Here is a 114,281-nt window from a genome sequence, read left to right as displayed (position 1 = left end):
AGGTTCACCTTGACGTCGCCGACCATGACGGGGTCGAGGGTCAGGTGCACCGAGCGCTTCTGGCGGATCTCGACCTCGTCACGATCGCTGACGGTCGTGCCCTCCTCCACGCTGCCGGGCCGGTGGATCGTCCCGGCCGCCGAGAGGAGGGCCTCGACCAGACTCGTCTTCCCGGCGCCCGCCGGGCCGACCAGTGCGATGTTGCGGATCTGTGCGGGCCCCGCGGCCCTCGGTACGACTACGGTTCGATCGACCATCCCCACTGCCCTGCCCTTCGGGATCCTCGCGGGGCCGCCCCGGGCGGCGGCCACCGATCTCAATGTGACCTGCGACACTCTCTACGGTCGCCCCTGGTCGGGAGAACCACAAGGGGCCGACGGATTCCGTTGCCCGGCATGTGCTCTATGACTCGTTTCGGACCCCTACTATTGCCCCGTGCCATGGTCCGAGACACTTCCTCAGTTCAGCCTCGCGGGGACCCTGCTGACGGTCCTGCTGCTCTTCTTCGCGGCGTTCGGCGAGCCCCTCCTCGGCCGGCGGACCTTCGCCTGGCTGTCCCGGCGTCGCGATACCGACGCGAACGCGCTGGTCAGAGTGCACACCGTGACGATGGGTGTGCACGCGCTGTGGGGCGTGCTGGTGGTGACCGTGCTGTTCACCTCCCCGGGGCTGGCCGCCTCCGACCTCGGGCTCCGGCTGCCGCACGCGCTGGGGCCGGTACTGGGCGGCGCACTGGGCGGCCTGCTCGCCCTGGCCGCCCTGTGGGTGCTGGTCAACGGCGTTCCGGCCGGGATCAGGGACCGCCTGCCCCGGGGCCGGGCCAAGGGGCGCAGGGGGGCCGCCGCGTCCGGGGGGCGCAGGGACGGGGGCGGCCGCCGCGCGGCCGCGGACCGGCCGGTGTCCCTGCCCGAGCCCGAGCGGGACCGCTGGCTGCTGATCCCCTACACGCGCAACGAGCGCCTGGCCGCGATCGGTGCCGCGGTCACCGGCGGGCTGTGCGCGGAACTCCTCTACCGGGGGCTGTTCATCGGCCTGCTGGCGAGCATGGGCGTGCCGCTGTGGGTCGGCGCGGTGCTGTCGGTGCTGCTCTTCGCGGTGGCCTACCTGTACCAGGGCTGGTGGGGGCTGGTCAGCGCGGGGGCGTCGGGCACCCTGTTCGTGGTGCTGTACCTGGGGACGGGGAGCCTGTGGGTGCCGGTGCTGGTGCACGTGGCGCTGAACCTGCGGTCGCTGGCGTTCCCCCCGGCGCGGCTGCGCGAGGAGTCGTACGCCTACGACGACTACGAGGACTACGAGGACTACGACGGCCCCGAGGACGAGGACGGGGGTCCCGGTCCGGACGGCCCCGAGCCCGCCACCGCCGTGGACGCGGCCGGGGAGGCGCCGGCGTCCCTGCCCGCCGTGCTCGCACCGGGCGCCCCCGTGCAGGGCCCGCCCGCCCCCGGCACGGCGCCGTACGGGTCCGGTGGCCACGGTGCGGGTGCGCCCGGTGCCGGTACCGGTGCGCAGCCGGGTGCTCCGGTGTGGGGCTCCGATCCCCACGGCGGTCCCCGGCCCGCCGCCCCGTCCTGGGACACCCCGGCGGAGGGCCCGCCCGCCTCCGGAGGACCGCCGTACCAGGCCGGTGCCCCCGGTGGGGGAGTGCCCGGAGGGACCGCCGGTGTCCGGCCGGCCGACGCCTCCCACGGCGCCCCGGCCGGGACTCCGCCCGCCCCCGGCACGGCGCCGTACGGGTCCGGTGGCCACGGCGGGGGTGCGCCCGGTGCCGGTACCGGTGCGCAGCCGGGTGCTCCGGTGTGGGGCTCCGATCCCCACGGCGGTCCCCGGTCCGCCGCCCCGTCCTGGGACACCCCGGCGGGGGGCCCGCCCGCCTCCGGAGCGCAGAACCGGCCCGGCCCCCACGCTCTCGGTGCTCCGGGTGCGAACCCCGGAGCGCCCCCGGGCGGCCGGCCGGGCACTCCCGCGCAGGGCTCGCCCGCCTTCGGCGGGGCGCCTCGTCAGCCCGGTGCCCACGGTACGGACCCCGGGCCGCGGCCGCCCGCGCCCCCCTGGGGCGCCCCGGCCGGGGGCCCGCCCGGCTTCGACGGGGCGCCGTACCGGCCCGGTGCGCACGCCTCCGGGCCGCAGCCGCCCGCTTCCTCCTGGGGCGGCGACCCCCACGGCGGCCCCCCGCCCGCCGTGCCCGGCCGGGGCGCGGACCCGCTCGGTGGACCACGGCCGGGCCCGGCCGACGGGGGGTACCGCCCCGGGGAACCGGGCGGGAGCGGGGACTTCCTCGCCGGGGACGCCCCCGGGGAAGGCGGGAACCGTCGGCTCTACCCCGACGAGTGGATCGACCGGCGCTACGGCGAACAGCCCTGACCGCACCGGCGGTTCCGGTACGGGGCGTTGCGTCCGACACAGTCGGCACGGGTTTCCGGACCGGGACGGATCGGGCACGATGTGAACGTGTCCGATGCCATTGACCACCCGCAGCTCACCCCGCACCGCTACTGGCTCACCACCGCCGACGGTGTCGGCATCGATTCCGTGCTGCTGCGCGGCGCGCCCGGGCGCACCGCGGCCGTCGTGCTGGCCAACGGCTTCACCGGCAGCTACCGCAGCCCCCACACCCGGGCCCTCGCCGAGGCGCTGGGCTCCATCGCGGACGTGATGACCTTCGACTTCCGCGGCCACCACCGCTCGGGCGGCCACAGCACCGTCGGCAACGCCGAGATCCACGACCTGGAGGCCGTCGTCGCCCACCTGCGGGACCTCGGCTACACCTCCATCGCGACGGTCGGCTTCTCCATGGGCGCCGCCGTCGCCGTGCGCCACGCCGCGATCTACAAGGGCGTGGCCGCCGTGGTCTCCATCAGCGCCCCGAGCCGCTGGTACTACCGCGGCACCCGCCGGATGCGGCTGATCCACCTGGGCGTGGGCCGCACCGCGGGCCGCCTCTTCCTGCGCGGCTTCCGCAGGGTCCGCGTCGCCGACCGCAGCTGGGACACCCGCCCCGCCGAACCCCGGGAGATCGCCGGGGAGGTCTCGCCCGCCCCGCTGCTGGTGGTCCACGGCGAGGCCGACACCTACTTCCCCACCTCCCACGCCACCGCCATCCACGAGGCGGCCGCCGAGCCCAAGGAACTGTGGCTCGTTCCCGGCATGGGGCACGCCGAGCGGGCCGTCTCCCCGGAGCTGACGCTCAGGCTGCGCTCGTGGTTGAGGGATCGCCTCTCCCCCGATTGACGCCATGGGCTAGAAAGAGAGGATGATCCCCTCCTCTGCCGCCGGCACGGCCCCCGGACTCAGGGGCCGCGGCTTCGCCCTGCTCATCGCCGCCACCGCCGTCGGGCTGTGCGGTTTCGCCGCCGTCCTGCCCCTGGTGCCGCTGTGGGCGGTCCGGGGCGGGGCGGGGGAGTTCGGCGCCGGGGCCACCACCGCCGTGTTCATGCTCACCACGGTCCTCACCCAGCTGGCGATGCCCCGGATACTGGAGCGCGGCGGCTACCGCTGGGCCTTCCCGGTGGGCTCGCTCATCATGGGCCTGCCCACGCCGCTGTTCGCCCTCAGCACCGACCTGGCACCCCTCATCGCGATCTCCGCGGTGCGCGGGGTGGGCTTCGGCATGGTCAGCGTCGCCGGAACGGCACTGGCCGCGCGGCTGGTCCCGCCCGGGCAGGTGGGCCGGGCCACCGGCTACTACGGGCTGGCGGTGGGCCTGCCCCAGGTCGTCATCCTGCCGGGCGGCGTCGCCCTGGCGCTCGATCTCGGCTTCGACACGGCGTTCTGGCTCACCGGTCTGTGCTCCTTGGCGGGCGCCGCGCTGTCGGCGGGCATCTGGTTCGCCGACGGCGGCCGCAACCGGCCGCTGCTGGCGCCGGTGCCGCGGACCGCCCGGGGAGCCGACCGCGGCGCCTCGCTGGCCGCCCCGCTGGTGCTGATGCTGCTGACCGCCTCCTCGGCCGGAGCGATCGTCACCTTCGTCGCGGTGCCCCTGGCGGACACCCCCTGGCTGGCGGGGGCCTCCCTGGCCGCCTACGCGGCCCTGGTGGTGGCCGGCCGCTGGAGCGCCGGCTTCTCCTACGATCGCTACGGCCGCACGCTGCTCCTGCTCCCCGGGGCGGCCGTCGCGGTCTGCGGCACCGCGTTGATCGCGGTGGGCCTGGGGGGTCCGGCGGCCTGGGCCCTGGCCGGGGCCGCCCTGTTCGGCCTGGGGTTCGGCGCGGTCCAGAACGAGACCGTCACCCTCATGCTGAACCGCGCCGGCGCGGCCGGTCAGGGCCGCGCCAGCGCGGTGTGGAACATCGGCTACGACGCCGGGGCCGGGGCCGGGGCGGTGGTGCTGGGACTGCTCATCCAGACCCTGGGCTACGGTCCCGCCTTCGCGGTGCTGACCGTGGCGCTGGCGGCGGTCCTGCCCCTGGCGTGGCTCAGTAGGCGGTGATGTGCACGTGGTCGTAGTGGTTCTGGGTGATGCTTCCCCGGTCGTTCATGAACCGCCACTGGCGGTTGCCCGAGTGCCAGATCCGCTGCTCCCAGATCACGTACTCCACGCCGAGCCGGTCGGCGTTGTTGATCGCGTAGTCGGCGATCCGCTGCCCCCAGGCCTTGTTGTCGGCCGAGGGGTGGGTGCCGTAGCTCACCATGAAGTCGCAGGCCCGGCCCTCGCCGTGGTCGTCGGCGCTGCTGCGCCAGCAGCTCACGGGGAGGGGGACGCCGACGCTGCGGATGATCTCGTCGCGGATCGCGGCCATGCGCGGGGTGGTCTGCTCCCACCCGCTGCCGACGGCGCTCTGCGGGATGCCACCGGTGCCGCCCCCGCCGCCCGCGGGCGGCTCGGGCACCTGCTCCTCCTCGTACTTCTCGATCTTGGCCGCGACCTCGTCCTTCTGCTCCTCGAGCTCCTCGATGAGCTCCTCGGCGTCCTTCAGCTCGCCCTGGAGCTCGTCGCGGACCTCCTGGGCCTCGTCACGGGTCTCCAGCAGGCCGGAGATCTGCTCGGCCTGGCTCTCGCCGAGGTAGCTGAGGGTGGCGGCGTCCCCGTAGACGTCCTCGGGGTCGCTGGAGAAGATCACGGAGAACGCGGGGTCGAAGCCGTTGTTGCCGGACTTGTACTGGGTGGCGACGATGGCGGACACGCCCTCGCGTGAGCCCTCCAGGCGCTCCTCGATCTCCTTGAGGTCCTCTTCGGCCTTCTCGACGCGCTCCTTGACCTCGGTGAACTGCAGCAGCTCGCCCTGGTAGGTCTCCTCCAGCTCCTCGGCGCGCTTCTCCAGCTCCTCGATGTCCACTTCGTCGTCGTCCGGCTCTGCGAGGGCTGTTCCGGGCAGGGCGACGGTGAGGGCGGCGACGGCGGCCGCAAGCGACAGCACGGCGCGCCTACCGCGCCGTGAACGGGGCGTGGGTGTCATGTCTGCTCCGAGAGAGGGTCAGGGGGCATCCGGACGGGGGCACCGTGGCGGAGGATGCTCAGCCGACCCTATGAGATCGTGGCGTTACATGCCTAGTGCGTTGACTCACGGGACTGTGGGGGAGTGCGCGGGGATGTGTCCGAAGATACCCGTACCGAAGGACCGGAGTGACCCCTTTCGCGTCGGGTTCAGCCGATTCCGCCGAAGGCGCTCGGCAGGGGACCCGAGGGCCGGGGCTCGTCCTGTGGCATGAACCAGTCGGAGCGCCGGATGTCGCGCAGCGCCTTCTTGCGCAGCTCCGGGGTGAGCCGGTCGATGTACAGCACCCCGTCCAGGTGCTGGGTCTCGTGCTGCAGGGCCCGCGCCATGAGGCCCTCGCCGGACACGGTGACGGGTTCGTTGCGCAGGTCGACCCCGGTGACCACGGCGCGCATGGCCCGCACCGTGGGGTACCAGAGCCGGGGGATGGACAGGCAGCCCTCCTCGCCGTCCTGGGTCTCCTCGGAGAGTTCGGCGAGCTCGGGGTTGATGACGTAGCCGATGCGCCCCTCGACGTTGTAGCTGAACACCCGCAGGCCCACCCCGATCTGGGTGGCGGCCACCCCGGCGCGGCCGGGGGCGTCGACGGTGTCCAGCAGATCCTTGACCAGGGCCTCGGTGTGCCGGTCGAACTTGGTGACGGGCGTGGTCGGGGTGACGAGGACGGGGTCGCCGAAGCGGACGATGGGGCGCAGGGTCATGCCCTCAGGGTAATGGGTGCCCCGTGCGGCCGTTCCGGGTGTGCGCCGGCCGTTGCCGGCCCCCGGCGGCCGCTCCGCGCTCAGGCGGCGGCCAGGCCGGGGCGCAGGGCGTCGTCGAGGACCATCTCGATGTAGTCCAGGGCGGCCCGCCGCCGGGCCAGGGCGCTCTCGTACAGGGAGGGGGCGCCGCCGCCGCGGCGCACGCGCAGGCACTCGTTGACGATGCGCTGCCAGCGCTCGGGGAAGGCGTGCAGGGCGTAGGCGCCCGCGCCGGACTTGGAGGTGATCTCGCCGGTCTTGAGGGTGAAGTGCAGGCGGCTGACGCTGAGCACGCTCCAGGAGGGGGCGAGGGACCCCAGGGCGGCCAGGCCGCGCGGGGTGACCAGGCGGCCGGCCTTCTCGCGCCAGCGGCGCCACTGCTCGTCGAGGGAGCCCAGGGACCAGGTGCGCAGGCTCTCGCGCTCGTCCCACACGTCGAGTTCGAGCGGATGGGGGCCGCGCACGGTGACGCCGTGGCAGGCGAGGATGTGCCACGTGACCGGGTTGACGTCGGCGGTGGCCCGGGTGCGGAACCGGCCGCCGGTGACGGAGGGGGCGGGGCCGCAGGCGGTCGGGTCCCGGGTGAGGTCTTCCCAGGTCACGTGGATGCCGTTGAACTGGGGTCTGGGGACGTCGGCGCGGGTGCGGGCGTGCGCCTGGCGCAGGAGGTCGTTCTCCTGCGGGCCGGGGCGCCGGGAGGTGACGACGACGAAGTCGACGTCGCTGGCGTGGGGGCGGAAGTCGCCCAGGGCCACCGAACCGGTCAGGTAGAGGCCTTCGACCAGACCGGGGGAGGTCCGGTCGGCGTGCTCGAGGAAGGTCTGCGCGAGTGTCCGTACCCGAGGGTGGACGGCCATGCTCACTCCAGTCTGGACGATTCGGTGCCTTGCCAGGGAGCACGCTCCCGGAGTGAGGGCTCCGGGGATGAGGCACCGGGAGGGGCCGTTGCGACCCCTGGGCCTGCGGTGACACCCGTGCTCCCTTTTCCAGTGTGGGTCCCCCCGCGGACCGATGGCAAGTGATGGCGCCGCACTCGCACCCTGCCCCCACGGGAAGAGTGGTGCGCGGTCCAGGGCGAAAAAGGGGAGTCTGTACCCTTGACAAGGGCGCTATGGTGCTGCTAAAGGAGTTCCGCGAAAGGTGTGCCCGGTAGCTTTCCGGGCTTTCGCCAGGAAATCGGTACCCAGTGCCATTAGGGTGTCATATCAGGTGATAGCGGGCCGCACATTCTGCAGCACGTGCATCCGCACGGGGCGGATGCATGGGAATTCCTTTGCCGGAGATTTCTCCAGAGAACTCGCGGGCCAATTCCGGAGTTCCGGCCGGCGCTCCTTCCGGGTGGCGTCGGCCGCACTCCGCCGGTCGGCCGCGACGGTGGCCCGTCGGCGGCCGCGGCATCCGTCCAGGTGGGGTGCCATGAAGGGGTTCGGGGCGCGTGAAACCTTGTGGGGTCGGGGATCCGATGAGGTGTAGACCACTGTGCCGAGAAGTGGACAGGCCCGGTTTTTTCGACGATTGTTATGGTTCACCAAGAGATCTTCCGGTGATAACCATCACAGCCATTGTCAGCTGTTTTCCTGCGCGTAACACGGGGCCACCCCCCTGAAACCGTGCCACTTTACCGTCGCAGGCGACGGCAGCGATCCGAAAAGACGACGAAGGAGCCGCACATGGTCCCGACGATGGTCCTCGTAGCCGATGATTCGCGTGACTCCCAGCGGAGGGAGGCCCTGTGCGGCCTCGCCGAAGCGGTGGCCGACCGGGGCGAGGCGCCCGTCACGGCCGCCTTCGGCAGCCCCGACGAGGTGTCCGCCGCCCTCCGCTCCGTGCGCGGACCCAAGGTGGTCGTGCCGGCGTTCGTCGCCGGAGGGGACGTCGCCAGCGCCCACCTGCTCTCCCGCCTCGTCCTGGGCGGAATGGAGAACTCCTGCCACACCCCGCCCCTGGGCGCGGTGCCCTCGATCGTCGCCGACCTGGCCGCCCGCCTGTCCGACTCCGGTTGGAGCAGCCGGGACGGCGTGGTCCTGGCCGCCGACGGCACCACCGGCACCGAGGAGCGCCAGGTGGTCATGGACGTGGCCCGCATGCTCAGCCGCCGCCTCGGCTCGCCGGTACAGGTCGGCTACCTGCGCACCTGGGCGCCCTCTGTGTTCGACGCGGTCGACCGGCTGCGCCGGGACGGCCAGGAGAACGTGGCGGTCGCCGCCTGGAGACTCGTGGACGGGCCCGACTTCGACCTCCTGCGGGGACTCGACGTCACCGCCATCACCGCACCGCTGTGGCCCTCGGAGCTGGTGGTGGACACGCTCCTGGCCCAGCACCGGGCCGCCAAGGGACGGCTCGTATGAGGTGTGCGGAACGACCGTGCGGATCCCACCCGGGGTGACATGATGGATTCCGAGGGCGGCGATGGCGCGCCCGGGCGTGCCGGCCGGTCCCGCGGCGGCCCCGGTCCGTTACCCGGTCGGCAGGTCTGGGTATGTGCCTCTAGGGCGGGAACTCCCCGCACCCGCGGCACGGCCCCGTTCCGTGCCGGTGCGCACGACCGCCCGGACGCGCCCCTCTCCGGCCGCGCGGCCGGTTCGCGGGGCGCACGGAACCGGTGAACGGCCCGGGCCCCGGATACGCTCGCGCGTCGGCGGCCCGACTGCGGTGGACATCGACGTGAGCGGACCGAAGGTGGACCTATGAACGACGTCACGACGCAGTTCGTCGACGAGCGGCAGCGCCGCCGTCTGGAACGGCGCTTCGGCGTCCACGTCGGCGAGTGGCTGGCCGAACTCCCCTCCGTCGTCGAGAAGCTCGCCGCCGAGTGGGGACTGACCGTCGAGGGGTCGGCGCCCCACGGGCGCACCTCGGTGGTCCTGCACGTCCTGGGCGAGGACGGGCGCGCGGGCGTGGTCAAGCTCTCCCCGGACAGCGGCCTGGCGGTCGCCGAGGCCGGGCTGCTGCGCCTGTGGGAGCACACGGGACGGGTCCCGCACGTGTGGGGGCTCGACCCCCGCCACGGCGCGGTGTTCATGGAGCGCGTGGAGGGCGACACCGTCGCGGCCGTGGGAGAGGTCCCCCCGATGGAGACCGTCGGGGCGCTCATCGCCGACCTGCACGCGGCCGAGGTGCCGCGCCGCAAGCTCATGGAGCTGCCACCGCTCACCTCCCGGGTGCAGTTCGTCTTCGACCTGTGGGAGCGCGAACGCGCCGAGGGCCCGGCCGCCGAGGCGGTGCCCGCCTCCGTGATGCACCGCGCCTTCGCCCGCGCCCGCGACCTCGCCAACGGGCGCGAGGGCGGCGTCCCCCTCCACGGGGACCTCCACCCCGGCAACGTCATCGACGGCGGAGAGCGAGGCCTGGTCGCCCTGGACCCGCGCGGCTGCCTGGGGGACGGAGCCGTCGACGCGGTCGACTGGGCGATGTGGAAGGCCCGCGACCGCGCCGAGGTGGAGCGCCGGGTGTCCGTCCTGGCCCGCGTGACCGACGTGGACGCCGAGCGCATGATGGAGTGGGTGGCCGCCTTCGCGCCCTGCCTGGCCGTCGCCAAGGTGAACCGGGGCCGCGTCGACCCCGAGGAGTTCGACCTGCTCATGGAACTGGCGGCGGGGGACCCGGCCCCCGCCCGCTGACCGCCGGCCGCCGGATCAGGAGGTGTTCTCGAACCGGTACCCCCGGCCCGCCTCCGTGATGAGGTAGCGGGGACGGCCCGGATCGGGTTCCAGCTTGCGGCGCAGCTGCGCCATGTACACCCGCAGGTAGTTGGTCTCGCTCTGGTAGGCGGGACCCCACACGTCGTGCAGCAGGCGGCGCTGGCTCACCAGCTGCCCGGCGTTGCGGGCCAGGATCTCCAGGATGTGCCACTCGGTGGGCGTGAGCCGCACCTCCTCGCCGCCGCGCACCACCCGCTTGGCGCCCAGGTCCACGCTGAAGGAGTCGGTGCGGACCACCGGCGCCTCCTCCGCGCGCACCGACCGCCGCTCGGCCGCCCGCATCCGGGCCAGCAGCTCGTCCATCCCGAACGGCTTGGTGACGTAGTCGTCGGCGCCCGAGTCCAGGCAGCGCACCTTCTCCCCGGCCGAGTGCCGCGCGGACAGCACGATGATCGGCACCTGGGACCAGCCGCGCAGCCGCCGGATGACCTCCAGGCCCTCCATGTCGGGCAGGCCCAGGTCGAGCAGCACCACGTCCGGGGGGCGCTCGGCGGCCAGCCGCAGCGCCCCGGCGCCGTCGGCGGCGGTGTCCACGTCGTGCCCGCGCGCCCGCAGGTTGATCGTCATGGCCCGGATGATCTGGATGTCGTCGTCAACGACCAGGACCCGCATCGGTCCCCCTCGCGCTCTCGTCGTCCGTGCCGTCGATGCCGGTCGCGGCCTCCTCGCCGCCCGGCTCCACCGCCCTCAGGGTGAACACCATCGTCAGTCCGCCGCCGGGGGTGTCCTCGGGGGCGAGGGAGCCGTGCATCGCCTCAACGAAACCACGGGCGACGGCCAGCCCCAGCCCCACCCCCGTGCCCTGCGGGGCGTCCCCCAGGCGCTGGAACGCCTCGAACATCCGCTGCTTGCCCTCGTCGGAGACGCCGGGCCCGCGGTCCACCACCCGCAGCTGCACGCTGGGGCCGTGGGCGCTGGCCGCCACCAGCACCGGGACGCGCGGGTCGGGGTTGTGGCGCACCGCGTTGGCGACGACGTTGGCGACCGCCCGCTCCAGCAGCCCGGCGTCGGCCACCACCCGGGGCAGGCAGTCGGGGACGTCGACGGTCACGGCGCCGTGCGGCAGCCCCAGCAGGGTGATCGGGACGACCTCCTCCAGGCCCACCGGACCCAGCTTGGGCCGCACGCTGTCGGTGTGCACCCGGCTCATGTCGAGCAGGTTGTCGATGAGGCGGTTGAGCCGGTCGGTCGACTCCTCCACCGTCTCCAGCAGCGCCTCCCGGTCCTCCTCGGCCAGGGAGATGTCGGTGGCGCGCAGGCTCGACAGGCTCGCCTTGATCGAGGTGAGCGGGGTGCGCAGGTCGTGCGAGACCGCGGCGAGCAGGGCGGTGCGGATCTTGTTGCCCGCCGCCTGGCGCCGGGCCTCGGCCGCGTCCCACTCCAGCCGCTGGTGCTCCAGTGCGATCCCGATGTGAGCCGCGAACGCCCGCAGCACCCCCCGGTCGGCGGCGGGCAGCACCCGCCCGCGCAGCGCCAGTGCCAGGTTGTCGGAGATCGACACCAGCACGTCCGCCTCCTCCGGGGAGTCGGCGGCCGGGGAGCCGACGCTGTGCACCGGCCGCCACCGCTCGCCGTCCAGCGGGCCGCCCTCGTCCTCGCCGCCCCCGCCCTCGGGAGAGGTGTCCACCCGCTCCAGCAGGGTCGCCGACCGCTGCCCGAAGGTCTCCCGGATGCGCCGCAGCAGCGCGTGCAGGGGCTCGTGTCCGGACAGCACGCTGCCGGCCAGCAGGGTCACCGCGTCGGCCTCGGCCCTGGCCCGGGCCGCCTGCGCCGAACGGCGGGCCGCCATCTCCACCACGATCGCCACCAGCGTGCCGACCAGGGTGAACGCCACCAGCGCCAGCATGTTGTCCACCGACACCGGAGGACGTCCGTGCAGCGGTGACAGCAGGGCGGTGAGCAGGAGCGCGCTCCACAGCGCCGACACCAGCGCCGGGCGCAGGCCGCCGACCGCCGCCGTGGACACGGTGATGAGCAGCAGGAGCATGGCGTCGGAGGCCGGGCCGCTGTCGGAGAACGGCGGCAGCGCCAGCACCAGGGACATCAGGGTGGGCGCCAGCAGCGCCAGCGACCAGCCCGCCAGCCTGCGGTGCTCGCCCAGCCCCCGGCCCGGCGGCGGCAGCGGCCAGCGGCCGCTGCCCACCTCCTCGTGGGTGACGATGTGCACGTCGATGTCACCGGACTCGCGGGCGACGATCGCGCCCACACCCGGTCCGAACATGTACTGCCAGGCGCGCCGCCGCGACGAGCCCAGCACGATCTGGGTGGCGTGCACCCCCCGGGCGAACTCCAGCAGCCCCGTGGGCACGTCGTTGGCCACCACCTGGTGGTAGGTGCCGCCCAGTTCGGCGAGCAGCCGCCGCTGGCGCAGCAGGTCGTCTCCGGGCGCCCGGGCGATCCCCTGCGGCGGCACGACGTGCACGGCCAGCAGGTGGCTGGGCTGGGGGTGCCCGCCCCGGGAGCGGGCGGCGACCCGGGCCGCCCGGCGGATCAGCGTCTCGCCCTCGGGCCCGCCGGTCAGCGCGACCACGACCCGCTCGCGCGCCTCCCAGGTGCGGCGGATCTCGTGCTCGCCCCGGTACCGGGCCAGCCCCGCCTCCACCTGGTCCGCGGTCCACAGCAGCGCCAGCTCGCGCAGAGCGGCCAGGTTGCCCTCGCGGTAGTAGTCGGACAGCGCGGCGTCCACCCGCTCGGCCGGGTGGATGTCGCCGTGTGCCATGCGGCGGCGCAGCTCCTGGGGGGTGACGTCGACCAGTTCCACCTCGGCGGCCCGGCGCACCACGTGGTCGGGGACGGTGCGGTCGGGGCGGACACCGGTGATCTGGTGGACGACGTCGTTGAGCGACTCCAGGTGGTGGATGCCCACGGTGGAGAGCACGTCGATCCCGGCCTCCAGCAGTTCCTCGACGTCCTGCCAGCGGGTCGGGTTGGGGGAGCCGGGCGGGTTGGGCCGCGCCAGGTCGTCCACCACGGCCAGCCGGGGCGTGCGGGATATCACAGCCGCCGTGTCGACCGATCCCGACGGGTGGAGCGGCACCGACTCCAGCCGGGAGAGCAGCGCCGCCGTGCGCTCCCGCCGGTGCGTGTCGACCGCCGTGACCACCACGGACACGCCGTCCTCGGCCCGGTGGCAGGCCTCGGCCAGGGCACTGTGCGTCGTGCCGACCCCGGGGGCCGAACCCAGGTAGATGCGGAGTTTTCCTCGTCCCACGGCATCCATTGTCGGGCCCCCGCACCGCTGCGTGGCCGGTTCCGGCCGGAAAGCGGGGCCCCGCGGAGCCGGGGCGGGCGGGCGATCCGTGAAAACCTGTGACAGCGCTCCGCGCACCGCGCGGAACGCCGTGTCATGAAGGGCGCGTCCCGTGCGCCCGCTCCCCCGAACACAGTGCTTTGGAGTTCCCCTCGATGTCGGTTCAGCCGCCCCACGGCTTCCCGGACCCGAACCAGGGCCACCACCCCCGGCAGGGCGGTCCTGTCGGCCCCCACGGCCCCGTGCCGCCGGGACACCCCCATCAGCCGCCGCAGGGCGGGTTCCCGCCTCCCGGCGGCCCCGGGTTCCCGGGTGCCCCCGGCCACCCCGGCGGTCCGCAGGGGCCCCTCCCTCCCGGCGGCCCCCACCCCCAGGGCGGGTACCCGGGCGCACCCGCGCCCCGGCCCGGGCGCACCGGGCTGGTCGTCGGCGGAGCCGTGGCCGGCGCGGTGGTGCTCCTCGTCGGTGTCGGCGCGGCCGTCGTCGTCAACATGCCGAGGGAGTACGTCTCCTTCCCCGGGTGCGACGAGGTCTTCGACCCGGTGACCTTCGAGAACGCGGCGGAGGTCACCGGACTGACGGTCTCCGGCGAGTTCACCGAGGGCGAGGGCGAGGACCACGGCGGCCTCCGGTGCGAGATCGTCTCGGACCACGGCGACGAGGGCTTCGGCGGCTTCAGCGTCCTGGTGGAGGCGCTCGACCCCGAGGGCGAGCAGTGGCAGGAGTCGTTCGACGAGATCGAGAAGATCCGCGAGGAGGTCCCGCAGCAGCTGTCCCAGGGTGAGCGGGGCGCGCTGACCATCGACGGCGAGACGTCCGAGGACGCCATGTGGCGGACCAGCTCCGCCGGCGACACCGGCGTCGTGCTCGGGTTCGCCGACGAATCGGAGTTCTTCTCCTTCGCCATGGCCTCGAACATCTTCATCGTCGACAACCTGGGGGTGAACGTCATCTACGGGTTCGAGCCCGGGGAAGCCGAACTGGAGGAGGCGGTGGACATGGTCCGCTCCCTGGGCGGCGACGTCGAGAGCGCGCTGCGCCGCGCCGGCGAGACCGCCTGAGCCCGGCCTCTCCGGGCGGCATCCGCTCCGCCGGGGGAGGCCGTGCCGCCGGGGAGCGGGACCTCCCGCGCCCCGGCCGGGTGCCGGGGCGCGGGCCGGGGGTCAGTCCCGCGGGCCGGGGATGAGCTTGCCCGGGTTGAGCACGCCCTCCGGGTCCAGCGCCGCCTTCACCGCCCGCAGCACCTCCACGCCCAGCGGGCCGATCTCCGCGGCCATCCACGGCCGGTGGTCGGTGCCCACAGCGTGGTGGTGGGTGATGGTCCCGCCGTGGGCGACGATCGCGTCGGAGGCGGCGCGCTTGGCGCTCTCCCAGCGCGCCAGCGGGTCCTCGCCCGCGGCCGCCGCCACCGTGAAGTACAGGGAGGCCCCGGTCGGGTACGTGTGCGACACGTGGCACATCACCACGGCCCCGCCCGCGTCCCCCTCCAGCGCCTCCCTCAGGGCGCCGGTGACGGCGTCGTACAGCGGCAGCAGGGCGCTCCAGCCCGCCGCGGTCTCCAGGGTCTCGGCGAGGACGCCCGCCGACAGCAGGGTGTCCCGCAGGTAGGGGGAGGAGAACCGGTTCTCCCGCCAGTGGGCCACCGGGTCCGCGCCCAGCGGGGTCCCGCCCGCCCGGACCAGCACCTCGCGGACCGCGGCGGCGCGGGCGGCGACCTCGGCCGCGGTCCCCTCGAACCCGAGCACGGCCTGGCAGCCCGGGCGCGCCTCGCCCCCGCTGAGGGCGGCGCCCACGAACGTCTCCGACTCGTCCAGGATCCGCGCCATGGTGGGCCGGGTGTCGGACTGGGCCAGCGCGCGCAGGGCGTCCACCCCGGTGGCGAAGTCGGGGAACGACCACGCCTCGTCCAGGACGGTCTCGGGGACGGGCCGCACCCGGACCCCGACCTCGGTGATCACGCCCAGGGTGCCCTCCGAGCCGAGCAGCAGCCGGCGCAGGTCGGGCCCGGCCGCCGAGGCCGGAGCGCCGCCCGCCTCCAGGGTCCCGCGCGGTGTCGCCGCGCGCAGCGACACCACCATGTCCTCGAAACGGCCGTACCCGGAGGAGGCCTGTCCGCTGGAGCGGGTGGCGGCGTACCCGCCGATGGTGGCGTACTCGTGGCTCTGCGGCAGGTGGCCGAGCATGAGGCCGTGTTCGGCGAGCAGCGCCTCGGCCGCCGGGCCGCGCACGCCCGCGCCCAGGACGGCGGTCATCGAGGTGGCGTCCAGGGAGACCAGCCGGTCCAGGCGGCGCAGGTCCAGGGAGACGACGGCTCCGAAGCCGCCGCGCAGCGGGGTCAGTCCCCCCACCACGCTGGTGCCGCCGCCGAAGGGCACCACGGCGACGCGTTCCGCGGAGCAGACCTCCAGCAGCCGCTGGACCTCGTCGTGGTCGGCGGGGTACACGACCGCGTCGGGTGCGGGGTCGGCCCGGCCCGAGCGGCGCAGCAGCAGGTCGGGGGTGCTCTTGCCGCCCGCGTGGCGCAGCCGGGAGGCGTCGTCGGTGCGGACGTGGTCGGCGCCCGTGACGGCGGCCAGCGCGGCGAGTGCCCGGCCGGTGAGGGCGGAGGGGGGCAGCTCCACCGCCTCCTCGGCGACGGGGGGACGTTCGGTGAGCCGGGCGCCCAGTACCTGGGCGATGAGGTCGCGCAGACCGGGGTCCAGGTCCCTGGCCCTGGCGGGGTCGCCCCAGGCGAACCAGCTCATCTCGGGGGCGGTGCGGGGAGAGGTGTCGTCAGCCATGCTCTACAGTTTTACACATGGCGTCAAAACGTAACGTTGAAGACAGCATCCTCGACGCGGCGCGCGCCTGTGTCGTCGACTTCGGGGTGCGCCGCACCACGCTCACCGACGTCGCCCGCCGCGCCGGGGTCAGCCGCCCGACCGTCTACCGGCGCTGGCCCGACGTCACCGCGCTGGTCGCCGACCTGCTCACCCGCGAGCTGCGGCGGATCCTCCTGGACGAGGAGATGGCCGCCGAGCACGACCTGGCCGACGAGAGCGTCCGCGTGCGCCTGGTCCTGCACGTGGCCGGGGTGGCCCGGGCGATGCTGAACCACCCGCTCTTCACCCGGATCGTCGACACCGAGCCGGAGCTCCTGACCACCTACACCTTCCAGCGCCTGGGCACGAGCCACGGGGCCGCCCTGGAGGTCCTCGAACCCGTGGTCGCCCAGGGCCAGGCCGAGGGATCGATCCGCGCCGGGGACCCGGCGGTGCTGGCCCGCCTGGTCATGGTCACCGCGCAGAACACCGTCACCTCCCGCCACCTGTTCGCCGACCTCCTCGACCCGGAGGCCCTCGTCGACGAGCTGGCCACCCTCGTCGACGGCTACCTGGCCCCCTGACCGCGCGTCCGCCGCCCATATCACCCGGAAAGGACCGCTCCCATGAGCAGCACCACCTCCCTGAACGCCGCACGCCGGGCCGCCGACCTCGCCGCACTGGAGGCCGATCCGAACGTCGACGTCCTCGTCGTCGGCGGCGGGGTGACCGGCGCGGGCGTCGCCCTGGACGCCGTCTCGCGGGGACTGACCACCGTGCTCGCCGAACGCCACGACCTGGCCTTCGGCACCAGCCGGTGGAGCTCCAAACTGGTCCACGGCGGCCTGCGCTACCTCGCCAGGGGCCGGGTCGGGATCGCCTACGAGAGCGCCCGCGAGCGCGACGTCCTCATGCGGACCACCGCTCCCCACCTGATCCGCCCGCTGCCCATGGTCGTCCCCGTCCACCGGGACCTGGGCGGGCTGCCAGGGGGGCTGCTCGCCCGCGCCGGGATGGGCATGGGCGACGTGCTGCGCCGCCTGGCCGGGACCCCCGCGTCGCTGCTGCCCCGCCCCCGCCTGCTGGACGCCGCCCGCACGCGGCGGCTGCTGCCCGGGGTGGCGGCCGACGGACTGCTCGGCGGGGTGCTGTCCTTCGACGGCCAGCTCGTCGACGACGCACGCCTGGTGGTGGCCCTGGCCCGCACCGCCGCGGGCCTGGGCGCCCGGATCATCACCCGCTGCTCGGTCGACGGCATCACCGCCGACGGCGCGGTGCTGCGCGACGAGGAGACCGGACGGCCGCTGCCGCTGCGCCCGCGCGCCGTCGTCAACGCCGCCGGCGTCCACGCCGACCTGCTCGACCCCGGGGTCCGGCTCAGCCCCAGCCGGGGCAGCCACCTGGTACTCGACGGCGCCCTCCTGGGACACCCCCGGGTGGCCCTCACCGTCCCCGTGCAGGGCGCCCCGGGCCGGTTCGTGTTCGCCCTGCCCCAGCCGGACGGGCGGGTCTACCTCGGTCTCACCGACGAACCCGTCGCGGGGCCCGCACCACGGGTGCCCGAGGTCCCCGAGGAGGACGTCGACTTCCTGCTCCGCCAGGCCAACCGGGCGCTGCGGACGCCGATCCGCCGGGAGGACGTCCAGGGGGCGTTCGCCGGGCTGCGCCCGCTGCTGCACGGCGACGGGGACAGCGCGGACCTGTCCCGGGACCACTCGGTGACGGTCGCCCCCAACGGCACGGTCACCGTGGTGGGCGGCAAGCTCACCACCTACCGGGCGATGGCGGAGGAGGCTTTGGACGCCGCGGTGGCACGGCACCGGCTGCCCGCCGGCCCCTGCCGCACCCGCTCCCTGCCCCTGGTGGGGGCCGCCACCAGGGAGGAGCTGGACTCCCTGGACGCGCCGCGCCGCCTGGTCGCCCGCTACGGGACCGAGGCGCCCGCCGTGCTGGCCGAGGCCGACGGCGACCCGGCCCTGCTGGAGCCGGTCGCCGCGGGGGTCACCGGGGCGGAGCTGCGGTTCGGGGTGCGCCACGAGGGCGCCCTGGACGTGGACGACCTGCTGGAGCGGCGCACCCGGATCGCGCTGGTGGCGGCAGACGGGGAGGCCGCACGGGCCGCGGCCGAGGAGGCGCTGGCCGCGCGGGCCTGACCGGCCCCGGGCGGGGCGGGGGCGGCCACGGCGGTCCCGGGCCCCGGTTCCCGGGAGCACGGCGGAACGCGCCACACCGGCATCCCCTGTCCCAGGGGAGCCGGATCGCGTATGGTCATACCGGTCCCGCGCCGCCCGTCCCCCGCGGCGCCCCGGACACTCCCGCAGCCGCCCCCTCCCCCGGTTCGCCTGCCCACTGAGCCGCCCCGCCCAAGGAGTCAGCCATGCCCTCACTCGTTGCCGTGCCCGCCCTGGCCGAGGCCGGGGACACCGCCCTCGCCGGTGTCCCGGACGAGTACCGGCACTACTTCAACGGTCGTCCGCTGCCCTTCGTCAAACGCCACTGGGAGTTCCCGGGCCGGGCCGCGAGCATCCCGCTGGCGCGCGCGTTCCTGGACACCTGTGCGGCCGCCCGCGACAGCGACTTCCGCTACCTGTTCGCCCTGCTGGGCACGGAGCTGGCGACCAACGCGATCAAGCACAGCAGGTCGGGGGAGGAGGGGCAGACCTTCGTGCTGCGGGTGACGCGCACCCCCACCGGGCTGACCCTGGTGTGCCGCGACAACGGCACCCCCCACGACGGGCCCGCGGTCCCGGCGGCGCCCACCGCCGACCCGCTCACCGCGGAGAACGGCCGGGGCCTGGCGCTGGTCGACAGCTTCGCCACCACCTGGGGCGACAACGGCCACCCCAGCATCCGCAAGGTGTGGTTCCACCTCGCCTACGACATGACGGGCAGCTCCTGGCCCGCCGCCTGACCCCCGCGCGGCGCGATCCCCCGGCCCCGGCACCGACCGGGGCCTTGTCATGTCCCGCGGCGCCATGGGAGCATACCGGCCAGTACGTCGGATGTGATGCAGGTCACCGGAGGGCGCGATCCGGGGCGTCCGTCCGATGCCCCACCGCCGTACCGTCACCGAACGCGGTCCGTGAGCCCCGTCCACCGAGCCGCACCCCCGGCGGCCCGACCACGAGGAGCCCCCTTGGACTCCACCATCGCCACGATCGCGCTCCCCGCCGCGCTCGCCGTCATCATGCTGGGCCTGGGGCTGAGCCTCACCGTCCCCGACTTCACCCGGCTGGCCCGCATCCCCGGCACCGTCGCCCTCATCCTGGGCTGCCAGATCGTCCTGCTGCCGCTGGTCTGCTTCGGCCTGGTCCTGCTCTTCCGGCCGCCGCCCGCGCTCGCGGTCGGCATGATGCTGCTGGCCGCCTCTCCCGGAGGCACCACCGCCAGCCTGTTCAGCCACCTGTTCCGCGGGAACGTCGCCCTCAACATCTCGCTGACGGCGCTCAACTCCCTCACCGCGCTGTTCTCGCTGCCCCTCATCACCAACCTGTCGCTGGCCTACTTCATGAGCGACGGGGGCACCCTGGGCCTGCAGCTCGACAAGGTCCTCCAGGTCTTCGCGATCATCCTCATCCCCGTCGGCATCGGCATGCTCGTACGGGCCCGGGCCGAGTCGGTCGCGCGGGTCCTGGAGAAGCCGGTCAAGATCGCCTCGGTGTTCGTGCTGCTGGGCGTCGTCGCCGTGGCCATCTACCAGGAGCGGGAGAACATCGGCGACTACATCGTCGCGGTGGGGCTCATGGTGCTGCTGTTCAACATCGCCAGCCTCACCATCGGCTACTGGGCGCCGCGGCTGGTCGGCACCGGCCGCCCCGAGTCCATCGCCTCCTGCATGGAGATCGGCCTGCACAACACCACGCTGTCCCTGGCCATCGCCCTCAGTCCGGCACTGCTCGACAGCAGCGAGATCGCCGTCCCCTCCGCGGTCTACGGCGTGCTGATGTTCTTCACCGCAGCGGCCACCGGCGCCCTGCTGGCCCGGCGTGCGGCCCGCGAGGACACCGCCGCGGCCGAGCGGAACCCCGCCTGACGGGAGCCGCCGGACCGATGGGACCCGGTGCCGCGGCCTCCTGCGGACGGGCGCCGCCCCGCCGGAGGCCGGCCCCCGGAGCCGGACCGCACCCGGGCCGGTCGGCCGGAGGCCGGGCCCCGGGGCGTCCCGCCCGTTCCGGAGGCCCGGCCGCCGGAACGGGTCAGTACCCGGTCGACCCGTCGGTGCGCTCGCGCAGCAGGTCGGCGTACCCGTTGTGGCGGGCGTACTCCGCGATCATCTCGACCAGGACGACCCTCAACCGGGTGGGCCCGCCCACGGAGCCGTCCGCCCCCAGCGCGTCCAGGGGGAGGCCGCCGTGACCCGCCGGGCGTGCGCCACCTCCTCCCGCCAGCGGTCCAGCGCCTGGGCGGGATCGCCGGCCAGGTCGTCGAAGTCCTGGTCGGGGTCGTCGCCGGAGTAGTACAGCAGGGGCGGCTCCTCGCCCGCGAAGCGGATCCGGAACCACCACCGCTCCCCTCCCGCCGTGTGGCGGATCAGCCCGTGCAGGGACAGTGAGGACGGCGGGACGGCCCGCAGGGACAGCCGTTCGGCGCTCAGGCCCGCGCACTTGGCCTCGAAGGTGGCCCGGTGCCAGTCCAGATGGGCGGTGAGCACCTCCCGTTCGTCCCCGGACACGGGCAGGGGGGAGCGTTCGGCGGACACGGGCCGCGAGAGGTTCTCGGGCGGGAGGTGCTTCATGGCGCCGGCCTCTCTCCGCCCGCCGACATTCCGGGGGACCGGCGACCGCTTACGGGTGCCCGCTGTAGTGTCCGCTGTGCTTCACATGCCCCAGACTGTCGGGTGAACGACGGAGCGGACGAAGGAGAACGGCGTATGGGTGCGACGTGGGCGGCCATCGGGAGGGCCGCCGGGTACCTGCTGGTGACACTGGGAGCGGCCCTGGTCTCCCTGCTCATGCTGCCGCTGACCGCGGTCGTGGTGCTGACCGTCCCCGTCGGCGGGCTGGGCCTGGTGCTGCTGCCCCGCTGGGTGCTGTCGGTGGACCGGTGGGCCCGGTGGCACCGGACGCGGGCCGCCGTGCTGCTGGGCGCCCCCGTGCCCGAGGCTCCCGCGCCCGAGACGGAGCCGCGCAGACTCCTGCGCGCCCCCTCCACCCTGCGGCTGGCCCGCTGGCTGCCGTTCGCGGCCCTGGCGGGCATCCCCGCCGGGCTGCTGGGCCTGGCCGCCGTGCTGATGGCGCCCTCCGCCCTGCAGTTCCCCTTCTGGTGGGCCCTGCCGGGGGAGACGACGTTCCTGTGGCTGAGGGTGGCCGACCCGGTCACGGCCGCGTGCGCCACCGCCGGGCAGCTCACCGCCGGACTGGTCCTGCTGCGCTGGGCGGCGGTCCCCACCGCCCGCGTCCACGCCCGGCTCACCCTGGCCCGGCTGACGCCCTCGCGCGCCGAGCTGCTCGCCGCCCGCGTCGACGAGCTGAGCCGCACCCGCGCCGACGTGGTGGACTCCCACGGCGCCGAACTGCGCCGCATCGAACGCGACCTGCACGACGGCACCCAGGCCCGCCTGGTGGCCATCGCCATGCAGCTGGGCGTGGCCAAGGAGGCACTGGCCGGACACCCCGAGGCCGTCGCGATCATCGAGCGGGCGCACGAGGGCACCGAGGAGGCGATGACCGAGCTGCGCGAGCTGATCCGCGGCATCCACCCGCCGGTGCTCGCCGACCGGGGCCTGGTCGGCGCCCTGGACTCCCTGGCCGGGCGCACCTCCGTCCCGGTCCGCCTCGACACCGCCGACCCCGGGCGCCTCCCGGTGGCGGTGGAGACCGCCGCCTACTTCGTGGTCACCGAGGCGGTGACCAACGCCGTCCGCCACGGTTCGCCGACCGCCGTGGACGTCTCCCTGGCCCGGGACGGCGACGTGCTGCGCCTGCGGGTGGCCGACGACGGTCCCGGCGGGGTGGACGAGGAGCGCGGAACGGGCGTGCGGGGCATCCGCCACCGCGTGGCGGCGCTGGACGGGACCGTGCGCGTGTCGAGCCCGGCGGGCGGGCCGACCGTGGTCTCCGTGGAGCTGCCGTGCGGATCGTGATCGCCGAGGACAACGTGCTGCTGTCGGCCGGACTGGAGGCGCTGCTGACCGCCAAGGGGTTCGAGGTGGCCGAGGTGGCGGGCGACGCCGGTGCCCTGACGGCCGCCGTGGACCGGCACCGGCCCGAGCTGGCCCTGGTGGACGTGCGCCTGCCGCCGGACTTCCGCGACGAGGGCCTGCGGGCGGCGATCGCGCTGCGCGCCCGCCACCGGGAGCTGGCGGTGCTGGTGCTGTCGCAGTACGTGGAGCGCCGGTACGCGGGCGAGCTGCTGGCCGACGGCCGGGGTGGTGTGGGCTACCTGCTCAAGGACCGTGTGGGCCGGGTCGGGGAGTTCGTGGACGCCCTGAACCGGGTGGCGGCCGGGGGCACGGTGATGGACCCGGAGGTCGTCGCCCAGCTGCTGGCCCGCCGCGACGGCGACCCCGTGGAGTCGCTGACCCGGCGCGAGCGCGAGGTCCTGGCCCTGATGGCCGAGGGGGCGGACAACCGCGAGATCGCCGAGCGGCTCGTGGTCGGTGACAACGCCGTGCACAAGCACATCGGAAACATCTTCGCGAAACTGGGCCTGGCCCCCGCCGACCCCGGACACCGCCGGGTCCGCGCCGTGCTCGCCTACCTGGACGGCGCGGACGGGCGGCGCTGACCGGTTCCGGCCCGCGGACGACCGGCTCCGGCCGAAGCCGGTCCTACGCGGACCGCGCGGGGTATCTTCGTTCCTTTCAGCGGGAAGGAGAACCCCGACGGAGTCGTTCCACGTGCCGGAAGGAGAGGTCGAGTGCCCTCCCGGAACCGCATACCCCTGACGCGCACCGTCCCCGGCGTCTACGTGCGCACCATCCGCCACACCTGCGCGGGCGGCCACTTCGCCGCGGCCTGGGCGGAGGCCGAACCGCTGCCCGCCGGGACGCCCGACGGCTTCTCGTTCGTCGACGCGGTGCCGCCGCGCGGCCCGCGGGGCGAGCGGCTGCCGACGGAGCTGGCCGACGCCTTCGCGGACGGCGCCAGGAGGTACTGGACGCCCCACGAGGACGAGGACGAGGACGACGAGGGCGGGCCGCCCCCGCTGGCCGCCCTGGTGCGGCTGGTGGACGCCCGCTGGCACGGGGAGGACTCCACCCCGGCCACCTTCCGGCTGGCCGGTTCCATGGCCGCACGGGAGATCTCCCGCTGCGCCCAGGAGGGCGGCCTCCCGCGGCCGGTGCTGCGCAGCCGCCGGGAACCCTACCTCCCCTGGGAGCGGGGGCTGACCGTCTCGGGCGGCGACTGACCGCGCGCCCGGCCGGGCGGACCCCGCTCCGGGGCGCCCGGAGCGGAGCGGGCCGCGACGGCCTCCGGGCCCTCACCCGTCGGAGTCGTCCCCGTCCCTGCCCTTGTCGTCAGCGGTGAGGGAGTCCACCGCCACCGCGACACCGAGCACCAGCACCGGGTCCCCGCCGAGGTCGGAGCGGTGGGTGTTGACGTCCACCACGTAGGTGTCGCGGATGCGCAGCAGCTTGCGGGAGATGTGCGCGACGGTGCCGTGCTCGTCGGAGACCACGTACTCCTTGCCCAGGAAGTCGCCGGTCACCTCCCAGTTCGGAGCGCCCTCGACCTCGACCACGAGCTTCTCCCGGAGCGGGTCGACGAGGCGCTCGCGCACCGTGGCCACGGTCTTCCCGTCCCGCTCGATGCGCATCTGGTCGCGCACCTTGAAGAGCTTGCGGCGGATGGTGGCGAGCACGTTGCCCCTCGGGTCCTCGAGGTGGAACGTGGCGCGGATGCGCAGGGCCTTGCCGTCGATGTGGTAGACCTTCTCGCCGTCCTCGGTGGTCACCCAGGAGTCGTCGCCGATGTCGAAGAAGCGTTCGCGTACCAGGAATTTCATGACCTCAACCTAGAGGGCGCGTCCGCGGCGCACCAGGGGGAGGGCGGCCCTGTGGACAACGGGTCCCGGGGGCCGCGGATCAGGGGAGGGGACGGGGTTCCAGCGCGCGCAGGGCCTCCACCAGCGGGGCCAGCTCGGGGGTGTCCCCGGCCTCGGCCAGGGCCTCGCGCAGTACCCGGTCGTGGGTGGGCCGGGCTCGCTCCAGCAGCTCCAGCCCGGCCGGGGTGAGCTCGGTGTAGATGCCCCGGCGGTCGTCCGCGCACAGCACCCGGGTGAGCAGGCCGCGGTCCTCCAGGCGGGTGACCAGGCGGGTGGTGGCGCTGTTGGACAGCGCCGCGGCCCGGGCCAGCTGGCGCATCCGCATGTGCCAGCCGTCCTGGCGGTTCAGGGCGTCCAGGACGGTGTACTCGACGACCGAGAGCCCGTGCTCCCCCTGGAGCGCCCGCTCCAGGGCGGCCTCGATGAGGGCGTGCACGGCGGCGAGGGTCCGCCAGCCGTGGGCTCGGACCTCGACGGCGTCGTCGGCGATGCCCATGTCAAGCCTCCCGGTGTCAGAGGCCACAGACTACCAGCTTGCGCAGGTAGGAGGCGCGTGCAACTATTTTCGTTGCGTGTGCAACTAGTGCAGGCGCAACGGAACATCGCCTCTCCGGGAGCACTCCTCATGCCGCTCGCGCTCTACGCCCTCGCCCTCGGGGGTTTCGGCATCGGCCTCACCGAATTCGTCATCATGGGCCTGCTGCCCGAGGTCGGCGCAGACCTCGGCGTCACGCCCACCGTCGCCGGATACCTGATCTCGGGCTACGCCCTCGCCGTCGCGGTCGGCGGCATCGGGCTGACCGCGCTGCTCCACCGCGTCGACCGCAAACGCGCCCTGCTGGTGCTCATGGTCCTGTTCGTCGCGGGGAACGCCGTCTCCGCCCTGGCCCCCGGCTACGGCGCCATGATGCTCGGACGCGTCATCGCCGCCCTGTGCCACGGCGCCTTCTTCGGGATCGGCGCGGTACTGGCCGCCCGCGTCGTCCCGCCCGGCCGCGGGGCCGCCGCCGTCTCGGTCATGTTCGCCGGGCTGACCACCGCCAACGTCCTGGGAGTCCCCTTCGGCACCTTCCTCGGCCAGGCGGCCGGATGGCGCTCCGCCTTCTGGGCCATCACCGCCATCGGCGTCGTCGCCTTCGCGGCGATCCTCGCCCTGGTGCCCGCCGTCCGCGAGGAGTCCGGGCGGGGCGGCCTGCGCGCCGAGTTCTCGGCCTTCCGCAGCGCACAGGTGTGGCTGTCCCTGGCCGTCACCGTACTCGGCTTCGGAGGCATGTTCGGGGGCTTCACCTACATCGCGTTCACCCTCACCGAGGTGAGCGGGTTCGCCGCCGGGGCCGTGCCGTGGCTGCTCGTGCTGTTCGGCACCGGACTGTTCGCCGGGAACCTCCTGGGCGGCCGGGCCGCCGACCGCGACCCGGGCCGTACCCTGGTGGCGCTGCTCGCGGCGCTCACCGCGGTCCTCGCCGTGTTCGCACTGGTCGCGCACATCCCGTGGGCCGCCGTGGCCGCCCTGCTGCTCATGGGGGGCGTGGGGTTCGCCACCGTCCCCGGGCTCCAGACGCGCGTCATGGGGTTCGCCTCCACCGCGCCCACGCTCGCCTCCAGCGCCAACATCGCCGCCTTCAACGTGGGCAACGCGCTCGGCGCCTGGGCCGGGGGACTGGGCCTGGCCGCCGGACTCGGGTACACCTCGCCGCTGTGGACCGGGGCGTTCATCACCCTGGCCGGCCTCGCCGTCATGGTCGCCGCCACCCGGCTGCCCGGCGGAGAACACGCCCGCCCGCCGGTGCGACCGCACACCGAAAGTCACCCTGAGGGGGCACGATAGGAGCGCACCCCCGAACGGAAGGGCACACATGAGCTGGCACACCCGCCCCATGGCCGCGCTGGACTTCGAGTCCACCGGCCTGGACGTCTCCAGCGACCGGATCGTCACCGCCGCGCTGTGGCGCGTCGACCCGGCCGCCGGTACCAAGGAGAAGCTGTCCTGGCTGGCGGACCCGGGTGTGGAGATCCCCGAGGAGGCGACCGCCATCCACGGCATCACCACGGAGCACGCCCGCCAGAACGGGCGCCCGGCGGTGGACGTGGTCACCGAGATCGCCGCCGCACTGGAGAAGGTCCGCGCAGACGGGCTGCCGGTGGTCGTCTACAACGCCCCCTACGACCTGGGGCTGCTCTCCGCGGAGCTGGAGCGCCACGGCCTGGCCTCCGGCTTCCTCCGGGACCTGCGGGTGATCGACCCCCTGGTGCTCGACAAGCACACCGACCCCTACCGCAGGGGCGGCCGCAAGCTCACCGACGTGTGCGCCCACCACGGGGTGCCCCTGGACGAGAGCCAGGCGCACGGGGCCGCCGCCGACGCGCTGGCCGCCGCGCGGCTGGCCTGGCGGCTGGGGGCCACCCACGAGGAGCTCGCGGCCATGGACCCGGACGGACTGCACGCCGCCCAGGTGGGCTGGAAGGCCGAGCAGGCCGCTTCCTTCCAGGCCTACCTGCGGCGCGGCCGCGACCCGCAGGCGGTCATCGACGGGAGCTGGCCCCTGGCCTCGGTCTGAGCGGACGCGCGGCGGCGGGGGAGGTCCCGCCGCCCTCAGCCTTCACCGGCCCGGAACGCCGGCAGGTGCGTGTACGCGTAGCGGATGTGCTCCTCCACCAGGTCCGCCGCCAGAGCTCCACGGCGAGCCCGGACGGCCTCCATCACGCCCCGGTGGTGGCCGCGCAGCACCTCTGACACCGCCGGCCAGTCGGAGGCGCTGCGGAACCCCTCCAGCACCTGCTGCTTCATCGACTCGCGGATGGCGATCGTCATGTCCGCGACCAGCCGGTTCCCGGCGGCCTCGGCGATCGCCACGTGGAAGCGGGTGTCGAACTCGTTGAACTCCTCGCGGCCGAGCCCCGGGGCGTCCATGGCGTCCACCAGGGAGCGCATCAGCGCCAGGTCCTCGGCGGAGGCCTCGCGCGCCGCCAGCGAGGCGCTGGTGCGCTCGAGCATCACCCGCGCCTCGACGACGTCGACCATCGGGAAGCTCGTCAGCGCCACGTGCAGCCGCAGCATGCGGGTGAGCGCGCCGCTGGTCATCGCGGTGACCACGGTGCCCGCGCCCTTGCCCGAACCGACCGACGAGCTGACGACCCCGTGCGCCTCCAGGGTCCGGATCGCCTCGCGCACGGCGGCGCGGCTGACCTCCAGCCAGGAGGCGAGCTCGCGCTCGGGGGGCAGGTGGTCGCCGACCCGGAGGGACCCGTTGACGATCTGCTCCTCGATGCGGTCGACCACGAGCTCGTAGGCCCGGCTGCGGGACACCGGCCGCCAGGCCGGTTCCGACCGGGTGACGTCGCCCGTACTCGCCTCGTTCACGCCAGAAGCCCTCCGCTTTCCCCTCGTCGCGTCGCGGTGCCCGTCATCCTACGGTCCCCCCTTCCCCGGCGGGGCTGTCGGTCGGGGGAGGGTCCGGGCGGCTCCGCCCGGGGCGGAAGCCTGATGACGTCACATGACGTCATGCATATCCCCAGTTCAAGGCATTATTGAGCTCCCTGTTCTCTCTGTATGCATAAAATTGGCTTCCTTTGACGTCATACCCTGTGTCATAGTGACGTCACCTGATCGCCCGGGGGCGCCCCGCCCCCACCGCAGGCAAGGAGACCGAGCGATGACCCGCACCCCCGCCCCGGCCGCACCCGGAGGCCGTTCACCGGCCCCCGACATGGCCCGGGGACTGATGCTGCTCGCGATAGCCCTGGCGCACGTCCCCGCCTTCCTCACCCACTGGGGCACGGGCCCGCTCGACCGTGCGGCCCTGTTCCTGGGGACCCTCCTGTTCCAGGAGCAGGCCCGCGTGATGTTCGTGTTCCTCTTCGGCTACGGGATCGGGCAGCTGCTGCGCCGCGAGACCGAGCGGGGACGGGACTGGCCCGACCTGCGCTCCCTCCTGCACCGCCGGGGACTGGTCCTGGTCGCCCTCGGGTTCCTGCACTCGACCCTGCTCGTACCGCTCGACATCGTCGCCGTGTACGGCACGGCCCTGCTCGTGGCGGCCCCGCTGGCCCGCGCCCGCACCTCGACCCTGGCGTGGGTCGGCGGCGCGTGCCTGCCGCCGGGCGTCCTGATCGTCTCGGTCGGCACGGCCGAGATGCACCGCACGGGCATCTCCCCCACCATCACCCACCTCATGGGCGCCGACCCGGTCGCCCACGTGGTCGGCAACTTCTCCTGGCTCTGGCCGCTGGAGACCCTGGCCTCGGTGCCGAGCGTGCTCCCGGCCATGGCCCTGGGCGTCGCCGCGTCCCGCATGCGGATCCTGGAGGACCCCGCGCGCCACCGGCGCCTCCTGGCCCGGTCCGCCGCGGTCCTGGCCGCCGTGGCCGCAGCCGGCCGCCTGCCCCACACGCTCCTGGCCACCGGGGCCTGGCAGACCGACGCACCGGCGCTGCTCCACACGGCCGCCGCGCTGCACGTCCTCACCGGCCACGCCGGGGGCATCGCGGCGGCGGCACTCGTCGCCCTCCTCGTGCGCCCGGCCGCCGGGCCGTGGGCGACGGCCGTCATGGCCCTGGGACGCAGGTCGCTGACCTTCTACCTGTTCCAGTCGGTGGCGTTCCTCGCGCTCTTCTACCCGTTCACGCTGGACCTGTCCGGAGGGACGGGCCTGGCCGCGGGCATGGGCGCGGCCGTCGGTATCTGGGCGGTCTCGCTCGCCCTGGCCGAGTGGATGCGCCGCACCGACCGCAGGGGGCCGGCCGAGGCCCTGCTGCGCCGCCTGGCGGACCGCCCCCGCCGCACCCGCGCCGGGACGCGCTGACGCTCCGGCGCCGCGCCGGCGGCGACCCGCCCCGGGGAACACGAAAGGCGCCCCGTAGGACGCCTTCTCGCCTGGTCAGCGGGGTGAACCCGCCGTTCCGTCTTCTGTGCCCCCTGCAGGATTCGAACCTGCGCACACGGCTCCGGAGGCCGTTGCTCTATCCCCTGAGCTAAGGGGGCTGGCTTGCGTGAACAACTGTAGCAGGGGCTCCGCGCGCTTCGTCCACCCGTTTGCCGCGCGCGGCGGATCCCCCGGTTCCGGTGGTGCCGTCCGCCCCCGCGGCGGTAGTGTCGCGCCGTGAACGCCTTGCCCGTACGGGTTCTCGTCGTCGAGGACGACGACGTGATCCGGGAACTGATCCGCCTCAACCTCGAACTGGAGGGGTTCGAGGTGTTCACCGCCGTGGACGGGCAGGACTGCCTGGATCGGGTCGGCTACATCGACCCGCACGTGGTCACCCTCGACGTGATGATGCCCCGGCTGGACGGATGGGCGACCGCCGAGCGGCTGCGCGCCCAGGAGCGGCTGCGGACCCTGCCCATCGTGCTGGTGACCGCGCGCACCCAGGAGGAGGACGTGCGGCGGGGCGAGCGGATCGGCGTGGACGCCTACGTCACCAAGCCGTTCGACCCCGACGTCCTCATCGACGTCATCCGCGGGCTGCTCGGGGAGCGCGGGTGACCCCGGCCGACCTGGAGGCGGTGGTGCGGGCGGCCGCCGCCGACGCCTTCGACCTGCCCGCCGACCGGATCCCGTTCGTGTGGCCGCGCGGCGACCAGGCCGCCGACGGCGCCGACGCCGCGACCGCGCTGGCGCCGCGCCTGGCGGGCGCGCTGGGGGACCGCCTGCCCGCCGGGGAGGGGCGGCCGCACCTGAGGGTGGCCGGGCGCATCGCCGCCCGGCTGGCCGAGCTGCGCGACCGGGGCCGCCTCTCCTACGCCCGGCTGCACGCCGACGACCGGGGCTTCCTGAACGTGACCCTGGGCGCGCGCCAGCGCGACGACCTGCTCCGGGAGGCCGCGGAGGGCCCCCGCTTCCTCACCGGCCGGACGTGGGACGGCGCGGGGGAGTGGCCCCGCACCGCCCTGCACGGGGCCGGGCCGGTGGCGCAGGCCCGCAGGTGGGCCCGGGCGGACGCGCGCGCCCGCATCGCCCTGGCGGTGGGCGGCGCCGCCCCCGCTGTGCCGGCGGCCGAGGAGGTCTCCTGGCGGGACCCCTACCTGGACGGCGACCGGGACGCGCTGTTCACCCCCGCGGCCCGGGTGCTGGGCGCGGTCGGCGAGGACAGCGCCCGCATCGCCTTCTGCCGGTCGATTCCCGAGCGGCCCCGTGAGACCGAGACCACCGGCCGGGACCTGCCGGTGCTGCCCTCGGCGGAGTACCCGGGGGCGTGGGCCCGCCTGACCGACGCCAATCCCGCGTTCCGGCTGCGCTACGCCCACGCGCACGCGGTGTCCCGGACGCGGTGGGTGTCCCGGGGCGCCCCCAGGCTCGCGGCGTGCGAGCGGCACACCGCACCGGTGCGCCGCGCCCTGGTGGACGGCCCGAGCGCCCTGGACGGAGCCGCCCGCCGAGAGGAACCCCATATCCTGGTCCGATACCTGGAAACGCTGGCCGGTGCCTACGATGAGTGGCGGACGTGTCCCTCCGCCGCCGCCGAGCCGGCGGAGTACACCACCGCCGACCCGGTGCTGCCGTCCGCCGTCGCCGGGGTCCTCCGCACCGGGCTGTTCCTGCTCGGGGTGTCCGCGCCCACAAGGCTGTAGACCCCGCCCGCCCGATGGGCCGCACCCGACCCCTGCGTTCCGATCGGAGAAGTGGACAATGGGGGAGGGGTGCCGTCCCTCCCGTCACACCGTTCCAGCCGAAAGCCCGTTATGAGCCGCTACGCCCACCCCGCCGGATCCCGCCACGCCGAGATCCTCCCCGAGGACAACCCGCCGCTGCCGCCCGAGGACCTCAACGCCCTCGACCCCCGGGTGTGGCCCGCCACCGCCCGCCGCGAGGACGGCGAGCTGGTCGTGGGCGGTGTCGGCGTGCGGGAACTGGCCGAGACCTACCGGACGCCGCTCTTCGTCATGGACGAGGAGGACTTCCGGGCGCGCGCCCGCGACTACGCGACGGCGTTCGCCGGGTCCGACGTCTACTACGCGGGCAAGGCCCTGCTGACCAAGGCGGTCGCCCGCTGGGTGATCGAGGAGGGCCTCAAGCTGGACGTCTGCTCGGGCGGCGAGCTCGCGGTCGCCCTGGCGGCGGGGGTGCCCGCCGACCGCATCGGCATGCACGGCAACAACAAGTCGGAGCGCGAGCTGCACCGCGCGGTCGAGGTCGGGGTCGGCCGGATCATCATCGACTCCCTGGACGAGATCGAGCGCCTGGAGCGCGTCGCCGCCTCGCTGGACCGGACCCCGAAGGTCCTGATCCGCGTCACCACCGGCGTGGAGGCCCACACCCACGAGTTCGTGGCCACCGCGCACGACGACCAGAAGTTCGGCTTCGCGCTGAGCACGGGCGCGGCCGCCGAGGCGGTCCGCCGGGTGCTGGCCGCCCCGCACCTGGACCTGGTGGGCCTGCACTCGCACATCGGCTCGCAGATCTTCGACACCTCCGGTTTCGAGGTGGCCGCCCGGCGCGTCACGCGGTTCCTCGCCGGGATCCACACCGACCTGGGGGTCACCCTGGCGGAGCTGGACCTGGGCGGCGGCCTGGGCATCGCCTACGTCTCCGACGACACCCCCCTGGACCCCAAGACCATCGCGGACGGCCTCACGTCGATCGTGCGGCGCGAGTGCGAGGAGGCCGGACTGCCGGTACCGCGCCTGGCCGTGGAACCGGGCCGAGCCATCGCGGGCCCGCCCGGGGTGACCGTCTACGAGGTCGGCACGGTCAAGGACGTCGAGGGCATCCGCACCTACGTCAGCGTCGACGGCGGCATGAGCGACAACATCCGCACCGCCCTGTACGGCGCGGAGTACACCGGGCGCCTCGTCTCGCGCGAGAGCGACGCCGGACCGATGCTGTCCCGCCTGGTGGGCAAGCACTGCGAGAGCGGCGACATCATCGTGCACGACCTGTACCTGCCCGCGGACCTGCGCCCGGGCGACCTGGTCGCGGTCGCGGCCACGGGCGCCTACTGCCTCTCCATGGCGAGCAACTACAACCACCTGCCGCGGCCCGCGATGGTCGCGGTCCGGGACGGTGCCGCCCGCGTGATCGTGCGCAGGGAGACCGAGGAGGACCTCCTCCGCCTGGACGTCGGCTGACCGGCCCGCGCGAAGACGGTCAGAGGATCACGAGAGAACTGGGAGTCACGCCCAAATGGCGATGAAGGTGGCGCTGCTCGGATGCGGCGTTGTGGGTTCGCAAGTCGTTCGCCTGATCGAGGAGCAGTCCGAGGAGCTGGCCGCACGGATCGGCACGCCCATCGAGGTCGGCGGGATCGCGGTGCGGCGCATCGACCGCGCCCGCGGTATCGCCCCGGAGCTGCTGACCACCGACGCCATGGCCCTGGCCACACGGCCCGACATCGACGTCGTGGTCGAGGTCATCGGCGGGATCGAGCCGGCCCGCTCGCTCATCCTGGCGGCGCTGGAGGCGGGCAAGTCCGTGGTCACGGCCAACAAGGCGCTGCTGGCCGAGGACGGCCAGACGCTGCACGCGGCCGCCCGCGAGGCCGGGGTGGACCTGTACTACGAGGCGTCGGTGGCGGGGGCGATCCCGCTGCTGCGCCCGCTGCGCGACTCGCTGGCCGGAGACCGCGTCAACCGGGTCCTGGGCATCGTCAACGGCACCACGAACTACATCCTGGACCGGATGGACTCCCTGGGCGCCGGGTTCACCGAGTCCCTGGAGGAGGCCCAGGCCCTGGGCTACGCCGAGGCCGACCCGACGGCCGACGTGGAGGGCTTCGACGCCGCCGCCAAGGCCGCCATCCTGGCCCGGCTGGCCTTCCACACCCAGCGGGTGACCGCCGCGGACGTGCACCGCGAGGGGATCACGGGCGTGACGGCCGCCGACATCGCCAGCGCCCGCGCGATGGGCTGTGTGGTCAAGCTCCTGGCGATCTGCCAGCGCTCGGAGGACGACAAGACGGTGGGCGTGCGCGTCCACCCGGTGATGCTGCCGGTCGACCACCCGCTGGCGAGCGTCAAGGAGGCCTACAACGCGGTGTTCGTGGAGGCGGAGTCGGCGGGCCGGCTGATGTTCTACGGCGCCGGCGCGGGCGGTACCCCGACGGCCAGCGCGGTGCTGGGCGACGTGGTGGCGGTGGCGCGCAACCGCCGGGCGGGGACCTCCGTCGCCGAGGGCGCGCACGACACCGGCCTGGCGGTGCACGACATGGGCGAGACCATCACCAGCTACCACGTCTCCCTGGACGTGGCCGACCGGCCCGGCGTGCTGTCGAAGGTCGCCGAGATCTTCGCCCGCCACCAGGTGTCGATCAAGAACGTGCGCCAGGAGGGCCGGGGCGACGACGCCCAGCTGGTGCTGGTCAGCCACCCCGCGCCGGACGCCGCGCTCAGCCGCACGGTCCAGGACCTGCGCGGCCACGACATGGTCCGGGAGGTCGCCAGCGTGATGCGCGTGGAGACCTTCTCGGAGTGACCGCGGCCGGGGGCCGGGGCGGGGCGCGGCGCCCCCGCCGGCCGCCGGGCACACGGCGGGCGTCTCGTATTGTGGGACACGGGCGACCGCGATTCGAGATGGCCCCGGCCGGGCCGTAGACTCGTGGCAGGTGGGGGCCGCGACCCGGGTCCGTTGCCGGGTCGGAACGTCCCACCTTTCCATTGCGCGTCAAGCGGAAACCGCATCCACCCGAAAGGGACACAGTCGTGAGCATGGCACGGGCGTGGCGAGGCATCGTCGAGGAGTACCGCGACCGCCTCCCCGTCAACGAGAGCACCCCCGTCGTCACCCTCCAGGAGGGCGGCACGCCCCTGCTGCCCGCCACGCGCGTATCCGAGCTCACCGGCTGCGAGGTCCTCCTCAAGGTGGAGGGCCTCAACCCCACCGGCTCCTTCAAGGACCGAGGCATGACGATGGCCATCACCAAGGCCGCCGAGGACGGCGCCAAGGCCGTCATCTGCGCCTCCACCGGCAACACCAGCGCCAGCGCCGCCGCCTACGCCATCCGAGCCGGGATGACCTGCGCCGTCCTGGTGCCCCAGGGCAAGATCGCCATGGGCAAGCTCGCCCAGGCGCTCGTGCACGGCGCCCGCCTGCTCCAGGTCGACGGCAACTTCGACGACTGCCTCGAACTCGCCCGCAAGCTCAGCGTCGACTACCCGGTCGCCCTGGTGAACTCGGTCAACCCCTACCGCCTCCAGGGCCAGAAGACCGCCGCGTTCGAGATCGTCGACGCCCTGGGCGACGCCCCGGACATCCACTGCATCCCCGTCGGCAACGCCGGGAACATCTCCGCCTACTGGATGGGCTACACCGAGTACCGGCGCGACGGGATCTCCACCCGCGCCCCGCGCATGTTCGGCTTCCAGGCCAGCGGGTCCGCGCCGATCGTCAACGGCGCCCCGGTCACCAGCCCGAGCACCATCGCCACCGCGATCCGCATCGGCAACCCGGCCTCCTGGAGCCTGGCCGAGCAGGCGCGCGACGAGTCCGGCGGGATCATCGACAAGGTCACCGACCGCCAGATCATGGCCGCCTACCGGCTGCTGGCGGCCGAGGAGGGCGTGTTCGTCGAACTCGCCTCCGCCGCCTCCGTCGCAGGCCTGCTCCAGGCCGTCGAGGCCGGACAGGTCGAGCGCGGCAGCCGGATCGTCTGCACCGTCACCGGCAACGGCCTCAAGGACCCCGACTGGGCCCTGGCCGGGGCCTCCTCGGCCACCACCGTCCCGGTCGACGCCCTGGCCGCGGCCAGGGCCCTGGACCTGGCCTGACCGTTCTCCCGCGGGGGCGCCCCCGGCCCCCGCGGGAGCGGGCCCGCCGTGAACACGGAAGATGAGAAACCCTGCCATGACCCCACCCCGCCCCGACCGGGTGTCCGTCCGCGCCCCGGCCACCAGTGCCAACCTCGGTCCGGGCTTCGACGCCCTGGGCCTGGCGCTGTCCCTGTACAACGACTTCGAGGCCGTGCCGCGCGACGACGGAGAACTCCGTGTGGAGGTGAGTGGGGAGGGTGCGGGCGAGGTCCCCACCGACCACCGCCACCTCGTCGTCCGCGCCATGGCCGAGGCCTTCGACCGCGCCGGTGAGAAGCTCCCCGGCCTCACGCTGACCTGCGTCAACCGCATCCCGCACGCGCGCGGCCTGGGCTCGTCGTCCTCCGCGATCGTCGGCGGCGTCGCCGCGGCCGCCGCCCTGCTCGGGCGCACCGGCCCCGACGGCGGCCCGGACCGCGACTGGATCTACCAGGTCGCCGCCGACCTCGAGGGCCACCCCGACAACGTCGCCCCGTGCGTCTTCGGCGGCTACACCATCGCCTACCGCGACGGCGGCCGCTGGGGCGCCACCGCCCTGGCCCCCGACCCGCGGCTGCTGCCGGTGCTGTGCGTCCCGGACTGGCGGCTGTCCACCGAACGCGCCCGCGGGCTGCTGCCCGAGAGCGTCCCGCACGCCGACGCGGCCTTCAACGCGGGCCGCGCCGCGCTCCTGACGGCGGCCGTTTGTGGCCACCCGGAAACCCTGTACGCGGCCACCCGGGATCGGCTACACGAGGAATATCGGGCGCCCGCCATGCCGCGCACCCTCGACCTCGTCCGCGACCTGCGTGACCAGCGGGGACTGCCCGCCGTGGTCTCCGGAGCGGGCCCCACGGTCCTGGTGCTGTGCTCCGTGGCCGAGGGGGAGGCCGGGATCGATTCGCCGGAAATCGCCGAAGCCCTTGATTCAATCCGTCGGAGTACGGGTAATGATTGGGACATACGCCCCCTGCCGGTCGAGCAGGCGGGGGTGCGGTCCCCATCTCCCCATCCGTAGCACCATGTGTCGAGGAATAGCCGTGGCCTCTGGTGATGTTAGGCTAGGTGAAGCACCAGATGCCCCGTTGCGGGGCGAGTGCTCATCCGCCACAGCGGCCTCCGCATCCCATACTCCGGTGGTCTGGTCCCACGACCGTCCGGAAGCGGTGGCCGGTGTGTCGATTCCGCGGATTCTCCGCGACCGTGTCGACGTCCCCGCTGTCCGCTCCTCCTCCCCGGATGAGCGCTCCGCCGCGGTCGATCGGCACCATCACCGAGCCATCCGCCCCGACGTCCGGCTGTACCCAGAGCCCGCCGCGATCGGGTAGGGGACCGTCTTCTCGCCGGTTTCCGAACATCCACGTGGGGCACGCCCTACCCGGCCCAGCCGGTTCGCACCACCGGGCCGGCCGCTCCAGCACCCGCTGACGGCCGAAGCCCGCTCCTTGGGAAGGACCCTTAGTGAGCGACACCACCGAACTCCACACGGACGCGGCGGTCGACAAGAACAGCACCGGCGCCTCCGTGGCGGAGGCCGGCGACGCTTCGGCCACGACGTCGCCGACCAGGTCCCGCGCCGCGGCGCGCGGTACCGGTCTCGCCGCCCTGAAGCTCCCCGAGCTGCAGAAGCTCGCGTCGAGCCTGGGCATCACCGGTACGGGGCGCATGCGCAAGAGCGACGTCATCGCCGCGATCGAGGCCAAGCAGGGCGGCCCCGTGGGAGCACCGGCCAAGACCAGATCGCCGAAGAAGACCGAGACCGAGCCCGAGGCCGGTAAGGTCGAGGCAACCGACAGCCGGTCCCAGGAGCCGTCGGGCTCGGACGAGGCGCGTACGCGCGCCGACCGGTCGTCGGACCAGGCCGTGACCGACTCCCAGGGGCGGGGCGAGAAGGCGCCCCGGAGCCGTCGCTCCACCCGCAGGCGCGGGGACGAGGGCGGCGACCAGCCCCGATCGGTGGACGGCACCGACTCCTCTACCTCCGCGAGCAGCGTGACCAAGACATCCAGCACCCCCCAGAAGACCGGCTCCGACACCTCCGAGGACCGCGAAGGCCGGTCCGGGCAGGGTCGCGAGCGCCAGCGCAACCGCCGCAACCGCAACCGCGGCGGCGACGACCAGAGCGCCGGAGGCGCCCAGCAGCAGGGCGGCGGCCAGCAGGGCGGCGGCCAGGGCGGCCCGCAGGGACGCGGCGGCAACGCCGACGACGACGAGTTCGGCGGGCGCCGCCGGGGACGCCGCCGGGACCGCAGGGACCGGCGCGGCGGCCGGGGCGGCCAGGAGCCGGAGCCGGTGATCGGCGAGGACGACGTCCTGCTGCCGGTCGCGGGCATCCTCGACATCCTCGACAACTACGCCTTCGTCCGCACCACCGGCTACCTGCCCGGGCACAGCGACGTCTACGTCTCGCTGGCCCAGGTGCGCAAGCACGGCCTGCGCAAGGGCGACCACATCATCGGTGCGGTCCGCCAGCCCCGCGACGGCGAGCGCAAGGAGAAGTTCAACGCCCTGGTGCGCCTGGACTCGGTCAACGGCATGTCGCCCGACCAGGCCAAGAACCGCCAGGAGTTCTCCAAGCTCGTCCCGCTGTACCCGCAGGAGCGGCTGCGCCTGGAGACCGAGCCCGGTGTGCTGACCACGCGCATCATCGACCTCGTCGCACCGATCGGCAAGGGCCAGCGCGGTCTGATCGTCTCCCCGCCCAAGGCGGGCAAGACGATGGTGATGCAGGCGATCGCCAACGCCATCACCGAGAACAACCCGGAGTGCTACCTGATGGTGATCCTCGTGGACGAACGTCCCGAGGAGGTCACCGACATGCAGCGCACGGTCAAGGGCGAGGTCATCCACTCGACCTTCGACCGCCCGGCCGAGGACCACACGGTCGTCGCAGACCTGGCCATCGAGCGGGCCAAGCGCCTGGTCGAGATGGGCATGGACGTCGTCGTCCTGCTGGACTCCATCACCCGCCTGGGCCGCGCCTACAACCTGGCCGCCCCGGCCAGCGGGCGCATCATGTCCGGCGGTGTGGACTCCACGGCGCTGTACCCGCCCAAGCGCTTCTTCGGCGCCGCCCGCAACATCGAGGGCGGCGGCTCACTCACCATCCTGGCGACCGCGCTGGTGGAGACCGGCTCGCGCGCCGACGAGGTGATCTTCGAGGAGTTCAAGGGCACCGGCAACATGGAGCTCAAGCTCAGCCGCTCCCTGGCCGACAAGCGCATCTTCCCCGCGGTCGACGTGGACGCCTCCAGCACCCGCAAGGAGGAGATCCTCATGTCGCAGGAGGAGCTCAGCGTCGTCTGGAAGCTGCGCCGGGTCCTGCACGCGCTGGACACCCAGCAGGCCATCGAGCTGCTCCTGGACAAGATGAAGGAGTCCAAGAGCAACGCCGAGTTCCTGCTCCAGGTGCAGAAGACCACCTGACCGGACACGCGGTGACGCACGCGGCGGTCCTCCCCACCGGGGAGGGCCGCCGTTCGTCGTCGGCGCCCGGTGGAGTCCGGGCCCGTTCCCCGCGTCCGCCGCGACCGCCCGGGGCGGCCCCGGGTGCGCGTCCGGACCGGCACCGCCCTCCCCTGTGGGCGGAGCGGGGGGACGTCCGGGTCCCTCCTCAGGGAGGGGGCATTTTTTCATGATGCGGAAAAACGAGGCTGTCAGGCGAAAAAGATCACCAATGTGTTGCAGGTCACCCCGGGGGGCTGTCGCCTCTTCGTGAATCGATTTAGGGTCGGCCCGCCGAGTACCCCCAGCCACACCAGGGAGCCGTCCACATGGACAACCCCGCCCTGCTCAGCCTGCTCGCACTCACCCCGATCATCGTCGTCGGCGTCCTGCTCGTCGGGTTCCGGATCCCCGCCAAGTACGCCATGCCCGTCGGCTACGCCGTGGTCGTCCTCATCGCCGTCACCGCCTGGAACACCGAGTGGACGGCGATCGCCGCCTCCACCGTCCAGGGCCTGATCCTCGCGATCGGGCTGCTCTACATCATCTTCGGCGCGCTGCTCCTGCTGGCGACCCTCACCAGGAGCGGGGCCATCGCCACCATCCGGGCCACGTTCACCGACATCAGCCCGGACCGGCGGGTCCAGGCCATCATCATCGGATGGCTCTTCGGGAGCTTCATCGAGGGCGCCTCCGGGTTCGGCACACCCGCCGCGGTCGTCGCGCCCCTGATGTTCGCCCTGGGCTTCCCCGCGATGGCCGCCGTCATGGTCGGCCTGGTCATCCAGAGCACACCCGTCAGCTTCGGGGCGGTGGGCACCCCCATCCTGGTCGGGGTCTCCGGCGGACTGGAGGGCTCGCCCGACGTCGCCGAGCGGGCCTCCGCCCTGGGCCTGTCCTTCCCCGAGTACATCTCCCAGATCGGTTTCCAGACCGTCCTCCTGCACGCGGCGGTCGGCACCCTCGTCCCGCTCTTCATCAGCTGCATGCTGTGCGGCTTCTACGGCGGCCGCAGGCGCTTCTCCGACGGCTTCGGCGTGTGGCGGTTCGCCCTCTTCGCCGCCTTCGCCATGACCGTCCCCTCGGTCCTGTACAACTACTTCCTCGGCGTCGAGTTCACCAGCCTCCTGGGCGGGCTGACCGGTCTGGTCATCGTCGTCCTCGCCGCCCGCAAGGGCTTCCTCATGCCCCGGGAGGCCTGGGACTTCCCGCCGAGGGAGGACTGGCTCGCCAAGTGGAGCGGACGCCTGGCCCCGCCGGAGGCCGACACCGCCGAGCGGCGCATGGGCCTGCTGCGCGCCTGGTCCCCCTACCTCCTGGTGGCCGGCATCCTCGTCGCCACCCGCACCGTCGAACCGGTCAAGGCCTGGCTGACCGGCGTCAGGGTCGGGGCCGCCGACATCCTCGGCACGCCCGTCGCCCAGTTCATCGAACCCCTCTACTCCCCGGGCGCCACCTTCGTCCTGGTCTGCCTGGTCACCTACGGCCTGCACCGGATGAAGGGGCGGGAGATCGTCGCCTCCTGGAAGACGGCCGGATCCCAGCTCGCAGGGGCCGCGGTCGCCCTGCTCTTCGCCGTCCCGCTGGTGCGCGTCTTCATCAACACCGGCGCCGACTTCGGCGCGACCGACCTGGCGAGCATGCCGCTCACCCTCGCCTCCGGCGCCGCCGAGCTCGGCGGCGCGGCCTGGCCGCTCTACGCGCCCTGGATCGGCGCCCTGGGCGCCTTCGTCGCCGGCTCCAACACCGTCTCCAACCTCATGTTCTCCCTCTTCCAGTTCTCCACCGCCGAGCGCATCGGCGTCCCCCAGGAGACGGTGGTCGCGGCCCAGGCCGCCGGAGGCGCCGCGGGCAACATGATCACCGTGCACAACGTGGTCGCCGCCTCGGCCGTGGTCGGCCTCGCCGGCCGCGAGGGCGACCTCATCCGCCAGACCGTGATCCCGATGGCCTACTACGTCCTCGCCGCCGGATCCCTGGCCCACATCTTCATCCACGGCGTCGGGTTCAACGCCGGTACCGCCGTCCTGGCGGCGCTCCTGCTCCTGCTCGCGGCCCTGGCCGTGTACCTGAACCGGTCCGACGCGCGCCGCGCCGCCGGTGCGGCCGCGCCCGGGAAGGAGGAATAGACACCGGTCACGGCATGGTTGTGGTTCTGGCAAACTGGTAGACGGGGATACGGTCGGCCTCCCTCCATGGAGACCCGCCGCCCCTACCTGGATCGCCGCGGCACCGGTTCGCGCATGACCTTCACCACGCCCCACCGCAGCGGTGGCGCGTCAGGCGTGCGTCCGGCGGCCGCGCATGAACAAGGAGACACACGATGAAGGCCGACATCCACCCCGAGTACGTCACCACCGAGGTGACCTGCACCTGCGGTGCGCACTTCGTGACCCACAGCACGGTGACCGACGGCAAGATCCGCGCCGAGGTGTGCTCCGAGTGCCACCCGTTCTACACGGGCAAGCAGAAGATCCTCGACACCGGTGGCCGGGTCGCCCGCTTCGAGAAGCGCTTCGGCAAGCGCACCAAGTAGCGGCGCCCGCTCCGCCCGTGGCGCCGGAACCTCCGGCGCCACGGGACCCACGGCCCGGGCACGACGCCCCGGGCGACACGGCAGGCGAGGCACGCGAATCAAGACGGGGTGGCACAAGTGAAGCTGGACGACCTCCTGGGGGAGTACTACGAGCTGGAGCAGCAGCTCGCCGACCCGGAGGTGCACGCCGACCAGGGCCGGGCGCGCACGCTGGGCAAGCGCTACGCGCAGCTCACCCCCATCATCGAGACCTACCGTGCGCTCAAGGAGACCGAGAGCGACATCGAGGCCGCCCGCGAGCTCGCCGCCGAGGACTCCTCCTTCGCCGAGGAGGCCGAGCGCCTGACCGCCGAGGCCGAGCGCCTCACCGAGCGGCTGCGCTTCCTGCTCGTCCCGCGCGACCCCGCCGACGACAAGAACCTCATCATGGAGGTCAAGGCCGGCGAGGGCGGCGAGGAGTCCGCGCTGTTCGCCGGCGACCTGGTCCGCATGTACCTGCGCTACGCCGAGCGCCAGGGCTGGAAGACCGAGGTCATCGACGCCACCCACTCCGACCTGGGCGGCTACAAGGACATCACGATCGCCTTCAAGAACAGGGGCACCCCCGAGCCGGGGTCCGGCGTCTGGCCGCTGCTCAAGTTCGAGGGCGGCGTGCACCGCGTGCAGCGCGTCCCCGTGACCGAGTCGCAGGGCCGCATCCACACCTCCGCCGCCGGGGTCCTGGTGGTCCCCGAGGCCGAGGACATCGAGGTCGAGATCCACGACAAGGACCTGCGCATCGACGTCTACCGCTCCTCCGGCCCCGGCGGCCAGAGCGTCAACACCACCGACTCGGCGGTGCGCATCACCCACCTGCCCACCGGCATCGTGGCCTCCTGCCAGAACGAGAAGAGCCAGCTCCAGAACAAGGAGCAGGCCATGCGCATCCTGCGCGCCCGCATCTACGCCGAGGCCCAGGCCAGCGCGGACGCCGAGGCCGCCGCCGAGCGCAAGAGCCAGGTCCGCACGGTGGACCGCTCCGAGCGCGTGCGCACCTACAATTTCCCGGAGAACCGCATCTCCGACCACCGGGTCGGCTACAAGGCCTACAACCTCGACCAGGTTCTCGACGGGGAGCTGGACGGCGTCATCAAGGCCCTCGTGGACGCGGACACCAAGGAGAGGCTCGAAGCGGCCCAGGGATCATGAACCTTCTTCTCGACGAGGTCGCCCGCGCGACACTGAGACTCGCGGACGCGGGCGTCGCATCGCCTCGCACGGACGCCGAGGAACTCGCGGCGTTCGTGCACGGCGTCCGTCGAGGGGAACTGCACACGGTCGCCGACACCGACTTCGACGCCCGCTACTGGGAGTGCGTCGCCCGCCGCGAGGCCCGCGAACCCCTCCAGCACATCACCGGCCGCGCCTACTTCCGCTACCTCGAACTCCAGGTGGGGCCGGGTGTGTTCGTCCCCCGGCCGGAGACCGAGATCATGGTCGACTGGGCCATCGAGACGCTGCGCGCCATGGACGTCGCCGACCCGCTGGTCGTCGACCTGGGCGCCGGCTCGGGCGCGATCGCCATCTCCATCGCCCAGGAGGTCCCGCGCTCGCGGGTGCACACCGTGGAGATCGACCCGGTGGCCCTGGAGTGGACCCGGCGCAACATCGACTCCAGCGGCCACGCCGACCGGGTCACCCTCCACCACGGCGACATGCGCACCGCGCTGCCCGAGCTCAACGGCCGGGTGGACCTGCTCATCAGCAACCCGCCGTACGTGCCCACCCGGGAGGCCCACGGCATCCCCCCCGAGGTGCGCAACTTCGACCCGGCCCCCGCACTGTGGTCGGGCGAGGACGGGCTGGACATGATCCGCGACCTGGAGGCGGTCGGCCGCAGGCTGCTGCGCCCCGGCGGGTCCATGGCCGTGGAGCACCACGACGGCCAGGGCATCGACATCCCGTGGCTCTTCCCCGAGGACAGGGGATGGCGCGACGTCCTCAACCGCAAGGACCTGGCCAGGCGCGACCGGTTCGTGGTCATGCGCCGGGCCGACCACGAAGACTGACCGCACCGGTCGTCACGACCCCCCGGGCCGGTGCCGACCGGTCCACCCGCTCGAGAACGAGGTGAACGCAGGTGAGCCGCATCTACGACTGCGCGGACGAGACCGCCCGCAAGGACGGCATCGCCGACGCCGCGTCCGCGGTCCGCCGAGGCGAACTGGTGGTCCTGCCCACGGACACCGTGTACGGCATCGGTGCCGACGCCTTCAGCCCCAAGGCCGTGGCGAACCTGCTCGCCACCAAGGGCCGGGGCCGCGAGGTGCCTCCGCCGGTGCTGGTCGGCTCGACCCGGGCGGCGATGGCCCTCGTGGACGACCTGGGCCGGTTCGGCCGCGACCTCATGGACGAGTTCTGGCCCGGCCCGCTCACCCTGGTGTGCGGTGCCACCCCCAGCCTGTCCTGGGACCTGGGCGACACCAAGGGCACCGTCGCGGTGCGCATGCCGATGGACCCGGTCGCACTGGACCTGCTCAAGGAGACCGGGCCGATGGCGGTCAGCAGCGCCAACAGGTCCGGCGACCCGGCCGCGACCGAGATCACCGAGGCCATCGCGCAGCTGGGCGAGGAGGACATCGCCGTCTACCTCGACGGCGGGGCGAGCGAGTCGACGGCGCTCTCCACGATCGTCGACCTCACCTACGCGGTCCCGCGGGTGCTGCGCGCCGGAGCCGTCCCCATCGAGAAGCTGCGCGAGGTCTGCGGCACCGTCATCGGCGAACTGCGCAAGGGCCCGAACCGCCCCCGGAGCGGAAGCGGTCAGGAGGTCGCGCCCGCCGAGGAGGCCCCCGCTTCCGAGGCCCCCGCCGGAACCGCTGCGGAGCGGCCCACCGACACCCCGGCCGAGCCCGCCGCGGAGCGACCCTCCGCCGAGGACGGCGCACGGCCCTCCGACACCACCGACCGCGACTGATCCGGTCCCGGCAGCCCCCGCTCACCGACAGAAGGGCCAGGCAGTGCGGGAGTACGCGCTCACCTTCGTCATCGCCGCCGCGGTGACCTACCTGCTCGTTCCCCTGGTGCGCAAGTTCGCGATCGCCGTCGGCGCCACCCCGCCGGTGCGCGACCGCGACGTGCACACCGAACCCATCCCCCGGCTGGGCGGACTGGCCATCTACGGCGGCTTCGCCGTCGCCCTGCTGCTCTCGGCCCAGTTGCCGCACCTGCAGAACGTGTTCGTGGCCGACACCTGGATCGGCCTGCTGCTGGCGGGCGGCCTCATCACGGTGATCGGCGTCATCGACGACCGCTGGGGCATGGACCCCGTCAGCAAGCTCGCCGGGCAGGTCGCCGCCGCCGGCATCCTCGTGGCCAAGGGCGTGCAGCTGCTCTGGCTGCCGCTGCCCGGCACCCAGCTCTCGCTCGGCCCCTGGCTGGGCGCCCTGGTGTCGGTGCTGCTCATCGTGGTCACGATCAACGCGGTCAACTTCGCCGACGGCCTGGACGGCCTGGCGGCGGGCATCGTCGGCATCTCGGCGCTGGCCTTCTTCGCCTACTACTACGTGGTGGCGGTGGAGCAGGGGTTCGTCCGCCAGTCGTACCCGGCGATGATCGCGATCATCCTGGCGGGCACCTGCGTCGGGTTCCTCTGTCACAACTTCCACCCGGCCAAGGTGTTCATGGGCGACACCGGGTCCATGCTGCTGGGCCTGCTGCTCACCTCCATCACCATCACGGTGACCGGGCAGTTCGACGCCAACACCGCCCGCGAGGAGTTCAACTCCGGGCTCGTGGTGTTCCTGCCGATCGCCCTGCCGCTGCTCGTCATCGCCCTGCCGCTGGCCGACCTGGTGCTGGCGGTGCTGCGGCGCACCCTGGCCGGGAAGTCGCCGTTCGCCCCGGACCGCGGCCACCTGCACCACCGCCTGCTCGACATGGGGCACAGCCACGTGCGGGCGGTGCTGCTCATGTACCTGTGGGCGGGGATCGTCGCGTTCGCCGCGGTGGCGCTGTCGGTGTTCGACTCCGCGGTGGTGGTGCTGACGGTGACCGCCCTGGTGGCGGTCTGCGCGGTCGGACTCATCGCGCTCCCGCGGCTGCGCCGACGCGGCCTGCTGCCCTGGGGCCGTGCGCGCGGCGCCCGTTCCGGAGACGGTGTTAAACGGTGAGAGGACTGTGATCTCGCTTGAGGGCCCAAGGGCCTTTTCGGCGCGGGACGCAGGAGGCTCCCGAGGTGGTCGTGACGGGTGTGGCCAAGGTGACACAAGCCCTGAATCGCAGGCGGAGCGGGTGTTTCCCGAGGCGTTAAGGTCGCGTTAAGGAACCCCCGGATTCAGCACCGAAATCCTTGTGATAGCTTTCACGAGCAGGCAACCACTGAACCTCACGGAGCTTTTCTGATGCAGGAACACGACGCCCGGACCCTCCGCGGCGCCGCGATTCCGACGGCACTGGTCGGCGTGGTCGCGATGATCGCGGGCTTCGCCCTCAGCGGCGTCCAGGGACTCCTCGGCGCACTCTTCGCGGTCGCCCTGGTGATCGGGGCGTTCGCCAGCTCGGCGTTCGTCATCTCCTGGACCGGCGGCCGGCGTCCGGAGCTCCTCCTCCCGGTGGCCCTTCTCGTCTACACGACCAAGTTCGGCATCCTCCTGGCCGTCCTGCTGACCTTCCGGGGCACGCAGGCGCTGGACACGCAGGTGTTCGGCTGGTCGGCGCTGGCCTGTGTCATCGCGTGGCTGGCGGCCCAGGCCGTGGCGGTCAAGCGGAGCAAGCAGCCGACCATCGTCCCCGCGGGCGAGGACGAGTCCGAGTCCGAGGACAGTGAGGCGCACCGGTGACCCCGTTCGGGCGGGGTGGTGTGCCGAGCCTGATCACCTACTGCTATCTTCCGGAGCGAGAGCATGAGTCGGCCGAGTGCGAAGAAGGACGAGGAAACGTCCGGCGCCAACGCCACCACTCTCGTCTCGTACCTGCTGGGAGGGCTCGCCTTCTGGGGCGGCGTGGGCTGGGTCCTGGACCGGGCCCTGGGCTTCTCCGGTCTCTTCCTGCCCATCGGGCTGGGAGTGGGCCTGGTCGGCTCGATCTACCTCATCTATACCCAGTACGTCCGGTCCTGACCGAACACCCGGGTGCGTCCGCCCCCGCTGCGGGCGGGACCGTCCCGACGAGAACACCAAGGATTGAGTTGCGTCACGACGAAAGGGATCGCCGTGGGTGCTGACGTGAGCGTCGTCGCGGCGTCCGAACCAGGCTGCCACATCTTCGGAGACGGCTGTGGGTTCGAGGCTCCGACCGTGAGCCTCTTCTTCCCGACTCCGTGGGTGGACTTCGGTCTGCCCCTCACCTCCGGGCTGAACAAGTACTACCTGGTCGCGGTGGTCGCACTGATCGTCGCCGCCGCCTTCTGGTACTTCACCACCCGCAAGGCCAAGGTCGTCCCCGGCCGCGGTCAGAGCATGGCCGAGATGCTGGTCAGCTTTCTGCGCGACCAGGTCACCCGGACCACGATGGGGAAGAAGGGGGACAAGTACCTCCCCCTGATGGTGACCCTGTTCCTGTTCATCTTCTGCATGAACGTCATGGGTCTCATCCCCGGCCTCCAGCTGCCGGTGACCTCGAACCTGGCCTTCCCCGCGGTTCTGGCCCTGTTCGTCTTCGTCCTGTGGAACGTGGTCGGCATCCGTGAGCACGGTGCCGCCGCCCACTTCAAGGCCCGCCTCGTCCCCGGCGGAGTCCCCGGGTGGATCCTGCCGGTCGTGGTGCCCATCGAGGCGCTGTCGAACTTCATCATCCGGCCGGCCACCCACATGATCCGTCTGTTCGCGACCATGTTCGCCGGGCACCTGCTGCTCGCACTGTTCGCGGCCGCCGGCTTCTACATGTTCAACCCGGCCTCCCCGATGGGTCCGCTCTTCGGCGCCATCTCGGTCGGCTACTCTGCCTTCGCCCTGGTCGGCTTCCTGGTCTTCACGGCCTTCGAGCTGTTCATCATGGCGGTCCAGGCGTACGTCTTCGTCCTCCTCTCCTCCATCTACCTCGGTGAGGCCATGGAGGGCGCGCACTAGGAGAGGCCCCCGTGGTCCCTCCCGGTGCGCACCGCTGAACCCGTTCCGATTCATCACGTCCGTCCGACGACGTCCATGATCGTCGGCCTGTAGTAAAGGGAATATCAATGGAGCTCGCCGCCATCACCGGTAGCCTCAACACCATCGGTTACGGCCTCGCGGCCATCGGCCCCGGCATCGGTGTGGGTCTCGTCTTCGGTCTCGGTGTCCAGGCCATCGCCCGCCAGCCCGAGGCCCGTGGCGTCCTGCAGGGCCAGATGATCTTCGGCTTCGCCGTCATCGAGGCCCTGGCCATCCTCGGCTTCGTTCTCGCCTTCGCGCGCTAGCCATCATCGGTCGTACAGAACGCGAAGGGGATGCCAACCGTGTATTTGGCAGCTGAACAAGAAAACGTCCTGCGCATCCACTGGGACGAGTTCACCTTCGGCCTCATCGCCTTCCTCATCATCCTCGGCGTCGTCTACAAGATGTGGCCGCGGCTGACGAAGGCGCTGGACGAGCGTGCCGACCAGATCGAGGGTGGCATCGCTCGCGCTCAGAAGGCCGAGGCCGAGGCGGAGGAGATCCGCCAGCAGTACCGCGAGAAGCTCGAAGAGGCCCACCGCGAGTACGCGCAGGAGCTGGAGAAGGCCAAGGAGCAGCGGGCGGCGATCATCGCCGAGGCGCGCGAGGAGGCCCAGGCCGAGGCCCGTCGCATCGTCGAGGCCGCCCACGCCCAGATCGAGGCCGACCGCCAGCAGGCGTTCGCCCAGCTCAAGGGTGAGATCGGCGTGCTCTCCACCGAGCTCGCCAGCCGTATCGTCGGTGAGAGCCTCAGCGACAGCGCCACCCAGAGCCGTGTCATCGACCGGTTCCTGGAGGAGCTGGAGCAGAGCGAGGGCAAGCAGCAAGCCGAGGTGCGCTGATGCGTGGTATCAGCCGTACGTCGCTGACCGAGGTGACCCGGCGCCTGGACGAGAACGTCCTGGCGTCGGCCGGCGCCACCAGCGGTATCGTGCTGGGCGGCGAGCTGTTCCAGGTCGTCGCCCTGCTCACCGAGGAGCACTCGCTGCGCCGCTGGCTCGCCGACCAGGCGAACCCGGCGGAGGCCAAGAGCGGGCTCCTCGGGCAGCTGCTGGAGTCCAGGGTCTCGCCGTCGGCGGTCCTCGTGGCCTGCGACGTCGTCTCGGCCAAGTGGTCGAGCGCGCGTGACCTCGTGGACGCGATGGAGCGGATGGCGGTCTACGCGACCGTCGCCTCCCTCCGCAGCGCCGCGGCTCTGGACGGCCTGGAGGACGAGCTGTTCCGCTTCGAGCGGATCGTCGCCTCCGAGCCGCGGCTGCGCGACGCCCTGACCCGTGACGGGGTCGGCTCCGAGCACAAGCTCTCCCTGGTGGAGAACCTGCTCTCGGGCAAGGCGGACCCCGCGACGCTGACCCTCGTCGGCCAAGCGGTCACCCACCCCCGGGGACGTACCCTGGAGCAGGCGCTGGAGAACTACGGGCACATCGTGGCAGAGCGCGCCAAGCGCTACGTCGCGGTCGTCCGCAGCGCCGTCGCCCTGAGCGAGGACCAGCAGTCCCGACTGGGGGCCGCGCTCACGCGAGCCTACGGCCGGGACATCCACCTGAACATCGAGGTCGCCCCCGAAATCGTGGGTGGCCTGTCCATCCAGGTGGGTGACGAGGTCATCGACGGGACCATCGCCGGGCGTATCGCCGAGGCCCAGCGCCGTCTGGCCGGCTGACAGAACGCAAGGCAAGTACGCACGGCGCCGGTCAGGCGCCACTTGAGAGCAAGGACAACGTAGAGATGGCGGAGCTGACGATCCGGCCGGACGAGATCCGGGACGCGCTGCAGCGCTTCGTCCAGTCGTACGAGCCTGAGGCCACCCGCGCGGAAGAGGTCGGTACCGTCACCTACTCCGGTGACGGCATCGCCCGCGTCAGTGGCCTCCCCTCGGCGATGGCGAACGAGCTGCTGGAATTCGAGGACGGAACCCTGGGCCTGGCCCAGAACCTCGAGATCGGCGAGATCGGTGCCGTTGTGCTGGGCGACTTCACCGGCATCGAGGAGGGGCAGAAGGTGCGCCGCACCGGTCGCCTCCTCTCCGTGCCGGTGGGTGACGACTTCCTCGGCCGCGTTGTGGACCCCCTGGGCGTCCCCATCGACGGCAAGGGCGAGATCGAGTCCACCGAGCGCCGCGAGCTGGAGCTGCAGGCCGCGACCGTGATGGAGCGCAAGCCCGTCCACGAGCCGCTGCAGACCGGTATCAAGGCCATCGACTCGATGACCCCGATCGGCCGCGGCCAGCGCCAGCTGGTCATCGGTGACCGGCAGACCGGCAAGACCGCGGTCTGCGTCGACGCGATCATCAACCAGAAGGCGAACTGGGAGTCCGGCGACCCCGACAAGCAGGTGCGCTGCATCTACGTCGCGGTCGGCCAGAAGGGCTCGACCATCGCCAGCGTGCGCGGCGCCCTGGAGGAGGCCGGCGCGATGGAGTACACCACCATCGTGGCCGCGCCCGCCTCCGACGCCGCGGGCTTCAAGTACCTCGCCCCCTACACCGGTTCGGCCCTGGGCCAGCACTGGATGTACCAGGGCAAGCACGTCCTCATCGTCTTCGACGACCTGACCAAGCAGGCCGAGGCCTACCGCGCCGTCTCCCTCCTGCTGCGCCGCCCGCCGGGCCGCGAGGCCTACCCGGGTGACGTCTTCTACCTGCACTCCCGGCTCCTGGAGCGCTGCGCCAAGCTCTCCGACGAGCTGGGCAAGGGCTCGCTGACGGCTCTGCCGATCATCGAGACCAAGGCGGGCGACGTCTCGGCGTACATCCCCACCAACGTCATCTCCATCACCGACGGCCAGGTCTTCCTGGACTCCGAGCTGTTCAACCAGGGACAGCGCCCGGCCATCGACGTCGGTATCTCGGTCTCCCGTGTCGGTGGCGCGGCCCAGACCAAGGCGATGAAGAACGTCTCCGGTACCCTCCGGCTGGGCCTGGCCCAGTACCGCGAGCTCGAGGCCTTCTCCGCCTTCAGCTCCGACCTGGACGCGGTCTCCAAGCAGCAGCTGGCGCGCGGCGCCCGCCTGATGGAGCTGCTCAAGCAGGGCCAGTACTCCCCGTTCGCGATGGAGAAGCAGGTCGTCTCCATCTGGATGGGCACCACCGGCCGCATCGACGACGTCCCCGTCGAGGACGTGCGCCGCTTCGAGGAGGACTTCCTGGACTTCCTCGGCCGCGAGCACTCCGGCCTCCTGGACGACATCCGCGAGACCGGGAAGTTCGCGAGCGAGACCGAGCAGTCCCTGGAGGGCGCGCTCGACAAGTTCAAGCAGGGCTTCCAGACCTCCGCGGGCACCCTCCTGGGCACCGAGGCCGAGGCCGAGGCGCTCGAAGAGGAGAACGTCGGCCAGGAGACCATCAAGGTCGCCAAGGGCGGGAAGTAACCCATGGGTGCACAGCTTCGCGTCTATCGCCGGAGGATTCGCTCGACGAAGTCGACGGCGAAGATCACCCGTGCGATGGAGCTCATCGCCACGACGCGCATCACCAAGGCGCAGCGTGCGGCTGAGGCTGCTGGGCCCTACGCGCGGGAGATCACCAGGGCGGTCTCGGCCCTGGCGAGCCGGGTGTCCGACCACCCTCTGCTGACCGAGGCCGAGAACCCCACCCGGGCCGCCGTCCTGGTCATCACCAGTGACAAGGGCCTGGCGGGCGCCTTCTCGTCCAACGTCCTCAAGGAGGCCGACTCCCTCGCCCAGCTCCTCAAGGAGCAGGGCAAGGAGGTCGTCACCTACATGGTGGGCCGCAAGGGCATGGCCGCCTACAAGTTCCGCGACCGCCCGGTCGAGGAGCAGTGGGAGGGCATCACCGAGCGCCCCACCTACGCGCACGCCCAGGAGATCGGCACCGCGCTCATGGAGAGGTTCGCCAAGGACACCTCCGAGGGCGGCGTCGACGAGATCCACGTGGTCTCGACCGAGTTCGTGTCGATGCTGACCCAGCGCGCGACCGCCACGCGGGCGCTGCCGCTGGAGGTGGAGGAGGTCGACGAGGCGGAGCTCGAGGCCGCGCACGGCGGGCAGGCCCTGCCGCTGTACGAGTTCGAGCCCTCCGCCGAGGAGGCGCTGGACCGGCTGCTGCCGCAGTACGTGACCAACCGCATCTACTTCGCCCTCTTGGAATCCGCCGCCTCCCAGCAGGCGTCCCGTCGAGCCGCCATGAAGGCCGCCACCGACAACGCCGAGGAACTCGCCAAGACCCTGACCCGCCTGGCCAACCAGGCGCGCCAGGCCGAGATCACCAACGAGATCAGTGAGATTGTCGGCGGTGCCGACGCGCTCGCTGCTGCCAGCGCGGGAAGTGAGTAAGAAAAGTGACTGCGACTGTTGAAGAGACGACCGGGGCTGGCACCGCCACCGGTCGGATCGCCCGGGTCACCGGCCCGGTCGTCGACGTGGAGTTCCCCGTCGGCTCGATCCCTGCCATCTACAACGCCCTGCACACCGACGTGACGGTCGGCGGCGAGACCAAGACCATCACCCTGGAGGTCGCCCAGCACCTGGGCGACAACCTGGTGCGGGCCATCTCGCTGGCCCCGCAGGACGGCCTCGTCCGCGGCGCCGAGGTGCGCGACACCGGCGAGCCCATCAGCGTGCCGGTCGGTGACATCGTCAAGGGCCACGTGTTCAACACCCTGGGCGAGGCGCTGGACGTGCCGACCTCGGAGCTGAAGGTCACCGAGCGCTGGCCGATCCACCGCAAGCCGCCGTCGTTCGACCAGCTCGAGTCCAAGACCGAGATGATGGTCACGGGCATCAAGGTCATCGACCTCCTCACCCCGTACGTGCGCGGTGGCAAGATCGGTCTGTTCGGTGGTGCCGGTGTCGGCAAGACCGTGCTGATCCAGGAGATGATCACCCGTATCGCCCGCAACTTCGGCGGTGTGTCCGTGTTCGCCGGTGTCGGCGAGCGCACCCGTGAGGGTACGGACCTCTTCCTGGAGATGGACGAGATGGAGGTCCTCCAGGACACCGCTCTCGTCTTCGGCCAGATGGACGAGCCCCCGGGCACCCGTCTGCGGGTGGCGCTGTCCGCTCTGACGATGGCGGAGTACTTCCGCGACGTCCAGAACCAGGACGTGCTGCTGTTCATCGACAACATCTTCCGTTTCACCCAGGCGGGCTCGGAGGTCTCCACGCTGCTGGGCCGCATGCCCTCCGCCGTGGGCTACCAGCCCAACCTGGCCGACGAGATGGGCCAGCTCCAGGAGCGGATCACCTCGACCCGCGGTCACTCGATCACCTCCATGCAGGCGATCTACGTCCCCGCGGACGACTACACCGACCCGGCCCCGGCGACCACCTTCGCCCACCTGGACGCGACGACCGAGCTCTCCCGCCCGATCTCGCAGAAGGGCATCTACCCGGCGGTGGACCCGCTGGCGTCGACCTCCCGCATCCTCGACCCGCAGTACGTGGGCCAGGAGCACTACCAGGTGGCCCAGCGCGTCAAGGAGATCCTGCAGCGCAACAAGGACCTCCAGGACCAGATCGCCATCCTCGGTATGGACGAGCTGTCCGAAGAGGACAAGATCATCGTCAACCGCGCGCGCCGCATCGAGCGCTTCCTGTCGCAGAACATGTTCGTGGCGGAGAAGTTCACCGGTACGCCGGGCGTGTTCGTCCCCCTGGAGGAGACCATCGCCTCCTTCAAGGGCCTGTGCGACGGTGAGTACGACCACCTGCCCGAGCAGGCGTTCCTCGACGTGGGCAACATCGACATGGTCGTCGAGAAGGCCAAGAAGCTCCAGGGCTAGTCCTTTGTAGAGCCGGCAGGGCCGCCCGCCGTCGCGGGCGGCCCCGCCGATCCCAACCGCTGGCCGAGGAGTTCAGGCAGTGTCGAAGAAGCTTTTCGTCGAGATCGTCTCGCCCGAGCACGAGGTGTGGGCGGGCGAGGGCGACATGGTCATCGCGAAGACCGTCGAGGGTGAGATCGGTATCCAGCCGAACCACATCCCCGTCCTCTCGCTGCTCGCCGAGGACGCGGTCGTCCGCGTGCTGGGTGCGCGCGAGAACGGTGAGGTCCGCGCCGCCGCCCACGGCGGGTTCATCTCGGTGTCGGGTGAGGGCCGGGTCTCCATCCTCGCCGAGACCGCGGAGCTCGCCGAGGACATCGACGTGGAACGCGCCCGTACGGCGCTGAAGAACGCGACCGAGGGCGACGACACCGCCGCCCTGGGCCGTGCCCGCAGCCGACTGCGGGCCGCGGGCGAGGACGCCTCCTGACCTTTCGGAACGGGGGCGGCGTGGAACAGCCGCCGGACCTGCTCCAGTGGGTGCTCCCCGTCCTTGTCCTGTGCGCGGTGGCGGTGGTGTGCGCCGCCGTCCTGCGCCGCCGGATCCTCCTGCGGCGCGGGGGCGCGGTGGAGTGCCACCTGCGCTTCCCGGGTGCCCGGGGACGCCGCGGGGCCTGGCGGATCGGCCTGTGCCGGTACGGTTCCCTGGCCCTGGGCTGGTTCCCCGCATTCTCGATCAGGCCGCGGCCGACAGCAGAGCTGTCGCGCCGCGGCCTCGTCGTGTCCGGGCGCCGCCCGCCCGAGGCGCACGAACACCTGCCGGCCGACACCACGGTCGTCCGGCTGGCCTGGCCCGCCCACGGGGACCGCCCCGAGGCGGAGATCGCCATGAACGACGCCACCCTCACGGGTTTCCTGTCCTGGGTGGAGTCACTGCCCCCCGGCACCGACTGGGACTCCTGAGCACGCCGCGCGCGCCGCGGCCGGACCCGGCCGCGGCACGACCGGTGCGCCGCCGCCGTCCGGGCGCACCGGGATGGCAGGATGCGTGTCCATGGTGGTATCGCGGTTGCGGGGCCTGACCGCCCTCGCCCTTCTCAGCCCGTTCCTCGTCTCCTGCCAGCCGACCGGCGGCCATGTCGCCGCGGTCGCCACCGGCCACTTCACGGCCGGGCACAAGTTCCCCGTCGTCATGGTCACCTGGTGCGGGGAGGAACCGCCCCGCCAGATCGACCTGCTGGGGGAGAGCCAGCGAAGGCACCTGGTGGCCACCCGCGAGTTCGAGGGGAACTCCCTGGAGGTGGACCTGTCCGCCCCGGGGGAGGACTGGGACATCACCGGAGGTGACGGGCGCGCTGTCTACCGGATGGGGCCGGAGTCCCCCGAGGAGGAGTACCTGCTGGGGGTGGGCACCGCGGAGGCCGGGCCCGGCGAGGCCACCGAGCACGACATCGCGGTGCTGCGGTTCACCACCGGGGCCCTGGCCGCGGAGCAGGGCCTGTACGCGAGCGTGTCCGGTGAGGGGGAGGCGGAGTACGCCTCCCCCGAGGAGTTCCCTCCCGCCTGCTGACCCTCAGCGCTCGCCGCCGGGCTTCCACAGGACCTCGTCGCCCTCCCGCGCCACGTACCGGCCCAGGATGAACAGCAGGTCCGAGAGGCGGTTGAGGTACTGCGCGGTGAGCGGGTTGACCGAGTCGCCGTGCTCCTCGATCGCGGCCCACACGCTGCGCTCGGCCCTGCGGGTGACCACCCGGGCCGTGTGCGCCAGCGCGACGGTGGGGGAGCCGCCGGGGAGGATGAAGCTGCGCAGGGTGGGCAGGTCGGCGTTGTAGGTGTCGCAGGCCTCCTCCAACCGGGTGACGTACTCCGGGAGGACGCGCAGCGGCGGGTACTCGGGGTCGGGGACGATGGGCGTGGACAGGTCGGCGCCCAGGTCGAACAGCTCGTTCTGCACGCGTGAGAGCAGTGCCCGCACGTCGTCGGGGACCTCGCCCAGGGCCAGCAGGGTCCCGATGGCCGCGTTGGCCTCCTCGGTGTCCGCGTAGCCGATGATCCTGGTGTCGTTCTTGCGGGTCCGGCTCATGTCGCCGAGCGCGGTGGTGCCCGCGTCCCCGGTGCGCGTGTAGATCTTGGACAGCACGACCGGCTTGTCCGTGTCCCGTTGAGTCATCCCCCCACCCTAGACCGCCGGTCCCCGCGGGGCGGAGGGGCGCTAGCATCGGGCGGCATGAGCGAGACGGAGAAGTCGGTCGGGGAAGCCTACGGTGAGGTGGCCCGGGAGTACGCGGCCCTCGCGGACGAGTGGGAGGCCGGCAGGCCCCTGGACCGGGCCCTGCTCCCGGTCTTCGCGGAGTTCGTGCGCGGAGGCGGTCCGGTGCTCGACGCCGGGTGCGGGCCCGGGCGCCTGACGGCGCGGCTGCGCGGCATGGGGGTGGACGCGTTCGGGGTCGACCTGTCCCCGGGGATGGTCGACCTGGCCCGCGCCTCCCACCCCGGTGTGCGGTTCGAGGTGGGGGACCTGGCGGACCCGGTGGCGGAGGACGGCTCCCTGGGCGGGGTCCTGGCCCACTACTCGGTGATCCACGACCCGCCCGGGCGGCTGCCGGCGACGCTGGCGGGGTTCCACCGGATGCTGGAGGCGGGCGGCCACCTGCTCATGGCCTTCCAGGCCCACGACGACCCCGGGGTGCTCTCCGAGTCCTTCGACCACCGGGTGGCCCCGGCGCACCGCTACTCGCCGGAGCGGGTGGCGGCGCTGGCGGGGGAGGTCGGCTTCGCCGAGGTGGCCCGCCTGGTCATCGCGGGGAGTGAGGACGAGCGGCGCGGGTTCCCCCAGGCCCACCTGCTGTTCCGCAAACTCCGGTGACGGAGGATAACTGTTCGATATCAGGGGGTGAGAAGTGATGTGGCTCACTGATACCTTATGGAGTGAGGGGGCTACACAACGTAGTCCCGGGGCGGCGCTCGCGCGCCACACCCGAGCGGAGACATGAGGGGGGCCGCTCGGGCGGGCGCGGAGGGGGAGGCGCCGCGGGGGGCGGCGGGCGTGAGACCGGGGGGTTCACGCCCGCCGCCCCCTCTCTGCTCATCCGGGGGTCCGTGCGGGGCACCTACCGGAGGCGGGGCCCCCAGGCCCCGCCGGTGCCCCGCGGAACCCCGGCAGCGGGGCGGCCCGGGTCAGAGGAGCCAGTCGTGGCCCGCGCGCGGGAACTCCACGGCCGCCCGGGTGCTCAGCACCCCGTTGACCGGCAGCGTGCTCCCCGCGAGGAACTCCACGCCGTGCGCCCCCGCGGCGGCCAGCTCGGCCACCGAGTCCCAGTTGACGTTCTCCAGCGTGTCGTCGGGCGTGTGGTAGTACGGGTCGAACTGCTCACCCGCGGTACCGCCGTACCACTGCACCTGCTCCTCGGTCTTGACCCCGTCGGCGCCGCTGAACAGGCCGCCCGAGGGGATGCCCGCCTGCATGAAGGCGCGGTAGTCGCTGCGGCCGCTCAGCACGCCCGGCTCGCTGACCTGGCCCTGCTCCGCGAAGTAGTCCTCGAACACCTTCGCGATCGCACCCGAGCCGGAGGGGGCGCCCGATGAGTCGGGCAGCTCCATCCGGCCGTCCAGGACGAAGCGGGCGTAGTTGTGCGACCCGATCATGTCGAAGTTCAGGTACAGCGCGATGTCGTCGACCTCGCCGTCGGTCAGGCTCTCCACGTACTTCGTGGACCCGACCAGGCCCTCCTCCTCGGTGCCCCAGAACGCGAACCGCACCTTGTTCCGAGGCGCGTCCTGGGCGGCCAGCTGGATCGCGGTCTCCAGCACGAACGCCGTGCCGGAGGCGTTGTCGTTGATGGCCGGGCCGTCCTCGACCCCGTCCAGGTGGGCGCCGACGACCACGACGTTGTCCTCGCGGCCGCCGGGGGTCTCGGCCAGCACGCTGAAGGAGGTCTCCTGGGACACGTGCGCGTCGACCTTCACCCGCAGCTCCAGGCCCTCGCCCGCCAGCAGCGCGGCACCGGCGGCACCGGAGACGCCGACGGCCGGGATGGCGGAGGGCTCGCCGACGGTGCCGCTGAAGACCTCGTCGGCGTTGTTGACCACCAGGGCGGCGGACGCGCCCGCCGCGGCGGCGTTGGAGACCTTGTCGGCGAACGCGCAGCTGCCGCGCTGCGTGACCGCGATCGCGCCCTCGGGGAAGCCCGCGAAGTCGTCGGGGGAGCAGCCGCTGGCGGCGCTCCCGGGGGCCACGGCGACGGCCGGCGCCGTCACGTCACCGGCCGAGGAGTACGTCATGGTGATGAAGTCGGTGCCGCCCTCGTAGACGACCTCCTGCGGGGCGGTCTGCGCCAGAACCGGATCGGACTGCTCGCGCCACAGCTCGTAGTCGTACTCGTGGCGGAAGGTCTGGTAACCGGCCCGCTCCAGCTGGTCCTCGATGTACAGGGCCGAGACGTCGTAGCCGGGGGAGTTCGTGGCCCGGTGCCCGCCGTTGTACTCGGCGATCGTGTCCAGGTTCTCCATGTGGGCCCGGATGGCCTCGGCGGTCACCAGCTCGGACAGGGCCGGGTCCGCGGGCTTGCCCGGCTTGTCGGGCCGGCCGGGCTTGTCGGGGCGGCCGGGCTTGCCGGGCCGCTCCCACGCGCCGGCCGCGGCGTTGTCAGTGGCCTGGGGGGAGGGTTCCGCGTGGGCGGGGGCCGCGGCGAGGACGCCCGCGGCCATCAGCAGGGCGGTGAGGCCGGCGGTCGCCGCCCGTCCTCTGTGGGGTGTGCGCAACGATGTTCCTCCGGTGTACGGGGGAGTCCACCGCTCCGAAGTGTCGGGGGATGGACACCCGGGGTAGGCGGGATACCGCTGCACACTGCCACTGTTCGGGCGGACCGGGCAAGCATCCCGGCGGAGGTTGCCACAATCAGCCACAGGACTTACGTTTCCGTGATCACTGTGGTTGGATTGTCCGCTCCGGGGTGTCCGAACGTCTTGTAGGGACGCGGACACCGCCGCCTCACCCGTCGATCTCGCGCTGCTTCTTCTCGTGCTTGCGCTTGCGGTACTCCACGCCGACCCCGCCCATCACGGCGAGGCCGCGCACGTGCACGACCGGCGCTCCGGGGTCGACCACGCTCGGGGTCCCCTCCTCCACGCCGAAACCGCCCATGATCGGAAGGCCGTGCACGCGGACCTGTATGTCGTCGGGCACGATGATGCCGATCCCGCCCATGACGGTGCAGGTCCAGATGGTGGTCTCGCGGGCGGTGAACCGCGCCTCGCGCAGGTCCAGCTCCACGCCGCCCATGAGGGCGAACGCGACGAAGTTCTCCGGGACGACCCAGCTGCCGGAGCGGTCGGCGCCGCCCATGACGGCGATCGCGCTGCGGCTGGTCGGCTCCTGGGAGACGATCCGGTCGACGCCGTAGACCGGGCGCGGGGAGCGGAAGTCGCCGGGGGTGGAGGGCGTGGGGGACGGCCCCGTGGCGGCGGGCAGGTCCTCGGTGAGGGGGACGAGCTCGCCGATGGTCTTGGCACGGTAGACCGCGTCCAGGCGCTCGGTGTGCTCGTCCGGGTCCAGGCGGCCCTCGGCGAAGGCCTCCTGGAGACGGTGCGCGACCGCGTCGCGATCGGCGTCGGAAGCCCGCATCCGACCGGGTTCGGGGGGTGTGATCTCGCTCATCGTCTCCACCATATTGTTCATTCTCAGATGAGAACACCTTTGCGGACATCCGGGACGGACCCTGAGAAGACCCCGGTACCGCCCGGTCAGGGCCCGGGCAGCAGCCCCAGCCGGATGGCCCGGCTGACGGCCGCGGTCCGGTCCCCCACACCCAGTTTCTCGTACGCCCGCATCAGGTGCGTCTTGACCGTGGTCGGGCTGATGTGCAGGGCCCGGCCGATGGCCGCGTTGGTCGCCCCCTCCGCGGCCAGCCGCAGCACCTCGACCTCGCGCGGGGACAGCGCCGGACCGGAGGGCGCGGAGCGGTGGCGCATCCCGCTGACGAGCTTGCCCGCCAGCCGCCCGGTCAGCACGGTCTCCCCGCGCGAGGCGGCGCGCACCGCCTCGGCCAGCTCGGCGCGCGGGGTGTCCTTGAGCAGGTAGCCGGTGGCCCCGGCCTCCACAGCGCGCAGGATGTCGGTGTCGGTGTCATAGGTGGTGAGCACCAGGACATGGGTTCCGGGGTGCTCGGCGGTGATGCGGACGGTGGCGGCCACCCCGTCCCCGTCCGGCATGCGCAGGTCCATCAGGACCACGTCGGGGGCCAGCTCGGCGACCCGGGCCAGCGCCTCGGGGCCGGAGGCGGCGTCTCCGACGATGTCCAGGTCGGCCTCGGCGGCGAGCATGCCGCGGATGCCCTCGCGGACCACCGGATGGTCGTCGACCAGCAGGACGCGGATCACGGTCCCTCCTCCTCGGGTTCGGGCAGGGTCAGCCGGACGGTGGTGCCCTCTTCCGGCGTGCTGTCGATGTCCAGTTCCCCGCCCACGCTGCGCGCCCGGTGGCGCATGCCCGGCAGGCCGTTGCCCGCCGAGGGGGCCGACGGGTCGAAGCCGCGCCCGTCGTCGGCGATGGTGAGCCGGGTCCCCACGTCGGTGTGGGCCAGGATGAGCGACACCCGGTCGGCCCCGGCGTGCTTGCGGACATTGGCCAGCGCCTCCTGGGCGGTACGCAGCACGCACACCTGGAGGTCGCCGGGAAGTTCCCGCGGGACGCCCTGGACCTGCACGGAGACGGGGACGCCCAGCTCGGTGCCGAGCCGCCTCCCGATGCGTTCCAGCGCGGCCTCCAGGGTGTCCTCGCCCAGCGGGGCGGGGCGGCGGGCCGCCACCATGGCGCGGGCCTCGGCGAGGTTCTCCGCGGCGGTCTCGCGCATGAGCGCCAGGTGGCGGCGGGCCAGGGCGGGATCGGTGTCCAGCTCCGACTCCACCGCCTGGGCGAGGGCGACGATGCTGGTGAAGCCCTGGGCGAGGGTGTCGTGCAGTTCGCGGGCCAGGCGCTCGCGTTCGGCCAGGGCACCGGTCTCCTCCGACAGCCGGGCGGCCTCGGCCCGGCTCTCCCGGAGCTGGCGGATGAGGACGGAGCGCTCGTAGCTCTCCTCGACCACCCTCTCGAACCAGCGGCCGAACCACAGTGCGAAGCCGAGGATGACCAGGTTGATCCCGCTGCCCACCAGCGCGGTGGCCACCTCGGTCTCACCGGTGGCCAGCCGGATGCCGACCGGGACGAACATGATGGTCCCGACCGACACCGAGCCGAACACCGACCCGGCCGTCATGAAGCACATGGGGGCCACCGCGAACAGGCAGAAGGTCGTGTCGGGGGTGAGGGTCACCGCGACGGTGACCAGGACCGCCACGGTCAGGGAGAAGGCGATCGCCGACGTGCCGGCGTACCGGTCCTCGTTGTACAGGCGCCTGCCGACGACCAGGTACAGCGCGGCGGTGCCGATCAGCAGTCCGGCGGAGGCCCAGCCGCGCGCCCCCGTCCCGGAGACCACCCCCACCGTCGCGGCGATCGCGAGCGCCCCCGCCACGTAGACGTACCAGCCGATGTTCAGCTCCCAGGCGTGGCGCTCGTCGAGCACGGGCTCCGCCGCCGCGTCCCGCGCCGGAGCCCGTGCCGCCACGACTCTCACCCGTCCTTCCGCGTCTTCCACCGGAACGTCAGCAGTACCAGCACCAAGCCCACCACACACCAGGCGCCCAGGGCCAGGGCCACCAGGTGCAGGTCCCACGCCCCGGAGGGCTCGAACGCGGCCATCGCGTCCGGATAGAAGGCGGCCCGCATGCCCTGTGCCATCCACAGCAGCGGGAACAGCGAGGCGACGGTCAGCACACCGTCGGGCAGTGCGGCCACCGGCACGAACACCCCGGAGGTGAACTGCAGGGCCAGGAACGGCACCACCACGATGGTGGACGCCGCCTGGGCGGTGCGCGCCAGTGAGCTGACCGCGATGCCCAGCAGGGAACAGGCGACCGTGCCCAGGGCGAGCACCCAGGCCACGGTGAACCAGTCGGCGGCGGTGTCGGGCAGGGCGGCGCCGAAGACCAGCACGGACACCCCGAGCAGCAGCACGGCCTGTCCCAGCGCGAGGAAGAACACCAGCAGGGTCTTGCCCAGGAAGTACGCGGCGGGCGGCATCGGGGTGCCGCGCAGCCGCCGCAGCCCGCCCTGGTCGCGCTCGGTGGCGATCCCCGCGCCCAGGGTCTGGAAGCTGACCGACATCAGGCCCATGGCGAACAGGCCGGGCAGGTAGTAGTCGACGGCGGGCATACCGACGTCGAACAGCCCGTCGAAGATCGACGCGAACATCGTCAGGATCAGCGCGGGCAGGGCGAACGTGAAGATCACGCTCTCCCACTCGCGGACGAAGGAGCGGATCTCCAGCCATCCCCGTGACAGGCCCACCCGGAGCGTGCCGGGCAGCCGGACATCGGCCGTGGGCGTGGTGGTGAAGGTGTCGCTCATGCCAGTGCCTCCGCCCGCTCCCCGCCGCCGCTCCCGGCGCCGGCCGTGTCCTCGGTGCCCTCGCCGTTCCCGGCGTCCTCGATCAGCCCCAGGTAGATCTCCTCCAGGGTGGGCCGGTGCACACGCAGCTCGGGGATCTCGCCGGTGAACCCCGCGGCCAGCTCGGCGACCGCGCGGGTGGGCTCGTCGGTGCGGATCTCGCGCCGCACCCCGTCCCGGGACCAGCTCACGGTGGCCTGGGCGGTGGCCCGCCCGCCCAGTGTGTCGGGGGCGCCCAGTGCGCGCACCCGGCCCCCGGCCAGGACGCACACCCGGTCGGCGAGGGCCTCGGCCTCCTCCAGGTAGTGGGTGGTGAGGAGGATCGTGGTGCCCTGCCCGGCCAGGTTCCGGATCAGCCCCCAGAAGTCGCGTCGCGCCCTGGGGTCGAAACCGGTGGTGGGCTCGTCGAGGAAGAGGAGCTCGGGGCCGCCGATGATGCCCAGGGCCACGTCCAGGCGGCGCCGCTGCCCCCCGGACAGGGACTCGGGCAGGGCTCGGGCCTTCTCGGCCAGGCCCACCAGCTCCAGGGTGGCGTCGACGCCGTGCGGGGAGGGGTAGTGCCCCGCGAAGTGCCGCAGGATCTCGCGCACCGGCACCTTGGGCAGCAGGGTCTCCTGCTGCCACACGATGCCGACCCGGGCCCGCCAGGCCCGGCCCGCGCCCTGGGGGTCGGCGCCGAGCACCCGGACGGTGCCGCCGTCGCGGCGGCGGAAGCCCTCCAGGATCTCCACGGTGGTGGACTTGCCCGCGCCGTTCGGGCCCAGGAGCGAGAAGACCTCGCCACGGGGGACCGACAGGTCCACCCCCGCGACGGCGGTGTGGTCGCCGTACTTCTTGAGGAGGCCCTCGGCCTCGATGACGGTTGCGCTCATACCGCCGAGCCTCCCGCGCGGCGGGCCCCGGCGGTATCGGGCGACCGGGCGGTCCGGTGTCCTCCGGTCGGAGGACACCGGACCGCCCGGTCAGAACAGTCGCAGGACGTCCGGCTCGATGCCGCGCAGCTCGTCGTAGTCCAGGACCACACAGGAGATGCCGCGGTCCTCGGCGAGCACGCGCGCCTGCGGCTTGATCTCCTGGGCGGCGAAGACGCCCCTCACCGGCGCCAGCACGGGGTCGCGGTTGAGCAGCTCCAGGTAGCGGGTGAGCTGCTCGACGCCGTCGATGTCGCCGCGCCGCTTGAGCTCCACCGCCACCGTGCGGTTCTCGCCGTCCCGGCACAGGATGTCCACCGGGCCGATCGCGGTCGGGTACTCGCGGCGGATGAGGGTGTAGCCCTCGCCGAGGGTGGTGATGTGCTCGGCCAGCAGCTCCTGGAGGTGGGCCTCGACGCCGTCCTTCTGGAGGCCGGGGTCCTTGCCGAGCTCGTGGGAGGAGTCGTGCAGGACCTCCTCCACGGTCAGGACCAGCTTCTCGCCGGACTTGCCGTGGGTGACGGTCCAGATGTCGGGGCCGTCCGCGACGGTGTCCTCGCGCAGCTTGCACGGGGGGTTCATCCAGTTGAGGGGCTTGAAGGCCCGGTCATCGGCATGGATGGACACGCTCCCGTCGGCCTTGATGAGGATGAGCCGCGGGGCCATGGGCAGGTGGGCGGTGAGCCGGCCGACGTAGTCGACGCTGCACCGGGCGATGACGAGACGCACGAAACGTCACGTTACCGCCTCCCCGGCGTGCCCGGGGCGGGAACGTGCGAACGGGCGGCCGGACCGCCGGGGCCGGGGCCGCCGGGGACAGATGGGGGCACCGCCGGGGCAAGGGCTTTGTGGCTCCCGCGCCCCGTGACCGGGAGGGGGTGGGACGCCTAACGTCTCCAGAGAACGCGCGGTGCGGGCCGGGGGCGGCCCGCCTGGACGGACCGCGCGGTGTCCCGGCCCGCCCGGGAGGGGCGGTAGGAGGGCCGCCGCCCGAGTCGGCGGCGGCCCCGCCGGGCATGTCCCGACATCGTGTTACTCGTGAGTACGGGCAAGGGGGTCCCGGGGGCGGCCGGGGTCCACGGGCCGTCTAGGCTTGGCCTCATGGTGCAGGAATTCAAGAAGGTCGGTGTCGTCGGACTCGGAACGATGGGCGCGGGCATCGCCGAGGTGTTCGCCCGGGCCGGTTTCAACGTCATCGGGGTCGAGATCGACCAGGCCGCCCTCGACCGCGGCCGCGGCCATCTGGACAAGTCCCTCGGGCGCGCCGTCGCCAAGGGCAAGCTCACCGAGGAGGAGCGCTCCACGATCGAGCAGAGCCTGGCGTTCACCACCTCCCGCGAGGACCTGGCGGACGCGGACCTGGTCGTGGAGGCCGTCCCCGAGCGGATGGACCTCAAGCGCGACGTCTTCGGCGACCTGGACCGGATCTGCAAGAGCGAGGCGATCCTGGCGACCAACACCTCCTCGCTGTCGGTCACCGAGATCGCGGCCCTGACCGGGCGTCCGGAGCGTGTCGTCGGGCTGCACTTCTTCAACCCGGCCCCCGTCATGAAGCTCGCCGAGGTCATCACCACGGTCTCCACCTCCGCCGACACCGTCGACGTCGTCACCGAGGTCGCCAAGCGCATCGGCAAGACCCCCGTCACGGTCGGCGACCGCGCCGGGTTCGTCGCCAACGCGCTGCTGGTGCCCTACATCAACGACGCCGTCCGCCTCTACGAGCGCGGGATCGCCACCCGCGAGGAGATCGACGAGTCCGTCAAGAAGGCCGCCGGGCTGCCCATGGGCCCGCTGGCCCTGGCCGACATGGTCGGCATCGACGTGTGCCTGGCCGTCATGGACGTGCTCTGGGACGAGTACCGCGACCCGCGCTACGCCGCCGCCCCGCTGCTGCGCCGCATGGTCGCCGCCGGCCACTACGGCCGCAAGTCCGGCAGGGGCTTCTACGCGGGCCGCGACGAGGCCCCCGAGCCGCTGCCCACCGGCCGCTACGCGGAGATGATCCGCGAGGAGGAGACCCTCGACCTGGGCGAGATCCTCATCGCCCCGCAGATCGACGACGCCATGCGGATGATCGGTGACGGCTACGCCACCGCCGAGGACGTCGACACCGCGATGCGCTTCGGCTGCGGCTACCCCAAGGGCCCGACCGAGCTGCTCGAGGACCGCGGCGCCGAGTCCGTGGTCACCACCCTGGTCGCCATGGGCGAGTACGGGCTGACCACGATCGCCGTGCCCGCGCCGCTGCTCATGGACCGCCTGCCCGACACCCCGGAGGAGGAGGGCCACGGCGGCTGCGCCTGCCACGCCTGACACCCCGCGGGACCCCGGCCGCCGCCGCAGCACCCCTGCGGCGGCGGCCACGCCCCGTCCCCGACCCGGGCCGTCCCGGATCCGTGCGTTCTCTCCTACCCTGGTGGGGTGAGCCCGCGTCGTAACTCCTCCCGCCGCAAACCCTCGCGCGGCGGCCGCATCGGCGGCCCCCCGGACGAGGACTCCCTCATGCTGCGGATCACCGGAGGCCAGAAGAGGGAGACCGGCCCCGACGGCGAGTGGGTGACGCGCCGCATCCCCGGATCCGCCGCGGTGAAGGTCTACCGCTGCCCCGGCTGCGCCCAGGAGATCCCCACCGGCATGCCCCACCTCGTGGCCTGGCGCCCCTACGGCGACGGCGGGGACCGGCGGCACTGGCACTCCTCCTGCTGGGAGCGGCGCTCCCACCGCGCACCCCGATACTGAGCCCCGCCCGCCGAGAACCGGACCGAGGAGCCATGGAGATCCGAGCCACCACGGTGCTGCCCGCCGTGCGACGTCCCATCACCCTGCACACCGCCGACGGCCTGGAGCTGGTCGGCGAACTCGCCCTGCCCGAGGGCGGCGACCCGGTCGCGACCCTGGTGTGCCTGCACCCGCTGCCCACCGCCGAGGGCATGATGGACAGCCACGTGCTGCGCAAGGCGTCGTTCCGCCTGCCCGCGCTGGCGAACATCGCGGTGCTGCGCTTCAACACGCGCGGCACCACCTCCCGCCACGGCACCAGCCAGGGCGAGTTCGGCGAGGGCGAGACCGAGCGGCACGACGTGCTCGCCGCCATCGAGTTCACCGAGTTCGAGGGGCTGCCGAACCCGTGGCTGCTGGGCTGGTCGTTCGGCACCGAGCTGGCCCTGAAGTGGGGGGCCGACCCGCAGGTCGCGGGCGCGCTGCTGCTGTCGCCGCCGCTGCACCGGGCCACCGACGCCGACCTGGAGAACTGGGCCGCAAGCGGCAAGCCCGTGATCGCCCTGGTCCCCGAGCACGACGACTACCTGCGCCCGGACGAGGCCCGGGAACGGTTCGGCCCGCTCACCCAGGCCGAGATCATCGGCGTCGACGGCGCCAAGCACCTGTGGGTGGGCGAGCCCTACGTGCGCCGGGTCCTGGACGAGATCGTCAAGCGGGTCAACCCCGCCGCGTACCCGCTGCCCACCGAGTGGGACGGCCCCCACGAGAAGGACGTCCAGCCGCTGGGCTGACCCCCGCACGCACAGGGGCCCGCCTCCCCGGAGAAGGAGGCGGGCCCCTGCGCATGTCACCTGCGGACCCGGAGTCGCGGGTCGGCTACTCCTGCCACCAGTCCTCGTCGTCGGCGCCCTTGCCGGAGCGGGCCGGCTGCTTGGGCTCCTCGGCCGCGGGCGCGGCCTCGGCGATGGCGGGAGCGGGGGCCGGGGCGGCCACGGGGGCCGGAGCCGGCGCCGGGGCGCCGCCGCCGAGCAGCTGGCGCAGCTGCTGCAGGTGCGACTGGATACTGTCGCGCTGGCGGTTGAGCTCGTCGACCTCCTTCTTGGCGGCGGTCGTGACGCGGTTGGCCTCGGCCTTGGCGTCGCTGACGAGGTGCTCGGCCTTGGACTTGGCCTCCGCCTCGATCTGCGCGGCGTTCTTCTTGGCGTTGCCGACCAGCTGCTTGGCGTGGTTCTCCGCGTCCCGGCGGGTCTGCTCGGCCTGCTGGCTGGCCTGCTTGGCGTGGTGGTCGGCGCTGGCCGCGCGCTCCTCCGCCTCGGCGACCATCTTCTGGGTGGCGGCCTGCGCGGCGGCCAGGCGCTCGGCGTCCTGGCGCTCGGCCTCGGCGCGCCGGTCGGCCAGCTGCAGCTCGAACTGGTCCTCCAGCTCGGTGCGGCGGGCCTCGGACTCGGCGTAGGCGCGCTCGGCGTTCTTGCGCAGCTCCTCGGCCTGGCTCTTGGCGGCCTGGATCGTCTCGTCGCGCTCGCGCTTGGCGGCGGCGCGGGCCTGGGCGCACTCGCGCTCGGTGGTGGTGCGCAGCTTGGCGATCTCGCCCTCGAAGGTCGCCCGCTTCTCGGCGATCTCGTGGTCGACCGCGGCCCGCTTCTTCTGGACCTCGCGCTCGGTGGTGGAGGACAGCTCGTCGGCCCGGCGGCGGGCGCTGGTGCTGATCTCCTCGGCCTCGGCCTCGGCGCTCTGGCGCATCTCGTCGGCCTCGCGCTGGGCGAGGGTGCGCACCTCGGTGGCCTCGGACTCCGCCGCGGCCCGCATCTCGGCGGCCTCGATCTTGGCCGCGGAGCGGATGTCGTTGGCGTCGATCTGGGCGCTCTGGACCAGCTCGTTGGCCTGCTCCTCCGCCAGGCGCAGCAGCTCCTCGATGCGCGAGCCCAGGCCGGCGTAGGAGGGGCGCTCGCGCTCCTGGAGCTGGCGGTTCTTGGCGTTGAGCTCGGCCTTGTACTTCTCGGCCTGCTTGCTGGCCGCCTTGACCTCGTTGCGCAGGCCGTCCAGGTAGTCCGACACCTGGGTACGGTCGTAGCCGCGCAACACCACGTCGAATTCGGGCGGGGTGTTGTCCTCGTCGAAGATGTTGTTGAGTTGGGTGTCGATGTTGTTTGACGGCATGTGGCGGAATCCTGAACGGGTGCGAGACGGCTATTTGTGAACGGCCGGGGACCGCGCTGGTGGGCGGTGGTCGGGGACCCCGGGACGGGCGTGCTTTCCGGTCCGGTCCGCGGGCGCGGGTAGGGCCGACGCGGCGTGGTCGCGACCGGTTCTCGACCATCGCCGACGCCGTCGGTGCGCTCCGCGTGTACCGGACCTCCGCGGCGTGAGGGTTGCGGTGTCGCGGCCGGCCCGGCCCACCGGATCGCAGGACGTGGACCGAACGACCGGAGATTCACATCCGGTGGCCAACCGACTTTATCAAGCGGTGAACCCCTGGGAAGAGGGTTTCGGGTAACTTCCGGTGGGGTTTGGGGTCGCTTACGCCACGGGGGCACAAGATGTGATGTGTCCGGAACGCCCCCGTGACGTGGTGGCGGCCGGTGCACCGCCCGCGGGTGTCAGTGGGCGCTCTGAACCAGTTCGGTGAGCACGCCCCCGCAGTCCTTCGGGTGCAGGAAGACGATCTGCGACCCGGCGGTGCCCCGTCGCGGCCGCGCGTCCAGGACGCGCACGCCCCGCTCGCCGACCCCCTCGGCGGTGGCGGCCACGTCGCCGGTGCCGAACGCGATGTGGTGCACGCCCTCCCCGTGGCGGTCGAGGAACTTCGCCACCGGGGAGTCCGGCCGGGTCGGCTCCAGCAGTTGCAGACAGGTGGCGCCGCCGTCGTCGGTCCCGTTGATCCGGAGCATCGCCTCGCGCACGCCCTGCTCCTCGTTGACCTCCTCGTGCTCCACCTCGAAGCCGTAGGTGGACCGGTAGAACTCGATCGAGGCGTCCAGGTCGCGGCAGGCGATGCCGACGTGGTCCAGGCGGGTCAGACCGGAGAAGGGGACGGCCCGATCAGGGGTGTTGCTCATCGTGCGAACCTCTCGACGGCGGCCAACGGCTGTGTGGGTATCGTTGCAGACCAGGTGCGTCACCGATCACTTGGAGGCCAGTTACGATGCCCGGTTCCGTCATCGTCGGTGGGGCTCGGACCCCCACCGGACGACTCCTCGGCTCCCTCGCCGGGTTCTCCGCCGTCGACCTGGGCGGCTTCGCGATCAGGGGCGCGCTCGACAGCGCCGGCGTCAGCGGCGACCAGGTCGAGTACGTGGTCATGGGCCAGGTCCTCCAGGCCGGCGCCGGACAGATCCCGTCCCGCCAGGCCGCGGTCAAGGCCGGGATCCCGATGAACGTCCCCTCGGTCACCATCAACAAGGTGTGCCTGTCGGGCCTGGACGCCATCGCCCTGGCCGACCAGCTCATCTCCGCAGGCGAGTTCGACATCGTCGTCGCGGGCGGCATGGAGTCCATGACCAATGCGCCGCACCTGCTGCCCAAGTCCCGGCACGGGTACAAGTACGGCTCCATCGAGGTCCTGGACGCCACCGCGCACGACGGCCTCACCGACGCCTTCGAGGGCGACTCCATGGGCGCCTCCACCGAGCGGCACAACGCCAAGCTCGGCATCGGCCGCGAGGAGCAGGACGAGTTCGCGGCCCGGTCGCACCAGCGGGCCGCCGCGGCCGCGGAGCGGGGCCTCTTCGACGCGGAGATCGTCCCGGTGGAGATCCCGCAGCGCAAGGGCGACCCGGTCGTCTTCGAGCACGACGAGGGCGTCCGCCCCGGCACCACCGCCGAGAGCCTGGCCAAGCTCCGCCCGGCCTTCGACCGCGACGGCACCATCACCGCCGGGTCCTCCTCGCAGATCTCCGACGGCGCCGCCGCCGTGGTCGTGATGAGCCGGGCCAAGGCCGAGGAGCTGGGCCTGCCGGTCCTCGCCGAGATCGGCGCGCACGGCAACGTCGCCGGTCCGGACAACTCCCTGCACTCCCAGCCCTCCAACGCGATCAGGCACGCGCTGGCCAAGGCGGGCAGGGAGGTCTCCGACCTCGACCTCATCGAGATCAACGAGGCCTTCGCCGCGGTCGGCCTCCAGTCCATGAAGGACCTGGGCGTGTCCGCCGACATCGTCAACGTCAACGGCGGCGCCATCGCCATCGGTCACCCGATCGGCGCCTCCGGTGCCCGCATCGCCCTGCACCTGGTCCACGAGCTGCGCCGACGCGGCGGCGGGCTGGGCGCGGCCGCACTGTGCGGCGGCGGCGGCCAGGGCGACGCGCTGCTGTTCTCGGTGCCCGCCGAGTAGGGTGCCCCGCCTCGGGGCGGCGGGTGCCGGTGTCGGGAGATCCCCGCACGCGGAGTGTCGGCTTCGGGCCCTCGCTCCGCTCCGGTCCGCGCGTCGCCTCCGGGGTACCGGGGTTCCTCGAAGACACTAGTCATTCCCGAAAACCGTGTCCCAGGGGCCGAACCCGGCCCCGCACGGAGTACGACGCACCTGTGGAACGGCGGGGCGGCGGTCACGAGCCGCCGCCCCGCCGCCGCGCGGCCCCGGCCGCGCACGGAAGGAGCCGCATGGACACCCCCCGACTCGTCGAGAAGCTGTTGCGGGGCGACCGCCGGGCCCTGGCCCGCGCGATCACCCTGGTCGAGAACGGCTCCCCGGAACTGCGCGAGATCATGGCGGGGCTGGCCCCGCACACCGGCCGCGCCCGGATCATCGGGTTCACCGGCTCGCCCGGCGTGGGCAAGTCCACGACCACCAACGCGGTGGTGCGCGCCGCCCGGTCCCGGGACCTGAGCGTGGCCGTGCTGGCGGTGGACCCCTCGTCCCCGTTCACCGGCGGGGCCCTGCTGGGCGACCGGGTCCGCATGCAGGAGCACGCCACCGACCCGGGCGTGTACATCAGGTCCATGGCCAACCGGGGCCACCTGGGAGGCCTGTCCTGGGCCGCCCCGCACGCCCTGCGGGTGCTGGACGCCGCCGGGTTCGACGTGGTGCTGGTGGAGACCGTCGGCGTCGGCCAGGCCGAGGTGGAGATCGCCGGGCAGGCCGACACCACCGTGGTGCTGTGCGCCCCCGGCATGGGCGACTCGGTGCAGGCCGCCAAGGCGGGTGTGCTGGAGGTCGCCGACGTGTTCGCGGTCAACAAGGCCGACCGGGACGGGGCCAAGTCCACCCTGCGCGAGCTGCGGCAGATGGTCGCCATGAAGGACCGCGCCGACGACGAGTGGAAGCCGCCGATCGTCATGATGGTCGCCGTGCGCGACGAGGGCGTGGACGAGCTGTGGGAGCGCCTGGACGCGCACTTCGCCCACCTGGGGGCCACCGGCGGACTGGCGGAGCGCCGCCGCCGCCGGGCCCGCGAGGAGGTGCAGGCCATCGTGCTGGACCTGCTGCGCTCCCGCATCGGGGTGGGCGACGACGGCGTCCTGGATTCGGCGGCCCGCGAGGTGGCAGAGGGGGTCCGCGACCCCTACGCCGCCGCCGACCTCGTCATCAAGGAGCTGGGCGCCTAGGAGAGGGTCCGCAGCAGGGCCTCGGCGAACCCCCCGGGGTCGTCGACGAACCCGCCGTGGCCGCCGGGGAACACCACCGGGGCCGTGCCCAGCAGCTCGGCCAGCCTCCGGGTGGTCCGGTCGGTGAGCAGGGGGCCGGACTCCGCGCCGATCCCGGCCACGACCCGTACCGGGCCGGTGCGCAGGGCGCCGGTGTCGGGTACGTACCGGGTGGTGGGCCCCAGTTCGTGGGCGAAGAACCGGGCGCTGTCCGCGAGGTCCTGCTCGCTGAACTCCTGCTCCGGGCCCGGGCCCCCGCCGCCCTCCTCGGGCGCCGGGAACCCGGCGTTGGCCATGAAGGCCCCGAACGCGGCCATCACCCCGTCCCGGTGGTAGGTCCCGATGATCGCGTCGGTGGCCGCCCGCTGCTCGGCGGCGTCGGGCAGCAGTTCCAGCACCGGCGGCTCGTGCGCGACGACCGTCCCGAACCGGTCCGGGTGGCGTACCGCGGCGGCCAGGGTCGTCACCGCCCCGCCGCTGGAGCCCAGGACGTCGGCCTTCCCGACGCCCAGCGCGTCCAGCAGCGCCACCAGGTCGTCGGCGCGGAGCTCCGGGGTGGAGTCCTGTTCCGGGTCGTCCAGGGGGCTGCGGCCGATGCCGCGCGGGTCGTGGGTGACCACCGTCCGCTCGGCGGCCAGCAGGTCGGCGACCGCGGCGAACTCGCCGGCGGCCATGGGCGCACCGGTCAGGACGAGTACGGGCCCGCTTCCGCGGACCTCGTGGTACAGCGTGCCGTCGGGGGTCTTCACGGTGTGCGTCTCGACCATCGTCGCTCCTTCCGTCGGGATCTCACCGGTACGGACCCGCGGACCCCCCGGAAATCATCGCCCCGGACGGGTTTTTCTCCGGCGGGACCGCGGCCCGTCACGGGAACGGCGGCGCCCCCGGCACGGGGCGCCGCCGTCGTGCCCTCCGGGCCGGTCAGCCCAGCGTGGCGTCGATCGCGTCCATGAGGGTGCCGTCGGCGTCGTCACCGTCGATGGACCAGATCATCACGCCGCCCAGGCCCCGGTCGACCGCCCACTGCGTCTTCTGGGCGATGGAGACCGCGTCGTCGTAGGTCCAGAACGTGGTGCCGTTGTACAGCCACGCCGTCCCGGAGGCGTCGTCGCGGTACAGGTCGTACCCCGACAGGTTCTTGATGACCTTCCAGTCCTCGATCCCCTGCTCGTAGGTGCCGGGGGCGGGCCCGGTCGCACCCTGGAACAGGCCGTCGCCGTTCGGCCCCGGGGCGACCCCCGTCCAGCCGCGGCTGTAGAAGGGCACACCCAGGACCATGTCGGCCGGGTCCACGCCCAGCTCCAGGTAGCGGTCGATGCTCACCTCGGCGGCGAAGATCCGCGGACCGGGGTCGCCGGGGGTGACGAGCAGGTTGGACTGGTGGTTGGTGGTGTCCTCCCAGGCTCCGTGGTAGTCGTAGCCCTGCACCGTGATGAAGTCGAAGTTCGGCATGAGGGCGTCCATCTCGAAGCCCAGGTCGATCTTGTCGGGGTCGGCGGGCAGGAAGGCGGTCAGCTCGAACCCGCGGCCGGTCTCGGCCTCCAGGTCGTCGAGCTGGTCGCGGAACTCCTGGACCAGGGCGGTGAAGTTCTCCCGGTCCTCGGGCCGGACCGTGTTGTGCTCGTGGCCCTCGGAGGCGGGCCACTCCCAGTCGAGGTCGATGCCGTCGAACACGCCGTAGGCGGAGCCGACGCCGCCGGCGCCGTCGAACAGCGGCAGGTTGCCGCGCAGGTACAGGTCGATGCAGGACGAGACCATGCGCTCGCGCGACTCGGGGGTGAGGGCGGCGTCGGAGAAGTGCTCCGACCAGGTCCAGCCGCCCAGGGAGATGTTGACCTTCAGGTGCGGGTGCTTCTCCTTGAGCTCGCGCAGCTGGTTGAAGTTGCCGCGCAGGTCCTGGCTCCAGACGTCGCCGACGCCGTCGACGCTCTGGTCGGCGGTGAAGGAGCGGCCGTAGTCGGCCCAGGCGTCGCCCTGGCCGAGCTGGTTCGCCATGAAGCACTGCCCGTTGGCGTTGATGTTGCCGAACGAGTAGTTGATGTGGGTGAGGTTCTCGGCGGTGCCCGAGGTCTCCAGGTTCTTGACCAGGTAGCCGCGGTCGTAGATGCCCCACTGGGTGAAGTAGGCGACGCGGCGGTCCTGCGGGGCGGGGCCGCCGCCGTCCGGGCCGGTGGTGGCCGTGACCGCTCCGCTCTCCGCGCCGCGGTTGTTGGAGGTGTCGTAGGCGCGCACGGTGAACTCGTACGCCGTCTCGGGGGCCAGCCCGGTCACGGTGGCCGTGGTCCCGGTGACGGCGCGGACGACCTCGCCGCCGGACAGGACCTCGTACCCGGCCACGCCGGCGTTGTCGGTGGCGGCGCTCCAGCTCAGGCCGACCGTGGTGGCCGTGGTGCCGGTGACGGTGAGGCCTCCGGGCGCCGAGGGCGGCTCGGTGTCGGGCTCGCCCGGTTCACCCGAGCAGGGCGCACCGTTGATCGTGCAGTTCAGCGGGGTGGTGTCGTTGCCCGCGGCGCTGGTGCCGTTGAACCCGATGCCGTAGGTCCCGCCCGCGGGGACGGCGGCGCCCCAGGAGGGCGGGGTGAGGGTGTAGGAGTCGCCGGACCGGGCCATGGTGGCGTTCCACAGGCTCGTGACGGCGGTGCCCGGGGGCAGGTCGAACTTGATCGTCCAGTCGGTCAGCGCCGTGCTCCCGGCGTTGCCGATGGTGAGCTGGCCGCCGTAGCCGGTGCCCCAGTTGCCGGTCTCGACGTAGGTGACGGTGGCGTCGGAGGCGGCGGCCGCGGCCGGGGCGGGGGAGAGGGACAGGGGGATGAGCAGTACGGCTGCGGCCAGTGCCGCGAGCCGGGATCGTCGTGCTCTCAACTTCGTGCTCCTGGTGCGTGAGCGGGAGGTGGGGGAGTCGCCGTCCGGCGGCCCCGTCGCGGGGCGGGCCGGTGGACGACGGCGGGTGTGCGCCCGAGGAGTCGCGTGTTCCGTGGTCGTCGGGGGGGCGGGGGAGCGCGGGCCATGGCGGGCCTCCGGCGTGGGCGGGCCGAGGAGGGGTGCGAGAAGTGAAGAGGCCGGTGCGGACCGTCGCACATCGGTCCGCACCGGCCGTGGCGGCGGTGCTCCCCGGATCAGAGCACCGACGCCGTCCGGCTCCCGGTCGGCGCGGGAGGGGCCGGGGGCCGCCGACCGGGACGTTCTAGGGGCGGTCCGCCCGCAGGGCGGCGTCGATCGCCGCCATGAGGGAGCCGTCGGCGTCGTCGCCGTCGATGGCCCAGACCATGACCCCGGAGTAGCCGTTGTCCAGGGCCCACTCGGTCTTGCGGGTGACCGCCGTCTCGTCGTCGTAGGTCCAGAAGGTCTCGCCGTCGTAGAGCCAGGCGGTGCCCGCCTCGTCGTTGCGGAAGACCCGGAAGTCGCCCGACTCCGCCTTCTCCTTGAGGAAGCGCCACTCCTCGGTGCCCGCCGCGTAGGTGCCCTGGGCCGGGCCGGCGGCGGGCTGGAAGAGGCCGTCGCCCTCGGGGCCGGGTTCGACGCCGGTCCAGCCCTGGCCGTAGAAGGGGATGCCCAGGACGAGCTTGGCCGGGTCCACGCCGCGGGAGACGTAGGCGTTGCGGATGAGCTCGGCGGAGATGACCGGCTCGGGGTCGCGGGCGTCGGTCACCAGGTTGGACTGGTGGTTGGTGGTGCTCTCCCAGGTGCCGTGGTAGTCGTAGCCCTGCACCGTGATGAAGTCGAAGTTCGGCATGACCTCGTCGAGCTCGTACCCGGAGTCCAGGCGCCAGCCGCCGGCGGGCATGAACGCGGTCAGCTCGTAGTGGCGGCCGGTCTCGTCGCCGTACTCGTCCAGCTGGTCGCGGAACTCCTGCACCAGGGCGGTGAAGTTCTCCTTGTCCTCGGGCCGGACCACGTTGTGCGGGTTGCCGTCGGTGCCCGGCCACTCCCAGTCGAGGTCGATGCCGTCGAAGATCCCGTGGGCGGTGCCCTCGCCGCCCGCGCCGTTCAGCTCGGGCAGGTTCCCGCGCAGGTACAGGTCGACGCAGGACTCGACGAGGCGCTCACGGGACTCCTCGGTCATGGCCGCGTCGGAGAAGTACCGGGACCACTCCCAGCCGCCCAGGGAGATGCTGATGGTGAGGTCGGGGTAGAGCTCCTTGAGCTCGCGCAGCTGGTTGAAGTTGCCGCGCAGCGCCTGGGCGGGGTCGTCGGCGACGCCGTCGACGCTCTCCCCGGCGGGGACGGTGCGGCCGTAGTCGGCGAGGGCGTCGCCCTGGCCCTCCTCGTCGCTCATGAAGCACTCGCCGTCGGCGCTGACGTTGCCGAACGCGTACTGGATGTGCGTCAGCCTGTCGGCGCTGCCGCTCTCCACCAGGTCGGCGACGTGGTAGTCGCGCTCCTTCGCGCTCCACTGGGTGTAGTAGGCGACGCTGATGTGGTCGTGCCCGGGACCGGTGCCGCCGCCGGAGCAGGGCGCGCCGTTGACGGTGCAGGCGAGGGGGTCGGTGGAGCCGTCCCGGTGCAGGCCGTTGAACCCGAAGGTGTAGGCGCCCCCGGCGGGGATCGTGGCGCCCCAGTGCGGCGGGGTGACGGTGTAGCCGGCCGGGCCCCCCGCCAGGGTGGCGTTCCAGAGCTCGTGGATGCGGCTGCCCTCGGGGAGGGAGAACTCGATCTTCCAGTCGCTCACCGGGGCGTCGGAGGTGTTGCGGACGACCATCTCGCCGCTGTACCCGGTGTTCCACCGGGCGGACTCCACGTAGGTGACGGTCAGACCGGCGGCGGACGCCTCCGCGGCGGCGGCCGGGAGCGAGGCGGCCATGAGCGGCGCGGCCAGCACTGTCGCGGCGCAGACCGCCGCTATCCGGGTCCTGAGGGGTCGTGCTCTCACGTCGTGGATCTCCTGCGATCGGGGGGTGGCAGGGTCGGTGTCTGACCTGGGGGGATAAATTTTTAGGAAACTTAACTAATAATTACGGGAGGCGTCAACGGTCCGCGCCGAACTTTCCGGCACCCGTCATCGTCGCCCCTGGGGGCCCGCCCGGGTTTTCCGAGCTGGCGGGCCGTACCAGTGAGTTGTGAATCCGACTGTCCCCTTGTGGCCACGCGAAGCCATTGACTCCGACCTTCTGTGGTGCTAAACGCGCGGGAGGACGGGCGCGGGCCTGTCGGCGGGGCCCATAGAGTGACGGCGTGGGAAACCCTTTGAACCTTCCGTTCGACCCGATCGAACGCGCGCACGACAACTGGACGCGCAGATGGGGTCCCTCGCCCGCGATGGCCGCCGTCACCTCGGTCATGCGCGCGCAGCAGATCCTCATCGGCGAGCTGGACGGCGCCCTCAAGCAGTTCGGCCTCACCTTCGCCCGCTACGAGGCGCTGGTCCTGCTCACCTTCAGCACCTCCGGGGCGCTGCCGCTGGGCAAGATCGGCGAGCGCCTCATGGTCCACCCGACCAGCGTCACCAACACCATCGACCGGCTGGAGGGGCAGGGCTTCGTGCTCCGCCGCCCCAACCCCAGCGACGGCCGCGGCGTGCTGGCCGAGATCACCGACACCGGGCGGGAGGTCACCGAGCGGGCCACCCGGGCCCTGCTCGGCATGGACTTCGGCCTGGGCTGCTACTCCGGCGAGGAGCTGTGGGACATGCACCGCATGTTCACCCGGCTGCGCGTCGACTTCGGGGACTTCCCCGAGCCGGCGGCGGAGGCGGTCGACGGGCGCTGAGCCCGGCCCGGGATCCGCGCGCGGGCGTGGATCCCCCCGCCTGTACATATTTAGTTGGACGTCCTACTATCCAGGTATGGCGAACACCACGACGAACGGCAGCACCGGGGGCGGCGGCGCCCAGGACATCGAGGCCGGGCGCGAGCGCTGGCAGCGCCGCTACGACGCCGCGCGCAAGCGCGACGCCGACTTCACCTCCCTGTCCGGACGCAGGCTGGAACCCGTCTATGGACCGCCCCCCGGTTCGGAGGTCCCCGGGTTCGAGCGCATCGGCTGGCCCGGCGAGTTCCCCTTCACCCGCGGGCTGTACCCCACCGGGTACCGCGGCCGGGCCTGGACCATCCGCCAGTTCGCCGGGTTCGGCAACGCGCGCCAGACCAACGAGCGCTACAAGATGATCCTCGCCTCCGGCGGCGGCGGGCTCTCGGTCGCCTTCGACATGCCCACCCTCATGGGCCACGACTCCGACTCGCCGCACGCCCTGGGCGAGGTCGGCCACTGCGGCGTGGCCATCGACTCGGTGGCCGACATGGACCTGCTCTTCGACGGCATCCCGCTGGGCGAGACCACCACGTCCATGACGATCAGCGGTCCGGCCGTGCCCGCCTTCTGCATGTACCTGGTGGCCGCCGAGCGCCAGGGCGTGGACATCGGCACCCTCAACGGCACGCTCCAGACCGACATCTTCAAGGAGTACATCGCCCAGAAGGAGTGGCTGTACCCGCCCGAGCCGCAGCTGCGCCTCATCGGCGACCTCATGGAGTACTGCGCCGAGAACATCCCCGCCTACAAGCCGCTGTCGGTGTCGGGTTACCACATCCGGGAGGCCGGGGCCACGGCCGCCCAGGAGCTGGCCTACACCCTGGCCGACGGGTTCGGCTACGTCGAGCTGGGGTTGTCCCGGGGCCTGGACATCGACTCCTTCGCGCCCGGGCTGTCCTTCTTCTTCGACGCCCACATCGACTTCTTCGAGGAGATCGCCAAGTTCCGCGCCGCCCGCCGGATCTGGGCCCGCTGGATGCGCGACGTCTACGGGGCCACCAGCGAGAAGTCCCAGTGGCTGCGGTTCCACACCCAGACCGCCGGGGTCTCCCTCACCGCCCAGCAGCCCTACAACAACGTGGTGCGCACGGCGGTCGAGGCGCTCGCCGCCGTCCTGGGCGGCACCAACTCGCTGCACACCAACGCCCTGGACGAGACCCTGGCCCTGCCCACCGAGCAGGCCGCCGAGATCGCCCTGCGCACCCAGCAGGTGATCATGGAGGAGACCGGGGTGGTCAACGTCGCCGACCCGCTGGGCGGCTCCTGGTACCTGGAGGCGCTCACCGACGAGATCGAGGCCGAGGCCGAGCGGATCTTCGCGCACATCCGGCGGATGGGCGGCGGGGACGGCGTCGAGCACGCGATCGGCCCGATGACCTCCGGCATCCTCGCCGGGATCGAGAACGGCTACTTCTCCTCCGAGATCGCCGAGTCCGCCTTCCAGTACCAGCAGTCGGTGGAGAAGGGCGAGAAGCGCATCGTCGGTGTCAACGCCCACACCGCCACGGTCTCCGGCGAGCTCGACATCCTGCGCATCGGCCACGAGGTCGAGCGCGAGCAGCGCCGGGTGCTCGCCGAGCGGCGCGCGGCCCGCGACGGCGCCGCCGTGGAGCGGACGCTGGCCGCCCTGCTGGAGGGCGTGCGCGCGGGGGCGAACGTGGTGCCGCTCATCATGGACGCAGCCCGCGCCGAGGCGACCCTCGGTGAGATCTGCGCGACCATGGGCGAGGAGTTCGGCACCTACACCGAGGCGCCCCGCTTCTGAACCCGGCGCCGGTGCGCCGCAGGGGAGGACGCGGACCGCCGACGGTCCGCGTCCTTTCCGCGCATACGGCAGGATGGACCCATGCAGCCTTCGGACTTTTCCCCGAACAGTGCCGTCGACCTCGGTGCGCGCAAGGCGGCCATGGAACGCGAGGCCAAGCAGCGCGCCGCGGAGTCGGCGGGTCGATCCAACCCTTACGCCGTGAACGTCGACGAGGCGAACTTCCAGGCCCAGGTCCTGGAGCGGTCCATGGCCGCCCCGGTGGTCCTGGCCGTCCTCGCCGGCTGGTCCGAGCAGTCCAAGCAGGTGGAGACCACCCTGGACAAGCTCTCCGCGGCCTCCGGCGGCAACTGGTTCCTCGCCAAGGTCGACGGAGAGGCCAGTCCCCAGCTCGTACAGGCGCTGCGGGTGCCGACCGCCCCGATGATCATCGTCGTCGTGCAGGGCCAGCTCCTGCCCGGGCCGGCGGGCCCGGTCCCCGAGGACCAGCTCACCGGCTGGCTGACCGAGGCCTTCGCCGCGCTCAAGGAGCAGGGCGCCCTGCCGCCCGGCCATCCCGGAACCCTGTTCGGCGAGGGGGGTCCGGAGCAGGACGAGGCCGCCGCCCCGGCCGAGGAGACGCGCCCCATCGACGCCGAGGCGCAGCAGGCCCTGGACCGGCAGGACTTCGACGCGGCCGAGGCGATCTACGCCAAGGCGGTCGAGTCCGACCCCAAGGACACCGAGTCCCGGAGCAAGCTGGCCCAGGTCCGGCTGGTCCGGCGGCTGCGCGCGGTGGACATGAACGCCGTGCGCAAGGCCGCCGCCGACGACCCGCAGGACGTGGAGGCACAGCTGGCCGTCGCCGACCTGGACATGTACGGCGGCAAGTTCGAGGACGCCTTCGACCGGCTCATCGCGACCGTCAAGCGGACGGCGGACGAGGACCGCGAGAAGGTGCGCGCCCGCCTGCTGGAGCTGTTCGACCTGCTGCCCCCGGGCGACAAGACGGTGGCCTCGGCCCGCCGGCGGCTCACCTCCGCCCTCTTCTAGGGCGCCTCTCCGCACCCCCGCGCCGCCGCCCCGGTCGGTCGGCGGCGCGGGGGAGAGGAGAGGAACGGGTCACGGTGAAGATATCGCTGTGCGGAAACCGGAATTATTACTCCTGGGTAGCCGGACAAAGCGGTAAAACAACCCCTTCTTTCGCGGTTTCCGGCGCGGGAGGATAGGAGTGCCCGGCGGCGGGTACAACCGCTGCCACCAGGCCCGCCCGGCGGGCCTGACCGCTCTCTCCGGCAGGTGTCCCATGAGCACCGAGGTGCCCCGCCACCACCCCCGCCCGACGCCCTCGGGGCGGTCCTCCCGCGCGGCGGGACCGGTCGTCACGATCTCGGCGACCTACGGCGCGGGCGGTGCCGTCGTCGGGCCCGCCGTCGCCGCCGCCCTCGGCGTGGTATTCCTGGACCGGGCCGTACCCAGCGCCGTCGCCGGGCGGATCGGCTGCTCCCTCGACGAGGCCCTGCAGCACGACGACCGCTCGCCCGGCGGGCTGGAGCGCCTCCTCGCCGGGGCCGCCCGCCTGCCCACCGTCACCCTGGGCAGTGTCGACACCGCCTTCGTCGGCACCGTCAACGAGGAGGGGCGGCTGCTCTACGACCACGAGTTCGTCGAACACACCGAGCAGGTCGTCACCGAGGTCGCGCACACCGGCGGGGTCGTCCTGGGCCGGGCCGGGGCCATCGTCCTGGCCGACCACCCCACCGCCCTGCACGTGCGGCTCGACGGCGACCCCGACGCCCGCCTGCGCCACGCCCGCGAGCAGTGGGAGTCCGGCGCCCCCGCCGAGGGCGGGGGCCCGGGGGGCGCCCGGACGGGCCCGCCCACCGCGCGGATCCGCGACGACAACGACCGGGCCCGGGCCGCCTACGTCCGCCGCTTCTACCGCGCCGACGCGGCCTCTCCGCGCCACTACCACATGGTGCTCGACGGCACCGCCCTCTCTCCGCCGGCGTGCACCGACGTGATCGTCCGGGCGGCCCTGGACCGGGCCGCGGGGAAGACTCCCTGAGCGTCCGGCGTTATGGTGACGCCACCTCGGATCGCCCCTCCGTAATCGTGGGAAATTCATCGGTTTTTCACGGAAGCGATAATTGTCGGCTTGTGCTGACTCCAGTGGCTTGACTCGGGTAGGGTGAGGCGACTCCGTCGCGATACCCCCGACCGCGAGCCGAGGTCCGCCGCGGTGCCGCCCCAGGGGGGTACCGCACATCCGATGCCCCGCCGCGCACCGACGCCGCCGCGCCCGGGGACGTCCGCACGCCCGGACACAGAAGCACCGGCACCACCCGAGGAGCATTACGTGGCCACCCTTCCCAGCGTTTCGTATTCCATCACCGTCCGCCTCGAACTGGACGCGGGGAGCACGGCGGTGGGCGGACTCACCAACGCGGTCGAGCAGGTGGGGGGCATGATCACGGCGCTGGACGTGGCCGCCGCCGGGCACGAGCGCATCCGCATCGACGTCACCTGCGCCGCCCGCGACACCGAGCACGCCCAGGCCATCGTCGACGCCCTGGGCGCCGTCGAGGGCGTCACCGTCCACAAGGTCAGCGACCGGACCTTCCTCATGCACCTGGGCGGCAAGATCGAGATGAAGTCCAAGGTGCCGCTGCGCAACCGCGACGAACTCTCCATGGCCTACACCCCCGGCGTCGCACGCGTCTCCCAGGCCATCGCCGCCAACAAGGACGACGCCCGCCGCCTCACCATCAAACGCAACAGCGTCGCCGTCGTCACCGACGGCTCCGCCGTCCTGGGCCTGGGCAACATCGGCCCCGAGGCCGCCATGCCCGTCATGGAGGGCAAGGCCGCCCTCTTCAAACGCTTCGCGGACATCGACGCCTGGCCCATCGCCCTGGACACCCAGGACGTCGACGAGATCGTCCGCGCCGTCCAGCTGATCGCCCCCGGGTTCGGCGGCATCAACCTGGAGGACATCTCCGCGCCCCGCTGCTTCGAGGTCGAGGCCCGTCTGCGCGAGCTGCTCGACATCCCCGTCTTCCACGACGACCAGCACGGCACCGCCATCGTCGTCCTGGCCGCCCTGCGCAACGCCCTGCGCGTCGTCGGCAAGAAGCTGGGCGAGGTCCGCATCGCCATGTCCGGCGCGGGCGCGGCCGGGACCGCCATCCTCAAGCTGCTCATGCACGCCGGGGCCCGCGACATCATCGTCTGCGACATCCACGGCGCCGTGCACACCGGGCGCGAGGACACCGACCCCACCCTGCGCTGGATCGCGGAGAACACCAACCAGGGCGGCTACGCCGGCGACCTCAGGGGCGCCGTGGCCGGGGCCGACGTGTTCATCGGCGTCTCCGCCCCCAACCTGCTGGCGGGCGAGGACATCGCCGAGATGAACGAGGACGCGATCATCTTCGCGCTGGCCAACCCCGACCCCGAGGTCGACCCGGACGTGGCCCGCCTGCACGCCGCCGTCGTCGCCACCGGCCGCAGCGACCACCCCAACCAGATCAACAACGTGCTGGTCTTCCCGGGGTTCTTCCGCGGCCTGCTCGACGCCCAGAGCCACCACGTCACGTCGAACATGATGGTCGCCGCGGCCGAGGCCCTGGCCGACGTGGTCTCCGAGGACGAGCTCGGCCCCAACTACATCATCCCGAGCGTGTTCCACTCCGACCTGTCGGCCCACGTGGCCACCGCCGTCCGCGAGGCCGCCCTGAGGGACCGGAAGGACCTCGGCGAAGGCGTCTGACGTACTCTGCCGGAACGGGTCCGGGAACGGATTCCGGTCCCGTTCCGGGGTATGGGGTGGTGCATGGACCAGCCGACGATGACCGGGCGGCTCCTGGTGGCCGCCCCGGTGCTCCAGGAGGACTCCTTCCGCCGCTCGGTGGTGTTCGTCGTGGACGACGACCCCGGGGGCACTCTCGGAGTGATCCTCAACCGGCCGCTCGGCCTGGCGGTGGCCGACGTGGTCGTCGACTGGGGCGCCCTGGCCAGCGAGCCCGCCGTCATGTTCTCGGGCGGGCCGGTCGGCACCGACTCGGGCATCGCGCTGGGCGCGGCGGGCCCGGACGGGCCGCCTCCCGGCTGGTCCCCTCTGGAAGGATTGGACCCGGACTCGGGTCTGACGGGTATCGGTGTGGTCGACCTGGACGACCCCGCGCCGGTACCGGGCACCGTCCTGGGGGGCTTCCGCGTCTTCGCCGGGTATGCCGGATGGAGTGCCGGCCAGCTGGCCGGAGAGATCGCCGAGGGGGCGTGGTACGTCCTGAACGCGGTCCCGGCGGACGTGTTCACCACCGACCCCGGAGGGCTGTGGTCGCGGGTGCTGCGCCGCCAGGGCGGCGACCTGGCGCTGCTGTCGACCTTTCCGGACGATCCCACCCTGAACTGAGGGCGGGCCGGGACGCGGCACCCTATACCGTGGAACGCAGACTTCGAAAGGTGAGAACGATGTCGATGGACGTCCTCAACAAGGTCCTGCCGGACAGTGAGACCAAGCCGGACACTTCGCACGATGGCGGGGACCGCGAGCGGTTCTCCCACTACGTCCAGAAGGACAAGATCACGGAGAGCGCCGTCACCGGCAACCCCGTGATCGCCCTGTGCGGCAAGGTCTGGGTGCCCAACCGGGACCCGAAGAAGTTCCCGGTCTGCCCCGAGTGCAAGAAGATCTACGAAGAGATGATGGCCTGACCCCGGCCGTCACCGCGGCGCGAGGGCCCCTCGGATCCGGATGGATCCGAGGGGCCCTCGTCGTGCACTACCGGGAGGGTCGGACCTCGACGTCCTCGTCGGCACCGGCCTCGGTGGCCGGGCGGCGGCGGGACGCGGCCACGGCCACGCCGCCGGCGCCGATGGCCACCGCGGCGGCCGCGAGCAGGCCGGCCAGGGCGACACCGGTGTTCGGCAGACCCGGCTTGGGGTCCTCGCCGCCCGGGTCCTCGCCGCCCGGGTCACCGCCGCCGGGGTCACCGCCGTCACCGCCACCGGGGACCTCGACGCCCTCGTCGACGCTGACGGTCAGCGTGATCGGGTCGAGCTGCTCGCCCTGGGCGTAGAAGTCCGCGAAGGCGGGCACGCCGTCGGCGGTCAGGGTCGCCGGGATCGGTTCCCAGCCGAGCACGCCCCCGGTCAGGTCGTACCGCACACCGGACAGGTCGAGGTCGGCGAACGCGACGTCGTCGTAGGTGACCAGCTCGGAGTCGGACAGCGACTTGCTGACGACGTCGGCGTACAGGGTGCCCTCGGCGCCGTCGAGGACCACGCGCGGGTTCTTGACCGTCATGTACAGCAGCGGGTCGGCGTCGCCGTAGATGTGGCCCTGGAACAGGACGGTGCCCTCGAACCCGATCTCGGCGGTGGCCTCGGTCAGGTCCACCTCGCCCGAGCCGTTGGTGAACGCGAAGGTGCCGTCGTCATTACGGCTCGCGCCGTCCTTGGTCTCGATGTCGCCCTTGGCGATGTCGCCCACGATGTAGTCGCGGAACGACTCCCGCACGCCCCAGTCGGCGCGGCCGTTCCGGACCGTCAGCGGACCCTCGGGGTCGGTCGGGTCGGTCGGCTGCTCCGTGGGCTCCTCGGTCGGCTCCCCGTCGGCGGCGAAGGTGATCGGCGTCCACACGTCCTGGTCGCGGTTGGCCAGGTCGTTGCGGTCGTTGAACACGGCGACGTAGCACTGTGTCCGGAGGCAGTCGTAGTCGCTGCCGCCCTTGCCGAAGGCGCCCACGACGTCGAGTGGGGTGCTGAAGGTGCCCTGCGCGCTCGGCGCGGTGTCACCGCGCAGCCACACGCCCGAGCCGTACCAGTGGGCCGGGTAGGAGTTCTCGGCCTGCGGGATCGCGGTGAGCGCCACGTAGATGCCCGAGCCCGGACGGAAGCCGGTGCCCGAGACGGTGACGGTGTCGCCCTCGGGGTCCAGGCCGGTGGTCGGGGCGACCGTGACCTCGGGGTCGTGCACCGGGTCGGGGTTCCCGCCGGCCTCGTCGATGCCCACGGTGAAGGACAGCGGGTCCATCGGGTCGCCTGCGCTGTAGAAGCCGGCGAACGGCTCGACCGCGTCGGCGTGCAGGGCGCCGCCGGTGGAGGTGAAGACCAGGTCCTCGCCGTCGACGTCGACCTCGACGCCGGTCAGCTCGGCGACGGGGACCTCGCCGTACCCGGTCAGGTCGCCCGGGGGCAGCGTGGGGTTCGCACCGAGGAACTCGCGGCTGGTGACGTCGGCGTACACCGTGGCGGTGTCGTCCTCGAACACCACACGCGGATCGGCCAGGCGGACCTCCAGGAGCGGGCCCTGGCCGTAGTCGTGACCGGTGAAGACGACGGTCCCGGCGAAACTCACGTCGCCGGAGGCGTCCTCCTTGGAGACCGCGCCGCCGGCGGTGGGGAAGTCGATCAGGCCGTTGGCCAGCCTGGTCGCGCTGTTGTCGGCCGCGTAGCCGCCGTGGGCGATCGGGCTGCCCACGTAGTTGCGGAAGGACTGCTTGACACCCCAGGTGGCGGAGCCGCCGGAGAGCTGGAGGACCTCGTCCGCGGAGGCGGTGGGGGCGCTCGCCACGGCGAGCGCACCGCCCAGTGCCGCCACACCCGCGTAGGCGGTGAGGGAGCGCAGGGCGCGGCGGACTCTTCCGCGCGTGCCGCTGCCGGTCGTGCTGGTCATGGGATTCGTCGGTTCCAATCATGAGGGGGATGGCCGGGGGATTCCCGGTCGTTCCGGGGCCCCGGTGACGGCGGGGGTGGAGGGGACGGGCGGGCCCGCGCGGAGCGGGAGCCACGGGCCCGCCCGTCCCACGGTCGGGACGGCTAGGAGACGTCGGTGGTGAAGGAGACCGGGTCCATCGCTGTGCCCGCGGAGTAGAAGCCCGCGAACGGCTCGACGGCGTCGGGGTGCAGGGTGCCTGCCGCGGACGTGAAGTCGAGCTCGGTGCCGGTGACGTCCACGTTCACCCCGGTCAACTCGGTGACGGGGACCTCGCCGTAGGCGATCAGGTCGCCTGGCGGCAGGGCCGGGTTCGCACCGTGGAACTCGCGGCTGGTGACGTCGGCGTACACCGTGGCGGTGCTGCCGTCGAACTCCACCCGCGGGTCGGAGATGCGGATCTCCAGGGCCGGGCCCTGCCCGTGGTCGTGGCCGGTGAAGACCACGGTGCCGGAGAACTCCACCTCGCCGGAGATGAAGAACGTCCCGTCGACGTCCCCGCCGGAGGTGGGGAAGTCGATGAGGCCGTTGCCCAGTCTGGTGGCGCCGCCGGAGGCCGTGTAGCCGCCGTGGGCGATCGGGCCGGAGACGTAGGTGCGGAAGGACTGCTTGACACCCCAGACCGCGGAGCCTCCGGAGGCCGGGTCCGCATGGGCGGTGGACGCGGAGGCCGCGAGAAGGGCCGCGGCCAGGGCCGCGGTGGCGGAGGCGGAGGTGAGGGTTCGGAGCGCACGGCGGTTCGTGGCGGTGCCGCGCATGGTCGTCAGGGCCATGGTTCGTCGATTCCCATCGTGGAGAGGACGGTGACCGTTCCCGGGGATCCGGGACGGGGCGGCGGATGTGGGGCCCGTGGGCCCGTGCCGGGGCACGGGCCCGTCATGGAGAGCGGGGGGTCGGTCAGGCCGCGGCCTCACCGGGGACGTCGTCCCCGGCACCGCGGCGGCGTGCTGCGAAGAGGGCGAAGGCGCCGGTCGCGGTCGCCACGGCGGCGGCCAGGACCAGGACGGTCAGGTCGGTACCGGTGCGCGGCAGGTTGGTGCCGGGCCCCGAGCCCGAGCCGCCGTTGCCGGAACCGCCGGAACCCGAGCCGCCGTTGCCGGAGCCGTCGGAACCCGAGCCGCCGTTGCCGGAGCCGTCGCCCGGACCACCGCCCGAGCCGAACGTCACCGGGACGAACACGTCCTGGCTGCGGTCGCTGGATCGGGTGTGGTCGTTGCGGGTGACGATGGCGCACTCGACACCGGAGTCGTTGCAGTCGGTGCTGCCGTCGTCGGCCTTCACCGTGATCTGCACACTGAAGCCGCCGTCGGTGCCCGAACCGTTGTAAGCGACGGCCAGGCCCTCGCCGTAGGGCGGCGGGTTGCTGGAGACCCAGGCGGAGGCGCCGCCGGAGCCGTCCATGTCCACGCCGCCGATGCACGGCGTCGGGGCCTGCGTGGTGCTCGCGCCGGCGGTGTCGCACAGGGCCACATAGATGCCCTTGGAGGTGTCGTAGCCGGTGCCGGTGACCGTGACGGTCTCGCCGTCGGGATCGAGCCCGTCGGTCTTGGACACCGTGATCTTCGGGTCGCCCGGGGTCCGGGGCAGGGGCGCCTGCGGCGCGCCGACCTGGGCCTGCGGGGCGGTCTGCGGTCGGGCCTGCGGTGCCGGGGCGGCGGCGGGCGCCGCGAAAGCGACCGGAACCCGACCCACGACGACGGCGGCGGCCACCGGGGCGGCCGGGACCGCCACGGGGGCGCTCATCCCGGCGCCGGGCGCCTCGGCAAGGTCCTCGGTTCCGTCGGTGCCGCCCGTGGGGGCGTCGCCGCCCCAGGTGCCGGTGACCGGCCCGGTGCGCTCGGAGTCCTGGGCGTCCTCGGCGGGCTCCACCTCGACGAGGCGGATCTCGAAGGCGTCATCGGTCGCGTCCAGCCCGGCCTCGGCGGCGAACCCGGCGCCGGTGACGAAGGTGACGCTGAACACGCCGCGCGCGCCGATCTCGACCGTCACCGCGTTCTCGGTGTCGGTGACGGCCTCGTCCTCGGCCTCTTCGGCCTTCTCGGCGTCGTCGGCGAGCTCCGCCGGGACGGCGAGGGTCGCGATCTCGATGACGGATCCGGGGGTGTGGCCGACGCCGGAGACGGTGACGGTGTCACCCCCGGGGTCCAGTCCTTCGGTCCGGTTGACGGTGGTGATCCGGGGGGGTCCTGCCTCCTCCTGCGGGGGAGCCGGCTCTGCGTGCGCCGTCGCGGGCAGTGCGGTGGAGATCAGCACCGCGGCCGCGGCGACGGCCAGGGGAGGGAGGGACCCGCCCCGCTGCCGCCCGGTGACCGGGCGGAGGGAAACCGCTGCTTGCATCAGGGGCCTTCGGGGTTCGTGCGGGTCCTGTTCGTTGAGGGGGTGACCCGCGTGAGGCGCGGATACTTTCTTAGGTTACGCTTACCTTTGCTAAGTGAGCCTTACCTAACTCGAGTTCGCGACCGGAACAGTTGAACACCGAACCATCGGGCTTGTCAAGATGATGACGAAGTGTCATATAAAGCTCGGTGTCGTCCCTCCCCGCCCCCGGCGGCACCCGACCCCGGTCCGACCCGAAAGCGATCCCCAATGGCACCAGCCGACCCCCGGTCCCACACGCGCGCACGCCGCGGCCCCCGGCGCGGAGCCCGGACGCTCGCCGCGGCCTGCGCCCTCGCACTCGCCCTCGCCGGCTGCTCGGGCGGCACCGGAGCCCCGGCCGGCCCCGCCTCCGGCGGCGGCGCCGGGGAGATCCCCGACCTGGCCGAGAACCGCCTCCAGCCACTGGAGGAGGACTTCGTCCAGCAGCTGCCGGTGACCGTCGACTCCGTCGTGCTCGACCCCTACCGGACCAGCTCCGACCCCCTGGAGTACGAGCAGGTCGAGGTCACCGACGCCTCGCGGATCCTGCCCCTCACCGGGAGCCTGGCCGAGATCGTCTTCACCCTGGGCCTGGGCGGGCAGGTCGTGGGGCGCGACGTCGCCGCCACCTTCGACGAGGCCGCCGGCCTGCCCGTCGTCACCAGCGGGCACGAGGTCTCCGCCGAGAGCGTCCTGGCCCTGGAGCCCACCGTGATCCTCGCCGACACCCAGACCGGGCCGCCCGAGGCCATAGAGCAGATCCAGCGCTCCGGCATCCCCGTGGTCATCGTCGAGGAGGCCTGGTCCTTCGATGAGATGTACCCGCGCTTCGAGCGCATCGCCCAGGCCCTGGGGGTCCCCGACGCGGGCACGGCACTGGTCGAACGCACACAGACCCAGATGGCCGACGTCCGCGAGGACTCCGCCGAGGCCGTCGGCTCGCCCCTGGTCGCCTTCCTCTACCTGCGCGGCACCGCCGGGGTCTACCTCATCGGCGGACCCGGCTCCGGAGCCGACGCCATGCTCGCCGAGGTCGGCGCCCGCGACGCCGGCGTTGAGATGGGTCTCACCGCCCCCTTCACCCCCATCACCACCGAGGCCCTCATCGCGGCCCGGCCCGATGTGATCCTGGTCATGACCAAGGGGCTGGAATCGGTCGGCGGCATCGACGGCCTCGTCGAGATCCCCGGCGTCGCCCAGACCCCCGCCGGGCAGAACCGCGCCGTCATCGACTTCGAGGACGGGGTGCTGCTCAACTTCGGCCCCCGCACCCCGCAGGTCATCGCCGCCCTGGCCGACGAGCTGGCCGCGGTCGCTGCGGAGGAGGGCTCGTGACCGCCACCGACACACCGGCGGCGGAGGCGGCCCAGAAGACCGTGCCCGCCCCGGCCCACGACGGCCGGGCCCGGCGCCGCCTGCGCGCCGCCCTGCTGCTGGGCGGCCTGACCGCCGGACTGGTCGCCGTCTCCGTCATCGCCGCCGGGGTCGGCGCCTACCCCATCCCGGCCGGGCAGGTCACCGCCTCGATCCTCGACGCCGCGGGCATCCGGGGCGCGGGCCCCCTGCCCGACCAGGTCGCCCGCACCGTCCTGTGGGACGTGCGGCTGCCCCGCGTCGTCCTCGCCGTCACCGTCGGTGCCTCCCTGGGTGTGGCCGGGGCCATGATGCAGGGCATCTTCGGCAACCCCCTGGCCGAGCCCGGTGTCATCGGAGTCTCCTCCGGGGCCGCCGTCGGCGCCATCGTCGTCATCTTCACCGGGCTCACCGTCCTGGGCCACTGGACGATCATCGCCTCCTCGTTCGTGTTCGGCCTGGCCACCACCCTGTTCGTGTACGTGTTCGCGCGCTCGCGCGGACGCACGGAAGTCGTCACCCTGCTGCTCACCGGCATCGCCGTCAACGCCATCGCCGGGGCCGCCATCGGACTGATGACCAACTTCTCCCAGGACGCCGAGATCCAGACCATCACCTTCTGGCAGCTGGGCAGCGTCGCCACCGCCACCTGGTCCAAGGTCGCCGCCCTCGTGCCCTGCCTGGTCGCCGGCATGACCGTCATCCCGGTCTACGCGCGCCGCATGGACCTGCTCGCCCTGGGCGAGGGGCCCGCCCGGCACCTGGGCGTGGACGTGGAGCGCATGCGCCTGGTCCTCATCGCCGCCCTGGCCCTGCTCACCTCGGCCGCCGTGGCCTTCGCCGGGATCGTGTCGTTCATCGGGCTGGTGGTCCCGCACATCATCCGCATGGTGACCGGTCCGGGGCACCGCGTGCTGCTGCCCGCCAGCGCCCTGGGCGGAGGCCTGCTGCTGCTCGCCGCCGACCTGCTGGCCCGCACCGCGGCCGCTCCCGCCGAGATCCCCCTGGGCGTGGTCACCGCCGCGCTCGGCGGGCCGTTCTTCTTCTACCTACTCCACCGCACCCGCGCCAGGCAGGGGGGCTGGTCGTGATCCCCGCCCTCCGACGACGGGCCCGCGCAGCCCTCGCCCCCCTGTTCCGTCCGCCCGGGCGCCCGGACCCCGTCCCCGACGGCGCTCCCGTGGTGCGCGCGGCGGGGGTCACCGTCCGCCGGGGCGGACGCACCCTCCTGGACGGGGTGGACCTCACCGTCCGAGCCGGGGAGCTGGTGGCCCTGGTCGGCCCCAACGGCGCCGGGAAGTCCACGCTGCTCGGCGCCGTGTCCGGCGACCTCGCCGCGGGAACCGACCCCGGCTCCGACGGCGGAAGCGTGGAGCTCTTCGGGCGCGCCCTCGGCGCCTGGACTCCGCCCGAACTCGCCCTGCGCCGCGCGGTCCTACCCCAGGAGGCCGCGGTGAGCTTCCCGTTCTCCGTCTCCGAGCTGGTCGCCATGGGCCGCGCCCCCTGGGCCGGGCTCGCCGACCCCGGACGGGACGACGAGGCCGTCTCCGCCGCCATGGCGGCCACCGGCACCCTCCACCTGGCCGAACGCCGGTTCCCGAGCCTGTCGGGCGGCGAACGGGCACGCGTGATGCTCGCCCGCGTCCTGGCCCAGGACACCCGGCTGCTCATGCTCGACGAGCCCACCGCCGCGCTGGACATCCACCACCAGGAACTCGTCCTCACCATCGCGCGCACGCTCGCCGAGCGCGGAGGGGCGGTTATCGTGGTCCTGCACGATTTGGGGCTTGCGGCGGCCTACGCCCACCGTGTGGCGATACTCTCCGAGGGACGGATCGCCGCGCAGGGCCCTCCCGCTGAAGTGTTCACCGCATCCCTGCTCAGCGCCGTCTACCGGCACGAGGTCGAGGTCCTGCCGCATCCGAGGACCGGGATCCCGCTGGTCGTGCCCCTCCGGTAAGTCCACGGAGCACACGCGAGCCGTCCACAGGAGTAGGTCGTATTGGTGTCCACAACGGAACGACAGCCACAGGATGACCCCGGGTCCGGGGAGGGCCGACGCCGTTCCTCCGGCGGCCGCCGCCGCAAACCCCCGCCCCGGAGCCGGACCACGCCCGGCGACGTGGTGCGCGGCGTCGTCCGCTTCGTCGGCGAGATCATGCTCACCGCCGGTCTCCTCATGCTGTTCTACGCGGCCTACGAGGTGTACGGCTCCCAGTGGGAGACCGACCGCGAGCAGCAGGAACTCGCCCAGGGCCTGGAGGAGGCCTGGGCCGTGGCCGAGGAGCGCGGCCCCGACTCCGAGCCGCTGCCCGGCAGCGCCGACAGCCGCCTGTACATCCCGTCCCTGGACCTGGACTGGGTCGTCGTCAACGGCACCACCCAGGACGACATCCGCTACAGCCCCGGCCACTACACCGAGTACCCCAGCAGCCCCGGCCAGGCGGGCAACTACGCCATCGCCGCGCACCGTACCCCGGGCCTGTTCTGGGACATCGACCTGCTGGACAACGGCGACGTTCTGGTCCTGGAGGACTCCGAGAACTTCTACACCTACGAGGTGTTCAAGGAGGAGACGGTCCTGCCCACCGACGTGTGGGTGATCGAACCCGACCCGTTCGACGACGTCGAGGGCGCGGGCGAGACAGACCCGGAGAGGGCGATCATCACCCTCACCACCTGCGCGCCCAAGCTGGACAACACGCACCGCCTCATCGTGTGGGGCGAACTCGTCGAGACCACGCCCAAGTCGGAGGGCATGCCCGACTCGATCGCGCACATGGCCCCCGACGCCGACGAGAGCGAGTGAGGAGACCCGCATGTACGGCCTGATCTGGCGCATTCTGCCCGGACCCTGGATCTCCAAGTTCATCATGGCGCTCGGCCTGGTGGTCGGGGCCGCAGCCCTGCTGTGGTTCTTCGCGTTCCCGGCGATCTCCCCCCACATGCCGTTCAACGACGGCGCCATCGACGTCCAGGGCGCCGGCGGAGCCGGTGGGGGAGCCGGGACGGAGGGGGCCACCGAGTCGGGTGAGGCGCCCGCGGACTCCGGCGCCCCGGAGGAGCCCGAGACCACCGAGTGACACCCCGCGCGACATGCGCGCCCCGCGGGTCCCCCCCGACGACCGTCCGGAGACCCGCGGGGCTCGTGTGCGTTCGCGCCCGTATCCGCCCCTGCGCGGGCGTTCATGGGTGTTCGCGGGGGTGCCCCGGCTGCCCCGGGTGTGCGCGGCACCACGGTAAGCCGACCCTGTCCGGTCGGGGCGGCCCGCTAATCTCGAGCAGGTGAGTATCGGGGGACGAAACGCATGACGGTGACGCAGACCACGACCGAGGACCGCCTCAGCGGGCTCCGGGCCTGGCAGCGGGAGGCGTTCGAGGAGTACTTCCGCCGACAGCCGCGGGACTTCCTGGCGGTCGCCACGCCCGGCGCGGGCAAGACCACGTTCGCCCTCACCCTGGCGAGCGAACTCCTGCAGCGGCACGTCATCCGCTCCATCACCATCGTCTGTCCCACCGAGCACCTCAAGAAGCAGTGGGCCGAGGCAGCCGCGCGGTTCAACATCCCCATCGACCCCGACTTCCGCAACGGGCAGGGGGCCCTGGGCCGCCAGTACCTGGGCGCCGCGGTCACCTACGCGCAGGTCGCCGCCCACCCGGCCCTGCACCGCAACCGCACCGAGGCACGCAAGACCCTGGTGATCTTCGACGAGGTCCACCACGCCGGCGACGCCCTGTCCTGGGGCGACGCCGTCCGCGAGGCGTTCGACCCGGCGGCCCGGAGGCTCTCCCTGACCGGGACGCCCTTCCGGTCCGACATCAACCCCATCCCGTTCGTGGACTACGTCCAGGACACGGCCGGGGTGCGCCGCTGCTCGTGGGACTACAGCTACGGATACGGTCCGGCGCTGGCCGACGGCGTCGTGCGCCCGGTCATCTTCATGGCCTACTCCGGGGAGATGCGCTGGCGCACCCGCGCCGGGGACGAGCTGGCCGCCCGCCTGGGCGAGCCGCTCACCCAGGACGCCCTCTCCCAGGCCTGGCGGGCCGCCCTGGACCCCAAGGGCGACTGGATCAAACGGGTGCTCCAGGCCGCCGACCGGCGGCTCACCGAGGTCCGCAAGACCCACGCCGACGCCGGGGGCCTGGTGATCGCCAGCGACCACGAGAACGCCCGCGCCTACTCGAGGATCATCCGCCAGATCACCGGCAAGAGCGCCACCGTGGTGCTGTCCGACGACCCCACCGCGTCCAAGAAGATCTCCCGGTTCGCCGCGGGCGACGACCGGTGGATGGTCGCGGTGCGCATGGTGTCCGAGGGCGTGGACGTGCCCCGGCTGATGGTGGGCGTGTACGCCACCTCCACCAGCACCGCCCTGTTCTTCGCACAGGCCATCGGCCGGTTCGTGCGCGTGCGCAAACGAGGCGAGGTCGCCTCGGTGTTCCTGCCCTCGGTGCCCAACCTGCTGGAGTTCGCCGGGGACATGGAGCGCGAGCGCGACCACGTCCTGGACCGCACCCCCGCCGGGGACGACGAGTACCCGGAGGAGGACCTCCTCACGGAGGCGCGCAAGAAGCGGGACACCCCCGACGCGGGGGAGGAGCTGCCGTTCGAGACGATGGAGGCGTCGGCGGAGTTCGACCGCGCCCTCTACGACGGCAACGAGTACGGCGGCGTCCCCGGCTCCACCGAGGAGGAGGACTTCCTCGGCCTGCCCGGCCTGCTGGAGCCCCAGCAGGTGGCCCAGCTGCTGCGCAAGCGCAAGGACGACCTCAAGGCGGGGGAGATCAAGGCCCGCAAGAAGGAGGAGCCGGCCCGCGAGGAGGGTCCCACCCACGAGGTCCTGGCGAACCTGCGCCGCGAGCTCAGCGGGCTGGTCGGCGCCTGGCACCACCGCACCGGCAAACCGCACGGGGTGATCCACAACGAGCTGAGGCGCGCCTGCGGCGGGCCGCCGGTCGCCCAGGCCACCCCGGACCAGATCCGCGAGCGCATCGCCAAGCTCCGCGTCTGGGCGGTCGGCGGCAAGTAGACCGCGGTCCCCCTCCGGCGACACCCTTACGGACCAATCGGGCAAATACTTCGCAAGTCCACGCTTCGGATCAGTGGCTATACGTGTTCATTTCACTACAGTCCGTGAGATGATCGGACGAAGCGTACGCGGCGGGACGGCCGCGCTCTGGACCGGACTGGTGATGTGCGGACTCGCCCTGACCGGGGTCGTGGCGGGCACCGCACTGCCCGACCCCGCCGGGGCGGGCCCCGAACGGGCGGCCGCCGTCGACGGCGGCCCCGACTGCCCGCCGGGCACGCTCGCGCGACTGGCCGAACCGGGGGCGGGCCCCGGTGCCGACAGCGGGGAGCTCACCCCCGAACAGGCCGCCCACTACAACAGCCGGCTGCGCGAGGCCCTGCGCTCCCTGCGGTCGCACCAGATCGCCCCGCCGCACACGGTCCCCGTCGTCGTCCACGTCATCTCCGCCACCGACGGCCGGGGCCACGTGAGCGACGCCCGCATCGACGACCAGATCGAGGTCCTCAACACCGCCTACTCCGGCGGCTACGACGCCGCCGGGGCCGACACCGGCTTCCGCTTCACCCTCTCCGAGACCACCCGCACCGAGAACGACGAGTGGTTCTCCGACTTCGACGGCCACCGGGACGAGATCCGCTCCGAGCTGCGCCGCGGCGGCGCCGAAACGCTCAACGTCTACACCGCGGACCTCGGCTCCGGCCTGCTCGGCTACTCCAGCTTCCCGCAGGACTACGCCGACGCGCCCGACCAGGACGGCGTCGTCCTGGCCCACGACACCCTTCCCGGCGGCGGCCGCGAACGCTTCGACCTGGGCCACACCGGCACCCACGAGGTCGGCCACTGGCTCGGCCTGTTCCACACCTTCCAGAACGGCTGCACCACCCCGGGCGACTATGTCGGCGACACCCCCTACGAGCGCGAGGCCGCCGCCGGCTGCCCCGAGGGGCGCGACTCCTGCCCGCACCGCGCCGGCCGGGACCCGATCACCAACTTCATGGACTACAGCGACGACGACTGCATGACCCACTTCACCGAGGGCCAGTCCCGCCGCATGGCCGAGCACTGGGCGGCCTTCCGCTCCCCCCAGCGCCTCTGAGGGTCAGAGCGCGAGCAGCCTGCGCAGGACCGGCCCAACCCGGAACAGGACCGTGTCCTCGACCATCCCGAAGTTCCGCTCCAGCCGCAACGGCGGGACGGCGCGCAGGTCCTCGCACTCGGCGTGGCCGGTCTCCTTCAGCCCGGAGGAGCCCGGCCCGATCTCCACACGGGTCTGGCTCCTCCGATGTGCGCGGGTCAGCGGTACGGCCATGACCACCGGCGGGTGCGGGTCCGGCAGGGTCCCGGGGGAGCGGCGTGCCCGCGCGGGGACTCCGCACGGGCACGCCGATAGGCTTGGGGCATGGCAGCGAACACCTACCTGACCGGGATCAAGCCCACCGGCGACTTCCACCTGGGCAACTACGTCGGCGCGATCAAACCGGCCCTGGCGGCCGCGGAGGTCTACGACACCTACTACTTCGTCGCGGACTACCACGCGCTCAACACCGTCAAGGACGCGGACGAGCTCCGCCACAGCATCCGGTCCGGGGCTGCCACCTGGCTGGCGTGCGGGCTGGACCCGGCCAGGACGGTCATCTACCAGCAGTCCAAGGTCCCCGAGACCTTCGAGCTGACCACCATCCTGGCCGCCCTCACCCCCAAGGGCCTGATGAACCGGGCGCACGCCTACAAGGCCGCCCGCGACCGCAACAACGAGGCCGGGATCACCGACCTGGACGCCGGGGTCAACATGGGGCTGTTCAACTACCCCATCCTCATGGCCGCCGACATCCTCATCATGGAGGCCACCCACATCCCCGTGGGCCGCGACCAGTCCCAGCACATCGAGTACACCGCCGACATCGCCGGGTACTTCAACAACCGCTACGGCGGGGACGGGCAGGGGTACACCTTCCCCCTGCCCAAGGGCGTCATCGACGACAGCGAGGCGAGCATCCTCCCCGGCGTCGACGGCCGCAAGATGAGCAAGTCCTACGACAACCACATCCCGCTCTTCCTGCCGGAGAACAAGCTCAAGAAGGCGATCCGCCGCATCCCCACCGACTCCACGCCGGTCGAGGACCCCAAGGACCCCGACACCTCGGTGCCCTTCCAGCTCCTCACCCACTTCGCCGACGCCGACACGGTGGCCGACGTGCGCAAGCGCCTGGAGCAGGGCGGCATGGGCTGGGGCGACCTCAAGAACGAGCTGTTCGAGGCGGTCAACGCCGAGCTGGGCCCCAAGCGCGAGCGCTACGAGGAGCTCATGGCGAACCCCCGGGAGATCGAGGACATCCTCGAAGCCGGTTCGGTCCGGGCCCGCGAGCACGCCCGGTCCGTCCTGGACCGCGTCCGCGCCGCCATCGGCGTCGCCTGACACCGGTACACGCACGGGGGCGGCGGGATCCCTCCCGCCGCCCCCGCCCACGTCCGGAGAACCGCCGGCCCGGGCACGTCCGGTGTCCCCGGGCTGCCCGGCACGGAACTCGGGGCCGACGCCCCCGAGCGCACCGGCACGCTCACCCCGCCCGAGGGCCGCGCCCCGGCGGAGGGCTTCGCCCGCGACGGCGCCGGCCACGCGCACGACACTTTCCCGGCCTCTCGCCGCCGGGACCCGGGACCGGAGCGGATCGCCGTCCCCGCCGACGTCCGGTACGGCGCAGCGGACACCTTCCACCCGCCGGACCGCGCCGACCTGCCCGCCCGCCGCATCCCCGGCGCCGGCCGCCACCTGGTGGAGGGGAGGGCGGCCCGTTGCCGTGGGCCCGGCCCGGGGAGATCCCGCGCACCCTGCTCGCCCGCCTCTGAAACGGCGGAGGGCGGGGCCGCACGGCCCCGCCCTCCCCCCGCACGTTCGCGGTCAGCCGACCCGGGGCTCGCCCTCCAGGGCCACGCCCGCCTCGTCCAGCTGCGCCAGCGCCGCGTCCACGGTCGGCCGCGCCACCCCCGCCGTCAGGTCGAGCAGCACCCGCGTCCGCAGCCCCTCCCGCACGGCGTCCAGCGCGGTCGCCCGGACGCAGTGGTCGGTGGCGATGCCCACCACGTCCACCTCGTCCACGCCGCGCTCGCGCAGCCAGTCCGCCAGCGTCGTCCCGCCGTCCCCGGCCGTCCCCTCGAAACCGCTGTAGGCGGCCGTGTACCGGCCCTTGCTGAAGACCTCCTCGGCCAGCGAGGCGTCGAAGTCCGGATGGAACTCCACCCCCGGCGTGCCCACCTCGCAGTGCCGCGGCCAGCTGTCCACGAAGTCCGGCTCCTCCGAGAAGTGCGGTCCCGGATCGATGTGGTAGTCGCGGGTCGCGACCACGTGGTCGTACCCGCCCGAGCGGGCGTGCCCGGTGACGGCGGCCGCCGTCGCGGCACCCCCGGCCACCGCCAGGCTGCCGCCCTCACAGAAGTCGTTCTGCACGTCCACCACGATGAGCGCCCTGGTCATGCCGCCACCCCTTTCTCCTGGAACCCGTCGGTCAATGGAACACGGTCGGCAGGGCGGCCTCGCCCCGCGACATCCGCAGTGCCTGCTCGGGCAGCTCGGCGACCACCGCGCGGTGCCGCTCGCGGGCCTCGTGCACGCTCTCGCGGCCCACCACCTCGCCGTCCGTCACCAGCGGGCGCAGCAGCGGCCGGGTCCCCACCGCCTCCTGCGGCTCGTACGGGAACACCTCCTCGGCGACCGCGATCCCCTTGTCGTCCAGCCGGCGCACCGACCACTTGCGGCCGCCCCGGCTGGGCTTGCCCACCGACCGCTTGGCCACCGGCTCCAGGGGCAGGCCCGCCTCCGTCCCGCGCGCCCGCGCCACCAGCTTGTACACCAGCGACACCGTCGGCGCGCCCGAACCGGTCACCAGGGACGTACCCACCCCGTACCCGTCCACGGGAGCCACGGCCAGGGCCTGGATGGAGAGCTCGTCCAGGTCGCCGGTCACCACGATCCGGGTGTCCCGGGCGCCGAGCGAGTCCAGCTGCTCCCGTACCCGGCCCGCCGTGGCCGCCAGGTCGCCGGAGTCGATGCGCACCGCGCCCAGCTCCGGTCCGGCCAGCTCGACCGCGGTACGGACGGCCCGCTCCACGTCGTAGGTGTCCACCAGCAGGGTCGTCTGCTTGCCCAGCGAGTCCAGCTGTGCCGTGAAGGCGTGCCGCTCGCTGTCGTGCAGCAGGGTGAAGGCGTGCGCCGCGGTGCCGCCGGTGGGCACCCCGTACGAGCGCCCCGCCTCCAGGTTGGAGGAGGTGGCGAACCCGGCCACGTACGCGGCGCGCGCGGCCGACACGGCCGCCGCCTCGTGGGTGCGGCGCGAACCCATCTCGATGAGCGGCCGATCGCCCGCCGCCACCACCATCCGGCTCGCAGCGGACGCGATGGCGCTGTCGTGGTTGTAGACCGACAGGGCGAGGGTCTCCAGGATCACCGCCTCGGCGAACGTGCCCTCCACGACCAGGATGGGGGAGCCGGGGAAGTAGGCCTCGCCCTCGCCGTAGCCCCACACGTTCCCCGAGAACCGGTACTCCGACAGCCACCGCAGCGTCGTGTCGTCCACCACACCGTGGTCGGACAGGAAGTCCAGTTCCTCGGTGCGGAAGCGGAACCGCTCCAGCAGTTCCAGGAACCGCCCGGTCCCCGCCACGACGCCGTAGCGGCGCCCCTCGGGCAGCCGCCGGGCGAACATCTCGAATACCGACGGCCGGGCGGCGGCCCCGCTGTGCAGGGCGGCCTGGAGCATCGTCAGCTCGTAGTGGTCGGTCAGCAGCGCACTGCCGCCATGCTCGTTCATGCGCACGAGCCTAATCCGTGGGGTCCCGCGGCCGGACGCCGACCTGCCCCGTGCAGCACCGGAGCGACCTCGGACGACATTAACAATACCCATTCGGTTGGTAGGGAAATTTGTTCCGATACCCTGGGACGCATGCTGAGGATTGATCGCTCGATCTACGACCAGATCGTCGCCCACGCCCGCCGCGACCACCCGGACGAGGCCTGCGGCATCGTGGCCGGCCCGGTGGGCTCCGACCGTCCCGAGCGGTTCGTCGAGATGATCAACGCCGAGCGGTCCCCGACCTTCTACCGGTTCGACTCCCTCGAACAGCTGAAGGTCTGGCGGGAGATGGACGACCGCGACGAGGAACCCGTCGTGATCTACCACTCCCACACGGCCACCGAGGCCTACCCCTCGCGCACCGACATCTCCTACGCCTCCGAACCCGGTGCCCACTACGTGCTCGTGTCCACCAGGGACCCCGAGACCGTGGAGTTCCGCTCCTACCGCATCCTGGACGGCGAGGTCACCGAGGAGCCGGTCGAGGTCACCGGCGCCCCGGCCGACCGGTAGCGCCGGGCACCCGCCCCCGACGGGGCCCGCGGAATGGCCGCGGGAACGCCCCTGTTGGGAATGTACGCACACCAACCACGTTCACGGGAAGACACACCTATGGCCATCGAGGTCCGCATCCCCACCATCCTGCGCAACCTGACCGGCGACGCCAAGGTCGTCGAGGGCAGCGGCGACACCCTGGGCGAGCTGTTCGCCGACCTGGACAGCCGCTACCCGGGCATCGGCGCGCGCCTGGTGGAGGACGGCAAGCTGCGCCGCTTCATCAACGTGTACCTCAACGACGAGGACGTGCGCTTCGCCGGCGGCCTGGAGGCGAAGCTCTCCGACGGCGACAGCGTCACCGTCCTGCCCGCCGTGGCCGGCGGAAGCCGCTAGGCCCGTCCCATGCGTTACGACTCCCTGCTCGACTCCCTCGGCGGCACGCCGCTCGTCGGCCTGCCCCGGCTCTCGCCCTCGGCGGACGTCCGGCTGTGGGCGAAGCTGGAGGACCGCAACCCGACCGGGTCCATCAAGGACCGAACCGCGTTCTTCATGATCGAACAGGCGGAGAAGGACGGGCTGCTCTCCCCCGGCTGCACCATCCTGGAGCCGACGTCGGGGAACACCGGCATCTCCCTGGCGATGGTGGCCAAGCTGCGCGGCTACCGCATGGTCTGCGTGATGCCGGAGAACACCTCGGCCGAACGCAAGCAGCTCCTCGCCATGTGGGGCGCCGAGGTCCACTTCTCCGACGCGGCCGGCGGCTCCAACGAGGCGGTCCGCGTCGCCAAGGAGATGGCCGCGGAACACCCCGACTGGGTGATGCTCTACCAGTACGGCAACCCGGCCAACGCCCGGGCCCACTACGAGACGACGGGTCCCGAGATCCTCGCGGACCTGCCGGAGATCACCCACTTCGTGGCGGGCCTGGGCACCACCGGAACGCTCATGGGCGCGGGCCGCTACCTGCGCGAGCACAAGCCCGACGTGCGGATCGTCGCGGCCGAGCCGCGCTACGGCGAGCTGGTGTACGGCCTGCGCAACCTCGACGAGGGGTTCGTGCCGGAGCTGTACGACGAGTCGGTGCTGACCACGCGGTTCTCCGTGCCCTCCGACGCCGCCCTCAGGCGGACCCGGGAACTCCTGGACAAGGAGGGCATCTTCGCCGGGGTCTCCACCGGCGGGGCGCTGCACGCCGCGCTGGGCGTGGCCCGCAAGGCCGAACAGGCCGGGGAGCGCGCCGACATCGCGTTCGTCATCGCGGACGCCGGGTGGAAGTACCTCTCCACCGGCGCCTACGAGGGCACCCTGGAGGAGGCGGAGGAGCGCCTCGACGGCCAGCTCTGGGCCTGAACCACCGGGCCCGGCCGCCGGGCCGGACCACGGGGCGGCATCCCGGTCGCGGGATGCCGCCCCTCGGTGTTCGGGGCCGCCGGTGTTCGGGGCCGGCGGGGCCGCCGCCCGGAGGCGCGCGGACCACTCCCGCGCATGCCCCCACCAGGCCGGGAGCGGACCGTAATACGCCCGGAACGAATCACCCGGAACGTGTCATATGGTGTGAAAAATTCACACGTGATCGAGGTCGCGTGAGATGCAGGACACATTTTGTACCACCCGGGCGGGCATTGGGGTAGACCCGTAACAACGGGACAACCGCTGAACCAGCCGCCATCCGTACTCCGCGCACACGGTCGAGGGGGTGCCACGGAGTTGCGCGGCCCTTCGAGAAGGCGACGACGACGTGCGACTCACGATTATCGGGTCCTCCGGGAGCTTCCCGGGGCCGGACAGCCCCGCCTCCTGTTACCTGGTCGAGGCCGACGGCTTCCGCCTGCTCCTCGACATGGGCAACGGCGCTCTGGGCGCGCTCCAGCGGCACATCGACATCTACTCCGTCGACGCCGTCTACCTCAGCCACCTGCACGCCGACCACTGCTTCGACCTGTGCTCCTACTGGGTCGCCCGCATGTTCCACCCCCAGGGCGCCAAACCCAGGATCCCCGTCTACGGCCCGAGCGGGGTCGCCGAGCGCGTCGCCGAGGCCTACGGCCTGGAGCCCGACCCCGGCATGACCGAGGTCTTCGACTTCCACGAACTCACCCCGGGCGCCCTCGACATCGGCCCGTTCTCCGTCCGCGTGGACCACGTCAACCACCCGGTGGAGGCCTTCGGCATCCGCCTGGAGCACGGCGGGGCGAGCATGGCCTACTCCGGCGACACCGGCGCCTGCGACTCCCTCGTGGACCTGGCCGCCGACACGGACCTGTTCCTGTGCGAGGCCGCCTTCCAGGACCACCTCGACCACCCCAAGGACATGCACCTCACCGGCAGCGAGGCGGGCGAGCACGCCGGCCGCGCCCGGGCGCGCAGCCTGCTGCTCACCCACCTGGTGCCGTGGAACGACGACGCCGTCACCCTGGCCGAGGCCCGGTCCACCTACGACGGCCCCATCGACCTGGCGCGCAGCGGGCGGGTCCACACCATCGGCGGCTGAGCCGGCGGACCCGCGGCAGTGGTGTGGATCCCATCCGCACACGCCTTCGCGGCTCCCGCCCCCGGCGGGACCGCGCACGTATACGCTCTTGACCATGGCCCGACCTGACGGACGAGTTCCGACCCAACTCCGCCCCGTGACGATCACCCGCAACTGGCTGCGCCAGGCGGAAGGCTCCGCGCTCATCGAGTTCGGGGACACCCGAGTGCTCTGCGCCGCCACCGTCGAGGACGGTGTCCCGCGCTGGCGCCGGGGCACCGGCGAGGGGTGGGTCACCGCCGAATACGCGATGCTGCCCCGCGCCACCGACACCCGCGGCGCCCGCGAGTCCGTGCGCGGCAAGATCGGCGGCCGCACCCACGAGATCTCCCGCCTCATCGGCCGCTCCCTGCGGGCGGTCGTCGACTTCAAGGCGATGGGGGAGCACACGATCACCCTGGACTGCGACGTGCTCCAGGCCGACGGCGGCACCCGCACCGCCGCCATCACCGGCGCCTACGTGGCCCTCGCCGACGCGATGAAGTGGCTGCGCAAGCGCCGCAACCTCAAGAACAACCCGCTCACCGGCTCGCTGGCGGCGGTGAGCGTCGGCGTCGTCCAGGGCCAGCCCCGGCTGGACCTCAACTACCTGGAGGACTCCGTCGCCGACACCGACATGAACGTCGTCGTCACCGGCGACGGCAGGTTCATCGAGGTGCAGGGCACCGCCGAGGGCGCGGCGTTCGACCGCGAGCTGCTCGACAAGCTGCTCGACCTGGCGGTCGCCGGCTGCGAGGAGCTGACCGTCCACCAGAAGAAGGCCCTGGCGGAGTGACCGTGCTCAACGGCACCCGGATCGGCGGCGTCGCCGGAGAAGGGGGAAACGTGAAGATCGTGCTGGCCACCCGCAACGCCAAGAAGGTGCCCGAGCTGCGCGCCATCCTCGCGGACGCCGGGGTGACCGCCCAGGTGCTGTCCCTGGAGGCCTTCCCGGACGCCCCGGAGGTGCCCGAGACCGAGCCGACGTTCGTCGGCAACGCCCTGCTCAAGGCCCGCGCCATCGCCGCCCACACCGGGCTGCCCGCGGTCGCCGACGACTCGGGGCTGAGCGTCGACGAGCTGCGGGGAATGCCGGGCGTGCTGTCGGCCCGGTGGGCCGGCCGCTTCGGCGCGCAGGACCAGGACCGGGCCAACCTGCAGCTGGTCCTGGACCAGCTGGCGGACACGCCGCCGGAGCGCCGCGGAGGATCGTTCGTGTGCGCGGCGGCCCTGGTGCTGCCCGACGGCACCGAGGTGGTCGCGGAGGGGGAGGTGCGCGGCCGGGTGATCGCGGAGCCCCGGGGGGAGAACGGGTTCGGCTACGACCCGGTCTTCGTCCCGGAGGGGGACCGGCGCACCACGGCGGAGCTGACCCCGGAGGAGAAGAACGCCATCAGCCACCGGGGGATCGCCTTCCGGAAGCTGGCGGCGGAGATCGCCGCGATGGTCTGAGCCCGGTACCGGCGTACCGAGGTGTACCGAGGGGGCGGCCCGCACCGGGCCGCCCCCTCGGCGTCGGAGCGGTGGCGGGGCGGGGTGATGGACGGTGGGCGGCGGGCTGTGGGGCCGTCGCCCGAAAAATCACCCGGAGCAGGTTTGGGGTCGATGTGCGGGGGCAGATCCACCCTCGTACGACGAAACGGCCGCGGCCGAAGAGGATCCCCGGTGTGGGGGGTCCGGAACCCGCGGCGACCGCCTGCGGGCAGGGGATCCCACCCCGCCGAACAGGCGATTTGACGTCCACAGGACTGTTGCCTACACTCGAACGAGTCGCTGCGGGACGGCGAGCGCCCTGAGGGCGTGTTCGGCCCCGGACCGCGCACTCGCGACAACCCTTCTTTCTTCGACTACGGCCAGAGCGTCACGGGCATGCGCCCGGAGGCGGTAAGGTCGGAGGGCCGCACCGGAAACGGGAACGGCGAAGAAGAGAACAGGAATTCTTCACTCCTGGTCGGTTGATTCCGAGAAAACGCCGGTTTGGCGGGACACGGAAACACTGATAAAGTGAGGACACAACAAAGCGGAAACGCAGACGCCTTCCACGGAAGAGCGACCGGGAACACATCCTGGGGCTTGTACGGGAAGAGCGGTTGCTTCTTGAGAACTCAACAGCGCGTGTTCGATTTTTACAGCCAAGTTTGTTTTGGCCCCGTCACACGACGATCAGTGAGATCGGAGTGTGCGAGGTTCCTTTGATTGGACCAGAAGGACATTGAGCCAGACGGTTCGGTCAGGATTTTCTTCTAGGTTTCCGCACCCCTTTCGGGGTGGCGGTGCAAGACCTTTATGGAGAGTTTGATCCTGGCTCAGGACGAACGCTGGCGGCGTGCTTAACACATGCAAGTCGAGCGGTAAGGCCCTTCGGGGTACACGAGCGGCGAACGGGTGAGTAACACGTGAGCAACCTGCCCCTGACTCCGGGATAAGCGGTGGAAACGCCGTCTAATACCGGATACGACCCTCTTCCGCATGGTCGAGGGTGGAAAGTTTTTCGGTCGGGGATGGGCTCGCGGCCTATCAGCTTGTTGGTGGGGTAACGGCCTACCAAGGCGATTACGGGTAGCCGGCCTGAGAGGGCGACCGGCCACACTGGGACTGAGACACGGCCCAGACTCCTGCGGGAGGCAGCAGTGGGGAATATTGCGCAATGGGCGAAAGCCTGACGCAGCGACGCCGCGTGGGGGATGACGGCCTTCGGGTTGTAAACCTCTTTTACCACTCACGCAGGCTCCGCGTTCTCGCGGGGTTGACGGTAGGTGGGGAATAAGGACCGGCTAACTACGTGCCAGCAGCCGCGGTAATACGTAGGGTCCGAGCGTTGTCCGGAATTATTGGGCGTAAAGAGCTCGTAGGCGGCGTGTCGCGTCTGCTGTGAAAGACCGGGGCTTAACCCCGGTTCTGCAGTGGATACGGGCATGCTAGAGGTAGGTAGGGGAGACTGGAATTCCTGGTGTAGCGGTGAAATGCGCAGATATCAGGAGGAACACCGGTGGCGAAGGCGGGTCTCTGGGCCTTACCTGACGCTGAGGAGCGAAAGCATGGGGAGCGAACAGGATTAGATACCCTGGTAGTCCATGCCGTAAACGTTGGGCGCTAGGTGTGGGGACTTTCCACGGTTTCCGCGCCGTAGCTAACGCATTAAGCGCCCCGCCTGGGGAGTACGGCCGCAAGGCTAAAACTCAAAGGAATTGACGGGGGCCCGCACAAGCGGCGGAGCATGTTGCTTAATTCGACGCAACGCGAAGAACCTTACCAAGGTTTGACATCACCCGTGGACCTGCAGAGATGTGGGGTCATTTAGTTGGCGGGTGACAGGTGGTGCATGGCTGTCGTCAGCTCGTGTCGTGAGATGTTGGGTTAAGTCCCGCAACGAGCGCAACCCTTGTTCCATGTTGCCAGCACGTAATGGTGGGGACTCATGGGAGACTGCCGGGGTCAACTCGGAGGAAGGTGGGGACGACGTCAAGTCATCATGCCCCTTATGTCTTGGGCTGCAAACATGCTACAATGGCCGGTACAATGGGCGTGCGATACCGTGAGGTGGAGCGAATCCCTAAAAGCCGGTCTCAGTTCGGATTGGGGTCTGCAACTCGACCCCATGAAGGTGGAGTCGCTAGTAATCGCGGATCAGCAACGCCGCGGTGAATACGTTCCCGGGCCTTGTACACACCGCCCGTCACGTCATGAAAGTCGGCAACACCCGAAACTTGTGGCCTAACCCTTCGGGGAGGGAGTGAGTGAAGGTGGGGCTGGCGATTGGGACGAAGTCGTAACAAGGTAGCCGTACCGGAAGGTGCGGCTGGATCACCTCCTTTCTAAGGAGTCTTTTCAGGCCAACACTTTTCCTATGGTTGGCCGGACTCGAAAGTGGACCTGCTGAACCCATGGTTGATCTGTGGTGTTCCGGTGGGATTGGTTGTAATGGATTGGTCGGACTTCACCTCCAAGGGTCCTAGAAGCCTTGGAGGGCGCGTTGTTGGGTGTCTGAGGAAGCAACCCTTGTGGTTGGTTCCCGCGGACCGCCTCTGAGAACTCTCAGAAGCCTGTGGGCCTGGTTCCCTTGTCTCCGCTGTGTGCGGGGGTGGGGGTTCTCGGTTGTCCGGGTGGGTGAGTGGTAGCAGGGTATGCGGTTGGTGTTTTGATTTGTGAATAGTGTGCGCGAGCATCTTGTTATCTGTAGTGGCCAAGTGATAGTGGCATACGGTGGATGCCTTGGCACCAGGCGCCGATGAAGGACGTGGGAGGCCGCGATAGGCCACGGGGAGCTGTCAACCGAGCTTTGATCCGTGGGTGTCCGAATGGGGAAACCTAGCCCGAGTTGTATCGGGTTGCCGCCGCCTGAATGTATAGGGCGGTTGGTGGTGACGCGGGGAAGTGAAACATCTCAGTACCCGTAGGAAGAGTAAACAACAGTGATTCTCCTAGTAGTGGTGAGCGAACGGGGAAGAGGCTAAACCGTGCGCGTGTGATAGACGGCAGTCGTTGCGTGTGCGGGGTTGTGGGGCGTGTCTTTTCGGGTCTGCCGGCCCGGAGCGTTGATGGTTCTTCTAGCTGAATCCGTTGGGAAGCGGTACCGGAGTGGGTGAGAGTCCCGTAGGTGAAGGAAGAATCTGAGCGTTGACGCTGTCCCCGAGTAGCGCGGAGCCCGAGGAATTCCGTGTGAATCTGGCAGGACCACCTGCTAAGCCAAAATACGTCCTGGTGACCGATAGTGCACTAGTACCGTGAGGGAAAGGTGAAAAGTGCCCCGGTGAGGGGTCGTGAAATAGTACCTGAAACCGTGTGCTGTCAAGCCGTCAGAGCTGGATCTTGTGTCTGGTGATGGCGTGCCTTTTGAAGAATGAGCCTGCGAGTCATGGTGTGTGGCGAGGTTAACCCGGGTGGGGTAGCCGTAGGGAAACCGAGTCTGAATAGGGCGTTTGAGTCGCATGCTGTGGACCCGAAGCGGAGTGATCTACCCATGTCCAGGGTGAAGCGGGGGTAAGACCTCGTGGAGGCCCGAACCCACCAGGGTTGAAAACCTGGGGGATGAGGTGTGGGTAGGGGTGAAAGGCCAATCAAACTCCGTGATAGCTGGTTCTCCCCGAAATGCATTTAGGTGCAGCGTTGCGTGTTTCTTGCCGGAGGTAGAGCTACTGTTTGGCTGATGGGCCCGACAAGGTTACTGACGTCAGACAAACTCCGAATGCCGGTTAAGTGAAGCGTGGCAGTGAGACTGCGGGGGATAAGCTTCGTAGTCGAGAGGGAAACAGCCCAGATCATCAGCTAAGGCCCCTAAGCGTGTGCTAAGTGGGAAAGGTTGTGGAGTTGCTGAGACAACCAGGAGGTTGGCTTAGAAGCAGCCATCCTTTAAAGAGTGCGTAATAGCTCACTGGTCAAGTGGTTCTGCGCCGATAATGTAGCGGGGCTTAAGCACACCGCCGAAGCTGTGGAGCCCGGTTTTTGCCGGGTTGGTAGGGGAGCGTCGTGCGTTCGGTGAAGCCGCCGAGTGATCGTGTGGTGGAGGGCGTGCGAGTGAGAATGCAGGCATGAGTAGCGAAAGCAACGTGAGAAACGTTGCCGCCGATTGACTAAGGGTTCCTGGGGCAGGTTAATCCGCCCAGGGTGAGTCTGGACCTAAGGCGAGGCCGACAGGCGTAGTCGATGGATAACGGGTTGATATTCCCGTACCCGTGCACGAGCGCCCAGTATCGAATCAGGTGATGCTAACCACGCTGGTGGGTTTCCGGTCCTTCGGGACTGGTTGCTTTACCGGTCTGGGATCCGAGCTTGTAGTAGGTAAGTGATGGGGTGACGCAGGAGGGTAGCTCTACCCGGCGGTGGTTGTCCGGGGGTAAGCGTGTAGGCTGGGGGGTTGGTAAATCCGCCTCCCGTGAAGGCTGAGACGTGATGCGGAGCCGTTTTAGGCGAAGTGAGTGATCCCATGCTGTCGAGAAAAGCCTCTAGCGAGTTCGTGAGCGGCCAGTACCCTAAACCGACGCAGGTGGTCAGGTAGAGAATACCGAGGCGTTCGGGTGAACCATGGTTAAGGAACTCGGCAAATTGTCCCCGTAACTTTGGGAGAAGGGGAGCCCTGTCTGGTGAAGGCCTTCGCGGCTGGAGCTGGGTGGGGTCGCAGATAGCGGGGGGAAGCGACTGTTTATTAAAAACACAGGTCCGTGCGAAGTCGTAAGACGCTGTATACGGACTGACGCCTGCCCGGTGCTGGAACGTTAAGAGGACCGGTCAATGGGGGTTCGCCCCTGTGAAGCTGGGAATCTAAGCGCCAGTAAACGGCGGTGGTAACTATAACCATCCTAAGGTAGCGAAATTCCTTGTCGGGTAAGTTCCGACCTGCACGAATGGCGTAACGACTTCCCCACTGTCTCAACCATGGGCCCGGTGAAATTGCACTACGAGTAAAGATGCTCGTTTCGCGCAGCAGGACGGAAAGACCCCGGGACCTTCACTATAGCTTGACATTGGTGTTTGGGATGGTTTGTGTAGGATAGGTGGGAGCCGGTGAAGCTATCACGCTAGTGGTGGTGGAGGCGTTGGTGAAATACCACTCTGACTGTTTCGGGCATCTAACCTTGGGCCGTGATCCGGTTCGGGGACAGTGTCTGGTGGGTAGTTTAACTGGGGCGGTTGCCTCCCAAAGAGTAACGGAGGCGCCCAAAGGTTCCCTCAGCCTGGTTGGTAATCAGGTGTTGAGTGTAAGTGCACAAGGGAGCTTGACTGTGAGACGGACGTGTCGAGCAGGAGCGAAAGCTGGGACTAGTGATCCGGCACCGGCGTGTGGAAGCGGTGTCGCTCAACGGCTAAAAGGTACCCCGGGGATAACAGGCTGATCTTCCCCAAGAGTCCATATCGACGGGATGGTTTGGCACCTCGATGTCGGCTCGTCGCATCCTGGGGCTGGAGTTGGTCCCAAGGGTTGGGCTGTTCGCCCATTAAAGCGGCACGCGAGCTGGGTTTAGAACGTCGTGAGACAGTTCGGTCCCTATCCGCTGTGCGCGTTGGAGACTTGAGAAGGGCTGTCCCTAGTACGAGAGGACCGGGACGGACGAACCTCTGGTGTGCCAGTTGTCCTGCCAAGGGCATGGCTGGTTGGCTACGTTCGGGAGGGATAACCGCTGAAAGCATCTAAGCGGGAAGCTTGCTTCGAGATGAGGTCTCCTGCCTCCTTTGAGAGGGTAAGGCTCCCTATAGACGATGGGGTTGATAGGCCGGGTGTGGAAGCCTTGTGAGGGGTGGAGCTGACCGGTACTAATAGGCCGAGGGCTTGTCCGCTGCAGATAATTGGGTGCTCGCGCATACGTTTCACATAGCTGGTGGAAATGTTTCCCGGCTTCGGGGCTCTTTGTTGGGGTTTCGGGGTGTGGGTGTTGGTTTCCGTGGTGGTTATGGTGGGAGGGTCACACCCGGTTACATTCCGAACCCGGTCGTTAAGTCTCCTTGCGCTGATGGTACTGCCCTGTGGTGGGGTGGGAGAGTAGGTTGCTGCCACGGTTTTTTGTCGGGTTGAGAGCCCCCTCGGTTGAGGGGGCTTTCCCTGTTTGTGGGGTGTGTTGTGGGGGGTCGTCTTTTGGGGCGGCCCCCCTTTTTTTGTTTTGGGTGGGTGGTGGGGGTGGGAGAACCTCGGCCCGGGCTTCAGGGGGTTTCCCGTCGGACCGGGGTCCTTGGCCACAGCCGGAGGGTGGGCCTCGGCCTTGACCCCAGGGGGTTGGGGGAGGGAGAACCGGGACCTGCACCGCAGGGGGTGAAAGCGGGGAAGAACCTCGGCCCGCACTCCAGGGGGGTAGGCGGACTTGGAGGTTTCCAGGAGGGTCACCATCTGGGGCGGAGCTCCCGGGTCTCCTTCCCCCAACCCCCCTGTGCCTGGGGCGGGGAGCCCTCCTGCGGCTTTCACCCCCTGGGGCGGAGGCCCGAGCGATGCCCTCCGGCTGTGGCCGAGGGTCCCAGGAAAAGACAACAACCCCTCTGCGGCGCGGACCCCGGTTTCCTTCTTCCTCGCCCCCCTGTGTCCGGGGCGGGAAACCCTCCCGCGGCCTTCACCCCCTGCGGCGGAGGCACCCACAAGGGTTCAGGGCCTGGGGCCAAGCCCTCCAGTCCGATGAGAAACCCTCGGGCACCAGCCACAGCCCTCCTCCCCGACCCCCTGTATCCAGGCCGGGAAACCCACCCGCGTCCTTCCACCTCCCTGCGGCGGAGGTTCCGCCCCTTCCCCCTCAGCGCCCTGGGGCCGGGGCCGGGAGACCCCCCGTCCTCGCCCCAGGGGCGGCAGGTCGCAGGTGGCGGGTGGGCGGTGGGACAATTCACCCATGACGATTCCCATGCCCGCCGACCTGCTGTCCGCCGCCGAGGCGGCCAAAGGCTTCATGCCCACCGACGAGGGCACCGCGCTGTACGAGACCGCCCTGCGTTACGCCTCCGTCGGGCCCATCGTCGAGATCGGCACCTACTGCGGCAAGTCCACGATCTTCCTGGGCGCCGCCGCCCGTGCCACCGGTGTGAAGGTCATCACGGTGGACCACCACCGCGGTTCCGAGGAGCACCAGGAGGGCTGGGAGTACCATGACGCGACGCTCGTCGACGCGGAGACCGGGAGGTTCGACACCCTCCCGCACTTCCGCCGGACGATCACCCGGGCGGGGCTGGACGACGAGGTCGTCGCCGTGGTGGGCCGGTCCTCCGCCGTGGCCTCGGTGTGGGGGACTCCGCTGGGGATGCTGTTCATCGACGGCGGCCACAGTGAGGAGGCAGCGCAGGCCGACTACGCCGGCTGGAGTCCGCACGTGGCCCCCGGCGGTGCGCTGGTCATCCACGACGTCTTCCCGAACCCCGAGGACGGCGGGCGTCCGCCCCACAACATCTACCTGCGGGCCCTGGACTCCGGCCGGTTCAAGGAGGTCGCCGCGGTCGGTTCGATGCGGGTCCTGGAGCGGATCTCCTGAGGCCTCCCCGGGCTCCGTCCCGGGGTTTCCTCCGCCGCTCCGGTGCGCCTGACAGGGGGCGGCCTCGGACACACCTACGCTGGGTAAGCCTTCGGTAAGAAGTCACCACCCGGTTATGGATTCGGCCTTGACATGGTTACGGCCCGGTATCGTGTCGAGGAGGGGCGGAGCGATGGCGGCGTTATCCCCCGAAAGACCGCTTCGGTCCCGACTTCACTGAACCGATCCGGGGCAGTTGCGCGTCAAACACCAGGACGGCACGGTGCCGGACGTGATTTGCCATGGGGGCGGGGAGCTGAGCGAGAGCACGAACGGCGCGAACGGGGCGGATGGGCAGCGCCCCGAGCATGACGAGGACGTCGCGCCGGAGACCAAAGACACCTCTGCCGAGGAGCTGCCCGGCGCCGGAGAGGACACGGCCGGTGGCGCCTCGTCCACCGGTGGTGGCGAGGGCGCCGGTTCGGCGTCCGATTCCGGACCCATCACTTTCAAGACGAGCGGCACCTTCTTCCGCGAGCGTGTCGCTCAGGTGCTCGCGGAGCAGGGCTTCGACTCCCCGGAGGGCAGGGGGGAGGCGGAGTCCACGGGTGAGCCCGCCGCCGGGGCCGAAACCCAGGTGACCGGAACCCCCGCCGGCCAGGAGCCCGAAAAGACGCCCGAGCGCGAGGAGCCTCGGGAAGAGGCCCGGACGCTGTCCGCCGCCGTGGAGGACGCCGGTGCGGCGGCCGCGGCCGGGGAGGCCCGGACGCCGGACGCCGTGAGTCCTGTGGCCCACGGACCGCAGGGCTCGGGGAAGGAGTCCGGGGCGGCCTCGTGGACGCACGTTCCCGCGCCCGACGAGGGCCCGGACGGTGCGGCCGCGGCCGGGGAGGCCCCGACGCCGGACGCCGTGCGTCCTGTGGCCCACGGACCGCAGAGCGCGGGGAACGAGTCCGGGGCGGCCTCGTGGACACACGTTCCCGCGCCCGACGAGGGCCCGGAGGGGGCGGGCGCCGTGCCGCCCGCCGGTGCCGCGCCCACGCCCGAGGGCCCGGCCGAGTCCGCGGCCGAGGCCGAGGCGCTGTGGCCGCAGCCCCAGCGGCTGTCCAGCTACGTCGGCGCCTCCGCCGGCGGCCGTCCGCCGCAGGGTCCCGGCGGCCCCACCGGTCCGGGAGGCCCGGGTGGTCCGGGAGGCACCGGTGGACCGGAAGGTCCAGCCGGGAGCGGTCCCGGCAAGGGCAAGAAGAAGGGCAAGCGCAAGAAGCCGCTCTGGTGGCGGATCCTGCGCACCTTCCTCATCGCCGCCGGGCTGATGGTCATCATCGCCTGCGGTGCCTTCGCGTACTTCTACACCACCGTCGAGGTCCCCGACGCGGCCAAGGCCGACGCCGTGGAGCAGGGCTCCACCTTCTACTTCGGTGACGGGGAGACCGAGTTCGCCTACCGGGGCACCGACCGCGACCCGGTGTCCTACGAGGAGATGACCGAGGGCGGCGACCACGTCGTGGAGGCCGTCATCTCCGCGGAGGACCGCGGGTTCTGGACCGAGCCGGGCGTCTCCGTGCGGGGCACCACCCGCGCCGTGTGGTCGACCGTCACCGGTAGACAGGTCCAGGGCGGGTCCACCATCACCCAGCAGATGGTCCGCAACTACTACGAGGGCGTCTCCTTCGAGCAGACCGTCTCGCGGAAGATCCAGGAGATCATCATCTCCATCAAGGTCGACCAGAGCGAGTCCAAAGAATGGGTGATGGAGCAGTACCTCAACACCATCTACTTCGGCCGTCAGGCCTACGGTGTCCAGGCCGCCGCGCAGGCCTACTACGACAAGGACGTCAACGAGCTGACCCCGGAGGAGGCCGCCTTCCTGGCCGCCGCCATCCAGCAGCCGACTCCGTTCGGTGAGGCCGACGTCAACACCACGCCGGAGATGGAGCAGCGCTGGCGCTACGTCGTCAACGGCATGGTGACCACGGGTGCCATCACGCAGTCCGAGGCCGACAGGATGGAGTTCCCGGCCCCGATCGAGTACGACCCGGGGTCCGAGAACGACCTGAGCGGCTACCGCGGCTACATGTACGAGGCCGCGATGCGCGAGCTGCAGGAGCTGGGCTACACCGAGGACCAGATCAACCGGCAGGGCTACACCGTCGTCACCACGTTCGACCAGGACATGATGGACGCCGCCTACCAGGTGGTGGAGGACTCCATTCCGCAGGAGGCCATCCCGGAGGGCGTCAACATCGGCCTGGCGACCGTGGACACCGCCACGGGTGAGGTGCTGGCGTTCTACGGCGGGCACGACTACACCGAGAACCAGTACGACAGCGCGCTCCTCGGCGGCGCGCAGGCCGGGTCGGCGTTCAAGCCGTACGTGCTGGCGACCGCGCTGGAGGAGGGCTACAACCTCCGCAGCTTCGTGAACGGCAGCGGGCCGAGGGACATCCAGGGCTCGCGCATCCAGAACGCGGGCAACGCGCCCGGCGGCCCGATGGACCTCATCCAGGCCACCCGGGTCTCCAACAACCTCGGCTTCGTCGAGCTGAACATGGAGGTCGGGTACGAGAACGTGCGCGACACCGCGTACGACATCGGCCTGCGCGAGGGCAGCATCGAGGACCACCAGCTGGTGCCGACCCTGGCGCTGGGGGTCTCCACGGTGACGCCCCTGGACCAGGCGGGAGCGTACGCGACCTTCGCCAACGGCGGCCGCCACAACGACACGCACGTGATCAGGTCGATCCTCAACGCCGAGGGCGAGGAGGTGCGGCCCGAGGTGGAGTCCCGGCAGGCGGTCAAGGAGTCGACGGCCGCGGACGTCACCTACGCGCTGGAGCAGGTCGTCCAGGGCGGCACCGGTACCTCCGCGAACTTCTGGACGCACCCGGTGGCGGGCAAGACCGGTACCACCTCGGACAGCGTCGCCGCCTGGTTCGTCGGGTACACGCCGCAGCTGTCCACGGCGGTGGGCGTCTACAACGAGAACAACCAGTCGTTCAGCATCCCCGGGTACGACATCTCCGGTGGCGGTGTGGCGGCGCCGATCTGGCGCAACTACATGGAACGGGCGATGGAGGGCTACGAGCGCGAGGAGTTCCCCGAGCCCGCGTTCGCCGGGTCCACCCACTACTGGGCTCCGGACCCCTCCACCCAGCAGCCGGAGGAGCCGGTGGAGGAGGAGCTTCCGGAGGAGACCCCGGAGGACCCGGGTACGCCCGAGGTCCCCGAGGTGCCGGAGGTTCCGGAGGTGCCCGAGATGCCGGAGATCCCGGAGTTCCCGGGACCGGGCGACCCCGGTGACGGCAGTGGCGAGGTCACCCCGCCGGGCCGGGAGGAGGGCAGGGCCTTCCCCTCGGACTGAGGTCGGGCCGGGAACGGGCAGGGGGCCGCGGACATGTCGTCCGCGGCCCCCTCGCCGTTCGCTCGGTCAGTCCTCCCAAGTGTGCAGGAAGACCTGCGATCCGGGGGTGGTGGCGGTGAGGGCGTCCACGGCCAGGATCACGGCGGCGGTCGTCCAGGTGCTGCGCTCCACCGGCCAGCGCACCTGCTCGGCGAACTGGTAGCCGGTCCAGTAGACGCCGTCGTCGCCGTCGCGCAGGTGCTGTACCTCGCGCAGGATGCGCGTGCCCTCCTCGGTCCGGCCCAGGGAGGCCAGGGCCAGGACCAGTTCGGAGGTCTCGGCGGCGGTCACCCAGGGCTGGTCGTCGACGCAGCGCACGCCCAGGCCCGGGACCACGAACCGGTCCCAGCGCCGGGCCAGGCGGTCGTGGGCGGCGTCGCCGCGGACGGCGCCGCCCAGGACGGGGTAGAACCAGTCCATCGAGAAGCGGGCCCGGTCGGCGAACAGGTCCTCGTCGTCGTTGATGAGGCCGGCCAGCCGGTCGGCGGCCTTGGTCCACTCGGGGCGGGGGCGTTCCAGGCGCTCGGCCAGGGAGGCGCCGCAGCGCAGCGCGTGGTGGACGCTGGCGCACACCGTGAGCAGGGCGTGGTCGCCGGGGGAGCCGTCCTCCGAGCGCGCCCACAGGATCTCCCCCTGTTCGCCGCGCAGGGCCAGGACGAACTCCAGGCCTTCCTCGACGACGGGCCACAGCTCCTCGGCGAAGGCGGTGTCGCCGGTGACGAGCAGGTGGTGGAACAGCCCGACCGCCGGGTAGGCGGCGTGGTTGGCCTCGCGCAGTTCGGTGGCGGGGGCGCCCTGGCGGAACTTGGCGGGCCAGCCGCCGCCGGGGTGGCGGGAGCGGGCCAGCCAGCGGTAGGCGCGGCGGGCGGCCGCGGCGTGAGCGGGTCTCCACCGGCCGGTGACGGTGAGCGCCATGGCGCATTCGACGTGGTCCCACACGTCGGTGTGGCCGCCGGGGTACCAGGGGATGGCGCCGCTGTCCTCCTGGCTGCGGGCCAGGTAGTCGGCGGAGCGC

102 protein-coding genes, 1 tRNA gene and 3 rRNA genes (2 of these 106 running past the window's edge) are annotated in these 114,281 nt (G+C 72.0%); 73 read left to right on the top strand and 33 right to left on the bottom strand.

The window, feature by feature from the left end:
• Window positions 1-257, bottom strand: partial view of an elongation factor G-like protein EF-G2 gene (locus tag ACSUPR_RS10590; RefSeq protein WP_436890974.1) — the start only. Its footprint begins 1,894 nt before the window's first position; 257 of the gene's 2,151 nt are visible here — the first part of the coding sequence; it begins with the start codon at window positions 255-257; its stop codon lies beyond the left edge, outside the window.
• 178 nt (window positions 258-435) lie between these two features.
• On the opposite strand from ACSUPR_RS10590, the gene ACSUPR_RS10585 reads away from it, so the two are divergent.
• The 3 genes from ACSUPR_RS10585 to ACSUPR_RS10575 all read left to right on the top strand — a co-directional run bounded on the left by ACSUPR_RS10585 (window position 436) and on the right by ACSUPR_RS10575 (window position 4,426).
• Window positions 436-2,361, top strand: coding sequence for a CPBP family glutamic-type intramembrane protease (locus ACSUPR_RS10585; RefSeq protein WP_436890973.1), 1,926 nt, complete (start codon window positions 436-438; stop codon window positions 2,359-2,361).
• A gap of 87 nt (window positions 2,362-2,448) precedes the next feature.
• Complete coding sequence (locus tag ACSUPR_RS10580) at window positions 2,449-3,228, top strand: alpha/beta hydrolase (protein ID WP_436890972.1); 780 nt, start codon at window positions 2,449-2,451, stop codon at window positions 3,226-3,228.
• Window positions 3,229-3,250: 22 nt separating this feature from the next.
• Complete coding sequence (locus ACSUPR_RS10575; RefSeq protein ID WP_436890971.1) at window positions 3,251-4,426, top strand: MFS transporter; 1,176 nt, start codon at window positions 3,251-3,253, stop codon at window positions 4,424-4,426.
• Here the strand turns inward: ACSUPR_RS10575 and ACSUPR_RS10570 are convergent.
• The 3 genes from ACSUPR_RS10570 to ACSUPR_RS10560 form a co-directional block, all read right to left on the bottom strand.
• Entirely contained in the window at window positions 4,413-5,393 is a 981-nt protein-coding gene (locus tag ACSUPR_RS10570) for a coiled-coil domain-containing protein (RefSeq protein ID WP_436890970.1), read from the bottom strand. The two genes, ACSUPR_RS10575 and ACSUPR_RS10570, sit on opposite strands and share 14 nt — an antisense overlap.
• Window positions 5,394-5,581: 188 nt before the next feature.
• Window positions 5,582-6,133 (bottom strand): peptide deformylase, encoded by a 552-nt coding sequence (gene def / locus ACSUPR_RS10565; RefSeq protein WP_436890969.1) that lies wholly within the window; start codon window positions 6,131-6,133, stop codon window positions 5,582-5,584.
• An 80-nt stretch (window positions 6,134-6,213) separates the two neighbouring features.
• Entirely contained in the window at window positions 6,214-7,029 is an 816-nt protein-coding gene (locus tag ACSUPR_RS10560; protein WP_436890968.1) for an aminoglycoside adenylyltransferase domain-containing protein, read from the bottom strand.
• Window positions 7,030-7,842: 813 nt separating this feature from the next.
• Here ACSUPR_RS10560 and ACSUPR_RS10555 point away from each other — a divergent pair.
• Window positions 7,843-8,520, top strand: a complete 678-nt coding sequence (locus tag ACSUPR_RS10555) for a sirohydrochlorin chelatase (RefSeq protein WP_436890967.1) — start codon at window positions 7,843-7,845, stop codon at window positions 8,518-8,520.
• Window positions 8,521-8,859: 339 nt separating this feature from the next.
• Complete coding sequence (locus ACSUPR_RS10550; protein ID WP_436890966.1) at window positions 8,860-9,792, top strand: aminoglycoside phosphotransferase family protein; 933 nt, start codon at window positions 8,860-8,862, stop codon at window positions 9,790-9,792.
• Between the two features lie 15 nt (window positions 9,793-9,807).
• On the opposite strand, the gene ACSUPR_RS10545 is transcribed toward ACSUPR_RS10550, so the two are convergent.
• Both ACSUPR_RS10545 and ACSUPR_RS10540 read right to left on the bottom strand, forming a co-directional pair.
• Window positions 9,808-10,485 carry a response regulator gene (locus ACSUPR_RS10545; RefSeq protein ID WP_436890965.1) on the bottom strand — a complete coding sequence of 226 codons (678 nt, stop codon included), beginning with the start codon at window positions 10,483-10,485 and terminating at the stop codon, window positions 9,808-9,810.
• The gene (locus ACSUPR_RS10540; RefSeq protein WP_436890964.1) at window positions 10,466-13,093 is read right to left on the bottom strand and encodes an ATP-binding protein; all 2,628 of its coding nucleotides are present in this window, start codon (window positions 13,091-13,093) and stop codon (window positions 10,466-10,468) included. Before ACSUPR_RS10540 ends, ACSUPR_RS10545 begins: the two co-directional genes overlap by 20 nt.
• 467 nt (window positions 13,094-13,560) lie before the next feature.
• Between ACSUPR_RS10540 and ACSUPR_RS10535 the strand changes: the two genes are divergently transcribed.
• A complete protein-coding gene (locus ACSUPR_RS10535) occupies window positions 13,561-14,184 on the top strand; it encodes a hypothetical protein (RefSeq protein ID WP_436890963.1) in 624 nt (207 codons plus the stop codon).
• Between the two features lie 102 nt (window positions 14,185-14,286).
• Here ACSUPR_RS10535 and ACSUPR_RS10530 read toward each other — a convergent pair whose 3' ends face one another.
• Window positions 14,287-15,903, bottom strand: coding sequence for an FAD-binding oxidoreductase (locus tag ACSUPR_RS10530; RefSeq protein WP_436890962.1), 1,617 nt, complete (start codon window positions 15,901-15,903; stop codon window positions 14,287-14,289).
• Between the two features lie 17 nt (window positions 15,904-15,920).
• On the opposite strand from ACSUPR_RS10530, the gene ACSUPR_RS10525 reads away from it, so the two are divergent.
• From ACSUPR_RS10525 to ACSUPR_RS10510, 4 genes are all read left to right on the top strand, one after another.
• Window positions 15,921-16,508, top strand: a complete 588-nt coding sequence (locus ACSUPR_RS10525; protein ID WP_436890961.1) for a TetR/AcrR family transcriptional regulator — start codon at window positions 15,921-15,923, stop codon at window positions 16,506-16,508.
• Between the two features lie 42 nt (window positions 16,509-16,550).
• Window positions 16,551-18,077, top strand: coding sequence for a glycerol-3-phosphate dehydrogenase/oxidase (locus tag ACSUPR_RS10520; protein WP_436890960.1), 1,527 nt, complete (start codon window positions 16,551-16,553; stop codon window positions 18,075-18,077).
• A gap of 224 nt (window positions 18,078-18,301) precedes the next feature.
• The gene (locus ACSUPR_RS10515; RefSeq protein WP_436890959.1) at window positions 18,302-18,835 is read left to right on the top strand and encodes an ATP-binding protein; all 534 of its coding nucleotides are present in this window, start codon (window positions 18,302-18,304) and stop codon (window positions 18,833-18,835) included.
• 225 nt (window positions 18,836-19,060) lie between these two features.
• Window positions 19,061-19,957, top strand: a complete 897-nt coding sequence (locus tag ACSUPR_RS10510; protein WP_436890958.1) for a bile acid:sodium symporter family protein — start codon at window positions 19,061-19,063, stop codon at window positions 19,955-19,957.
• A gap of 163 nt (window positions 19,958-20,120) precedes the next feature.
• On the opposite strand, the gene ACSUPR_RS10505 is transcribed toward ACSUPR_RS10510, so the two are convergent.
• Window positions 20,121-20,237, bottom strand: coding sequence for a mycothiol transferase (locus ACSUPR_RS10505; RefSeq protein WP_436890957.1), 117 nt, complete (start codon window positions 20,235-20,237; stop codon window positions 20,121-20,123).
• Complete coding sequence (locus ACSUPR_RS10500) at window positions 20,216-20,659, bottom strand: mycothiol transferase (protein ID WP_436890956.1); 444 nt, start codon at window positions 20,657-20,659, stop codon at window positions 20,216-20,218. Before ACSUPR_RS10500 ends, ACSUPR_RS10505 begins: the two co-directional genes overlap by 22 nt.
• Window positions 20,660-20,794: 135 nt before the next feature.
• Between ACSUPR_RS10500 and ACSUPR_RS10495 the strand changes: the two genes are divergently transcribed.
• The 3 genes from ACSUPR_RS10495 to ACSUPR_RS10485 all read left to right on the top strand — a co-directional run bounded on the left by ACSUPR_RS10495 (window position 20,795) and on the right by ACSUPR_RS10485 (window position 23,274).
• Complete coding sequence (locus ACSUPR_RS10495) at window positions 20,795-22,006, top strand: histidine kinase (RefSeq protein WP_436890955.1); 1,212 nt, start codon at window positions 20,795-20,797, stop codon at window positions 22,004-22,006.
• Window positions 21,994-22,650: a LuxR C-terminal-related transcriptional regulator gene (locus ACSUPR_RS10490; protein WP_436890954.1), complete on the top strand. Its 657-nt coding sequence runs from the start codon at window positions 21,994-21,996 to the stop codon at window positions 22,648-22,650. The genes ACSUPR_RS10495 and ACSUPR_RS10490 overlap by 13 nt, the downstream gene beginning before the upstream one ends.
• 132 nt (window positions 22,651-22,782) lie before the next feature.
• Entirely contained in the window at window positions 22,783-23,274 is a 492-nt protein-coding gene (locus tag ACSUPR_RS10485; protein ID WP_436890953.1) for a hypothetical protein, read from the top strand.
• Window positions 23,275-23,346: 72 nt separating this feature from the next.
• Here the strand turns inward: ACSUPR_RS10485 and ACSUPR_RS10480 are convergent, their stop codons facing one another.
• On the bottom strand, window positions 23,347-23,871 hold the full coding sequence (locus ACSUPR_RS10480; RefSeq protein ID WP_436890952.1) for an LURP-one-related/scramblase family protein: 525 nt from the start codon (window positions 23,869-23,871) through the stop codon (window positions 23,347-23,349).
• A gap of 79 nt (window positions 23,872-23,950) precedes the next feature.
• Window positions 23,951-24,406, bottom strand: a complete 456-nt coding sequence (locus ACSUPR_RS10475) for a MarR family winged helix-turn-helix transcriptional regulator (RefSeq protein ID WP_436890951.1) — start codon at window positions 24,404-24,406, stop codon at window positions 23,951-23,953.
• A 129-nt stretch (window positions 24,407-24,535) separates the two neighbouring features.
• On the opposite strand from ACSUPR_RS10475, the gene ACSUPR_RS10470 reads away from it, so the two are divergent.
• Both ACSUPR_RS10470 and ACSUPR_RS10465 read left to right on the top strand, forming a co-directional pair.
• The gene (locus tag ACSUPR_RS10470; protein WP_436890950.1) at window positions 24,536-25,738 is read left to right on the top strand and encodes an MFS transporter; all 1,203 of its coding nucleotides are present in this window, start codon (window positions 24,536-24,538) and stop codon (window positions 25,736-25,738) included.
• Between the two features lie 28 nt (window positions 25,739-25,766).
• Entirely contained in the window at window positions 25,767-26,468 is a 702-nt protein-coding gene (locus ACSUPR_RS10465; protein WP_436890949.1) for an exonuclease domain-containing protein, read from the top strand.
• A 35-nt stretch (window positions 26,469-26,503) separates the two neighbouring features.
• Here the strand turns inward: ACSUPR_RS10465 and ACSUPR_RS10460 are convergent, their stop codons facing one another.
• Window positions 26,504-27,271, bottom strand: coding sequence for a FadR/GntR family transcriptional regulator (locus tag ACSUPR_RS10460; RefSeq protein ID WP_436890948.1), 768 nt, complete (start codon window positions 27,269-27,271; stop codon window positions 26,504-26,506).
• A gap of 292 nt (window positions 27,272-27,563) precedes the next feature.
• Between ACSUPR_RS10460 and ACSUPR_RS10455 the strand changes: the two genes are divergently transcribed.
• The gene (locus ACSUPR_RS10455; protein WP_436890947.1) at window positions 27,564-28,712 is read left to right on the top strand and encodes a DUF418 domain-containing protein; all 1,149 of its coding nucleotides are present in this window, start codon (window positions 27,564-27,566) and stop codon (window positions 28,710-28,712) included.
• A gap of 107 nt (window positions 28,713-28,819) precedes the next feature.
• Here the strand turns inward: ACSUPR_RS10455 and ACSUPR_RS10450 are convergent.
• Window positions 28,820-28,891 (bottom strand) — tRNA-Arg (locus ACSUPR_RS10450).
• Window positions 28,892-29,009: 118 nt separating this feature from the next.
• Here ACSUPR_RS10450 and ACSUPR_RS10445 point away from each other — a divergent pair.
• The 25 genes from ACSUPR_RS10445 to ACSUPR_RS10325 all read left to right on the top strand — a co-directional run bounded on the left by ACSUPR_RS10445 (window position 29,010) and on the right by ACSUPR_RS10325 (window position 54,010).
• Entirely contained in the window at window positions 29,010-29,393 is a 384-nt protein-coding gene (locus ACSUPR_RS10445; protein WP_436890946.1) for a response regulator, read from the top strand.
• Window positions 29,390-30,478, top strand: a complete 1,089-nt coding sequence (locus ACSUPR_RS10440; protein ID WP_436890945.1) for a DALR anticodon-binding domain-containing protein — start codon at window positions 29,390-29,392, stop codon at window positions 30,476-30,478. Before ACSUPR_RS10445 ends, ACSUPR_RS10440 begins: the two co-directional genes overlap by 4 nt.
• A gap of 111 nt (window positions 30,479-30,589) precedes the next feature.
• Window positions 30,590-31,975 (top strand): diaminopimelate decarboxylase, encoded by a 1,386-nt coding sequence (lysA, locus tag ACSUPR_RS10435; RefSeq protein WP_436890944.1) that lies wholly within the window; start codon window positions 30,590-30,592, stop codon window positions 31,973-31,975.
• 55 nt (window positions 31,976-32,030) lie between these two features.
• On the top strand, window positions 32,031-33,317 hold the full coding sequence (locus ACSUPR_RS10430; RefSeq protein WP_436890943.1) for a homoserine dehydrogenase: 1,287 nt from the start codon (window positions 32,031-32,033) through the stop codon (window positions 33,315-33,317).
• 233 nt (window positions 33,318-33,550) lie between these two features.
• On the top strand, window positions 33,551-34,609 hold the full coding sequence (thrC, locus tag ACSUPR_RS10425) for a threonine synthase (protein WP_436890942.1): 1,059 nt from the start codon (window positions 33,551-33,553) through the stop codon (window positions 34,607-34,609).
• A 76-nt stretch (window positions 34,610-34,685) separates the two neighbouring features.
• Window positions 34,686-35,648, top strand: a complete 963-nt coding sequence (gene thrB, locus ACSUPR_RS10420) for a homoserine kinase (protein WP_436890941.1) — start codon at window positions 34,686-34,688, stop codon at window positions 35,646-35,648.
• 443 nt (window positions 35,649-36,091) lie between these two features.
• The gene (rho, locus tag ACSUPR_RS10415; RefSeq protein ID WP_436890940.1) at window positions 36,092-38,056 is read left to right on the top strand and encodes a transcription termination factor Rho; all 1,965 of its coding nucleotides are present in this window, start codon (window positions 36,092-36,094) and stop codon (window positions 38,054-38,056) included.
• 347 nt (window positions 38,057-38,403) lie between these two features.
• A complete protein-coding gene (locus ACSUPR_RS10410; RefSeq protein ID WP_436890939.1) occupies window positions 38,404-40,203 on the top strand; it encodes an L-lactate permease in 1,800 nt (599 codons plus the stop codon).
• Between the two features lie 194 nt (window positions 40,204-40,397).
• Entirely contained in the window at window positions 40,398-40,610 is a 213-nt protein-coding gene (rpmE, locus tag ACSUPR_RS10405; protein WP_436890938.1) for a 50S ribosomal protein L31, read from the top strand.
• A gap of 117 nt (window positions 40,611-40,727) precedes the next feature.
• Complete coding sequence (gene prfA / locus ACSUPR_RS10400; RefSeq protein WP_436891954.1) at window positions 40,728-41,798, top strand: peptide chain release factor 1; 1,071 nt, start codon at window positions 40,728-40,730, stop codon at window positions 41,796-41,798.
• Window positions 41,795-42,658 carry a peptide chain release factor N(5)-glutamine methyltransferase gene (gene prmC / locus ACSUPR_RS10395; protein ID WP_436890937.1) on the top strand — a complete coding sequence of 288 codons (864 nt, stop codon included), beginning with the start codon at window positions 41,795-41,797 and terminating at the stop codon, window positions 42,656-42,658. Before prfA ends, prmC begins: the two co-directional genes overlap by 4 nt.
• 71 nt (window positions 42,659-42,729) lie before the next feature.
• Complete coding sequence (locus ACSUPR_RS10390) at window positions 42,730-43,566, top strand: L-threonylcarbamoyladenylate synthase (RefSeq protein ID WP_436890936.1); 837 nt, start codon at window positions 42,730-42,732, stop codon at window positions 43,564-43,566.
• A 43-nt stretch (window positions 43,567-43,609) separates the two neighbouring features.
• The gene (locus tag ACSUPR_RS10385; RefSeq protein WP_436890935.1) at window positions 43,610-44,761 is read left to right on the top strand and encodes an MraY family glycosyltransferase; all 1,152 of its coding nucleotides are present in this window, start codon (window positions 43,610-43,612) and stop codon (window positions 44,759-44,761) included.
• Window positions 44,762-44,992: 231 nt separating this feature from the next.
• On the top strand, window positions 44,993-45,430 hold the full coding sequence (locus ACSUPR_RS10380) for a hypothetical protein (RefSeq protein WP_436890934.1): 438 nt from the start codon (window positions 44,993-44,995) through the stop codon (window positions 45,428-45,430).
• Between the two features lie 63 nt (window positions 45,431-45,493).
• On the top strand, window positions 45,494-45,709 hold the full coding sequence (locus ACSUPR_RS10375; protein WP_436890933.1) for an AtpZ/AtpI family protein: 216 nt from the start codon (window positions 45,494-45,496) through the stop codon (window positions 45,707-45,709).
• Between the two features lie 93 nt (window positions 45,710-45,802).
• Window positions 45,803-46,657 (top strand): F0F1 ATP synthase subunit A, encoded by an 855-nt coding sequence (gene atpB / locus ACSUPR_RS10370; protein WP_436890932.1) that lies wholly within the window; start codon window positions 45,803-45,805, stop codon window positions 46,655-46,657.
• A gap of 107 nt (window positions 46,658-46,764) precedes the next feature.
• Complete coding sequence (gene atpE, locus ACSUPR_RS10365) at window positions 46,765-46,983, top strand: ATP synthase F0 subunit C (RefSeq protein WP_436890931.1); 219 nt, start codon at window positions 46,765-46,767, stop codon at window positions 46,981-46,983.
• Window positions 46,984-47,013: 30 nt separating this feature from the next.
• Window positions 47,014-47,562, top strand: coding sequence for a F0F1 ATP synthase subunit B (locus tag ACSUPR_RS10360; protein ID WP_436890930.1), 549 nt, complete (start codon window positions 47,014-47,016; stop codon window positions 47,560-47,562).
• Window positions 47,562-48,383 (top strand): F0F1 ATP synthase subunit delta, encoded by an 822-nt coding sequence (locus ACSUPR_RS10355; RefSeq protein WP_436890929.1) that lies wholly within the window; start codon window positions 47,562-47,564, stop codon window positions 48,381-48,383. The genes ACSUPR_RS10360 and ACSUPR_RS10355 overlap by 1 nt, the downstream gene beginning before the upstream one ends.
• Before the next feature lie 65 nt (window positions 48,384-48,448).
• The gene (gene atpA, locus ACSUPR_RS10350; protein ID WP_436890928.1) at window positions 48,449-50,089 is read left to right on the top strand and encodes a F0F1 ATP synthase subunit alpha; all 1,641 of its coding nucleotides are present in this window, start codon (window positions 48,449-48,451) and stop codon (window positions 50,087-50,089) included.
• Window positions 50,090-50,092: 3 nt separating this feature from the next.
• Complete coding sequence (locus ACSUPR_RS10345) at window positions 50,093-51,013, top strand: F0F1 ATP synthase subunit gamma (protein ID WP_436890927.1); 921 nt, start codon at window positions 50,093-50,095, stop codon at window positions 51,011-51,013.
• Window positions 51,014-51,018: 5 nt separating this feature from the next.
• Window positions 51,019-52,461, top strand: a complete 1,443-nt coding sequence (gene atpD, locus ACSUPR_RS10340) for a F0F1 ATP synthase subunit beta (protein WP_306366015.1) — start codon at window positions 51,019-51,021, stop codon at window positions 52,459-52,461.
• Between the two features lie 79 nt (window positions 52,462-52,540).
• Entirely contained in the window at window positions 52,541-52,930 is a 390-nt protein-coding gene (locus ACSUPR_RS10335; protein ID WP_220562983.1) for a F0F1 ATP synthase subunit epsilon, read from the top strand.
• 20 nt (window positions 52,931-52,950) lie between these two features.
• Window positions 52,951-53,403, top strand: a complete 453-nt coding sequence (locus ACSUPR_RS10330; protein WP_436890926.1) for a DUF2550 domain-containing protein — start codon at window positions 52,951-52,953, stop codon at window positions 53,401-53,403.
• A gap of 91 nt (window positions 53,404-53,494) precedes the next feature.
• Complete coding sequence (locus ACSUPR_RS10325; RefSeq protein ID WP_436891953.1) at window positions 53,495-54,010, top strand: hypothetical protein; 516 nt, start codon at window positions 53,495-53,497, stop codon at window positions 54,008-54,010.
• 3 nt (window positions 54,011-54,013) lie between these two features.
• Here ACSUPR_RS10325 and ACSUPR_RS10320 read toward each other — a convergent pair whose 3' ends face one another.
• On the bottom strand, window positions 54,014-54,610 hold the full coding sequence (locus ACSUPR_RS10320; RefSeq protein WP_436890925.1) for a cob(I)yrinic acid a,c-diamide adenosyltransferase: 597 nt from the start codon (window positions 54,608-54,610) through the stop codon (window positions 54,014-54,016).
• A 57-nt stretch (window positions 54,611-54,667) separates the two neighbouring features.
• On the opposite strand from ACSUPR_RS10320, the gene ACSUPR_RS10315 reads away from it, so the two are divergent.
• Window positions 54,668-55,306, top strand: coding sequence for a class I SAM-dependent DNA methyltransferase (locus tag ACSUPR_RS10315; RefSeq protein ID WP_436890924.1), 639 nt, complete (start codon window positions 54,668-54,670; stop codon window positions 55,304-55,306).
• Between the two features lie 311 nt (window positions 55,307-55,617).
• On the opposite strand, the gene ACSUPR_RS10310 is transcribed toward ACSUPR_RS10315, so the two are convergent.
• The 7 genes from ACSUPR_RS10310 to nucS all read right to left on the bottom strand — a co-directional run bounded on the left by ACSUPR_RS10310 (window position 55,618) and on the right by nucS (window position 62,565).
• Window positions 55,618-57,147 carry a M28 family peptidase gene (locus ACSUPR_RS10310; RefSeq protein ID WP_436891952.1) on the bottom strand — a complete coding sequence of 510 codons (1,530 nt, stop codon included), beginning with the start codon at window positions 57,145-57,147 and terminating at the stop codon, window positions 55,618-55,620.
• 283 nt (window positions 57,148-57,430) lie between these two features.
• Window positions 57,431-58,108: a DUF1707 SHOCT-like domain-containing protein gene (locus tag ACSUPR_RS10305; RefSeq protein ID WP_436891951.1), complete on the bottom strand. Its 678-nt coding sequence runs from the start codon at window positions 58,106-58,108 to the stop codon at window positions 57,431-57,433.
• 74 nt (window positions 58,109-58,182) lie between these two features.
• Window positions 58,183-58,818: a response regulator gene (locus tag ACSUPR_RS10300; protein WP_436890923.1), complete on the bottom strand. Its 636-nt coding sequence runs from the start codon at window positions 58,816-58,818 to the stop codon at window positions 58,183-58,185.
• Window positions 58,815-60,044 (bottom strand): sensor histidine kinase, encoded by a 1,230-nt coding sequence (locus ACSUPR_RS10295; RefSeq protein ID WP_436890922.1) that lies wholly within the window; start codon window positions 60,042-60,044, stop codon window positions 58,815-58,817. Before ACSUPR_RS10295 ends, ACSUPR_RS10300 begins: the two co-directional genes overlap by 4 nt.
• Before the next feature lie 5 nt (window positions 60,045-60,049).
• Window positions 60,050-60,886, bottom strand: a complete 837-nt coding sequence (locus ACSUPR_RS10290) for an ABC transporter permease (protein ID WP_436890921.1) — start codon at window positions 60,884-60,886, stop codon at window positions 60,050-60,052.
• The gene (locus ACSUPR_RS10285; protein WP_436890920.1) at window positions 60,883-61,797 is read right to left on the bottom strand and encodes an ABC transporter ATP-binding protein; all 915 of its coding nucleotides are present in this window, start codon (window positions 61,795-61,797) and stop codon (window positions 60,883-60,885) included. The genes ACSUPR_RS10290 and ACSUPR_RS10285 overlap by 4 nt, the downstream gene beginning before the upstream one ends.
• Before the next feature lie 90 nt (window positions 61,798-61,887).
• Window positions 61,888-62,565, bottom strand: coding sequence for an endonuclease NucS (gene nucS, locus ACSUPR_RS10280; protein WP_436890919.1), 678 nt, complete (start codon window positions 62,563-62,565; stop codon window positions 61,888-61,890).
• A 372-nt stretch (window positions 62,566-62,937) separates the two neighbouring features.
• Between nucS and ACSUPR_RS10275 the strand changes: the two genes are divergently transcribed.
• From ACSUPR_RS10275 to ACSUPR_RS10265, 3 genes are all read left to right on the top strand, one after another.
• On the top strand, window positions 62,938-64,149 hold the full coding sequence (locus ACSUPR_RS10275) for a 3-hydroxybutyryl-CoA dehydrogenase (protein WP_436890918.1): 1,212 nt from the start codon (window positions 62,938-62,940) through the stop codon (window positions 64,147-64,149).
• 108 nt (window positions 64,150-64,257) lie between these two features.
• Window positions 64,258-64,575: an ATP/GTP-binding protein gene (locus tag ACSUPR_RS10270; RefSeq protein WP_436890917.1), complete on the top strand. Its 318-nt coding sequence runs from the start codon at window positions 64,258-64,260 to the stop codon at window positions 64,573-64,575.
• Window positions 64,576-64,607: 32 nt separating this feature from the next.
• Window positions 64,608-65,348 (top strand): alpha/beta hydrolase, encoded by a 741-nt coding sequence (locus ACSUPR_RS10265; protein WP_436890916.1) that lies wholly within the window; start codon window positions 64,608-64,610, stop codon window positions 65,346-65,348.
• A gap of 85 nt (window positions 65,349-65,433) precedes the next feature.
• On the opposite strand, the gene ACSUPR_RS10260 is transcribed toward ACSUPR_RS10265, so the two are convergent.
• Both ACSUPR_RS10260 and mce read right to left on the bottom strand, forming a co-directional pair.
• Window positions 65,434-66,714 carry a DivIVA domain-containing protein gene (locus ACSUPR_RS10260; RefSeq protein WP_436890915.1) on the bottom strand — a complete coding sequence of 427 codons (1,281 nt, stop codon included), beginning with the start codon at window positions 66,712-66,714 and terminating at the stop codon, window positions 65,434-65,436.
• 440 nt (window positions 66,715-67,154) lie between these two features.
• A complete protein-coding gene (gene mce / locus ACSUPR_RS10255; protein WP_436890914.1) occupies window positions 67,155-67,613 on the bottom strand; it encodes a methylmalonyl-CoA epimerase in 459 nt (152 codons plus the stop codon).
• 86 nt (window positions 67,614-67,699) lie between these two features.
• Here mce and ACSUPR_RS10250 point away from each other — a divergent pair, with 86 nt between their 5' ends.
• Window positions 67,700-68,887 (top strand): acetyl-CoA C-acetyltransferase, encoded by a 1,188-nt coding sequence (locus ACSUPR_RS10250; protein ID WP_436890913.1) that lies wholly within the window; start codon window positions 67,700-67,702, stop codon window positions 68,885-68,887.
• A 266-nt stretch (window positions 68,888-69,153) separates the two neighbouring features.
• Window positions 69,154-70,098, top strand: coding sequence for a methylmalonyl Co-A mutase-associated GTPase MeaB (gene meaB / locus ACSUPR_RS10245; RefSeq protein WP_436890912.1), 945 nt, complete (start codon window positions 69,154-69,156; stop codon window positions 70,096-70,098).
• Here the strand turns inward: meaB and ACSUPR_RS10240 are convergent.
• The 3 genes from ACSUPR_RS10240 to ACSUPR_RS10230 form a co-directional block, all read right to left on the bottom strand.
• Entirely contained in the window at window positions 70,095-70,904 is an 810-nt protein-coding gene (locus ACSUPR_RS10240) for an alpha/beta fold hydrolase (RefSeq protein ID WP_436890911.1), read from the bottom strand. The two genes, meaB and ACSUPR_RS10240, sit on opposite strands and share 4 nt — an antisense overlap.
• Window positions 70,905-71,058: 154 nt before the next feature.
• Window positions 71,059-72,999 (bottom strand): glycosyl hydrolase family 18 protein, encoded by a 1,941-nt coding sequence (locus ACSUPR_RS10235; protein ID WP_436890910.1) that lies wholly within the window; start codon window positions 72,997-72,999, stop codon window positions 71,059-71,061.
• Between the two features lie 322 nt (window positions 73,000-73,321).
• Complete coding sequence (locus ACSUPR_RS10230) at window positions 73,322-75,007, bottom strand: glycosyl hydrolase family 18 protein (protein ID WP_436890909.1); 1,686 nt, start codon at window positions 75,005-75,007, stop codon at window positions 73,322-73,324.
• Window positions 75,008-75,321: 314 nt separating this feature from the next.
• Here ACSUPR_RS10230 and ACSUPR_RS10225 point away from each other — a divergent pair, with 314 nt between their 5' ends.
• From ACSUPR_RS10225 to ACSUPR_RS10195, 7 genes are all read left to right on the top strand, one after another.
• On the top strand, window positions 75,322-75,843 hold the full coding sequence (locus ACSUPR_RS10225) for a MarR family winged helix-turn-helix transcriptional regulator (protein ID WP_436891950.1): 522 nt from the start codon (window positions 75,322-75,324) through the stop codon (window positions 75,841-75,843).
• Between the two features lie 76 nt (window positions 75,844-75,919).
• Window positions 75,920-77,650: an acyl-CoA mutase large subunit family protein gene (locus ACSUPR_RS10220; RefSeq protein ID WP_436890908.1), complete on the top strand. Its 1,731-nt coding sequence runs from the start codon at window positions 75,920-75,922 to the stop codon at window positions 77,648-77,650.
• Between the two features lie 81 nt (window positions 77,651-77,731).
• On the top strand, window positions 77,732-78,682 hold the full coding sequence (locus ACSUPR_RS10215; RefSeq protein ID WP_436890907.1) for a tetratricopeptide repeat protein: 951 nt from the start codon (window positions 77,732-77,734) through the stop codon (window positions 78,680-78,682).
• Window positions 78,683-78,935: 253 nt separating this feature from the next.
• Window positions 78,936-79,697: an AAA family ATPase gene (locus tag ACSUPR_RS10210; RefSeq protein ID WP_436890906.1), complete on the top strand. Its 762-nt coding sequence runs from the start codon at window positions 78,936-78,938 to the stop codon at window positions 79,695-79,697.
• A gap of 291 nt (window positions 79,698-79,988) precedes the next feature.
• Entirely contained in the window at window positions 79,989-81,401 is a 1,413-nt protein-coding gene (locus ACSUPR_RS10205; RefSeq protein WP_436890905.1) for an NAD-dependent malic enzyme, read from the top strand.
• A 63-nt stretch (window positions 81,402-81,464) separates the two neighbouring features.
• Window positions 81,465-82,046 carry a YqgE/AlgH family protein gene (locus ACSUPR_RS10200; protein WP_436890904.1) on the top strand — a complete coding sequence of 194 codons (582 nt, stop codon included), beginning with the start codon at window positions 81,465-81,467 and terminating at the stop codon, window positions 82,044-82,046.
• 59 nt (window positions 82,047-82,105) lie between these two features.
• On the top strand, window positions 82,106-82,348 hold the full coding sequence (locus tag ACSUPR_RS10195) for a DUF3039 domain-containing protein (RefSeq protein WP_073379644.1): 243 nt from the start codon (window positions 82,106-82,108) through the stop codon (window positions 82,346-82,348).
• 67 nt (window positions 82,349-82,415) lie between these two features.
• Here ACSUPR_RS10195 and ACSUPR_RS10190 read toward each other — a convergent pair whose 3' ends face one another.
• From ACSUPR_RS10190 to ACSUPR_RS10180, 3 genes are all read right to left on the bottom strand, one after another.
• A complete protein-coding gene (locus ACSUPR_RS10190; RefSeq protein WP_436890903.1) occupies window positions 82,416-84,311 on the bottom strand; it encodes an HtaA domain-containing protein in 1,896 nt (631 codons plus the stop codon).
• Window positions 84,312-84,454: 143 nt separating this feature from the next.
• Window positions 84,455-85,123 (bottom strand): HtaA domain-containing protein, encoded by a 669-nt coding sequence (locus ACSUPR_RS10185; RefSeq protein WP_436890902.1) that lies wholly within the window; start codon window positions 85,121-85,123, stop codon window positions 84,455-84,457.
• A gap of 124 nt (window positions 85,124-85,247) precedes the next feature.
• Window positions 85,248-86,687 carry a cell wall protein gene (locus tag ACSUPR_RS10180; protein WP_436890901.1) on the bottom strand — a complete coding sequence of 480 codons (1,440 nt, stop codon included), beginning with the start codon at window positions 86,685-86,687 and terminating at the stop codon, window positions 85,248-85,250.
• A 249-nt stretch (window positions 86,688-86,936) separates the two neighbouring features.
• On the opposite strand from ACSUPR_RS10180, the gene ACSUPR_RS10175 reads away from it, so the two are divergent.
• From ACSUPR_RS10175 to ACSUPR_RS10145, 7 genes are all read left to right on the top strand, one after another.
• Window positions 86,937-88,043, top strand: a complete 1,107-nt coding sequence (locus tag ACSUPR_RS10175) for a heme/hemin ABC transporter substrate-binding protein (protein ID WP_436890900.1) — start codon at window positions 86,937-86,939, stop codon at window positions 88,041-88,043.
• Complete coding sequence (locus tag ACSUPR_RS10170; protein WP_436890899.1) at window positions 88,040-89,152, top strand: FecCD family ABC transporter permease; 1,113 nt, start codon at window positions 88,040-88,042, stop codon at window positions 89,150-89,152. Before ACSUPR_RS10175 ends, ACSUPR_RS10170 begins: the two co-directional genes overlap by 4 nt.
• Window positions 89,152-90,021 carry a heme ABC transporter ATP-binding protein gene (locus ACSUPR_RS10165; protein ID WP_436891949.1) on the top strand — a complete coding sequence of 290 codons (870 nt, stop codon included), beginning with the start codon at window positions 89,152-89,154 and terminating at the stop codon, window positions 90,019-90,021. Before ACSUPR_RS10170 ends, ACSUPR_RS10165 begins: the two co-directional genes overlap by 1 nt.
• Window positions 90,022-90,063: 42 nt before the next feature.
• A complete protein-coding gene (locus ACSUPR_RS10160; RefSeq protein WP_436890898.1) occupies window positions 90,064-90,870 on the top strand; it encodes a class E sortase in 807 nt (268 codons plus the stop codon).
• Window positions 90,871-90,880: 10 nt separating this feature from the next.
• On the top strand, window positions 90,881-91,144 hold the full coding sequence (locus ACSUPR_RS10155) for a hypothetical protein (RefSeq protein WP_436890897.1): 264 nt from the start codon (window positions 90,881-90,883) through the stop codon (window positions 91,142-91,144).
• 225 nt (window positions 91,145-91,369) lie between these two features.
• Window positions 91,370-93,094 carry a DEAD/DEAH box helicase gene (locus ACSUPR_RS10150; protein ID WP_436890896.1) on the top strand — a complete coding sequence of 575 codons (1,725 nt, stop codon included), beginning with the start codon at window positions 91,370-91,372 and terminating at the stop codon, window positions 93,092-93,094.
• 163 nt (window positions 93,095-93,257) lie between these two features.
• The gene (locus tag ACSUPR_RS10145; RefSeq protein ID WP_436891948.1) at window positions 93,258-94,193 is read left to right on the top strand and encodes a zinc metalloprotease; all 936 of its coding nucleotides are present in this window, start codon (window positions 93,258-93,260) and stop codon (window positions 94,191-94,193) included.
• A 3-nt stretch (window positions 94,194-94,196) separates the two neighbouring features.
• Here the strand turns inward: ACSUPR_RS10145 and ACSUPR_RS10140 are convergent, their stop codons facing one another.
• Window positions 94,197-94,361: a hypothetical protein gene (locus tag ACSUPR_RS10140; RefSeq protein WP_436890895.1), complete on the bottom strand. Its 165-nt coding sequence runs from the start codon at window positions 94,359-94,361 to the stop codon at window positions 94,197-94,199.
• Window positions 94,362-94,496: 135 nt separating this feature from the next.
• Here ACSUPR_RS10140 and ACSUPR_RS10135 point away from each other — a divergent pair, with 135 nt between their 5' ends.
• A complete protein-coding gene (locus ACSUPR_RS10135; protein ID WP_436890894.1) occupies window positions 94,497-95,513 on the top strand; it encodes a tryptophan--tRNA ligase in 1,017 nt (338 codons plus the stop codon).
• 483 nt (window positions 95,514-95,996) lie between these two features.
• Here ACSUPR_RS10135 and ACSUPR_RS10130 read toward each other — a convergent pair whose 3' ends face one another.
• Together ACSUPR_RS10130 and ACSUPR_RS10125 are read right to left on the bottom strand one after the other, a co-directional pair.
• Complete coding sequence (locus ACSUPR_RS10130) at window positions 95,997-96,569, bottom strand: isochorismatase family protein (protein ID WP_436890893.1); 573 nt, start codon at window positions 96,567-96,569, stop codon at window positions 95,997-95,999.
• Window positions 96,570-96,600: 31 nt separating this feature from the next.
• Window positions 96,601-97,902 carry a nicotinate phosphoribosyltransferase gene (locus ACSUPR_RS10125; RefSeq protein WP_436890892.1) on the bottom strand — a complete coding sequence of 434 codons (1,302 nt, stop codon included), beginning with the start codon at window positions 97,900-97,902 and terminating at the stop codon, window positions 96,601-96,603.
• 132 nt (window positions 97,903-98,034) lie between these two features.
• Between ACSUPR_RS10125 and ACSUPR_RS10120 the strand changes: the two genes are divergently transcribed.
• From ACSUPR_RS10120 to ACSUPR_RS10070, 11 genes are all read left to right on the top strand, one after another.
• The gene (locus ACSUPR_RS10120) at window positions 98,035-98,457 is read left to right on the top strand and encodes a Mov34/MPN/PAD-1 family protein (protein WP_436890891.1); all 423 of its coding nucleotides are present in this window, start codon (window positions 98,035-98,037) and stop codon (window positions 98,455-98,457) included.
• A gap of 99 nt (window positions 98,458-98,556) precedes the next feature.
• On the top strand, window positions 98,557-98,835 hold the full coding sequence (locus tag ACSUPR_RS10115) for a MoaD/ThiS family protein (RefSeq protein WP_436890890.1): 279 nt from the start codon (window positions 98,557-98,559) through the stop codon (window positions 98,833-98,835).
• 9 nt (window positions 98,836-98,844) lie between these two features.
• Window positions 98,845-99,792, top strand: a complete 948-nt coding sequence (locus tag ACSUPR_RS10110; protein ID WP_436890889.1) for a PLP-dependent cysteine synthase family protein — start codon at window positions 98,845-98,847, stop codon at window positions 99,790-99,792.
• 388 nt (window positions 99,793-100,180) lie between these two features.
• Window positions 100,181-100,933, top strand: coding sequence for an MBL fold metallo-hydrolase (locus tag ACSUPR_RS10105; protein ID WP_436890888.1), 753 nt, complete (start codon window positions 100,181-100,183; stop codon window positions 100,931-100,933).
• Between the two features lie 136 nt (window positions 100,934-101,069).
• Window positions 101,070-101,747: a ribonuclease PH gene (rph, locus tag ACSUPR_RS10100; RefSeq protein ID WP_436890887.1), complete on the top strand. Its 678-nt coding sequence runs from the start codon at window positions 101,070-101,072 to the stop codon at window positions 101,745-101,747.
• 50 nt (window positions 101,748-101,797) lie between these two features.
• Window positions 101,798-102,403, top strand: a complete 606-nt coding sequence (gene rdgB, locus ACSUPR_RS10095) for an RdgB/HAM1 family non-canonical purine NTP pyrophosphatase (RefSeq protein WP_436891947.1) — start codon at window positions 101,798-101,800, stop codon at window positions 102,401-102,403.
• An 831-nt stretch (window positions 102,404-103,234) separates the two neighbouring features.
• Window positions 103,235-104,766: ribosomal RNA gene (locus ACSUPR_RS10090) — 16S ribosomal RNA — on the top strand.
• Window positions 104,767-105,131: 365 nt separating this feature from the next.
• A 23S ribosomal RNA gene (locus ACSUPR_RS10085) occupies window positions 105,132-108,224 on the top strand.
• A gap of 102 nt (window positions 108,225-108,326) precedes the next feature.
• Window positions 108,327-108,442: ribosomal RNA gene (gene rrf, locus ACSUPR_RS10080) — 5S ribosomal RNA — on the top strand.
• Together the 16S, 23S and 5S rRNA genes form the textbook arrangement of a ribosomal RNA operon.
• Window positions 108,443-109,254: 812 nt before the next feature.
• Entirely contained in the window at window positions 109,255-109,887 is a 633-nt protein-coding gene (locus ACSUPR_RS10075; RefSeq protein WP_436890886.1) for a class I SAM-dependent methyltransferase, read from the top strand.
• 262 nt (window positions 109,888-110,149) lie between these two features.
• On the top strand, window positions 110,150-113,227 hold the full coding sequence (locus ACSUPR_RS10070) for a transglycosylase domain-containing protein (RefSeq protein ID WP_436890885.1): 3,078 nt from the start codon (window positions 110,150-110,152) through the stop codon (window positions 113,225-113,227).
• Between the two features lie 66 nt (window positions 113,228-113,293).
• Here the strand turns inward: ACSUPR_RS10070 and ACSUPR_RS10065 are convergent, their stop codons facing one another.
• On the bottom strand, window positions 113,294-114,281 hold the 3' portion of the coding sequence (locus tag ACSUPR_RS10065; protein ID WP_436890884.1) for a prenyltransferase. The gene runs 71 nt beyond the window's last position; only the last 988 of its 1,059 coding nucleotides appear in the window; its start codon lies beyond the right edge, outside the window; its stop codon occupies window positions 113,294-113,296.

Source organism: Nocardiopsis dassonvillei (assembly GCF_964273065.1).
Classification (GTDB): domain Bacteria; phylum Actinomycetota; class Actinomycetes; order Streptosporangiales; family Streptosporangiaceae; genus Nocardiopsis; species Nocardiopsis dassonvillei_B.
This window is presented reverse-complemented; position numbering and strand designations above follow the sequence as displayed.

Bases quoted from the DNA above. Each gene is read 5' to 3' on its own strand.
- ACSUPR_RS10575 (WP_436890971.1), top strand. From the start codon at position 3,251: ATGATCCCCTCCTCTGCCGCCGGCACGGCCCCCGGACTCAGGGGCCGC.
- ACSUPR_RS10570 (WP_436890970.1), bottom strand. From the start codon at position 5,393: ATGACACCCACGCCCCGTTCACGGCGCGGTAGGCGCGCCGTGCTGTCG.
- def (WP_436890969.1), bottom strand. From the start codon at position 6,133: ATGACCCTGCGCCCCATCGTCCGCTTCGGCGACCCCGTCCTCGTCACC.
- ACSUPR_RS10560 (WP_436890968.1), bottom strand. From the start codon at position 7,029: ATGGCCGTCCACCCTCGGGTACGGACACTCGCGCAGACCTTCCTCGAG.
- ACSUPR_RS10555 (WP_436890967.1), top strand. From the start codon at position 7,843: ATGGTCCCGACGATGGTCCTCGTAGCCGATGATTCGCGTGACTCCCAG.
- ACSUPR_RS10550 (WP_436890966.1), top strand. From the start codon at position 8,860: ATGAACGACGTCACGACGCAGTTCGTCGACGAGCGGCAGCGCCGCCGT.
- ACSUPR_RS10545 (WP_436890965.1), bottom strand. From the start codon at position 10,485: ATGCGGGTCCTGGTCGTTGACGACGACATCCAGATCATCCGGGCCATG.
- ACSUPR_RS10540 (WP_436890964.1), bottom strand. From the start codon at position 13,093: ATGGATGCCGTGGGACGAGGAAAACTCCGCATCTACCTGGGTTCGGCC.
- ACSUPR_RS10530 (WP_436890962.1), bottom strand. From the start codon at position 15,903: ATGGCTGACGACACCTCTCCCCGCACCGCCCCCGAGATGAGCTGGTTC.
- ACSUPR_RS10525 (WP_436890961.1), top strand. From the start codon at position 15,921: ATGGCGTCAAAACGTAACGTTGAAGACAGCATCCTCGACGCGGCGCGC.
- ACSUPR_RS10520 (WP_436890960.1), top strand. From the start codon at position 16,551: ATGAGCAGCACCACCTCCCTGAACGCCGCACGCCGGGCCGCCGACCTC.
- ACSUPR_RS10515 (WP_436890959.1), top strand. From the start codon at position 18,302: ATGCCCTCACTCGTTGCCGTGCCCGCCCTGGCCGAGGCCGGGGACACC.
- ACSUPR_RS10500 (WP_436890956.1), bottom strand. From the start codon at position 20,659: ATGAAGCACCTCCCGCCCGAGAACCTCTCGCGGCCCGTGTCCGCCGAA.
- ACSUPR_RS10495 (WP_436890955.1), top strand. From the start codon at position 20,795: ATGGGTGCGACGTGGGCGGCCATCGGGAGGGCCGCCGGGTACCTGCTG.
- ACSUPR_RS10480 (WP_436890952.1), bottom strand. From the start codon at position 23,871: ATGAAATTCCTGGTACGCGAACGCTTCTTCGACATCGGCGACGACTCC.
- ACSUPR_RS10475 (WP_436890951.1), bottom strand. From the start codon at position 24,406: ATGGGCATCGCCGACGACGCCGTCGAGGTCCGAGCCCACGGCTGGCGG.
- ACSUPR_RS10470 (WP_436890950.1), top strand. From the start codon at position 24,536: ATGCCGCTCGCGCTCTACGCCCTCGCCCTCGGGGGTTTCGGCATCGGC.
- ACSUPR_RS10465 (WP_436890949.1), top strand. From the start codon at position 25,767: ATGAGCTGGCACACCCGCCCCATGGCCGCGCTGGACTTCGAGTCCACC.
- ACSUPR_RS10455 (WP_436890947.1), top strand. From the start codon at position 27,564: ATGACCCGCACCCCCGCCCCGGCCGCACCCGGAGGCCGTTCACCGGCC.
- lysA (WP_436890944.1), top strand. From the start codon at position 30,590: ATGAGCCGCTACGCCCACCCCGCCGGATCCCGCCACGCCGAGATCCTC.
- ACSUPR_RS10430 (WP_436890943.1), top strand. From the start codon at position 32,031: ATGGCGATGAAGGTGGCGCTGCTCGGATGCGGCGTTGTGGGTTCGCAA.
- thrC (WP_436890942.1), top strand. From the start codon at position 33,551: ATGGCACGGGCGTGGCGAGGCATCGTCGAGGAGTACCGCGACCGCCTC.
- thrB (WP_436890941.1), top strand. From the start codon at position 34,686: ATGACCCCACCCCGCCCCGACCGGGTGTCCGTCCGCGCCCCGGCCACC.
- ACSUPR_RS10410 (WP_436890939.1), top strand. From the start codon at position 38,404: ATGGACAACCCCGCCCTGCTCAGCCTGCTCGCACTCACCCCGATCATC.
- rpmE (WP_436890938.1), top strand. From the start codon at position 40,398: ATGAAGGCCGACATCCACCCCGAGTACGTCACCACCGAGGTGACCTGC.
- prmC (WP_436890937.1), top strand. From the start codon at position 41,795: ATGAACCTTCTTCTCGACGAGGTCGCCCGCGCGACACTGAGACTCGCG.
- ACSUPR_RS10380 (WP_436890934.1), top strand. From the start codon at position 44,993: ATGCAGGAACACGACGCCCGGACCCTCCGCGGCGCCGCGATTCCGACG.
- ACSUPR_RS10375 (WP_436890933.1), top strand. From the start codon at position 45,494: ATGAGTCGGCCGAGTGCGAAGAAGGACGAGGAAACGTCCGGCGCCAAC.
- atpE (WP_436890931.1), top strand. From the start codon at position 46,765: ATGGAGCTCGCCGCCATCACCGGTAGCCTCAACACCATCGGTTACGGC.
- ACSUPR_RS10360 (WP_436890930.1), top strand. From the start codon at position 47,014: ATGCCAACCGTGTATTTGGCAGCTGAACAAGAAAACGTCCTGCGCATC.
- ACSUPR_RS10355 (WP_436890929.1), top strand. From the start codon at position 47,562: ATGCGTGGTATCAGCCGTACGTCGCTGACCGAGGTGACCCGGCGCCTG.
- atpA (WP_436890928.1), top strand. From the start codon at position 48,449: ATGGCGGAGCTGACGATCCGGCCGGACGAGATCCGGGACGCGCTGCAG.
- ACSUPR_RS10345 (WP_436890927.1), top strand. From the start codon at position 50,093: ATGGGTGCACAGCTTCGCGTCTATCGCCGGAGGATTCGCTCGACGAAG.
- ACSUPR_RS10325 (WP_436891953.1), top strand. From the start codon at position 53,495: ATGGTGGTATCGCGGTTGCGGGGCCTGACCGCCCTCGCCCTTCTCAGC.
- ACSUPR_RS10320 (WP_436890925.1), bottom strand. From the start codon at position 54,610: ATGACTCAACGGGACACGGACAAGCCGGTCGTGCTGTCCAAGATCTAC.
- ACSUPR_RS10315 (WP_436890924.1), top strand. From the start codon at position 54,668: ATGAGCGAGACGGAGAAGTCGGTCGGGGAAGCCTACGGTGAGGTGGCC.
- ACSUPR_RS10310 (WP_436891952.1), bottom strand. From the start codon at position 57,147: ATGGCCGCGGGCGTCCTCGCCGCGGCCCCCGCCCACGCGGAACCCTCC.
- ACSUPR_RS10305 (WP_436891951.1), bottom strand. From the start codon at position 58,108: ATGGTGGAGACGATGAGCGAGATCACACCCCCCGAACCCGGTCGGATG.
- ACSUPR_RS10290 (WP_436890921.1), bottom strand. From the start codon at position 60,886: ATGAGCGACACCTTCACCACCACGCCCACGGCCGATGTCCGGCTGCCC.
- ACSUPR_RS10285 (WP_436890920.1), bottom strand. From the start codon at position 61,797: ATGAGCGCAACCGTCATCGAGGCCGAGGGCCTCCTCAAGAAGTACGGC.
- ACSUPR_RS10275 (WP_436890918.1), top strand. From the start codon at position 62,938: ATGGTGCAGGAATTCAAGAAGGTCGGTGTCGTCGGACTCGGAACGATG.
- ACSUPR_RS10265 (WP_436890916.1), top strand. From the start codon at position 64,608: ATGGAGATCCGAGCCACCACGGTGCTGCCCGCCGTGCGACGTCCCATC.
- ACSUPR_RS10260 (WP_436890915.1), bottom strand. From the start codon at position 66,714: ATGCCGTCAAACAACATCGACACCCAACTCAACAACATCTTCGACGAG.
- mce (WP_436890914.1), bottom strand. From the start codon at position 67,613: ATGAGCAACACCCCTGATCGGGCCGTCCCCTTCTCCGGTCTGACCCGC.
- ACSUPR_RS10250 (WP_436890913.1), top strand. From the start codon at position 67,700: ATGCCCGGTTCCGTCATCGTCGGTGGGGCTCGGACCCCCACCGGACGA.
- meaB (WP_436890912.1), top strand. From the start codon at position 69,154: ATGGACACCCCCCGACTCGTCGAGAAGCTGTTGCGGGGCGACCGCCGG.
- ACSUPR_RS10240 (WP_436890911.1), bottom strand. From the start codon at position 70,904: ATGGTCGAGACGCACACCGTGAAGACCCCCGACGGCACGCTGTACCAC.
- ACSUPR_RS10220 (WP_436890908.1), top strand. From the start codon at position 75,920: ATGGCGAACACCACGACGAACGGCAGCACCGGGGGCGGCGGCGCCCAG.
- ACSUPR_RS10215 (WP_436890907.1), top strand. From the start codon at position 77,732: ATGCAGCCTTCGGACTTTTCCCCGAACAGTGCCGTCGACCTCGGTGCG.
- ACSUPR_RS10210 (WP_436890906.1), top strand. From the start codon at position 78,936: ATGAGCACCGAGGTGCCCCGCCACCACCCCCGCCCGACGCCCTCGGGG.
- ACSUPR_RS10200 (WP_436890904.1), top strand. From the start codon at position 81,465: ATGGACCAGCCGACGATGACCGGGCGGCTCCTGGTGGCCGCCCCGGTG.
- ACSUPR_RS10195 (WP_073379644.1), top strand. From the start codon at position 82,106: ATGTCGATGGACGTCCTCAACAAGGTCCTGCCGGACAGTGAGACCAAG.
- ACSUPR_RS10190 (WP_436890903.1), bottom strand. From the start codon at position 84,311: ATGACCAGCACGACCGGCAGCGGCACGCGCGGAAGAGTCCGCCGCGCC.
- ACSUPR_RS10185 (WP_436890902.1), bottom strand. From the start codon at position 85,123: ATGGCCCTGACGACCATGCGCGGCACCGCCACGAACCGCCGTGCGCTC.
- ACSUPR_RS10180 (WP_436890901.1), bottom strand. From the start codon at position 86,687: ATGCAAGCAGCGGTTTCCCTCCGCCCGGTCACCGGGCGGCAGCGGGGC.
- ACSUPR_RS10175 (WP_436890900.1), top strand. From the start codon at position 86,937: ATGGCACCAGCCGACCCCCGGTCCCACACGCGCGCACGCCGCGGCCCC.
- ACSUPR_RS10155 (WP_436890897.1), top strand. From the start codon at position 90,881: ATGTACGGCCTGATCTGGCGCATTCTGCCCGGACCCTGGATCTCCAAG.
- ACSUPR_RS10150 (WP_436890896.1), top strand. From the start codon at position 91,370: ATGACGGTGACGCAGACCACGACCGAGGACCGCCTCAGCGGGCTCCGG.
- ACSUPR_RS10145 (WP_436891948.1), top strand. From the start codon at position 93,258: ATGTGCGGACTCGCCCTGACCGGGGTCGTGGCGGGCACCGCACTGCCC.
- ACSUPR_RS10135 (WP_436890894.1), top strand. From the start codon at position 94,497: ATGGCAGCGAACACCTACCTGACCGGGATCAAGCCCACCGGCGACTTC.
- ACSUPR_RS10130 (WP_436890893.1), bottom strand. From the start codon at position 96,569: ATGACCAGGGCGCTCATCGTGGTGGACGTGCAGAACGACTTCTGTGAG.
- ACSUPR_RS10125 (WP_436890892.1), bottom strand. From the start codon at position 97,902: ATGAACGAGCATGGCGGCAGTGCGCTGCTGACCGACCACTACGAGCTG.
- ACSUPR_RS10120 (WP_436890891.1), top strand. From the start codon at position 98,035: ATGCTGAGGATTGATCGCTCGATCTACGACCAGATCGTCGCCCACGCC.
- ACSUPR_RS10115 (WP_436890890.1), top strand. From the start codon at position 98,557: ATGGCCATCGAGGTCCGCATCCCCACCATCCTGCGCAACCTGACCGGC.
- ACSUPR_RS10110 (WP_436890889.1), top strand. From the start codon at position 98,845: ATGCGTTACGACTCCCTGCTCGACTCCCTCGGCGGCACGCCGCTCGTC.
- ACSUPR_RS10075 (WP_436890886.1), top strand. From the start codon at position 109,255: ATGACGATTCCCATGCCCGCCGACCTGCTGTCCGCCGCCGAGGCGGCC.